The sequence below is a fragment of the Acidovorax sp. LjRoot66 genome (assembly GCF_964253305.1).
Classification (GTDB): Bacteria; Pseudomonadota; Gammaproteobacteria; order Burkholderiales; family Burkholderiaceae_C; genus Acidovorax.
The window spans coordinates 3,610,057-3,718,816 of sequence record NZ_CAXUQU020000001.1 but is presented as its reverse complement, the minus strand read 5'-3'; the positions used below and the strand labels follow the sequence as shown (position 1 = coordinate 3,718,816).

The window sequence follows — 108,760 nt, the reverse complement described above, 5'->3', positions numbered from 1 at the left end:
ACACGCCGCGCGCATACATGAGGAACAGGCCTGAGCCGACGATCAGCGCCAGCGTGAACATCAGCAGCGCCGCGGCCTTGATCTCCAGGTAGGCCACGGGGCGCAGCGTCTCCTGCGTGGAGCCTTCGGTCGGCGGCGGCGGCGCGGGAGGTGGTGTGCGGTCGGTCATGGGGTGTTGTTGTTATCGGTTAGTAGTAGTTGCCCATCAGCGAGGCCACTTCGATCAGCAGCAGCACGGCGAACATGCGCGCCAGGCCGCCGAGCTCCGAATCGGGCTGGTCCCGGCCCTCGGCGTCGTACAGACCTGCGGCCATGGGGATCAGTGCCACGGTGAGGCTGAAGAACAGCGTTTTGAGCGCGAACAAGGTGGTCACGCTGGGGGTGAACACGCGCCCGAACATGCGCGTGTAACCCCCCGCCTCGGCCAGGTTGAAGCCATACACGCCCAGGTAGCCCATGACCAGCGCCACCACGCAGCTGAGCGCGGCCAGCGTGATGCTGGCGAACACCCCGGCCACCACGCGCGGCAGCAGCTCGACGCGCACCGGGTCCGAACCGCGCGCGCGCAGTTCGTCGAAGCGGCCCGACTGGCGCAGCAAGGCCAGTTGCGTGCCGTTGGGGATGGTGGCGCGCATGGCCACGAAGAGTGCGGCCGTGAGCGGAATCAGCTCCAGCACCAGCACGCGGATCACCATCTCCATGGCATAACGCGACAGGCCATAGCTGAGCGCCGTGACCACCACGATGCGCGTGAGCACCAGGCTGAGCAAGGCCGCCAGCACGGTAAAGCCCAGCAGCACGGGCGCCGTGTCCAGGTACAGGTGGCGCGCCAGAGACCGGCGCGTGGCGCGCCCGTAGCTCGACGGCGACAACACCAGCACCAGCACCACCGCCCCCAGGTACAGGATGCGCCACCACGCCACGGCCCAGCGGCGTACCGTGCTCCAGGCACGCTCGGGCAGGGACAGGCCGGGCAGGCGATTGATCATGAATTGATCATAGCCGCCGGGGCACGCGTTCCCAAGCGGAAGGCCCGCTGAATGCATCGGGCATTTGCAGCGGCCACGGCTTATGCTGCATGGAGATGCAGCTATGCATTGCATAGCAGACGATACATGCGCTCACACCCTGCCTATTTGCGGGCGTTCTGCGGCACTACCGGCATGCGCCCCACATAACGCCCGCGCGGGCGGATCACCTGCGCCACGCCGCGCTGCTCCAGGCTGTGGGCCAACAGCCCTACGCTGCGCGCGGTGGCGAACAGGGCAAACGCCGCGTCGGCAGGCAGGCGGTGGTGCGCGACCAGGGCGGCCAGGGCCACGTCGATGTTGGGCTGCAGGCCGGTCAGCTCGGTCGCCTTGTGGATGAAGCGCGCAATCACCTCGGGCGGCTCGAACATCGCGAGCAGGGCCGCCGCGCGCGGGTCGCCATCGGGGTAGATGTGGTGGCCGAAGCCCGCCAACGGCAGGCCGGTGGAAAGGTAGTGGGCCAGCACCTTGTCTTCGCCCAGCCGCTCCACCTCGCTGAACAGCGCCTGCACCCGGCCCGAGGCATCGCCGTGCAGCGGCCCCGACAGCGTGCTCAGCCCCGCCAGCACGCAGGCCGGCAGCGAGGCGCCGGTGGACGCCGCGATGCGCGTGGCAAAGGCCGAGCTCGTGAGCTCATGGTCGGCCAGCAGCACCAGCGCCGTGCGCAGCAGCTCGGCCACCGGGGCGCGCTGCTTCCAGCCCTTGGCAAAGCGCAGGTGCAGCGGGCCCTTGCCGGGCTGGGCGCCGAAGGCATTGGCCAGTTGGCCCACCAGGGCCTGGCCTTCGGCATGCAGCACGCGCGTGAGCCGCCCGCTGGTGGAGTGCCCCGTGGCGGCCAGCCCGGCGAGCACCGTGAACGCGGCGCCCCGCCCCGGTGCCGCGGTGCCGGCCGGCGCATCGCAGGCGAAATCCACCGCCTGCTCGGCCGCCCACAGCAGCTGCGCCGCATCTTCGAGCGTGGCGGTGCGCGCCAGCACGATGGCGTCTTCACCCCGGTAGTGCGGGCGCTCGCGGAAGAAGGCCGACAGCGCGGTGGGGATGCTGGGCTCGGCCCCGAACAGCGTGTTGGTGGCCAGCGTCTCGCGCTTGCTACCGGCCTTCTTGCGCCGGGCCAGGCCGCTCAGGTCCTCGGCGCGGTACAGGCTCTTGCGCGTGTCGGCCGGGTCGGGCATGACCTCGAGCTTGCCCCGGCTCACATAGGCATAGATGGTCTGCGGTTGCACACCGAGGAGCTGGCAGGCCTCGGTCATCGAAATCCAGGAAGCCATGGTGGTGGTCGTCGTTGAGGTCTATACATTGATTTTACACGTCAAGATTGACCACAGCATCAACACAAAACTACGATGCCTTCCATTCCAACGTGTTTCCGCATACCGACATGACAAAGCCCCAGGTTCTGCAACTCAACCCCATCCTGATCCCGTCGGTGAACGACGCGCTCGCCTCGCTGTACACGGTGCACAGATACTTCGAGATGGCCGATGGCGCGGCCTGGCTGCGCGCGCACGGTGCCGGCATCGGCGCGGTGATCACCGGCGGGCACACGGGCATCTCGCGCGCCATGCTGGAGCAGTTGCCAGCCCTCAAGGTGGTGGCCGTCAACGGCGTGGGCACCGACGCGGTGGACCTGGCCTACTGCCGTGGCCGCGCCCTGCCCGTCACCGCCACGCTGGGGGCGCTGACCGAGGACGTGGCCGACCTGGCCATCGGCCTCCTGATCGCCGCCTGCCGCAACATCTGCAGCGGCGACCGCTTCGTGCGCGACGGCCAGTGGGAACAGTTCCCGCAGCCCGGCGCCATCCCGCTGGCGCGGCGCTTTTCCGGCATGCGCGTGGGCATCGTCGGCATGGGGCGGGTGGGCCGCGCCGTGGCCACCCGGGCCGCCGCCTTCGGCTGCCCCATCGCATACACCGATCTGCGCGCCATGAGCGATGTGGCGCACCGTTTCGTGCCCACCCTGCTGGACCTGGCGCGCGGGTCCGACGCACTGGTGCTGTGCGCTGCAGCCGACAGCGCCGAGGGCATCGTCGATGCGGCCGTGCTCGATGCGCTGGGCGCGCAGGGCTACCTGGTCAACGTAGCGCGTGGCCGCCTGGTCAACGAGGCCCACCTCGCGGCAGCCATCAGTGCGGGCCAGATCGCCGGCGCAGGGCTGGATGTGTTCGTGGACGAGCCGCGCGTGCCCCTGGCGCTGCGCCAGAGCGAGCGCACCGTGCTGCAGGCCCACCGCGCCAGCGCCACCTGGGAGACGCGTGCGGCCATGGGCCAGATGGTGCTGGACAGCGTGGCCCAGGCGCTGGCGGGCGAGCGGCCGGCGATGAGCCTGACCACATGAACTGAGCCGGGCGGCCCCCGCCGCTTCCCCTTCCCCAAAAAACACAACGGAGACAGACACCACCATGACGTCCACACGACGACGCTTCGCCTTCACCCTGGCCATCGCCCTTGGCACCACGGCCCTGGCGGCACCCGCCGCCTTTGCACAGGCCTATCCCAACCGCCCGGTGACCCTGGTCGTGCCCTTCCCGCCCGGGGGCGGCACCGACACCGGGGGCCGTGTCATCGCCGAGCAACTCGCCCGGCGCTGGGGCCAGCCCGTGGTGGTGGAGAACAAGGGCGGCGCGGCCGGGCAGATCGGGGCCGACTACGTGGCCAAGTCCAGGGCCGACGGCTACACCCTGCTCCTGGGCAACATCGGCACGCAGGCCATCAACCCCTCGCTGTACGCCAAACTGCCGTACGACGCGGACAAAGCCTTCGCCCCCATCTCGCTGGTGGCCGAGTTGCCGCTGGCGATGATGGTCAACCCCTCGGTGGCAGCGAAGACGCCGGCCGAGTTCATCGCCCTGGCCAAGGCGCAGCCGGGCAAGCTCAGCTACAGCAGCTCGGGTGCCGGCGGCGCGCCGCACCTGGCGGCCGAGATGTTCAAGGACCAGACGGGCAGCTTCATCCTGCATGTGCCCTACCGTGGCGGCGGTCCTGCGATTGCCGACCTGCTGGCAGGGCATGTGCAACTCTCCTTCATGACGGCGCTGGAGGCATCGGGCCACATCAAGGCCGGCAAGCTGCGCGCCCTGGCCGTCACCGGCGACAAGCGCCTGCCCGCGTTGCCCGAGGTGCCCACGCTGGGTGAAGGCGCGCTGCCGGGCTTCAATGCCATCTCGTGGATCGGCCTGCTGGCCCCTGCGGGCACGCCGCACGAGGTGGTGGACAGGATCTCGGCCGATGTGCGTGCCGTGCTCGCGGACGAAGCCGTGAGAGCCCGCTTTGCCGGCCTGGGCGGCGTGCCGCGCGCCACCTCGCCGCAGGAGTTCGGCAAGCTGATCGCGGCCGACAGGGCGCGCTACGCGCAGATCATCCGCAGCCGCAAGATCACCATCGAGTGAGCTGCCATGCTGGACTTCGCGTTCCCTCCACCCGCCGCCACCGCCCTGCCGGTGGCGGGCAGCAGCTCCCTGTTCCCCGTGGGCCGGGTGTTCTGCATCGGCCGCAACTACCGCTGGGCGCCCGATGAACCCCGGCCCGTGCAGATGCCCGCCTGGTTCATGAAGCCCGCCAGCGCCGTGGTACCCGCACAGGGCGTGCTGCCCTACCCTGCGCAAACCCGCGACTTCTGCCACGAGATCGAACTGGTGGTGGCCATTGGCCGGGGCGGCCGCGACATTGCCCCGGAACGCGTGGAGGCACAGCACATCTGGGGCTATGCCGCCGGTTTGGACATGACACGGCGCGACCTGCAGCAGCAGGCCAAGCAGGCGGGTGGCCCCTGGGAGCCCGCCAAGGCCTTCGACCAATCCGCCCCCTGCACGCCCATCGTGCCCGTTGCGGTGTGTGGCCACCCCCGCCAAGGCGCCATCTGGCTCACGGTGAATGGCCAGGAGCGCCAGCGGGCGGACCTGTCCGGCCTGCTGTGGACGGTGCCGGAGCTGGTGGCCATGCTGTCGCGCTCGGTCGCGCTCGCGCCGGGGGACCTGGTCTACACCGGCACCCCCGCCGGGGTGGGCCCGCTGCAGCCGGGCGATGTGGTACGCGCGGGCGTGCAGGGCATCGGAGAACTTTCCATGGCGGTAGGCGCAGGCCCATCGGCGATTTCCCCCATTTGACGGAGACAGACCTTGAGCAAGAACACCCTTTCACCCCCTCGCATCGCCCTGGTCACCGGGGCGGGCAGCGGCATCGGCCGCACCACCGCGCTTGGCCTGCTGGGCGACGGCTGGACCGTGGTGCTGGCAGGCCGACGCCCCGAGCCGCTGCAGGCCCTGGCGGACGAAGCCGCAGCGCGTGGCCAGACGGCCCTGGCCGTGCCCACCGACGTGAGCAACCCGGCCAGCGTGCAGGCCCTGTTCGACGCCATCGAGCAGCGCTTTGGCCGGCTGGACCTGCTGTTCAACAACGCCGGGGTGAACGCCCCGGCCGTGCCCATGGACGAGCTGCCGCTGGAGAAGTGGCTGAGCGTGCTCAACACCAACGTGGGCGGCGTGTTCCTGTGCGCCCGCGCGGCCTTCGGGCTCATGCGCCGCCAAGCGCCACAGGGCGGGCGCATCATCAACAACGGCTCGATCTCGGCGCACACGCCGCGCCCCTTCACGGCCCCCTACACGCTGAGCAAGCACGCCGTCACGGGCCTGACCAAGGCGCTGGCGCTCGATGGCCGCGCCTTCGGCATCGTGGCCAGCCAGATCGACATCGGCAATGCGCTGACCGAACTGTCCGAGCGCATGACCCGGGGCGTGCTGCAAGCCAACGGCACGGTGGCGCCCGAGCCCATGATGGACGCCACCCACGTGGCCGATGCGGTGCGCCACATCGCCGCGCTGCCGCTGTCGGCCAACGTGCTGAACATGACCCTCATGGCCAGCGCCATGCCTTTCGTCGGGCGCGGCTGAGGCCTGGCGACGACCCGATTCCACAAGACCACAACGGAGACAAACACCATGCACACCACATCCACAAGACTCAAGGGGCTGGCCCATACGGCGGTGCTGGCCCTGCTGGCAGCCGCACCACAGCTGGCATCGGCCCAGGCTGCTGCCTACCCCACGCGCGCCATCAAGATCATCGTGCCCGCACCGCCCGGCGGGGCCATCGACACCATTGCCCGCGTGGTCGGCGACAAGCTGGCCACGTCCCTGGGCCAGGCGGTCATCGTCGACAACCGGCCCGGCGCCTCGAACAACCTGGGCACCGACGTACTGGCCAAGGCGCCACCCGACGGCTACACCATCGGCATCGTGGGCGGCAGCCACAACATCAACAAGTATTTGTTCAAGAACCTGGGCTGGGACCCGGAAAAGAGCTTCGAGCCCATCGTCTACACGCACGAGGTGCCGCTGGTGTTTGCCATGTACCCGCAGATCCCGGCGAAGACGCTGCCCGAGTTCATCGCCTGGATGAAGGCCAATCCCGAGCAGGCCAAGATCGCCACGTCCGGCCGGGGCAGCGCGCAGGAGATGGCGGCCGAGATGTTCCGCATGGCCAGCGGCGCCCAGATGCTGCTGGTGCCCTACAAGGGCTCGTCGGCCGCGCACCCGGATCTGCTGGCCGGGCGCACTGCGCTGTACATCGACACCATCAGCGCCATCCAGGCCCAGGTCAAGGGCGGCAACGTGCGCGCCATCGCGGTTTCCACGCGCAAGCGCACCGCCGCCCTGCCCGATGTGCCCACGGCCGAGGAACAAGGCCTCAAGGGCTACGACGCCAACACCAACGGCGGCTTCCTGGCGCCTGCCGGCACACCCAAGGCCATCGTCGCCCGGCTCAACGCCGAGATCAACGCGGCCCTCAAGCTGCCCGACGTGCGCGCCAAGCTCGAGGCCGCGGGCATCGAGATCCAGGGCGGCACGCCGCAGGAGTATGCGGCGCTGATCAAGTCGGACCTGCTCAAGTGGGGCAAGGTGGTCAAGGAGGCCGGGATTCAGCCGGAGTAACCGGAGTGCCGGTGGCCCGCGCGGTCCATCGGGCATTTGCGCAGGGGACGGGACACTCCGTAGTACCGATAAACGCAGGGTAGTCCCCCGCAGGTCAGAGGTAAAACCTGACAACACCGGCCTATTGGGCGCTGCAGCCGATGCGCCCTCTGTGGCGCATGCTAGTCCACCGGCTCCCAGCGCCCCGTGCGCTCGGACAGCCACAGGGCATCCATCACCCGCGCCTGGGCCACCGCGTCATCAACACCATCGGCCTGCGGCCCCGCTGCGCCGCGTACCCGGCGGGAAAAAGCCTCTACCTGCAGCCGGTACTGGTCGCAGGCCGGCAGGGTTTCGACGGTGATGCCGCTGCCATCGAGCTGACCGCCGTCGTCCACCGCCAAGCGCATCTCGCCGCCCCGCACCGCATTGAAGGGGATGAACAGTTCGATGCGCCCGCGCGTGCCCACTACCTGCACCCTTTGAAACCGGGCGCTCTGCGTCGAGACCGTGAATGCCGCCTGCCTGCCGGAGCCAAAATCCAGCAGTGCGCTGGTGAGCCGGTCGGTCCCCAGTTGCGGGTCGCGGTCTACCAGCGAAACGGCGCGCAAAGGCTCGCACTCGAACAGATAGCGTCCCGCCAGAACCGCATAGCAACCAATGTCGAACAGCGCCCCACCGCCGATGCCGGGCTGGTTGCGGATGTTGCCCGGATCGTCGTTGAAGTACGAGAAGAACACCTGTACCGCCTGGGGCGTGCCAATGCGCCCCGCGCGCACCAGTTCGCGGGCGCGCAGCCACTGCGGGTGGTGGCGCACCATGAAGGCCTCCTCGATGTGCACGCGGCGACTGGCGGCCCTGAGCAACTCGGCCTGTGCCGCGCTGAGCGCCACCGGCTTCTCGCACAGCACATGCTTGCCAGCGGCCGCCGCCTGCAGGGTCAGCGGCACATGCAGGTGGTTGGGCAGGGGGTTGTAGATCGCCTCGATGGCCGGGTCGGCCAGCAGTTCTTCGTAGCTCCCGTAGGCCTGGGCAATGTCCAGCGACCGTGCAGCCCCCTCGGCAGCGGACAGGGAGCGCGAAGCGATTGCGCGCAGCTCGACCAGCGGGCTGGCGCGCATGGCGGGAATCACATGCTGGATGCCGATCCTGGCGGTACTCAGAACACCCCACACCACGGGTTTCATGGACACTCCCCGTTCACAACGGCGGGTCAAAGATAGCTGTTGAGCAGATTCTCGAGCAGCTCCTGCCGCCCGGAAACCGGCCGCGTGTCCTGGTTGCGCTGCAGCGCACGGGCTGCCACCTCGTCCAGCCCCAGCCGGCCGGCCAGTAGGTCCTGGCCAAACGCATCACCCCAGCCGGCGTAGCGGGCATCGACATGGCGGGCCAGGCGCCCGTCGGTGACCATTTTCTCGGCAATCAGCAGCGCCCGGGCCGAGACATCCATGCCGCCGATGTGGCCGTGGAACATGTCCTCGGCATCCAGCGACTGGCGCCGCACCTTGGCGTCGAAGTTCAGGCCCCCCGTGGTGAAACCGCCGGCCTGAAGGATCAGGTACAGGGCCAGGGCCGTCTCGGGGATGTTGTTGGGAAACTGGTCGGTGTCCCAGCCGCACTGCATGTCGCCGCGGTTCATGTCGAGCGAGCCGAAGATGCCCAGATCGATGGCGGTGGCGATCTCGTGCTCGAAGCTGTGGCCCGACAGCGTGGCGTGGTTGGCTTCGATGTTGACCTTGATCTCCTTGTCCAGCCCATAACGGGCCAGGAAGCCATAGACCGTGGCGGTGTCAAAGTCGTACTGGTGCTTGGAGGGTTCGCGCGGCTTGGGCTCGATCAGGATCGTGCCCTTGAAGCCGATCTTGTGCTTGTACTCCACCACCATGTTCAAAAAGCGGCCCATCTGGTCCAGTTCATGGCCCACGCGGGTGTTGAGCAGGGTCTCATAGCCCTCGCGGCCACCCCACAGCACATAGTTCTCCCCGCCGAGCTTGAGCGTCGCGTCCATCGCCTCTTTCACCTGCAGGGCGGCCAGGGCAAAGATTTCGGGGTCGGGATTGGTCGAGGCGCCGGACATGAAGCGGCGGTGGCTGAACAGGTTGGCCGTGCCCCACAGCAGCTTCATGCCGGTCTCGGCCTGCTTGGCCTGAAGCACATCGACCATCTCGTGCAGGTGGTTCACGCTCTCGCGGGGTGTGCTGCCTTCGGGCGCCACGTCGCGGTCGTGAAAGCAGTAGTAAGGCGCGCCCAGGCGCACAAAGAAGTCAAACGCCGCATCAGCCTTCATGCGCGCAGCGGCCATGGGGTCGGCCGTGCGCTGCCAAGGACGCTCGAAGGTGCCGTCGTAGCCGAAAGGGTCAAACCCGTTCCAGCAGAAGCTGTGCCAGTAGCAGACGGCAAAACGCAGGTGCTCCTCCATGCGCTTGCCCAGCACCAGGCGGTCTTTGTCGTACCACTTGAAGGCCAGCGGGTTGGAAGACTCAGGGCCCTCGTAGGCGATGGGGGCAATGTCGGAAAAGTAGGTGCTCATGGGTTTCTCGGCTAAGGACGTCAGGGCCTGCGGTACAGGCTGCGGAACAGGGCATAGCGAGGCGCCAGCAGCACGCTCTCGCCCGGGTCGGGCTGGTAGACGGTGTCCACGGGGGGAGGCAGGCAGGTGGAGGCCATCGGGGCCCCCGCGCTCAGGGCGCCCAGGCGGGCGGCGCCCAGGGCGCCGCCGACGGCCGAACCACCGTGGGTGACGATCTCCACATCGAGCGCGCTGGCCAGCATCTGGGCCCAGAAGGCGCTGCGGGCGCCGCCGCCCACCAGCGACAGGCGCGTGACCTCGCTGCCGGCGGCGTTCAACGCGGCAAGGCCATCGCGCAAGCCAAAGCTCACGCCTTCCATCACCGCGTAGCCAAGGCGCGCGGCATCGGTATCGAAGTCCAGGCCGTGGAAGCTGCCCCGCACACCAGCGTCGTTGTGGGGCGTGCGCTCGCCGCTCAGGTATGGCAGAAACAGTGGCGCGGCCTCTCGGCCCGCAGCATCCAGCGCCGCCGCGCGTGCCGCCACGTCTGCAACATGGGGCGTACCCAGCAGCTTCGCGACCCACTGCAGCGCGCTGGCCGCCGCGAGCATCACACTCATCTGGTGCCAGCGGCCGGGCACAGCATGGCAGAACGCATGCGTGGCGCTGGCGGCATTGGGCTGGTAAGTGGGCGTGACCACGAACAGTACACCGCTGGTGCCCAGCGACAGGAACCCCTGGCCTGGCTGCACCGCGCCCATGCCCACGGCGCTGGCCGCGTTGTCGCCCGCACCACCCGCCACCACGGTGCCAGGCCGCAGGCCCAGCGACTGCGCGACCTCGGCCCGCAGCCGCCCGCTGACCTCGCTGCCTTCAACGAGCCGGGGCATGTGCCGGCGCGAAAGGCCAGTCAACGCCAGAAGGGGGTCGGACCAGTCACGGCGCCGCACATCAAGCCAGAGCGTGCCGCTGGCGTCCGACATGTCGCTGGCGTGTTCCCCTGTCAGCATCAGGCGCACATAGTCCTTGGGCAGCAACACCTTGGCCACGCGCCGGAACACCTCGGGCTCGTGGCGCGCGACCCAGCGCAGCTTGGGCGCGGTGAAGCCCGGCATCGCGAGGCTGCCGCCCAGATCGCTCAGGGCGGCAAGCTCGTGCATCATCTCGCTGCACTCTGCGGCGCTGCGCGTGTCGTTCCAGAGGATCGCGGGCCGCAATACGCGGTCTTGCGCATCCAGCAGCACGGCGCCATGCATCTGGCCCGAGAGGCCGATGGCTTGCGTCGCCGCATACTCGCCCGGGTGCGCCGCCTGCAGGCTGGCCAGGGCTGCCTGCGTGGCGCCCCACCAGTCAGCGGGGTCCTGCTCGCTGTGGCCCGGATGGGGCCGCGACACCGTGAGGGCCACGCCCGCCGAGCCCACCACGCACTGGTCAGGCCCCAGCAGCAGGGCCTTGACTTCGGAGGTGCCAATGTCGATGCCGATGTACATGGGTTGTTGCAATCAATCAGTGAAGGAACTGGGGCGCTGCTTCGCCCTGCCGGTGTTCGGGCTCGTCCGGTGGCGCGGTGACCGCAGGCGCATGCATGGGCCGAAGCTCGTGGTGCAGCACCAGTGCGGCCGCGCCGACAGCCGAGGCCAGCAGCCCGTAGCGGGCCGAACGCACCTTGGGCGCGGCCATGCCTGCGCTGGCCGCATAGCCCTGCAGCGTTTCTCGGGCCACGCGCAGGATGTCGGGATAGCGCTCGCAGGAGGGTCCACCGACGACCAGTGCGCCCGGGTTGAAGGTAGTCCACAGGTTTTGCAGCACCACGCCCAGGTAGACGCCGCCGCGCGCTGGCTCGGCCTGCCGCTCCAGAGCGCGGGCGCCAAGAAAGGTTTCGGCACACCCCTTGCGTCCGCAGGAGCACGCCGGTCCGTCGATCTGCACAATGCTGTGGCCGATTTCGCCAGCCATGCCCTGCAGCCCGGTGAACAGGCGGTCGTTGAGCACGATGCCAGCGCCCACGCCCACGCCGCAGGTCACGAAGATCAGCGAATCCGTCGCCTCACCGCCGGCAAACTCGTATTCGCTGAGCGCGGCGGTGTCGGCTTCGTTTTGCACGTGCATTGCCACCGACGGGCAGCCAGCCTCGGCCAGGGCGCGTGCCATCAGCGGCTGGAAGGCCACATCGCGCCAGCCCAGGTTGGGCGCGAAGCGGATGGTGCCGGTGGCCTCGTCGAACGCGCCGGGCACGCCGATGCCCATGCCAGAGACCAGCACCGGCCTGGCCGCCAGTTCGCCATGCGCGCGCACCGCCAGGGCCGCAACTTGGCCGCACACCGCTCCAGGCTCGCGGTCGGCCAGGGGCTCCTCGGCCGACCACAGTACCTCACCCGTGAGCGACACACCCACCACGCGCAGCGACTCGACCCCGATCTCCACGCCCAGCATGGCGCGGCGGCTGCCGTCCAGCTGCAAGGGTGTGGAGGGGCGGCCAAGGCCCTGTGCGGCCGCCAGGCTGGTTTCGGTGATCCAGCCCTCTTCGATCAACTCGCGCACCAGCAGGCTCACGGTCGACTTGGTCAGGCCGCTCTCGCTGGCCAGTTGCGCGCGCGAGAGGCCGCCCCGCTGGCGCAGCAACCGCAGGAGCACGCTGCGGTTGATCCGTTTGACAAGTTGCTGGTCGCCGGTGGTTTTCATGGTGTGGTCTTCGGAGCGCCGGTTTTCAAAGGCTGTGGGCCTGCGCTTTTCCCTCGGGTTGCTTGCCGGCGATGATCATGCCCAGAACCTGGTCCTCGGTAACCTCGGCCGTGCGGTAGGTGCCCACCAGGCGCCCGTTCTTCATCACCGCCAGGCGGTCGCTGAGCCCGAACACGTCGGGCATGTCGTGGGTGATCAGGAAGATACCCACGCCCTCGGCCTTGAGCTGGCGCACGAGGTTGCCCACCATCGCGGTTTCCTCAGGACCGAGCGCTGCGGTGGGCTCGTCCATGATCAGGATGCGCGCGTTGAAGTAGATGGCGCGCGATATCGCCACCACCTGGCGCTGGCCGCCCGAAAGGCGCCGCACTGGTGTGCGCACGTTGCGAAAGTTCTTGTTCAGGCGCTCGAATACCTTGCGCGCTTCGGCGTCCATGCGGTGGTCGTCCAGCGTGCGCCAGGGTGTGAGCAGCTCACGCCCCAGGAACAGGTTGGCCACTGCGTCCAGGTTGTCGGCCAGCGCCAGCGTCTGGTAGATCGACTCGATGCCGAGGCGCTGGGCATCGACGGGCGTACGGATGTGGGATTTCTGCCCCTGCACCAGCACCTCTCCGCTGTCGATCGGGTAGGCGCCCGCCAGCATCTTCATCAGCGTGGACTTGCCTGCACCGTTGTGCCCCAGCAAGGCGACCACCTCGCCCGGGTGCAGGTTCAGACTGACATCGTTTACCGCCTTCACGCCGCCAAACGACTTGCCGATGTGGCGCATTTCCACCAGGGGCGCGTTCATGCAGCGTCTCCCGTCATGCGGCGATAGACCACATCGAACACCACGGCGGCAATCAGGACCTGGCCGATGATCACGTAGCGCAGGCCAATCGAGATGTCCAGCAACAACAGGCCGCTGTCGATGCTTTGCATGATGAGCGCGCCCAGCACCGATCCCAGAATGGAACCACTGCCGCCGGAGAGCGCCGTGCCGCCGATCACGGCCGCTGCGATCACAAACAGCTCCATGCCCGTGCCCAGTGAATTGGTGCCCGCGTTCAGCCGTGCAATGGAGACCATGGCCGCGATGGTGATGAGAACCCCCATCAGCGCAAACAGCATCAGGGTGACGCGACGCACCGGAATACCGACCAGCGCGGCGGCCTCCGGGTTGCCCCCCATGGCAAACACATAGCGGCCAAAACGTGTGCGGCGCACGATGAACGACAGCACCACGGCCACGCCGCCCCAGATCAGCACGGGGATCGGCACGCCCTGGGGCGCGTCTTTGGTGGGGATCTGGTAGGCGTTCATCGTGGCGACAAAGGCCACGGCAATCAACGCTGGCACGGCGGCCACCAGGGAATCCAGCCACAGCGGCGGACTGGGCACACCATACGCAGCCTTGGCCCGGCGCCGCAGCCAGGTCTTGACCCCCATGGCCACGACCAGAGCCAGCGCCAGCCACCAGCTGGCCTGCACGCCGATGGCGCCATCAAAACCACCGCCCAGCCTTTGAAAGAATGCGTCGCTGACCGGTTGGGTCTTGCCGTCGGCCACCAGAAAGGCCGCGCCGCGAAACGACATCAGCCCACCCAGCGTGACCACGAAAGACGGCACCCCCAGCATTGCCGTGAGCGCACCCTGGTAAAGCGATACGCCGATGGCGACGGCCAGCCCGGCGAGGGAGGCCTCGACCCAGTGCCAGCCGGCGGTGTACATCAGCGTGGCGATCAGCACGCCCACAAAACCCATGACGGAGCCGACCGACAGATCGATGTGGCGTGCGACGATAACCAGCACCACCACCGTGGCCACAATGCCGACCACCGCAGTCTGCTGGGCAATGTTGTAGAGATTCTCGGGCGACAGGAACAGGCCGCCGGAGAGGATGTTGAACACGATGGCCGTGGCCACCAGGACCACTCCCATCAGCACCAGCCGCCAATCGATGGCCAACTGCCTGAGGGCATTGGGAACAGGACTCACAAGCGCACTCCACCAGAAACAAAAAAGGACCGCAAGCTAGTGTTCTGTCCCGCAAATAGATGCCAAAAATAAAACCGATGGATTTCGCGCCAGGGCAAGGCGCAAACCGCAGCGATAGCCGTAGCTATCGCGAGGATTTGCAACGCGGCTCTGGCGTGAAAGACGCGGTTTTATTGGCATTTATTTGCGGGACAGGACACGAGGGGCGGCTCACGGTCCGGGAGCCTTCAATCGTCAGGAAGAGAACGCCGTCATTTGCACGCCTCAGGCCCCTTGGCGGCGTCCACACCCTTGCACAGGTCGCTCTTCTTGATCCAGCCCGCCTTGACCACGAGGTCCAGGTTTTTTGCCGTGATCGGCACGGGCTTGAGGAACTGCGCCTGCAAGGACACCTTCTTCTCACCCCCGTTCCAGGCCTGCGCGCCGGCAATCTTCTGGCCCTTGGCCAAGGAGACAGCGGCCGATGCGGCATCGCGGCCCAGGTCGCGTGCATCCTTCCAGACCGACACCGTCTGCGAGCCCTGGGCCACGCGGTTGAGCGCGGCGTGGTCGCCGTCCTGGCCCGACACCGGAATGCCCTTGATGCCCTTGGCCGTCAGCGCCGCCACCACGCCACCGGCGGTGCCGTCGTTGGAGGCCACCACGGCGTCGATCTTGCCGCCGGTCTTGGTGATGATCTGCTCCATGTTCTTTTGCGCCACCTCGGGCTTCCAGCCCTCGGTGTATTCCTCGCCAACGATCTTGATGTCGCCCTTGGTGATGGCCGCCTCGATCACTTCCTGCTGCCCGGCGCGCAGAAAGTTGGCGTTCGGGTCGGTGGGCGAGCCCTTGACCATCACGTAATTGCCCTTGGGCTTGGCTTCGAACACCGCGCGCGCCTGCATGCGGCCCACCTCGACGTTGTCGAAGGTGATGTAGAACACACCGGCCGCCTCGATCAGGCGGTCATACGCCACCACCGGGATCTTCTGCTGCGCTGCCTTGTTGACGGCCGGCAGGATCGCGTCCTTGTCCATCGCCAGCACGATCAGCACCTTGGCACCTTTGGCGATCAGCGAATCCACGTCGGAGAGCTGCTTTTCCGGCGATCCGCCCGCATCCGCGCTGATGTAGGTTGCGCCCAACTTGGCCAGTTGGTCCTTGATGGCCTTCTCGTCGGTCTTCCAGCGCTCTTCCTGGAAGTTGGACCAGCTCACGCCCACGACCTGGGCAAAAGCGCCAGCGCTGGCCAAGCCAAGCGCCAGGGCCGTCAATGTTGTCTTCAGTTTCATCTTTGTCTCCGTGATTGGCCTCGTGCGGGCCTTGGTTGCTGAATCTGGCGTTCATGCTTGTCGTGCCGCCTGCCCTCCCGCAGGACCTGTGCGCTCAGCCTGCCCAGGCAGCCTCTTCAGGACATGAAGTCATTTAGTGCGGACGACGAACAAATTATGGAAGCCGCAGTTTGTGCGATGCATTGGGACAAACCCGACATAGTTTGATCGACGAACTTAAACGGAGTGGACGGGTGGCCCAGGGCAAGGCCTGTTCAGGGTTGCCCTGCCCAGGCGCAGCAAGTTCGTCCAGGGGAATCAAAGACCGGTGGTCGCACCCGTCGAGAACGTGGGGCTGGCACTTCGACCCGTTCAGGGGACCACGGGTGCTGGGTAACCGGTGTGGCCCAGGGCCGCCTTGCGGCCCGGTTCTTCATCGAAGGCAACCGGGACGGCCGATTGGCCGGGATGGCACCCGGCGACGCCGGTCCGGCATCCCGAACCGGTCGGACATGCGCCTCGCGCCGCAGGAGACCCGCGCCACGCACAGAGCCGCAACTGGATTGGGGGCAGCTCAGGCCGCCTGCGGCAGGTAGCTCGGCCGGGGCGCCGTCAGCCCGATCTTGACGTGCTGGGTGAGCTCATCGGCCAGCACTTCGTCCAGACCCGATTCCAGGCCGTTCAACGCGCGCTTGACGATCTGCTCGGGGCTGGTCTTGGGTACCTCGAAGCCGCGCGTGAGGTCGGTATCGACATAGGCCATGTGCAGGCCCAGTACCTGCGTCTTATGCCCCGCCAGCTCGTTGCGCAGGGCATTGGTCAGCGACCAGGCCGCCGATTTGCTGGCCGAGTAGGCCGCCAGCTCGCCGCCATTGACCCAGGACGCGACCGACAGCACATTGAGCAAGGCACCGCCGCCGTTGGCCGCAAGAATGGGAGCGAAGGCCTGGCTCACGCGCAGCACGCCGAAGAAGTTGGTTTCGAAGATGCGCCGCGAGACCTCTTCGCTGTCGGGCGCCAGAAAGCCCCCGGGCTGGGCGATGCCGGCGTTGTTGATGACCAGGGTGACGTCCTGCGCCAGCGCTGCGGCTGCAGCCACCTCGCCCGGGTGGTTGACGTCCAGCCGCAGGGCCTGCACGCCCGCCTGGGGGGTGATGCTGGCAGGATCGCGCGCACCGGCATACACCTTGCGCGCACCGCGGGCAAGCAGCTCACGGGCAAAGGCCAGGCCGATGCCGCGATTGGCACCGGTGATGAGGACGACGGCATTTTCGATTTTCATGGGAACTCCGGGGATGGATGTGGAACGACTCACTTGAGCTGGATGACGACCTTGCCTTTGGCTCGGCCGGATTCGACATACGCCAGTGCCTCGTTGGTGGCGTCGAACGGGAACACCTTGTCGATCACCGGGCGGATGGTTCCGGTCTCGATGAGGCGGGTGATCTCCCGCAGTTGCCCGCCATCGGCCCGCATGAAGAGGAAGGAATAGTCGACGCCCAGGCCTTTCGCCCGCCGCCGCACGCCTGCGCTGATCAAGCGCAGCAGCAGCCGCACGATGCCAGGCGCCTTGCTGCCCTTGGCAAATGCCGGGTCCGGCGGGCCGGAGATGGAAATCAGCTTGCCACCCGGCTTGAGCACGCGCAGGGATTTTTCGAGCGCCTTGCCGTCCTGGCTGTGCAGGACCAGGTCGTAGCCGCGCAGCAAGGTCTCGAAGTCCTGCGTGCGGTAGTCGATGGCGAGGTCGGCGCCCAGCTTGTGCATGGCCTGTGCACTGGCTGCGCCTGCGGTGGTCGCGACGCTGGCGCCCAGGTGTTTGGCCAACTGGATGGCGAAGGTGCCGACACCCCCGGAGCCCGCCTGGATGAAGGCCTTCTGCCCGCGCTGGAGCCCGCCCCGCTCCACCAGGGCCTGCCATGCCGTGAGCCCCACCAGGGGGATGGAAGCGGCCTCCACCATGGACAGGCCTGCGGGCTTGGGTGCCAGTGAAGATTCCTTGACCGGCACGAATTCGGCGAAGCTGCCGATGCGGAAATCATCGGCCCGGGCATAGACCTCGTCGCCGATCTTGAACTGGCTCACCTGCGGGCCGACCTCCACCACCACCCCGGCCACGTCGTGGCCCAGGACCAGCGGCAGGCGGTAGGGCAGGATGGGCTTGAACTCCCCATTGCGGATCTTGGCGTCGAGCAGGTTCACCCCCGCCGCATGCACCTCCACCAGCACCTCGTCGGCGCGCAGTTCCGGCCGGGGCAGGTCGGCCAGGCGCAAGGCGCGCTGTTTGCCGTAGCGCTCAAGAACGAAGGCTTTCATGGTGTCTCCTTGCGGGTTGGCATATTTAGAATGACGATCATCATATTAAATGGCAAAAAAAGGCGCACGGCCTGCATGTGCGGTTCAGGGCGCGGAAGGCGCCAGGTGCTTGAGCGCTGCTTCGCGCAGGCCGTCCGACAGCGCGGGCTCGTCCACCGCGCGCGCCAGCAGCAAGGCCCCGACCATGGTGGCCACGGTGACCAGCGCACGCTCGTGGGCGGCAGGCTGCCCCCAGTCCGGTGACTGGCGGGCGATCAGATCGACCACTTCCTTGATGTGCCGGGTGGCGACCCGCCGCACCTCGGGCGCCTGGCGCACCGTTTCGGAGCCCAGCGCGGCCAGGGGGCACCCAAGCTCCACCTGTTCCACATGCCCCCGGGAGAGGTAGCTGCCGAGCATGGACGCCAAGGCCATGCCAGGCGGCACGCTAGCCACCACGTTGGCGGCAGCGGCTGCGGACTCCGCACATGCCTTCGCCGCAGCTTCGGCCAGCATGGCCTCGCGGGAATCGAAGTGGGCGTAGAAGGCGCCATGCGTGAGGCCCGCCTCCTTCATGATGTCCGCGACCCCCATGCCGTCGTAGCCACTGCGGCGAATGGCGCGGGCCGCCACGGACACGATGCGCTCGTGCGTGGCCTCCTTGGCAGCGCTTCTGGCAGTGGTCTTGGTTTTTCGCATGATGTTTATCATACAACTTTAGCGCGCAGCGTGCACGGCTGGCCCATCCGGTCCCTGGGCGAACTGGCGCGGTGATAAGCCCCCTGTAGCAAACAGTTGCTACGCGAGGAACGACCCGCACACACCAAAGCCAGGCGGATGCGATAGCCTTTGCGCATCACAAAAATCACCCCGGGAGGTTGAAGATGCCTGTGCAGATTACCGGCGCACACGCCAACGTCAGCATGCTGAGCCGTTTGCTCTTGGATCGGCCGCTGTGGTACGGGCCGAATTCGTATGGCTACCAAGTGGCTGCGGTCGAAGCGAAGGGGGCCAATGCGGTGGCTCTGGTGTTCGGCAGCGTCTACGCCCCCAGGTCCGAAGCGTATCTGTCGTCCATGCTGCTGGAGCGGTTGGGCCTGCTGCCCAGCCCCACCTTGCAGGCAGAGCTGGCGAACTACCTGGCCTCGGTGGGCAAGGCCAATCTGGGCGTCGTCGCCTTGCAACTGGGCCAGATTCTGTCGGGTCTGGAGGGCGCCACGGGCGACCTGGCCATCTACGCGGCCGCCGCCGTGCGCTGGAACGACAAAGTCGCGGCGGCGCACGCGTACTCCAGCAATCCGGCCAACGTCGGCTTTGTGACATTTGACAGCTTCCCCACGGGCACGGGTGCCACATTCGAGCTGACCAGCGATGCCGACACACTGAAGGGCACGCCGTATGAGGACGTTTTCCTGGCCATGACCCCCGGCCAGCTGGGTTCGGCAGACGCCATCAATGGCAACGGCAGTAGCCCCAACGGCGACACGCTCAAGGCCACGCTGGCGGCCGGCGAGAAAGTGGCGCCCACCTTGCGCAGCATCGCGTCCGTGTTCATCACCGCCGGCGCGGGGGCGCAGTTCGGTGCGGAGAAGTCGCCCGAGATCAGGGGGTTGTGGCTCGACGCTGCCCCGGGCGGCAGCGCCACCTTCACCGAGGTGACCAGCGAGGCGCGGGCAGGCATCCAGAACTCGCTGGCCGGCACGGCGCTCACGGTGCTTTTCAAGCCCCCTGCGGACAGGACTGCGCCGGTGAATCTTGCGCTGGCCGATGCGACGGGGGCCAACGAAATCATCGTGCCCGATGTGATCGCCCTGCGCATCGCCAGCATGCCCGGCAGCGTGGCCGCCACCACGGTCAACAACGCCAGAATCACCGCGGCCGCAGCCGAGGAGATCATGCTCTACGGCGACCAGGCCCTCACCACCACCATCACCGGCGCCCAGGTGGAGGTGATCCACGCCGCCTACCTGCAGGCGCCGCTGGACCTGACCTTCACCACCACGGGCGCCACGCCGGTCGGCATCCTCGGCGGCACGGCAGCAGACCGGATCACCGTGAACGACGCCTCCGGCGGGCGCGCCGCCATTGATGCGGGCGGGGGTGGGGACACGGTCACCATCGGCGCCCACAACGCGCACAGCATCACCCTGGGCAGCGGAGCCGACGTGCTCATCATCACCGGCCTGGCCGGTCCCGGCGCGTGGGCCCTGGGCCTGGCTGACACGGCCGCACTGCGCCGCTCGGCCATCGAGGTGACCGACTTTGTGAGCGGCACCGACCAGTTGCGCCTGGCCGCCGCCACGCCCACCGCCAAGGCCGCGCCCAGCGGCGCGCAACTGGCCAGCATCGCCGCGTCTGCCTCGCTGCTGGACGCCGCCGCCCTGGCCTCCAACACAGCCGGCGCGAACAAGGCCATCGCCTTTGGCTACGGCGGCGACACCTAGTGTCCTGAGTTGGAAGTTCGTTGAAAAAAAATCTGCCGAAATCGCTGCCAAGCTAGGCGCAAAGCGCAGACATGCCGGGCGCATGGCGAGCATTTGCAACGACGCATGGCGGGGATTGTCGGTAGATTGATTCAACGAATTTCTAACTCGGGACACTAGATCCTGGTGAACGACGCCACGGCGGCGCTGGGCAGCCAGGATGGCCTGGTCCGGTTGAATGGGGTGCCGGTGGTGGGGGATGGGGATTGGTCGGTGGTGTAGAGAGCACTGCAACATGCGGACTGCATCCGTGCAGTACATCACGCTCATCCGGGCTAGCGATCGCCCAGATGGCGCTTTTGGGCATAGCATGGCCGCAGTTGAAACATTTGCAACAGGTGCCGGCATGAACACCCCTTGGCCTCCCAACATCGAACTTCATGGTTCTGTCTACATGGTGAGGCCCGTCACTTTGCGGCAGCGCGCGCCGGTGCCCCACAGCATCTTCATCTTCGACGAAGAAGGCTCCCCGGTCCTCACCGTGCGGGGGCCCTGGGCCAGCTACCCGGAAGCACTCGAGGTCGCCGACGGCCAGCTGCGGCGGCATGTGTCCCCGCCCCCTGTGGACGTGTTCGGCGGACATTGATCGGGCACTGAAAAAAGAGTGCAAACTCGCCGCATGTCCAACAGCGGTGCCAGGGAGTGGCGATGGGTTACAGGGTTTCTTGGATCAGCGTGGCAGCGAAGGCCGGTGCAGACGTTCTTGCCGAGCTGGGTTTGACCGACAGCGCACAGCCCGTGCCGCCAGGTACCGTGCCCATGGCGGGCGCACTTTTGGCCAACGGCACGTACGTCATCGTTTTCAGCGAGTTCTTTCATCCGATGATCGATCCGCTGTTGATGAAAGTCCTGTCGCTGAACTGCATCGTCGTCGGGTGCGCCGAGGACGAGAGCACCAACGCCTCGATGGCGTTTCTCTGCCGCGATGGGGCGCGGGTGTGGACGGTCTCCCATGTCTTGTCGGAGGGCGGCGACCACCTCGGTATCGAAGGCGTTGCGCCCAGGGCGCTGGCGCCCTTGCTGCAGGCAGCGCTCCAATCGCGTGCAGAGCACGGCCACGATGCCGTCTTCGGCGTCCCTGCCGCCCTCGCTGAAGAGGTGTGCGGTTTTCGGCACGGTGGGCGGCAAAACGGGCCCGCACCCGTGTTCACACGCCTCGACCGGAGATTCGCGGACATCGATGCCACGCTGGGCGAACTGGTGCACGCTGCGGCGGGTGTGCTGCAGGCCGCAGGCTACGTGCAAGAGGACGCCAGCCGCCCCGGTCTTTTCACCAAGACCACCGAGCATGAACGGATCCAGGTGTACCTGCGCCACTCGACGACGCCGGAAATAGGAGTCATGTACTTCGACGTGCGCGCCGAAGTGTGCAACCGGTATGTGGACGGACTGATGCACCAGGCGGTGCCGCAGCTGCACGCCACGCAGACGGCGGTGCTGCGCTGGTCAGGCGCATTGGATGGGGACAGTGCACTGACAACCCCCGCCGAAGTGGCCGCATGCCGATCACAACTCCAGAGCGCGTTCTCGCCATGGCTGGCCCGGCTGCACGACCTGGTGGCACTGGAGGCGCTGGTCAACGGCCACCCACCCTCTGGCAGCGCGATGGGAGAGGCCACGCAATGCCATTTCGATGGCGACACCGGCTACTCCCGGCTGATCCTGGCGTACCTTGCATCCAACCCGCGCTTCGAGGACATGGTGGTGCAAACCGACCTGGTCCTGTCGCGTGGCAAGCGCGACCCGGAAAGTGACCTGAACAAGGTCTGCAACCACTTGCGAGCGCACGCCAAGCCAGTTTCACGGGCGACCGTGCGCTGAGTCAGTCCCTGGCCCTCTCATCACACATGCCGCTTGGCCGACGCCGGCCCCGGCGGCGCCACGGGCTCGGTATCGGCCCGCTCGTGCAGCGCGTCGATCACATGGCAGTGCCCGTCGGTGCCGTCGCAGCGGCGGCGCAGGGCGATCAGGTCGCGCTCCAGCGTCTTCAGCTCCTGCAGGCGAATGCGCACGTGCGTGAGGTGCTCGTCCAGCGTGTCGCAGGCCGTGTGGTCGGCACCGGCGGCCGAGCGGTCGAGCGCCAGCAGGGTGCGCACCTCGCCCAGCGACATGTCCATGGCCCGGCACAGGCGGATGAAGCGCAGCTGGTGGATGTCGGCATCGCTGTACAGGCGGTAGCTGCTCTCGCTGCGCGGGCCGGGCGCGAGCAAGGCCTCTTTCTCGTAGTAGCGGATGTTGGCGGTGGAGACGCCCGAGCGCTGGGCGGCCTCGCCAATGCGTAACCTGGCTGCGTCTGTTGGCATGCGCTTGACCTTCAAGTGACTTCAAGGATTCCAATCATGGCATGGCGGATCGCAATCCGCCCCCGCAAAGGAAAAAAGCCATGACAGAAACCAGCCGATCCACCATATCCCAGGGCCCGCCGGAGCCAGGTAGCCCAGCGCCCGTGGCCCTGCCCATGCCCAAGGCGGGCACTGCGCGCCGCGCGCCCCAGATCAATGTCTCTTGCTGCACCCCTGGCAGCAGCTGCGCTGACGATGCGGCACCGGCCAAGGCCCCTGCCGCGCCGCACGGCCACGAAGGCCATGACCACAAGGCGCATGCCGACCACGAAGGGCATGGCGGCGAGCATGAAGGCCACGACCACGGCGCCCTGCCCGGCTGGGGCCGCATTGGCGCGGCGCTGGTGGCGGCCACCGGGGCCGAGCTGGCCCACCTGCTCGGCCCCGATACGCCCATCTGGCACGGCGCGGGCATGGCGCTGGCGGCTGCGGCCATCCTGCTGGCGGGCCTGGGGGTGTACAAGAGCGGCATGCGCTCGCTGCTGCGCGGGCAACTGGGCATCAGTGCGCTGATGGCCGTGGCGGTCACGGGCGCCTTCGCCATCGGCCAGTGGCCCGAAGCGGCGATGGTGATGGCCCTGTATGCCTTGGCCGAGCGCATCGAGGAAGGGGCCGCAGGCCGCGCGCGCAACGCCATCGGCTCGCTGCTGGCGCTGAGCCCGGAGCAGGCCGACGTGCAGCAGCCCGATGGCCAGTGGCGCAGTGTGCCTGCGGCCGAGGTGGCGCTGGGCGCCACGGTGCGCGTGCGCCCTGGCGGCCGCGTGCCGCTGGACGGCACGGTGACCACCGGGCGCGGCGCGGTGGACGAGTCCAGCGTCACCGGCGAAAGCCTGGCCGTGGACAAGGCCCCCGGCGACCGCCTGTACGCCGGCACGCTGAACGCCCAGGCCGAGCTGCTGATGCAGGTGACCTCGGCCGCCGGCAACACCACGCTGGACCGCATCATCCGCTCGGTGGAAGAAGCCCAGGCCAGCCGAGCGCCCACCCAGCGCTTCGTGGACCGCTTTGCCGCCATCTACACCCCCGCCGTGTTCGTGCTGGCCGTGGTGGTGGCCGTGGGCGCGCCACTGCTGCTGGGCTGGGGCTGGCTTGACGCCATCTACCGCGCGCTGGTGCTGCTGGTCATTGCCTGCCCCTGCGCGCTGGTGATCTCCACGCCGGTCACCGTGGTCAGCGGGCTGGCGGCTGCCGCGCGGCGCGGCATCCTGGTCAAGGGCGGGGCCTGGCTGGAGCAGGCGCGCGGCATCCGCGCCGTGGCCTTCGACAAGACCGGCACCATCACCGCCGGCCGCCCGGTGCTGGTGGGGCAGGCGCAGTTTGGCGACGATGCCGCCACCGACGTGGCGCGCGCGCTGGCGGGCCGCTCGGACCACCCGGTATCGAAGGCCATCGTGGCCGGCCTGGGTCAAACCGAGGCATCGCTGCCCGAGGTGGAAGACTTCACGGCCCTGGCCGGGCGCGGTGTGCAGGGGCGCATTGGCGGCAGCACCTGGCAGCTGGGCAACCGCCGCGCCATGCAGGAGCGCAACCTGTGGACCGACGCGGTCGAGGCCGCCGCCGCCGCGCACGAGGCCCAGGGCCGCAGCGTGACCCTGCTGGCCGACCCCGGTGCCGTGCGCGCCCTGTTCGCCGTGGCCGACACGCTGCGCCCCCAGGCCGTGCAGGCCGTGAACGACCTCAAGGCCCTGGGCATCGTGCCGGTGATGCTCACCGGCGACCACGCCGCGGCGGCCCAGGCCGCTGCGCAGGAGGCCGGCATTGCCGAGGTACAGGCCAGCCTGCTGCCCGAGCACAAGCTGGCCGCCATTGCCGCGCTGCAGCAAAAGCACGGCATGACGGCCATGGCGGGCGATGGCATCAACGACGCCCCGGCCCTGGCCAAGGCCGACATCGGCTTTGCCATGGGCGCTGCGGGCACCGACGTGGCCATGGAGACGGCCGATGTGGTGATCATGAACGACGACCTGCGCCGCGTGGCCGAGACGGTGCGCCTGTCGCGGCGCACGCACACCGTGCTGGTGCAGAACATCACGCTCGCGCTGGGCATCAAGGCGGTGTTCTTCGGCCTGGCGCTCACGGGCCAGGCCACCATGTGGATGGCGGTGTTTGCCGACATGGGCGCCAGCCTGCTGGTGGTGGCCAACGGCCTGCGCATGCTGCGGCCCGAGCAGGGCTCTACGCCCCCCGCTGCACAGGACAACCAGGCATGAGCAGCGACGCAATCACCACCACCTCCACCTCCGATGCCGCCGTGGCCGCAGCCATGGGCATCGCCGAGATGGGGCCACCCGCCAGCACGCTGACGTGCCCACCCGGCAGCGTGCGCATCCGCCTGACCACCACCCTGCCCGCCCCTGCCGATTGGGTGGCCACACAGCTGCAGACCACGGCCCTGTTCCGCTACATCACCGCCCCGCTGCTGCAATTTGCCACCGTGCAGGGCCCCTGGCCCACGCACTGGCCCCTGGGCGACACCGAGCTGCGCTTTGCCCTCTTCGGCCTCGTGCCCATGGGCCGGCAGACTGCACGCATCAGCCAGCACCTCTGCGACGGCATCCCCGGCGCCTGGCCCCTGCTGCGTGACAACGGCACCGGCCAGCTCATGCGCGTGTGGGACCACCGCATCACGGTGCACAGCTTGCCGGGGCCCCCTGGGCGCACCTGCTACACGGACGAGGTCTTCGTGCGGGCGCGTTACCTGCCGTGGGTGATGACGCCGCTGTCCGCCGTGTTTGCCTGGGTTTTCTATCGCCACCGGCAGCGCAGGTGGCTGAAACTCGCGCAGCGCCAGCCCAGCGCGCAAGGCCCCGGGGCATGCGCTTGAGCGACCACCCACCCCAAGCGCCCGCGCTGCAGCGCCAGGCGTTCGACCATCTCCTGGCCCGCTTCGGCGCCAGCGCAGGCGAGCCGCCGGCCACGCGCTGGCCCTGGCTGGAGGCGGCCCACGTGCTGGGCCAGACCCGGCTGGGCCTGCACTGGCGCTCGCACACCGCGATGCTGCGCTACGCCCTGCAGTTGCGCGACGGGAGTGAGGTGCTCGGCCAGCTGTTGCGCCTGGCGCTGGTGCCGCTGGGCCACCTGCTGCAGCGCCTGCCCCTGGGCAACATCGGGCGCGCGCATGTGCCTGCGCTCAGGCCGATGGTGCCAGGGCAAGGCATCACGGCGCGCATCCATGCGGCGCTGCTGCAAGCCGGAGGGAGCCGCGCCAGGTAGCTGCGGGCAATGCGGCAAGTTGTCCACTCCCACATCCTTCAACTTGGCAGAGGCCTCGCCGACATCTGGATGGGCTCCCTTCTTACAGGGGCGCATCGCTGGCAGGCGCATTCTCTCTATCGCCGCACGTTTCGCGGTGCCAACGACAGAAAGCGAACCATGAACAAAGACCAAGTTGCAGGCCACGCCACCGATCTGAAGGGCCAAGTCAAAGAAGCCGCAGGCAAGCTCGTGGGCAGCGAAAAGCTGCAGGGCGAAGGCCTGGCCGACCAGGCCGTGGGCAAGACCCAGGCCAAGGTGGGTGACGCCAAGGAAGCAGTGAAGAAGGCCATCGACAAGGCTTGAATGTGCGCTGCACAGAACAAGCGGCTTCGGCCGCTTTTTTTGCGCCTGGGCTACTGTATCCGCGGATACTTAGCCTGCAGGGCCTTGGGCAGCTTCCGATGCTGCGTCTGCGGGCAATGGCGCCTGGTGCTTCTCGCGCAGCACTGCATTGACTTCGGCTCCAAAGATCAGCGTGGTGGCGCTGATGTAGAGGAACACCAGGGTCGCCACCACGCCCGCGAAGCTGCCATAGACCAGGGCGAGCTTGCCGGCGCTGCGCAGCGAGTACGACAGCGTGGCGGCGGCCAGCGCCCACAGCACGGCGCCCACCACGGCGCCCGGCAGCACCGTGCCGATGCGCTGGGGAATGTCGGGCAGCCAGCCGTACAGCAGCGCGTAGAGCATCGTGAGGGTGATGCAGGCCGCACCATAGCGCACGCTGTCGTACAGCCAGACCACCTCGTTCGCCCCCTCCACACTGGATACCACGAACTGCCAGATGCGCGGCATGATGATGACGGAGCTGAAGGTCACCAGCACGCCAAAGCCCACTATCACCGTGAACAGCGTGACCTTGATGCGCGCCTTCCAGAACGGCAGGCCGCGCGTGATGCCGTATGAGCGGTTCAGGGCCGAGCGAACGGCCTGCATGCCGGACGAGCCCGTCCACAGCGTCACGATCAGGCCGACGGTCAGCAGCGCCTGGTTGCGCTGGGCCAGCACCTGGCGGATCACCGGCTGCATGGCCTCGCGCACCACCTGGGGTGCGTAGCCCATCACCCGCTCGGCCAGCGCCGCCGCGTCTCCCGGCTGGCCGAAATAGCCGGCAGCGGCGGACAGCAGGATCAACAGCGGGAACATGGCCAGCACCGACGAGAACGCGAGGCTGCCGGCCTGGTTGGCGCTCTGGTGCAGCACGTAGTTGCGCACCGCCAGGATCAGAACCCCCAGCATCGGCATGCGGATGAGCGCCCGGCCCAGACGCCGAAAGCCTTGCATGGAAATCGTCACCAAAAAGCTGGCAGGCGCATCATGGGCGAAGCTGCCCCTCGATGGAATCGTCCAGCGTCTTGCCGATGGCTGCGCCGATCACCATCTTGGTGGCCGCCACCAGGCCCCCGTGCTTGTTGTCCCAGTAGTAGCCGGATGCGGGTACGACCTGGATCACCGTGATGCGCGGATCGTCCTTGCCCTCGGTGAACCAGGTCTTCATGACCGGGTTCCACAGTTCGCCTATCAAGGCCTTGTCGCGGTGGATGGTGGCGGTGCCTTCCAGCACCAGAAAACCCGAATGCCTGGCGCCTTGCAGAAAAATCCGCACCTGGGGGTCGGCTTCGATCTCGCGGTTCTTGTGGCTGTCGGACGCGCTGAGGAACCACAGGTGGCCGGCCTCGTCCGCCTTCTCGATGCTCATGGGCCGCGTGCCCTGCGTTTCTCCATCGGGTGCATTGGTGCAGAAGAAGCAGGAGCTAGCGTCCTGCGCCATGTCCTGGATGCGTCGGGCAGCATCGCCGCCAGCGAGGTGCTTGTGCGTCTCTTCTGCCTGGTTGTTGTTGATCGAGTCCACGGGTCTCTCCGGTTGATGGATGGCACCATAGATTGGACCTGCGGCCCGCGCGAGCCCTTGTAGGAGGCGACCAACGCGCTGCGCCATCCATTGCGACGCGCGTGGCGTCAACAGGTGCTTGTGTAGGAGGACAGCGCGTCCGCCCGGCCCCTCGCTCCGGTGTGTGTCCAATCTGGTTAGAGTGAAACGAACCGCACGCCGCGTGCCCAAGGTGAGCGGCGCACCGTTTGAACGAAAGGCAAAGAAAATGAAGATGCTTCACATCGCAACCGTCTGCGTCGTCCTTGCCGGATGCCAAGCAGGCCCCCCGGTACAGCGCAGCGCCGCAGACGACCCCAGCGCCATTTGCTTTGCCGGGATGGACAAGCACAGCGCGCTGGCAGTGCTCAGGCCCCGGATTGGAAGCGCTGCCAATGCACACACGGCGACGCCAGACCTGCTGACCAGCACCGCCATCCCCACCGCCGAGGAGAAGAAGGCCATCCAGTCCTGGGTGGGCCTGCGCCGGGAGTGCGTGAACGCCGGGGCAGAGTTCCGGCTGAAGAATGCCCCGCCTGCCTACGCCGACCTGGTGGAGGAAGAGAACGCGCGCTTCACCGTGCTGCTCTCGCAGCTGTATGCGGGCCAGGCGGGCTATGGCCAGTTTCTCACCGAACGCATTGCGCTCGACAACGAGATGAAGAGCCGGCGCAACAACGCGCGCGGAGAACACGAGCGCGCCAACGCGCCCATCCGCCAGGAAGAGGCAGCCCGCAGGCGGGCAGAGCTGACCAGCGCACTGGCCGTGCTGCAACTGGCCCCTGCACCGCCAGGCAAGAACTGACCGACTGGGGTACGGGCAGGCCCCGACCGCGGTGGGCTCTCAGGATTCCGCAGTGAAGCCGATGGCCTTGACGATAGGCCCCCAGCGCTCCCCGTCGGCCTTGAGGAGCGCCGCCAGTTCGGCCGGCGTGGACGAGCGGGCTTCGAGACCCATGGCCGCCAGTCCGGCGACCACGTCCTTGTCGGCCAGTGCGGTGCGGATGGCGGCATTGGCCTTGGTCACCACGTCGGCCGGCGCCTTGCCGGGCAGGAAGAAGCCGAACCATTCGTTGTAGGCCATGTCCTTGAAGCCCTGCTCGATCAGCGTGCTGACAACCGGCATGAACTTGTTGCGCGTGGCGCCCGAGGTGGCCAACACGCGGATCTTGCCCCCTTGCAGGTGCGGCAAGAACTCACCCACAGGTGCCGATACGGCGGCGATCTGCCCGCCCAGCAGGTCCAGGATGGCCGGCTGCGAGCCGCGAAAGCCGACGTGGCGCATGTCGACCTTGCCGGCGCGGCTGATCAGCTCGCCCACGAAGTGCGGCACCGAGCCCGGTGCGGGCGAGCCGAAGTTGGCGCCCGTGGGGTTGGCCTTGCACCATTCGAGGAACTCGGGCACCGTCTTCACCGAGGCGGGTACCTGCGGCCCCACGGCAAAACCCATGTCGAACACCACGCCCAGGGAGACGGGCGTCACATCGGCGACCGGGTCGTAGGGCAGTTTCTTGTAGGTGTGCGGGTAGATGCCCAGCATGGACATGGGCGTGGCCAGCAGCGTGGCGCCGTCCGCCGGGGCGGCCTTGAGCGTGGTGATGGCGATCTGCCCGCCCGCGCCGGTCTTGTTCTCGACCACGGCCGACTTGGCGTAACCGCCCGTGATCTGGGTCGCCACGCGCCGCGCCAGGGTGTCCACCGTGCCGCCGGCAGCAAAGCCGGCGAGGATCTTCACGGTGTCGAGCGCCTGGGCCTGGGCCAGGAAGGGCATGCTGCCGGCGGCGCCGGCCAGGGCCCATTGCAGGGCGTCGCGGCGCGACAGGGATGTGGAAAAGGCCATGGTCTGTCTCCTCGTTGTTGTGAAATGCCTGCGGCACGGCGGTGGTGCCGGGCCTCGGGGTTCGTAGTTTACGGCTGCGCCTGCACCAGGTCACCGAGTTTCAGCCCCGCCCGGCGCACTGCGGCCCAGAACAGCTTGGCATACAGATCGTTGTCCGGGTCGGTCAGCCCCACGTCGCGCGACGATACCTCCAGCGCCTGGGCCGGGATGGGGGTGTTGGCACCGGCCATGGAATCGGCCAGCACCTGCACCTCGCAGGCGCGCTGCAGCACGTAGTTGAAGTAGAAGGCCTCGGGCACGCTCCGGCCCGTCACCAGCAGACCATGGTTGCGCAGGATGAGGCAGTTGCTGGCGCCCAGGCTCTGCACCAGGCGGTCCTGCTCGCCCGGGTGCACAGTGATGCCCTCGAAGGCGTGGTAGGCCACGTTGCCGCTCAGGAACGCCGAATAGAAGTTGTTGAACTTGAGGCCCTCCTCCTTGCACGACACCGCGACGCCCGCCGTGTGGTGGGTGTGCATGATGCAATGCGCGTCCTCGCGCGCCGCGTGGATCGCGCTGTGGATCACGAAGCCTGCGCGGTTCACGGGATAGTCCGCAGCCCCCACCGGATTGCCTTGCAGATCGATCTTGAGCAGGTTGTTCGCCGTCACCTCACCGTAGTGCAGCCCGAACGGGTTGATGAGGTAGTGGCCTGCATGCGAAGGCACACTCAGCGTGATGTGGTTGAAGATCTCCTCGCTCCACCCCCGGGCGTGGAAAACGCGGTAACACGCCGCCAGCTGCACGCGCAGGCGCCACTCTTCGGGCTCCATGCCTGCGGGGCGGGCAGCCGCCAGGTCTCGTTCATCGAACATCGTCATCTCCTTTTTTTGGGCCTGGAACGTTCTCAGACGCTCTCCAGCGTGATTGTCTTTCGTTCACCGGTGGCAATGCGCTTTTGCCACTCCGCCGGCCCGGTGATGTGCGCACTCGTGCCCCCCGCATCCACCGCCACCGTCACCGGCATGTCCACCACATCGAATTCGTAGATGGCTTCCATGCCCAGGTCGGCAAAGCCCACCAGCAGCATCTCGGTGAAGCCGTCCATGCCGAGTGGCGGTGGTCGGGCCGGCCGGGCCCACGTAGTAGATCACGCGCTTGGCACCCTGTCCCCTCGCGAGCGGTCCACTGCAGAGTTGCTGATGGACGGATGCACCGCCAAGGAAATGGCCGCACGATGGACCTGTCGCCAGCAACCATCGTCACCTACAAGGAGCGCATTTTCGCCAAGCTGGGCGTGGGCAGCCTGCGGGAGTTTCTGGCGGCGGGCAGGCCGCCCGAGCAAAGGCGCGCTCAGCGGCAGCTTTCATAGCAGGTGCGTGATCAGCAGCCCTGCCGCGCCGCAGGCCAGCAATGAGGCCACCACCATCAGCGCGCCATCACGCACCAACAGTGCCAGGCCAATGAGTGCGATAGCCCCCATGGGCGCCGAGGCGGCGAACGGAATCATCTCCAGCGGCGGCACCATGCAAGCCAGCGCGATGCAGGCCAATGCCGCCAGGCGAATCCCCAGGCCCGAGGTCAGCCAGCGCAGCCGGCCATGGAACCAGCGGTCCATGCGTGTGGCCATGGGGCGCGCGCCCGCCACCAGCCGCTTCATCCTGGCCGCGGCCACCCCGCGCCGCGCCACCCACCCGGGCATCCACAGGCGCTTGCGGCCGCTGAGCATCTGCGCGGCGAACAGCACCACGACGGCAGCCAGGGCCGTGGCCATACCCGGCACACCGCCCAGGGGCGATATCTCGATCAGCGCCGGCACGAGCAGAAACGGTCCGTAGCTGCGCGGGCCCATGGCGTCGACCATGTCGGCCACCGTCACACGCCCGTGGGTCTGCGCCAGGCCGTCGAATTCGTCGAGGATCTCGCCGAGGGTGTCGGGGCTGGCGGACGCAGTGGACACGGTGGCCGCAGTATCGGCAGTGACAGTTCGGGATGCAGTCATGCAACCAGCATGGACACCTGCCCCCAGGGAGACTGCCAGACAGCACCCCGTGCGCGCGTGGGATTCCGGCGGGGCGGCCATCCGACTGTGGCACCGGTCACATCAGCGATGGAAGCACCTGCACTACCAGGGCCCCCACGATGCCCTGCACCGTGACGTAGTGCCAGAACAGCACCGTGTTGTCGAGCGTGGCGCGGGCGCCTTGCTGCAGGTGCCCGGCCAGCGAGCGGGCCAGCAGGTAGGCCCCCATGATGAACAGAATGCCCACGTGCATCGCCTGCCAGCCCAGCAGCGCGGCGACGGTGGCGCTCCAGGCATCGGCGCGTGGGCTCAGGCCCGCCTGCACATGGCCCATGAATTCGAGCGCCATGGCCCCGCAGGCGCAGGCCGTCGCCAGCACCGTGGCCACGCGCAGCCAGAACTGCGCGGACGAAGCCAGGGCGAAGGCCCGCTGGGCCGCCCACAGCAGCCCCGAGCCCAGCAGCCACAGCGCCACCGACGACGCCGGCCATGCCACCTGCGGCAAGGCCGCGCCCGGTGGCGGGCAGACATCGGCCGCCATGGAGACATGCAGGTGTGCAAAGGTGGCCGATGCGAACACGCTGGCATCGACGCACAGCAGCACCACCACCGCCCACCACGAGTGCGAGTGCCGGCCCACCAGGCGCGTGGGCAGGAAGACGCCGGCCGCTACCTCGGCCGTGGCCGCAGGCACCGCCCGGTCGGACTGCCAGAGCCAGACCACCATGGCCACCAGCGCGATCACCCCGCACAGCACGGCCGGCACCACCATCGAGACCGTGAGCAGCAGGAAGAACCCGGCCGTGCCCGCCGCCGCGATGAAGGGCGACCAGCCGTCGCCCGGCAGCAGCAGCAGTTGGCGCGGCGTGGCGTGCACAGCGCTGGTGACCAGCGACTCGCGCCCGCCGAAGACGGTGCGCGGCAGCCAGTAGGCGCCCTGCTCCGCCGCTTTGCGCAGGCCCGGGTGCTGCCACAGCGGCTCGCGCGAGCTGACGGGCGGGATGCTGCGCAGCCCGTACTCGCCGCCCGAGGCCCATTCCAGCGTGGGGGCGTTCCAGGGGTTGGCGGGTGGCCCTTTACCGCGCAGGAAGGCGCGTACCAGGTCGCCAAAGCACAGCACCACGCCAAGCGCGAAGACAAAGGCCCCGGCGCTGGACAGCAGGTTGGGCCACTCCCAGCCCAGGCCCGCGTCGTAGGTGTAGACCCGGCGCGGCATGCCCATGAGCCCGGCGATGTGCATGGGAAAGAAGGCCAGGTTGAAGCCCCCGAACATGAGACCGAACACCCAGCGCCCCAGGCGCTCGGACATGCGGTGTCCATTGATCAGCGGCAGCCAGTAGTACAGCCCCGCGAACACCGGGAACACCATGCCCCCGATCAGCACATAGTGCAGGTGGGCCACGATGAAGTAGGTGTCGTGTACCTGCCAGTCGAACGGCAGCACCGCCACCATGATGCCCGTGAGCCCGCCCAGCACGAAGATGGCATGGAAGCCCACGAGGAACAGCGTGGGCGCATTGGCCTCAACGCGCCCGCGCCAGAAGGTGGCGATCCACGCGAACACCTGCACCGCGCTGGGAACGGCCACGGCGAAGCTGGCGGCCGACACCAGGTGCATGGTGAACGAGCCCAGCCCGGCGGTGAACATGTGGTGCACCCACAGCGCGAAGCTGAGGATGCCCACGCCCAACAGCGCCGCCACCACCCAGCGGTAGCCCACGATGGGCGTGCGTGCCAGCGCGGGCACCATCATCGACACCATGCCCGCGGCGGGCAGGAAGATGATGTACACCTCGGGGTGGCCGAAGAACCAAAACAGGTGCTGCCACAGCACCGGGTCGCCCCCGCGCGCGGGGATGAAGAAAGGCCAGTCGAACGCGCGCTCCATCTCCAGCAGCAGCGTGCCGGCGATGATGGCCGGAAACGCGAACACGATCATCAGCGCCGTGACCAGCATGGCCCAGGCATAGATGGGCATGCGCGCGAGCGTCATGCCCGGCGCGCGCGTGAAGAGGATGCCGATGATGATCTCGATGGCCCCGGCAATCGCCGAGATCTCGATGAAGCCGATGCCCAGCAGCCACCAGTCGGCCCCCACCCCGGGCGAATGCTCCTTGCCCGTGAGCGGCGGGTACATGAACCAGCCGCCGTCGGGCGATGCCCCGAAGAAGATGGTGCCGTAGAACACGATGCCCCCGATGGCGTAGGCCCAGAAGCCATAGGCCGACAGGCGCGGGAACGGCATGTCGCGCGTGCCCAGCATGCCGGGCAGCAGGTACACGGCCATGGCTTCGACCACGGGCACGGCGAAGAGGAACATCATCACCGTGCCGTGCATGGTGAAGATCTGGTTGTAGGTGGCGGCCGATACCAGGTCGGCCTGGGGCACGGCCAGTTGGGCGCGCATGATCAGTCCCAGCAAGCCGGCCAGGACGAAGAAGAGCAGTGCTGTGCCGATGTAGAAGAGGCCGACCTGGGTGTTGTTGACGGCGGAGAGGAGGCGCCAGCCGGACGGGGGTTGCCAGGCGCGTTCGAGGGCTTCTCGCTCGCCGGCTGGGCGGGGCAAGGGGTTGAGGGCGGGTGGGGCCTTGTCTGTGGGGTCTTGTGTCATGGCGGGCCCCGGCGGCTTGTTGTTTGTGGTGGCTGTGTGCTCTTGCTGAGGGCGGGAGCCGGGATGTGCGCCCGGCGGCGCAGTAACTTTCTCTTGCGTCGCCAAGAGAAAGTCACCAAAGAGAAGGCGACCCCCAGTCTGCGTCCCCCATCGCCCTGTCGGGCGAGGGGGGCAACCTGCGATGCTCGGTCCTGGGGTGGCGTCGCGGAACTCGCTGCGTTCTTCGAACTCCGCTCAAACATCCGCGACGAGCTAGAGCACGAAGTGCGTGTGTCCTGCGGCACACGCACCCACCCCAGGCCCTGCGCTTCTCGGCGCAGCCAGCAGGGGTGGGGAGCTGGTACCTGACGGCTGCTGCTGCGCAGCTGCGCCTGGGGTCGGGGACGCGCGCGGTGCGCGCTGCCGACGGGCGGCGCAGCCGCCCTGGCGAGCCGAGCGCAGCGAAGGACCACGGGCCGAGCGAAGCAATGGCCCGAGTGGAGCCCGCTCCCACCCCCTTCTGACCGTGCCGAGAAGCGCAGGGCCTGGGGTGAGCACGTGCCGAAGGACACGCGCATCGTTGTCTGGCTCGCCGAAGCTGTCTGACCGGAGCTGCCTCGCAGAGGCAGCGCAGGGAGTTCTTCGGCGTCACCCCAGGACCGAGCATCGCAGGCTGCCCCACTCGCCCACCGGGCGAGTGGGGACACGGGCAGCGGGGTCGCCTTTCTTTGGGGTACCTTTCTTTGGCGACGCAAAGAAAGGTACCTCGGCCGCCGGGCCGAGACCCGGCTTCCGCCCTCAAAACAAGGACAGGCGCCACCACGAACAGACGAACGCCAGCACCTCATTTCAACGCCCCCAACCACTGCACCAACGCATCCATCTCCCCTTGCGACAACCGCGCAAAAGAAGGCATCCGCGCCCCCGGCTTGACCTCATGCACCCGCGCCAGCCACTGCTTCATCTCCAAAGGCCCATTCTTCAAGGTCCCCGAAGCAATGAACAACCGGCTCCCCACATGCGTCAGATCCGGCCCCAACTTCGAGCCTTCGGCCACCCCCCGCACCATATGGCACACAGCACATTTCTGTCCCTCAAAAACCGCCCTGCCCGCCTGCAGCGACACAGCAGACGACGAAGAAACCACCGCAGGCCTGGCCTGCCCAGCCAACCAGGCATCGAACTCCCCAGCCTCCATCGCCACCGCATGCAGCGCCATCCGCGCATGCGCCTCGCCACAAAATTCAGCACACTGCCCCCGGTACACCCCCGCCCGCGACGCCTGCAGCAACAAATGGTTCACCCGCCCCGGCACCATGTCCATCTTGCCCCCCAGCTCCGGGATCCACAGGCTGTGGATCACTTCCGCGCTCGACAGGCCCAGGTACACCGGCCGCCCCACGGGCATGCGCAGCTCGTTGGCAGTGGCGATGGTGGCGCCGCTCACCGGGTCGCGGTAGCGGATCTCCCACCACCACATGCGGCCCGTGACGGAGACCACCAGCGCATCGGCCGGCGGCACGGCCTTCCAGGGCGGGGCGCGGTGCAGGCTGTAGAAGAACAAGGCGGTCAGCACCACCAGCGGCAACACCAGCCCGCCACCGGCCAGCCACCACAACGACCGTACTTCGCCCCCGCGCCGTTTGCGAAACAGCGCCCAGGCCAGCAGCGCCATGGTGCCCACGAAGAGCAGCGTGGCACCGGTGATAAGCACCCAGCTGACCTCGGCAATGGCCTGCGCGGCCGGGCCGGCGGGCGACAGCACAGGGACCAGGGTGGACGCCAAGCTCATGCCATGCCTCAACGCTGCTCGCTCAACCAGGCCGCCATGTCGCGCGCATCCCGCTCGGGCACGCCCATGTCGGGCATGGTGGTCGATGGCACCAGGGCCGATGGCTGCGCGATCCAGCGCGCCAGCAAATCGGGGCGGTTGGGCACGCGGCCGGCGATGTAGCTGCGCAGGCCATAGGCCGCAAGCGGCGGGCCCTCGGTGCCGCGTGCGCTGGCGATGCCCGGGATGGCATGGCAGGCGCCGCACTGGTACTGGGCGATCAGCAGGGCACCGCGCTGCGCATCGCCCAGGGTACGGCCGGTGGGAGGTGAATCACCGCCCCAGGACGCCACGGGCCATGCCAATGCACCAGCCAACTCAAGCGCCAGAATCTGTAGCAACCGCCTCATGCGCATCCCCGCGTCCTACAGCCCTGCGCATGGCACAACCACATAATGATCCGATGCCCCACCGACGACGGACCGTCTACGCCACCCTCTTCGCCACGCTGCTCGGCGTGGCGGTGCTGGCAGCCGCAGCCGGCCTCGCCACGGTCTACCTGGGCCTGTACAACGTGGCCGCGAGCGAGCAGCACTTCAAGCCCGTTTACCAGTTGCTGGAGACTGCCATGCACCAGTCGGTGAAGCTGCGCGCGCGCAGCAGCGTGGACGAACCGCCGCCCTTCAATGAAACCATGGTGCTGCGCGGCGCGGGCTGCTACCGCGACCAGTGCCTGCAATGCCACGGCGGCCCCGGCGTGGCGCAGGGCGACATCGGCAAGAGCATGCAGCCCGTGCCCGGCCCGCTGGTGGATGCGGCCCGGCGCTGGAGCGCCAGGGAGATGTACTGGCTGACCCGCCACGGCATCCGCATGAGCGGCATGCCCGCCTGGGAGCACCGGCTGGACGACGAGGAGCTGTGGTCCACCGTGGCCTTTCTGCAGCGCCTGCCCGACCTGGACGTGGCGGCGTTCCAAGCCATCACGCTGGAGCAGGTGGACGCCGCACGCAGCGCAGGCAGCATCGCCACGTGCGGCGCGGCGCGCATGGCCGCTGCGCCGCCCGCCACGGGCAATGCCGTGCTGGGCCGCCAGGCCCTGTCCCAGCATGCCTGCAACGCCTGCCACATGATTCCCGGCGTGACAGGGCCCGAGACGCATGTGGGCCCCTCGCTTGCAGGCTTTGCTTTGCGCAGCAACATCGCCGGCGTACTGCCGCACACCGCCGACAACCTGGAGCGCTGGCTGCGCGAGCCTCAGGCCGTGAAGCCCGGCACGGCCATGCCGGCCATGGGCCTGAGCCCTGCCGACGCGCGGCACATCGCCGCCTACCTGGCCGGGCTCAAATAGGTGCCGCAAACCCTCCCGCCGCGCCAGCGGGCAAGGCAGTCGGGTGCTGGCAGAGGACGGAAGGCGCATGCACCCCACTGTCCGTGCCCGCCCCACGCCACCCTGTCAGCCGCGCACTGACGGCCTTGTAGGAGAAGACCCGGTGCGCCGGGTCATTCAGGCCACCGCAGTGCTGTAGACCACGCCATCACGCCCCGGATCGGCGCCGCCATGCAACGCACCGTCGGCCCCGATCTGCACGCCGTGCACCCAGCCGATGGTGTAGTTGTACGGGTTGCGCAGCACCTCGTAGCCCTGGGCCTGCAGCTCGCGCGCCACGTAGCGCGGGATGCGGTTGCACACGTCGATGGAATTGCTGGTGGACGAGAAGCGCGGGGCCGACACGGCCTCCTGCATGCCCATATCATGGTCGATGAGGTTGAGCAGCACCTGCAGCACGCCCATGGCGATCTGCGTGCCGCCGGGGGCGCCGAGCACGATCTCGGGCTTGCCGTCCTTGAAGACGATGCTCGGGCACGATGAGGTGAAGCGGCTCTTGCCCGGCTGGATGCTGCCGGCCCGGCCAGGCCGCGGGTCGAACACGCCCATGCAGCCGTTGTAGAAGAAGCCCATGCCCGGCGTGATCACGCCCGAGGGCATGGCCAGCGAATGCGTCATCGAGACGCAGCCGCCCTCGCCGTCAACCACGCTGACCTGGGTGGTGTCCTTGGGCACGGGCGCGCCCAGGTTCACGCGCTCCACGCTGTGGCGCTTGCCGGCGCGGATGTCGGCGGCCACGCGGGCTGCATTCTCCTTCGACAGCAATTGCTCCAGCGGCACCTCGACGAAGGCCGGGTCACCGATGTGGCGGTCCTTGTCGGTGGTGGCCCTCTTCATCACCTCGCTCAGGATGCGCAGGTACTCGGGGCTGTTGTGTTCGGTATCCCCCAGGGCAAACTCTTCGAGGATGGTCAGCATCTGCAGCAGCATGGCGCCGCCGCCCGGTGGCTGGTTGGTAGTCACCACGCGGTCGCGGTAGCGGCCCACCAGCGGTGCAGTGCGGCGCACTTCGTAGCGCTTCAGGTCGTCCATGCTCAGCAGGCCGCCCAGCGTCTGCACATGCTCCACCATGCGCCGGGCCAACTCGCCTTCGTAGAACGGGGCGACACCCTCCTCGGCCACCTGGGCCAGCACCTGGGCGAAGTTCTCATTCACGATGGGCGTGCCGATGGGCTTGGCGCTGCCGTCGGGGCGGCAGTACAGGGCCCGGCCTTCGTCGCTGTAGTGCAGGCGGTCCATGTTGCTGGCGCGGCCGGCCAGGGTCTGGTCGATCCAGAAGGAGTGCATGCCGGGGCGCACGAAGTAGCCATCGCGCGCCCAGGCGATGGCGGGTGCCACCACCTCCTTCCACGGCAGGCGGCCGTGCGCGCTGTGCATGGCCGCAAGGCCCTTGAGCGTTGCCGGCGTGCCGATGGACTGCGCGCCGATGTCGTTGACACGGCCCTTGAGGATGAAGCCGAAGCCGTCCTTGGTTTCGCCTTCGAGCAGATCCGCCCACATGTCCTCGCGCGCGGCCAGCGGCGCGGGCGCATGGAAGTCGAAGTACTCATGCGCCTCCGTACCCGTTTTGCCCGGCAAGTACACCGCCGCCGTGCCGAAACCGGCGATGCCGCACATCAGCGGGTCCACCACGGTCTGCGAGAGCGCGATGGCCACGGCAGCGTCCACCGCGTTACCACCCGCGCGCAGGATCTCGATGCCGGACTCCGCCGCCTCGGGCTGCGGGCAGGACACCATTGCTTGTTTTTTCATGGAGAGACTCGGGAAAGAATGAGGGAGACGAAAGCGGCTGCGCGGCGGCCACCACGCAGGGCGACCGCCGCGAAGGCCAGCCGGATTTACTTGGGATTCAGATTGAGCGCTTCGAGCGTCGGGCCCCAGGCCTTGGTGTCGCGGCGCGTCACCTCCATCAGTTGGCTGGCAGGGCCGGCCATGGAGATGGCGTTCATGCCCTTGAGCTTGGCCTGCACCTCGGCGCTGGCGTGAAAGGCGCGCGTGCCCTCGTGCAGCTTGGCGATGATGGCGGCGGGCGTGCCGGCCTTGGCGACGATGCCGCTCCAGCCCATGGTGTCGAAGTCCTTCACGCCCAGCTCGTTGGCGGCCGGCACGTCGGGCAGCTCGGGCAGGCGCGAGGGGGCCAGCACCACGAGGGGCACGATCTTGCCGTTCTTGATGTGCGGCAGCGCTGAGCCGCCCACCGGCGCCATCACCTGCGTCTGCCCGCCGATGGTGGCCATCAGTCCATCGGGCTCGCCCTTGAAGGGCACATGGGTCATGCTGATGCCCAGCTTCTTTTGCAGCAGCTCCACCGCCAGCTGGGTCGAATTGCCCAGGCCCGAGGACGAGAAATTGAGCTTGTCAGGGTTGGCCTTGGCGTACTTCACCAGATCGTCGAGCGACTTGAAGCCCGTGGCCGGGTTGGCCACCAGGATGAAGGGTACGGTGCTGAGCATGCCCACGCCGACGAAGTCCTTTTCTGGATCGTAGGGCAGCGGCTTGTAGACGAACTTGTTGAGCACCATCTGCGAGACGCCGCCGAACATCAGCGTGTAGCCATCGGCCGGCTGGCCCAGCACCTGCTGCGCAGCAATGATGCCGCCCGCGCCGGGCTTGTTCTCCACCGTGATGGTGGCATTGATGGCCTTGCCCGCATGCTCGGCCCACAGGCGCGCCACGGTGTCAGAGCTGCCACCCGCCTGCTGCGAGACGACCAGGCGGATCGGGCGGCTGGGGTAGTTGGCTGCGTCCTGCGCCTGGGCGGCAGGCAGAGCGGCCAGCGACAGGGCGAGCGCCACGGCCTTGGCGGCAGCAGCAAAGCAGAAAGGTTTCTTCATATCGGCAGATCTCCGGGAGGTGGGCGGCTTGAAGCTGGCAGCAGCATGAAAGAAAGCGCTGCAGGCATGCCGGCAATTATTCGGCGCGGGCGCCCCGTGGACCAGTGAATTCGCGCGATGGATCCATTAGTATTCACTCATGACGACGTACGACCAAGTGGCATGGGCCCGCCGGCTCAAGGTGAAGCATCTGGAATCCTTCATGGTGCTGGACGAGGCCGGCACCCTGACCGAGGCCGCCGCCCGCATGCACATGACGCAGTCGGCCATGTCGCACTGGCTGGCCGACCTGGAGGAACTGGTGGGCACGCAACTGGTCACGCGCGGGCGGCGCATCCAGCTCACGCCTGCCGGCATCATCATGAAGCGCCTGGCCATCAGCGTGCTGGGCGACATCTCGCGCACCCAGGCCGAGCTGGGCGCCCTGGCCGAGGGGCGCACCGCGCGCCTGCACATCGGCAGCGTATGGGCCGGCGTGGCGCGCGGCATACCGCAGGCGCTGGTGGAGTTCCAGGCCCTGTACCCCTACATCTCGGTCACCGTGTCCGAAAGCCCGCTGACCCAGTTGCTTGAAGGCATCGACAACAAGCAGCTCGACGTAGCGGTGTGCTCGCTCGATTCACGCGCCTACAAGGATGGGCTGGAACACCGCGAGCTGTTCGACGACAACGTCTGCCTGGTCGTGGGCCGCGCCAGCCGCCATTGGGACGCCAAGGCCCCCATCCGCCTGATCGACCTGGTCCACGATAACTGGATCATGCCGCCCAAGGGCACGCTCACCCGCTCGCAGCTCGATGCCGCCCTGCTCGACGCCGGCGCCACCTGGCTGCTGCCCAAGGTGGAAACCGCCGCCATCACCACCCTGCAGGCCCTGGTGCACCAGGGCGACTACATCGGCGTGTGCTCCGAGGCCATGGCCCAGTACCAGGTGGCCCTGGGCAACATGCGCATCCTGCCGCTGGACCGCACGATCCGCTTCGGGCCGGTGGGGGTGGTCTGGGCGAAGGAGAACACGGCGGAGGCGGTGAGGTTGTTTGTGGCGCATATTGCGCGGGTGGTGGGGAAAGCGGGCTGAGTAGCCACGGCTTATAGACGAGCGGGAAGGCCGACGTCAGCCGTCTACAGCGTTCGACCCATTGGTCCTCGGGCAGCCGAGAGCGGCCAACAAGGCCTTGAGCAGATCGACAGGGTGCTGCTCGGCGGTTACGGCCCCGAAGCGCTCAATGACGGCCGCAGGACTGGCGGCGTCGATGCTCCACGTCGGCGAGTCCATCTCGCTGCGCCTGGCAAACAGCTGTGACCGGCCACGTTGCGGTAGCGCACGGCTGCCTGGCGGGCGGCATGTCCTCTTTCTCTTAAAATCGCCCCTGCATCAGGCAAGACGGCCGCGCCAGGCCCACCGACCCTTGCTGAGATGGAAGCCAGCTCGTGGCGCCGGGCTGGCTTCGCTGTTCTTGGCCGCCTCTCACTCCAGCAGACGCTGACCATGATGGACCGCCCGGCAACACCCGTCGCAAGCCTGCATTGCCCCGCCTCCAAACGACTCCATCGGTTTGACCCACGACAAGCCGGGCACGCCGCTTGCGTGGTCCAATCCATGCCCCGCCCAGAGACTCCCTCGCCATGACCAACCCCGTCCCCTCGGCGCCTCCTGCGGCGCCCTCCCCGGCCCCGACCACCGCCGCCCCACCCGCCCCCCACACCCCCACCGAAGACGCCGTCGCCATCTTCACCGGCGTGCTGCTGATCTCGGTGGGCGTGGCCTTCTTCACCAGTGCCGGGCTGCTCACGGGCGGCACGGCGGGGCTGGCGTTTCTGGCGCACTACGCTACGGGCATCGGCTTTGGCAAGCTGTTCTTTGTGATCAACCTGCCGTTCTACTGGCTGGCGTTGCGCAAGCTGGGGCGGGCGTTCACGGTGAAGACCTTCATCGCGGTGCTGCTGCTGTCGGCACTGACCGAGCTGCAGTCGCAGCTGCTGCAGTTCGCGCAGCTGCAGCCGCTGTATGCCGCGATTGCGGGCGGCACCATCACGGGCACGGGGTTTTTGGTGCTCTTCAGGCACCGCTGCAGCCTGGGCGGCGTGGGGATTGCCGCGCTGTACCTGCAGGACCGCTATGGCTGGCGCGCGGGCAAGGTCCAGATGGCGGTGGATTGCTGCATTGTGATGCTGGCGCTGTTCACGGTGGAACCGCTGCGCGTGCTGTGGTCGATTGCGGGGGCGGTGGCGCTGAACCTGGTGCTGGCCATGAACCACCGGCCGGGGCGGTACATGGGGACGTGAGCACCTTCACGCCGACACGAGCTCGAAACCTGCGCATGCAGGCATGCGCTCAGGGCGCTGGTCCGGTCCGATTGGTGGGCTTTTCAATGCTGATCGCCTGCAGGCGCTGGTCGCCGCTGCGCAGCAGGCGCTCCACGTCGGCATCGGACAGCACCGCTTGGATATAGCTGAAATCCGAGCCCCACTGCGGTGTTCCGATGACGGTGTAGGGATCGAGCGCGCTGTCCAAAAGGCGTTGGTTGGACCTGCGGTACGGCGCCACACTGGCAGGGGTGCTGGTCATGTAGGCGCGTTTGAGCGAAAGAGACACGCGTGTCTGCCCCGCACCCTGTGGGTTGCCGTAGGGCTGCGCGCTGATGTTGGCAGGGCGCATGGGCAGGTAGCCCACGGGCCTCATGGCGATGATGCCCCGCTGCTCCCCGGCCAGTTCTGCCAGCCCTTGTTCGTTGGCCCGCAGCAGCATGGTGCCATTGCGCTCCACCCCCGAAATGTCCAGCACGGTGATGGCGCCGCTCGCCGTGGTGGCGGGCGGGGGGTACATGGGCACGCCCAGCACGGTCAGCAAGGCCAGTGCGGACTGCACGGCTGTGCGCTGTTGCTCCGGGGTCTGGATCAGTTGGCTGGCTTCGCCGGTGTGGCGGTCGATGTCAAACTCGGTACCGGGCACATCGACGGTGATTTCCACATCCACCTTGCCGTTGGCGCTCTGGCGCAGGCGGCGCTCGATCTCGTCCAGGCCGTTTTCCCTGGACAGGAAGGTGTCGTACCACCACTCACGGCCAATGGCCACCCTGCGCGCGGTACTGCTAGCCTGCAGTATCTCCAGGCCCGGCTCGGTCACCCACAAGATGACGCCGCCCAGCGGGTTGACCCTGCGCCCGCCCGGCAGCACCTCGCTGCCCAATTCGGTCACCACCTGCTGGATGCGCGCCTGCAGCTCCACCGCCCGGCGGTCTGCCGGCATGGTGAGCGCATCGAACCCCGTAAGGACCCACACATATATCGGTGCATTGCCCGTGCCGAAGCGCTTGATCCTGTCGCGCATCTCGTCGTATTCGTAAGGGCTGGTCTTTTGCGCATGAACGGACTGCAGTGCGGTGAGAAGGATCAGGGCCAGCATGGCCAGGGCGTTGCGAAGTCGCATAGGTCTCCAGTGCAAACGGATGGACTGGAGCTTGTACCTTGAAGACGGGCCGAAGGCCAGCGCCAAAATGGGTGGTGACAGCGGCGGTAGCCCCGCTGGGGGTCAGGACACCGTATCCGAAAAATCCGGCCGCACATCCACCGGCGTCCACTCCATGTCGCCGCAGATGATCAGGCGCTGGCCGTCACGCTCGAAGCCCACGGACAGGGTGATGCACATGCTCAGGCTCTGCATGGTGCGGTAGGGGCGCGTGACCTGTACCACGCCGACGTCGCCCAGGGCGCGGCGAAAGTAGGGCCGGCGCGACCAGCGGGCGCCCGTGGTGTCGCGCAGCGGGGCGAAGGCGTCGCGCTCGGCCAGCACCGGCCCATGCCCCCCGGAGAACAGGTTGGTACCCACCTGGTGGCCGCTGGCGTCCAGCAGGTAGCAGACATCGGCATTGGGCAGCCCGAGAAAGGCGGCGCAGGCCTCGGCCAGGGAGGCGCCGGCCTGCATGCCGGCGCAGGCGTGCACCATGGTCTGTACATAGGGCTGCAGGCGGTCGCGGTACTCGCGGCGCTGATCGTGCCAGCGGTCGCCGCACAGGGCCCAGGTTTCTTCGATCTCTGCGCAGGTATGGTCAGGCGGCAGCAATTGCGCGGCGGGCCGGCCGAAGAAGTAGCCCTGCACGAAGTCCGTGTCGGAGTCGAGCGCGATGACGGCTTCCTCACGCCGCTCTATGCCTTCCATGAGGACCAGCGCGCCGCACTCGTGCAGCAGCGAGACCATCTGGGTGGTCACGCGCCGCACGGTCTGGCTCTGCGCAGCCTTGACGACCACGCTGCGGTCGAGCTTGACGAGCGTGGGCGCCAGGGTGAACACCCGGTCGAAGTTGGAGTGGCCGGCGCCGAAGTCGTCCAGCGCCAGCAGAAAGCCCTGGGCCTTGAGTTCCCGCACCTGCGCTTCGAGATCGACGTGGTCATCGATCGCGGTCTCCAGGATCTCGACGACGATCTGGTGGGGCGCCAGGCCCGACTGGCGGCAGACCTGCAGCAGGCGCTGCGAGGCAGTCATGGCGTTGCCACTGGAGAAGATGGAGGCATCCACGTTCAAAAACAGCCAGTGCGCCTGCCTGGGAAAGCGCGCAAAGCTGCTGGCGTGCAGCTCGCAGGCGGCCACATCGAGCGCGGTCTGCTCTTCGACCGACTGGCAGCGGGCGAAGAGTTCGGGCGGCGGCACGGGCGTGCCGTCGGGCGTGGTACCCCGGAGCAGGGCCTCGTAACCCACCACGCGGCGATGGGCCAGGCTGAATATCGGCTGGAAGTGGGATTTGAGCGAAATCGTCACGGCAAGGGCGCGCGGCCGATGCACGCACCGCCCTTGTTGGCGGACCTGGGCGGGTGGGAGACTGCAGGCTGGGGTTGGTGCATGGGTGTCGGGGTGCGTAAGGCCTTCAGAGTATCAGCATTTTCCGTGCCATGCCCCACCGGGCACACCCCGGTCGGAACAAGCGTTGCATTCAAAGCCCTGCAAAGCCCGAGGGCACAAATGAAACAGGATGTTTTCCCACCTGCCTACAATGCACGGTCCCCGCATTGGAGTGCCCATGGCGCCAGCCCACACCGTCCGTGATTTCGAGCAGTTCCAGGCCGTTCTGGCCACCAGCGGGGTGCGCGACGCCCTGGCCTACCTGGCAGGCCTCACGGACTACCGTTTCATCGGCATCTGGCGCTTTCAGGATGGCAAGGCCGATGCGGCCGTGCATTTCGACAAGGAAAACCCGGACACCCTGCGCGCGCAGGCCGTGGCGGAAACCGCCACCTACTGCTGCTATGTGCGCGACAGCAAGGGCGTGTTCAAGACCGCCCACGCCCTGCTGGACCCGCGCACCGAAGGCCACCCTGCCCGCGAGGCGGTCCCCGCCTACTGCGGCGTACCGGTCATGGACTCCGGCGGCACGCTGCTGGGCACCCTGTGCCACTACGATGTGGTGCCGCGTGACCCCGAGCAGATCAACCTGGAGCTGATGTTTGCCGTGGTCAGCGCGCTGGCGCAAGGCGGGCATGTGCCGCCGTACCCGCCAGCACCGTGAATACCCCCTGATCGCCTCGTGCCGCCGCCAAAGGGCGACGCGGCCAGGCGGCTGCGGGCGTGGGTGGGGCGTACTGACTGCTTCAAGGGCCGGGACTGTTACGCACTCCCGGCATACCGCTGCGCCATCAGTTGCTCGAAGTTCTCCAGCGGCACCGGCCGGCTGAACAGGTAGCCCTGCCACAGCTGGCAGCCGTGCTGCGCCAGGAACTCGCGCTGTGCCGTGGTTTCCACACCCTCGGCGATGACGTCGATGCCCAAGCTCTGCGCCATGCCGATAATGGTCTGCACGATGAGCGCGTCGGTCTGCTGGATGCCGATGTTGCGCACAAAACTCTGGTCGATCTTGAGCTGATCGAGCGGCAGCCGCGTGAGGTAAGACAGCGAGGACTGCCCGGTGCCGAAGTCGTCCATCGAGAAGCCCACGCCCAGCGCCCGCAGCGCGTTCATGCGGGCAATGGTGTGCTGCACGTTGTCCAGCGCCATGCTCTCGGTCAGCTCCAGCTTGAGGCGGTCGGCGCGGGCGCCGGTTTCGCTGAGCACGGCAAACACCTGGTCGACGAAATCGCCCTGGCGGAACTGGCGCGCGCTCACGTTCACGGCCAGCTGCAGGTGGCTGCGGGCGGGGTCGTCCTGCCACCGGCGCAGCTGCAGGCAGGCGGTGCGCAGCACCCACAGGCCGATGGCCAGGATCTGCCCGGTCTCTTCGGCCACGGGAATGAACTCGCCGGGCATGACCAGGCCGCGCACGGGGTGCTGCCAGCGGATCAGCACCTCGGCACCGATGGCCCGCTCGCCCTGCCCCACCTGCACCTGGTAGTACAGGCGGAATTGCTCTTCGGCCAGGGCAGCGCGCAGGTCATTCTCCATCGCGGCGCGGGCGGTCACGGCGGCCTGCATGCGCGGGTCGAAAAAGCGCACGGCGTTGCGCCCGGCGGTCTTGGCGGCGTACATGGCCAGGTCGGCGCGCTTCATGAGTTCGTCCACCGACTGGCTCTGCCCGGTGAACAGCACGGCACCGATGCTGGGCGTGCTGTGCACATGGTGCAGGGCCAGCTGGTAGGGCTGGTTCAGCGCGGCGAGCACCTTGGTGCCCACCGTCTGGGTGTGCTCTGCCGCCTCGGTGGGCTCGCTGCTCATGCCCTTGAGCAGCAGAAGGAACTCGTCGCCGCCCAGGCGCGCCACGGTGTCGCCCTCGCGCACGCAGGCTTTGAGGCGCTGGGCCACCTGCTGCAGCAGCACGTCGCCCATGTCGTGGCCCAGGGTGTCGTTGAGGTTCTTGAAGTGGTCCAGGTCCAGGCACAGCAACGCACCGTACTGGCCCGAGCGGGCGCTGCTGGCAAAGGCCTGCTGCAGCCGGTCCATCATCAGGCGCCGGTTGGGCAGCAGGGTGAGCGGGTCGTAGAAGGCCAGGTGCTCGATTTCCCTGGCGGCGGCCGCTTTCTGCGTGATGTCGCTCAGCGAGGCCACGTAGTGGGTGATCCGCCCCTGAGCGTCCTTGACGGCCGTGATGCCCATCTGGTGAAGGTTCACCTGCCCGTCCTTGCAGCGGTTCCAGATTTCGCCGCTCCATTCACCCACGCTGTCCAGGGTCCGGCGCAGGCCGGCAAAAAAAGCCTCGTCGTGCTGCCCCGAGGCGAGAAAACTGGCACGCCGGCCCACGGCATCGGCACTGTCGTAGCCGGTGATCTTGGTGAAGGCGCGGTTGGTGCGCAGGATCACGGTGTCGGCATCGGTGACCAGCATGCCCTCTTGCGACTCGAAGGCGATGGCGGCAATGCGCAACTCTCGCTCGGCATTCTTGCGCTCGGTGATGTTGTTGCCGATGCCCCGGTAGCCCAGGAAATTGCCGTCCGCATCGAACATCGGCGTGCCGCTCACCGAGACCCACTCCACCGCACCGCCCGTGGAGCGGCGGGGGTACTCGAAATCGCGAAATTCGCGGTGCTCGCGCAGGGTCTGTTCGTGCTGCTCCCAGTCCACCGCAATGCCATCCGACGCAGCGACCCCGCCGCCGTCGTCGGTAGACACCTCTTGCCGGGTCTTGCCCACATGCCACTGGGGGTCCGGCAGCGTGCGCTTGGCGGCCTCTCCCTCCAGCGTCACGAAGCGCAGTTGGGCGTCCTGCTCCCAGTACCAGTCGGAGGACAGCATGGTGAGCGTGCGAAACCGCGCCTCGTTGTCTTCGAGCTGGCGGCGCACGCTGTACGATTCGGTGACGTCGCTGAACACCAGCACCACCCCGGTGATCTCGCCTGCGGCATTGCGGATCGGGGCCGCGCTGTCGGCGATCTGGTACTCGGTGCCGCCCCGGGCGATCAGCGTGGTGTGGTTGGACAGCTCCACCACCTGGCCGCTGCCCATGACCAGTTGCACCGGGTCCTTCGATGGCTCGCGGGTGCGCGCATTGACGATGCGAAACACGTCCGCCAGCGGCCGCCCCCGCGCCTCGCGCAGGGGCCAGCCGGTCATCTGCTCGGCCACGCCGTTCATGCGCACCACCTGCCCCGCGGCGTCGGTGGCCACCACTGCGTCGCCGATGGAGTCCAGGGTGATGGCCAGGTTCTCCTCGCTCTGGCGCAGTTCGCCCTCGGCCTGCTGGCGGGCCTGGGCCATGTGGTTGAAGCGCTGCGCCAACTGGGCCAGTTCGCGAAAGCCCGTCTCGGGCACCGCAGCCACCTGCTGGCCCTGGGCGAGCTGGTCGGTGGCCCGCAGCAGCCGTGCCAGCGGCTTGCCCACGCCGCGGCGCACCCCTTCATGCGCCAGCATGAACGAGGCCAGCAAGCCCAGCAGCAAAAAGCCGATGTCGCGCCACATCTGACGTGCGACCTGGGCATACAGCGCATCGAGCGGCACCGACAGGCGCATGCTGGCCACCGGCCGGCCCTGGGATTCGAGCAGGGGCCGCGCCACCTCGATGTAGCGGGCACCGTTTTCGGCCTCCAGCAGGCTGGCACCGCCCCGCAGGGCCTGTGCGCCAGCGCCCGGCTGGGGCAGGTCGGGCTGGGTGCCAAGTTCCTGCGCATCGGGCGGAAAGCGCGCGATCACCCGGCCATCGGGGCCGAGCACGCGGGCCACGGCCCCCTGGGGCAGGCCCAGTTCGTGCAGGCGGCGGCTCCACCAGTCGAGCGACACCACGGCCACCGCCGCGCCCAGCACGGCGCGGGTCTCTGGGTCGATCAGCGGCTGTGCAAAGCTCACGCTGGCCAGGCCGACCGCCGGGTCCACCTGGAAGCTGCCTACCGAAAACTCGCGCGCCACGATGGCCCGCAGGAAGTAGGGCTGGTCGGTCAGGTTCACCGGCGCCCTGGGCGGCACGGCGCTGCAGCGCAGATCGCCATCGGCGCGGGGCAGGCCGATGTTGATATAGGTGGCGTTGAGCGCCAGCACCTCCGCCAGGTAGTGCGAGCAATCGGGGGCATCGAGCTGCTGCGCCCGGCGGGTCGTGGCCAGTTGCTGCAAAAAGGTGCGCGTGGTGTCGATCAGGCTCTGCTGGCTGTAGGCCAGGGTGCGGGTGATCAGCAACGCATTTTCGCGCGCCGCGGCCACCGACTCCTCGCGGTTGGCCTTTGCCTGGTAGGCCACCAGCACCAGGGCGGGCAGCGTGGCCACCAGGATCAGCAGCCGTATCCTGGCGGACAGGGAGCCCGTAGCCAACGGCGGCAAAGCACGCATGGGGCCTTTCGCGAAAGAGGAAGGATGGGCAGGCGGCCAGCCAGCGGCGGCCACAAAAACATCTGGATACATCGTAACCGCTGGCGGGGTGTGCGCGGCGAGCTTGCGGGTAAACCATCCGACAAGCGGGCGCCTGCGGAACTCCTCAGCCAAAGGTCTTATCATTGTCCTATGCGTCGCGGCCCCCTGTTCTATCTGCTGATGGTGGTGCTGGTCTTTCGGGGCCTGGTGGGCACCGCCATGGCCGCAGGGATGCTGCCCATGCAGCATGGGCCGGCGGCGATAGCGCCGGCTGCGGTTGCAGACCACCATGTCCAGCACGGCCACGCATCCGCAACCGATGCAGCCCACACCGCAGACCATGGCAGCACGCATGGTGGCGGGCATGGCGGCACCGATGCGGGTGCGCTGGCCTGCGACGGCAGCGCGCCCACCAGCACTGGCTGCGCCACGCACAGCCAGCACGCCAACTGCACGGCCTGCGAGATCTGCCACACGGCCCTGATGGAGCCACCGGCCATGCCGGCTGCGCCCCTGCCGCTGCTTGCCGGCGCCGCCCCTGCGGCCGCCACCCCGTTTGACAGCGCCACCGCCGCGCTGGCCATCAAGCCGCCCATAGCCTGAGGCTGCCCCCCCGGGGGGCCTGTTCAGGCCCATTCGGGAGCGCCTGGCAAACCACTGCCCACCACAGCGGCGCCCCTTGCGCGCCGTTGCCCTGGCGCATGGGCTTGCACTTCGCCCCCCTGCCTGAACTGCCCCCGCCCCGAGCCCGCCCGCCCCTGCACGCTCAGACAGCCCCGGTATCTCGATACCGCGCGCACACCGCAGGCCACGGCGCCGTTCCCTTCCCGTTTTCTTCTGGAGACCGCACCATGCGCGACCTCTTACCCGTTCTTCGCTGGCCCTTGCTGCGCCCTTTGGGATGGCTGGCCTTGTTGCTGCCCGCCATGGCAGGGGCACAGCCGCCTGCTGCTGCCGACCCGGCCCCGGCGGCAGTGCCCCAGGCCCCCCACGCCCCGCTGGCTTACACCCCCATGCAGCCACAGCCGGGCGTTGATGCACCCTTGGCCGACTGGCGCACCGCCCACCAAGCCGTCGCCGCCTTCCCGCGCGGCCACGCCGACATCGTGCGCTGGGAGGCCGGCCAGGGCACGGCCCCGGCGGCCCACCACCAGGGCCACAAGCCATGAGCGCGACCGCACGCACGCTCCCCCGCTGGCCTGCCGTGGCCCTGGCCGCATGGCTCACAGGCTGCGCCAGCGTGTCGCCCGATGGCCTGCGCGGCGACGTGCAGACCCTTACCCAGGGCCGCACCGGCATCGCCGATGCCGCCCTGCCCGCCGTCGACCCGGCCGCGCGCGACAAGGCACGCCAGGCCATCGACGGCTGGCTGGCCCAGCCGCTCACGCAGGACGCGGCCGTGCGCATCGCCCTGCTGCACAACCCCGGCCTGCAGGCCCGGCTGGCCGCGCTGGGCGTGGCCGACGCCGAGCGCGTGCAGGCCATCACCCTGCCCAACCCGCAGTTCTCGATCGCGCGGCTGGCCAACAGCCATGAGCGCGAGATCGAGCGCACGCTGGCCTTCAGCCTGCTGGACCTGGTCACCTTGCCCTGGCGCATGGAGCGCCAGGCCGAGCGCATGCAGGTGGCCACGCTGCAGGCCGCGCAGGAGGTGGTGGCCCTGGCCGCCGACACGCGCCGCGCCTGGCTGCGCGCCGTGGCTGCCGAGCAGGTGGCTGCCACGCACGAACGCATGGTGGAGGCCGCCGAGGCCGGTGCAGAACTGGCGCGCCGCATGGCCCGCGTGGGCAACTTCAGCCGCCTGCAGCATGCGCGCGAGCAGGCCGTGCTGCAGGAAGCGAATGCCCAGCGAGCCCGCGCCCGCCTGGCTGCCGCCACCGCGCGCGAGCAGCTCAGCCGCAGCATGGGCCTGTGGGGGGCGCAGACGGGCTACACCCTCGCCGAACAGTTGCCGGCCCTGCCCGCCACGGCGCTGCCTGCCGATGGGATCGAGGCCACCGCGCTGCGCGAGCGCCTGGACGTGCAGGCCGCGCGCCGCCAGCTCGACACCGAGGCACGCCAGCAGGGCTGGGCCCGCGCCGGCGCCGTGTTCGGCGACCTGGGCCTGGCCTACAGCCGCAACACCACGACCGAGCGCGAGAGCAGCCACCGCGAGACCACGCGCGGCTGGGAGCTGGATGTGCCGCTGCCCCTGTTCGACTGGGGCGGCGCCGCGCGCACCCGTGCCCAGGCGCGCGTGGAGCAGAGCGCCGCCACGCTGCAGGACACCGCCGTGCGCGCCCGCAGCGAGGTGCGCAGCGCCTGGCTCACCTACCGCACGGCGCTTGACCTGGCACGCCAGCAGCGCGATGAGGTGGTGCCGCTGCGCCAGCTCATCGCGGGCGAAACCACGCTGCGCTACAACGGCATGCTCGCCAGCGTGTGGGAGCTGCTGGCCGAGGCGCGCGCCAGCACGCAATCGGTGGCCGGCGCCATCGAGGCGCAGCGCGACTTCTGGCTGGCCGAGACCGATCTGCAACTGGCCCTCACGGGCACCTCACCGGGCGCCCTGCAGGGCCTCGCCTCCGGCGCCACCGCCGCATCCACCCCACAAGGCCACTGACATGCAAAGACGCCATTTCTTCACGGCAGGCGCCGCCACGGCCGTGGCCACCGCCGCCGTCAGCCGCGTGGCCCTGGCTGCGCTGCCCGAGCCCGCCCTGCAGGCCAGCGCCGACACCGCGCCGCCGCTGCACCCGCCCACCGGCAGGCCCTACAACCCCGTGGTCACCCTGAACGGCTGGACCGCGCCCTGGCGCATGAACGCCGGGGTCAAGGAGTTCCACCTGGTGGCCGAGCCCGTGGTGCGCGAGGTCGCGCCGGGCTTTGTGGTCAACATGTGGGGCTACAACGGGCAAAGCCCCGGCCCCACCATCGAGGTGGTCGAGGGCGACCGCGTGCGCATCTTCGTCACCAACCGCCTGCCCGAGCACACCTCCGTGCACTGGCACGGGCAGCGCCTGCCCAATGGCATGGACGGCATCGCCGGGTTGAACCAGCCGGCCATCCAGCCGGGCAAGACCTTCGTCTACGAGTTCGTGGCACGGCGCCCCGGCACCTTCATGTACCACCCGCACGCCGACGAGATGGTGCAGATGGCCATGGGCATGATGGGTCTGTGGATCACCCACCCCAAGGCCGCGCACCCGCACATCGCCACGGTGCAGCGCGACTACGCCTTTTTGCTCAACGCCTTCGACGTGGAGCCCGGCGCGCGCACGCCCAAGGTCAACACCATGCTGGACCACAACATCTGGTGCTGGAACAGCCGGGTCTTCCCGGCCATCAGCCCGCTGGTGGCGCGCCAGGGCGAGCGCGTGCGCATCCGCGTGGGCAATCTCACCATGACCAACCACCCCATCCACATCCACGGCCACGAGTTCGAGGTGACCGGCACCGACGGCGGCCCCGTGCCCAAGGGCGCGCGCTGGCCCGAGGTGACCACCGACGTGGCCGTGGGCCAGATGCGCCAGGTGGAGTTCATCGCCGACGAGCCCGGGGACTGGGCCTTTCACTGCCACAAGAGCCACCACACCATGGGCGCCATGGGGCACGACGTGCCCACCATGATCGGCGTGGACCACAAGGGCCTGGTCGGCAAGATCCAGAAGATCGTGCCCGACTACATGGTGATGGGCGAGCGCGGCATGGCCGACATGGGCGCCATGGAGATGCCGCTGCCCGACAACACCTTCCCCATGATGACCGGTACCGGCCCCTACGGCCCTCTGGAGATGGGCGGCATGTTCACCACCCTCAAGGTGCGTGCCAACCAGGCCGCGGGCGACTACCGCGACCCCGGCCACTACGCCCAGCCGCCCGGCACCCAGGCCTATGAATGGCAGGGCACGCCCGCTGCCACGCCCGCCCCGCCGCGCACCACTGCGCCGGGCAGCGCGCCCGGTGCTGCCAATGCACGCAAGCCCGCAGCGACCGGCGGCCACCACCAGCATTGATCCCCATCCAAGGAAACACCATGAACAACCTCCAATCGCTGAGCCGCCTGACCCTGCACCTTGCAACCGCCGCTACCCTGCTGGCCAGCACCGGCGCCGCATGGGCCCATGGCAACGCACCCCATGGCACCGCCCCCAAGGCCGCCCTGCCCGCCCAGCAGCAGGACTGGGGCATTGCCGGCCACCCCAAGGCCGTGCAGCGCACCATCACCCTCCGCATGGGCGACGACATGCGCTTTGCCCCCGCCCACATCGAGGTGCACGAAGGCGAGACCGTACGCCTGGTGGTGCACAACCAGGGCCATCTGCTGCACGAGATCGTGCTCGGCAGCCAGACAACCCTGGCCCAGCATGCCGAGATGATGGCCAAACACCCCGGCATGGAACACGACGAGCCCTACATGGCCCACGTCGCCGCCGGCAAGCGCGGCCAGATCGTCTGGCAGTTCAACCGTGCGGGCCGCTTCGACTTTGCCTGCCTGATCCCCGGCCACTACCAGGCCGGCATGGTCGGCACCATCAATGTGCTGCCCCGCAAGGGCTGACTACCGACAAGAAAGCCCATCCCATGACAAACGTACCAACCACCCCCAGCACCCGCCGCGCCTGGCTGGCCACCACCCTGCCCCTGCTGGCCGCAGGCGCCCTGCCCTTTGCTGTGAATGCTGCGCCACCCACGCCAGTGGAAGTCTGGAAAGATCCGAACTGCGGCTGCTGCCAGGACTGGGTGGACCACATGCAGGCCAACGGCTTCAGCGTGAAGGTTCACGACACCGGCAACAACGCCGTACGCGCCCGCCTGGGCCTGCCGCAAAAGCTCGGCTCGTGCCACACCGCGCTGATCGGCGGCTACCTGGTCGAGGGCCATGTGCCCGCCAGCGACGTTCGCACGCTGCTGCGGCAAAAGCCCGACGCGCTGGGCCTGGCCGTGCCGGGCATGCCCATCGGCTCGCCCGGCATGGACGGCCCCGCCTACGGCGGCCGCAAGGACAGCTATGCCGTGCTGCTGGTTGCACGCAACGGCAGCACCCGCGTTTTCAAGAACTACCCCGGCAATCAGAAGGCATCGACATGACCCACCACACCACCCACCCACTGCGCATCGCCCTGCTCGCCACCACACTCCTTGTCAGCGCGGCAACCGCCTTCGCCGGCGACGACCATGACCATGGCGAAGACCACGGCAGCCACGCGGCGCCCGCCGCGGCCCAGGCGACCAAGGCCCCTGCTGCCGCCACACCGGAGCTCAGCGAAGGCGAGGTCGTGCGCTGGGACGCCGCCAGCGCCAAGGTCACGCTGCGCCACGGCCCCATCCGCAACCTGGACATGCCGCCCATGACCATGGTGTTCCGCATCACCGACCCGGCCCAGGCCGCGCAGGTCAAGGCGGGGGCCAAGGTGCGCTTTCGCGCCGAACAGCAGGCCGGCGCCTATGTGGTGACGCGCATCGAGCCGGTGGCGAACTGAGAGCACACCGCCTTACGACAGAGAACTCACTCCTCCGGCGCCAGCTCCAGCACCTCGCGAAAGCGCTGCGCCTGCAGCATCTCCTGCGCATCGCGCCCCTGCCCCACGAATACCCGCACACCCGCCAGGCCCGTGCCCACGAACTGCGGCAGGATGGGCAGCGGCACCGACTGGCTTTGCCCGGCAAGCGGCGCGTTGCTGGCCGCAGCGGGCACCGGCGAGCGCAGCAGGCTCCACTGGCCCTGCTCGTCCAGCTGCATCCAGGTGCGCAGGTCTGCAGTGGCAAAGACGTAGAGGTTGGTGGCGCCGCTGCCCGCACCACCATCACCGGCACCGAACACGTCCGCGTTGAACGACAGCGTGCGCAGGTTGCCCGCCAGGCGCGTCTTGACACGGAATGGCGGACGGCTTGCCGCAGGCACATTGGGTGTTGCCGGGTCGAGATCCAGGTCGCCTGTGCCGGCCTCGTTGCTGACGGGAATGGGCTCTGCGGTATTGGCATGGATACCTGCGCCCAGTTGCCCGTAGCGGCCCTGGCCCCAGGCCCAGACGGTGCCGTCGGCAAGGCGGAAATGAACAGTTCCGTTGCGTTTTCCGCGCGCCAACCCCAGTGTCTGCTCATCCGCGCCGATGGACAGCTCCCTGATCGGCGCATGCAGCCGCAACTGCTGGCCGAGATGCTCGTTGAAGAATTTGCCGTAGCACTGCGCAGAGCCATCTTCCAGGACCGCGCAGAAGCTCAGGTCATGGGTGCGGATGGCAGTGGCCTTCTGCCCCAGGGGCAGCAGCATGGGGGTGTTGACAGTGCGCTCGACGAATGGAAGGGCCGCGCCATCCTGGCCGGCGATTCCATAAAAAGTGCGGTCACCCCAGAACCACACTCCGCCCGAGGCGTCCAGGGCATACGACGCCTTGGCGCTCACATCTCCGATAGAGGCCACCTGCACGATGGAGGGCGGCAGGCCAAGCACCTTGCGCGGAAGTGCCTGCCAGGCAAAGAACTCCGCCATGCCAATCCCGGGTGGGGGTCGGGCAATGCCTGCACCGCTGCCGATGGTCCACACGGACCCGTCGACTCCGAGGATTGCACCGTAGTCATAGCTGCCTACTGCGGCATCCCTCGCCAGCGGCATGCCGGTGGATCGGCTCACCATGGCCGCCTGGTAGGCATTGCCGGGCCGGCTTTCACTGCCCCAGCCGTTGGAGCTCCAGACGCTTCCCGAGGCATCCACCGCAAGCCATTGGTCCAACCCGACAGCCAGCTTCACGACCGGTGCAGGCAATGGAAAGTGGGTGGGCGTCTGCGAATAGCGCCCCATGTCGAAGTACCTGGCCAGGTCGAACACGGCAGCGCCCAGGCCCCAGGCAAAAATTCTTCCATCGTTGAGCAGCGCATAGCTGCCTGTGGGCTGCGCATGCACGCTCGCGGCGCCCGCAGGCAAGGCCACGCGCCCCGGACTGGACAGGCCACTGATCTCGCTTGCCGGTGTGGCCAGATGCCCGCTGGTATTGGAGCCCATGCCGTAGAGCTTGCCATCGCGTGTGATGTACAAAAGGCCCGGGCGCAGATAGATCCCCTCGCTGGCATAGCCACTCGCATCGATCACATCGGTGGCGACGCGTCGCAAAGTCAGGCGCACGCCGGGAGCTTCCCCTTCAATCACGTCTTTCCATTGCCAGAGATCGCCACCAGAGGTCAGCCCCAGCATGCTCCAGCTGCCCGCAATGGTGCGCTGGATATCCACGCCAGCGCGCACCAGATCCGGATGGATCCGCAGCATGTACGAAAAGCCGCTACTGTCCTTCGATGTCTGGACAGGCGGGCAAAAGGTTTTTGGCGGCGGCGGCACATCCAACTGGCTGGGAAAGTTGGGCTCGGTCCCCCATTTCCAAAATTTTCCATCCCGGTCCAAGCCATACACCAGGGAACTCGGGAACCTCGGCTGCTGGTACAGAGGTGTTGCGCGGTTGGACGGATTGGCGACGATGACGATGTCCCTGAGCGGGGGCAGATCTGCCATGGCCACAGGCCCTGTGAATGCAGGCGAGCCAGCACAGGCAACCCCCTCGCCCCAAGACCACACCTTGCCCTGGTCGTCCAGCGCAATGGTGGTTTTACCACCCTGCTGAATCTGCGTGAGCCGCGCAGGCACCTGCGCTGCGCGCTCGGGCGCCGTGGCGTCCACACCGGAGGGCAGCGGCCCCCACCACCAGGGCTGCCCATCCTTGTCGATCAGAAACGAGGGCAGGTATTCATCGCCATTGGTGATGGCGGTAGCCCCCCTGAAAATCACCTTGGGTGTGCTTCGGTCCGCGAGCGTGCCATCGCCCAACTGCCCTTTGCGGTTGGTGCCCCAGCTCCATACGTTGCCTTCGGCATCGAGGACCAGCGCTCCGGCCGCACTGGCACGCACGGCAACGGCCCTGGACGGCAGCCCGATCTCGCGCGCAACATCGGCATACACGGTTTTGCCAAAACCCAGCTGGGCTTGGCGGTTGTCGCCCCAGGCCAGCACGCTGCCATCGGGCTGCAGTGCCAGCCCGTGGCGCGAACCCGTTGCAATGCTCTGCGCCTGCACGGCGCCCGATGAACCCAGGCCCGCAAGCAGCGCGGGCAGCAGACAGGCCAAAGCCTGACACCAGGGTGGTGTCGTTGTCATGGTGATCCTTCCTCTCTTGTTTTATCGCCCCATTGTGGTGCTCCGCTGTCGCAAGAGAGGTGATACCCGTCACGTTCAAACGCCCTCAAAGCACACTGTTACATCGGGGCCGAAAACAGGTCGACTGCTGGACCTGCTGACCGCGCTTTTCCACCGCCCATAATCACAGGCCATGACGACCTCAACGACAACCACTTTTCCCTCTTCCGGCACCCACGCCAACCACGACGCCGGCAGCATCACCCGCGTGCCCGGCATCGAGGTCGGCCACTTCACCGACACGCGTCGGCCCACGGGCTGCACCGTGATCCTGGCGCGCGAAGGCGCAGTCGGTGGGGTGGACGTGCGCGGCGCCGCGCCCGGCACGCGCGAGACGGACCTGCTCGACCCGTCGAACCTGGTGGAAAAGGTGCATGGCATCATGCTGGCGGGCGGCAGCTCGTGGGGGCTGGATGCCGCCAGCGGCGCGGTGCGCTGGCTGGAGGAGCGCGGCATCGGCTTCGACGTGGTGGTGGGGCGCCTGCCCCTGGTGCCCAGCGCCGTGCTGTTCGACCTGCTGGTGGGCGACATGCGCGTTCGCCCAGATGCCGCCGCCGGCTACGCCGCGTGCGAGGCCGCCTCGCGCGCCGACCCGGCCGAGGGCAATGTGGGCGCGGGCACGGGCGCCGCCGTGGGCAAGATCTTCGGCATCCACAACGCGATGAAGGGTGGCATCGGCACGGCATCGGTCACCGTGGATGGCGTCACTGTTGGCGCGCTGATCGCCTGCAACGCCCTGGGCGATGTGATCGACCCCGACACGGCGCAGGTGATCGCCGGCGCCCGCACCGACGATGGCCGCCACCTGCGCGACACGCGCCGTGCCCTGCTGCGCGGCGAGGCACCCAAGCCCCTGCTGGCAGGCACCAACACCACCATCGGCGTGATCGCGACCGATGCCACCATCACCAAGGCGCAGGCCCACCGCCTGGCCGTGGCCGCGCACGACGGCCTGGCGCGCAGCATCAACCCGGTGCACACCATGTCCGATGGGGACACGCTCTTCACCCTGGGCACGGGCGTCTCGGGCAAGAACCCGGGGATGATGGTGCTGTCGACCATGGCGGCCGAGGCCACGGCGATTGCCACGGCGCGGGCCGTGCGCGCGGCGCGGTCGATCACGACGGTGGAGGGGCTGTACCTGCCTTGCGCCGGCGATCTGGCCTGAACTGGCCGCCGACTCCCGGCGCTGTGAAATCCCTCAGGGGGCCGATGCCCGGAATGCCTTGCGGTAACGCCGCAGGTTCCTGGCCTTGGGCCCCGTGGGATATTGCGTCAGTTCCATGGTGCAGCCCACCTTGGCAAGTGCTGCAATCAGCTCGGCGGGGAATCTATCGGACTGGACAATGACGCTGCGCATGGCGATACCAAAGTCCACGCATGCGACCTCCACACCTTTGACGGTGCGCATGGCCTGCAACGCCTGGTCGTGGTCATTGAGGAAGCGGATCGCATCCGCCTGTTGCAACTCCAGCTCTTCGAACTCCGCATCGCTGATCTGCAAAACCACCCCCGAGGTGCGGGCCAATCTGCTGTTCGGCCTGGAACTCAAAGGCTCACCCCGCCGCCATACATTGATGGGCTCCACAGGACTCAGCGCAAGCAATTGCGCCACGTCCGCGTCAGGTCCATTGAAAGAAAGAATGCAGCCCATGTGCCTCCCGCTCGCTCACACCACTTCAATCCGGTTGCACCCATTCTTCTTGGCCGCATACAGCCGCTGGTCCACCGCATCGATGAAGTCCACAGGCTTGGCGTAGCCACCCGGCATGGCGGTGCCCACGCCGATGCTCAGGTCGGACAAGTCCATGGTCATTGCTCCCTGTCGATTCTTCACACCAATGGCTCAGCTTACCGCCACCGGGCGGCTGTGCACGGTCGCAATCCCATTCCAGTACCAATAGAAAAACCCGCCCTCGGTCTGCAGCAGCGTGTGCGTGGTGATGCTGTTCTGACGGATATTGCCCCAGCAGGCCCGGGCCGAGTTGCGGTTGTTGTGCAGGTCGATCACCGCCGCCGGGTCGCTGCTGGCCGGCTTGGGCGGCACGTAGAGCGCGCTGCCGCGCGGCACCCACAGGTCGGCCAGGCGTATCTTGCCCAGCGCCGGCCAGTAGCGGCCCACCGAGATCACCAGCGGCTGGGTGGGGTCGGTGGAGGCGAACACATGCGGAAAATCATGGTGCTCCAGGTCGGTACAGACCACGCTGAGCAGGGCATTGCCGGTACCCTGGTACGGTGACCAGTGGCCGGCGAAGGCGCCGTATTCGTACTCCACCTGCTGCAGCGCGGTGACCGGGCTCTCGATCCGCACCGCCTGCCCCGGCTCCACCAACGTCATGCCAAACGCCGCCGCCATGCTGCGCGTGGCCCACAGCGGCGCAAACTCCACCTGCTCGGCCGCAAAACCCAGCTGAGTTTCCACACCCCAGGGCGGCGTTGGCTTGACGCCCAGCACGTCGGCCACCAGGTACTCGTTGCCCACTGCCAGGGCCGGGTCGGTGGCGGCGGGTGTGAGCGGCGTGACGTCGGCGGGCGGATCGGCCAGGTAGACGGGGGCGCCGCCGTCGTTGTAGAAGAACGGGGTCTTGGCGGTATCGACCTGGGTCTCGTAGATGTCCTTGATGAACAGCGGGGCGTCGAGGTGGGGTCCGGGCATCGGGGTGTTCCTTCTTTTCTTTTGCGGTGCTTTTGTCCAGCCGTTTCTGGCTGCAAGAGCCGTGCCCCTCTCCAGGCGCGGCCCTGCGTTGGCACTATAGCGGCGCCGGATGACTGCCTGGGTCGTCGAGCCCATGGCCATCCGCCAACACCGTGTTCCGCAGTAAGGCTCTGTGGTAGCGCAGTTCCTGCTGCTGGGCGCGACGATGGCGGTGCCCCCTGGGCCTGCGGTTGGGGGCGCAGGAGTGATAGCCGCTACGGCGGCTTCACAGCCCGGTGCTCATCAAGGCTCCGTGCCTTCAGTGACCCGGCGGTAGGTAATCTCGCGGCCCTCGCGGTTGTCTCTGCCCGTGAAATCCGTGCGGGTCAGCGACGTGAGCTGGTAGGTGGCGTAGCGGATGCCACCGCCTGAGAACTGGCGGCCGGCTTGTTGAAGATAGCGGCGCTTGAAATTGGTGCCGTCATAAGTCCATTCGCCGCTGTAATGCTCGCTTTGCGTGGTGCCATCCGGCGCCACGACCTTCGCGTGTTCGCTGAATTTTCCGTCTTGGCCCAGGGCAACGACCATACGCATCTTGGACCCCTCGAACTCGGCCTCGCGCAGCCAGGTGCCGACCAGGCGGCCCCGGGTTTCCTCGATGCGGGCACTGTGCGCGTCGTCACAGCCACACAGCACAAGGGGCAGGAACAGCGCAGCGGCGAGCAGAGGCTTCTTCATACGCGCAGCATCATAGACAGATCGATGCGCCTGCCCCCGCGCCCAGCCCGGTTCAACGACCGAGCTTCGCCCGGAGCCTATCGAGCCCTTTGCGGGCCAGTTCACCCGTGCGCTGCGCCCCATGCTGGACTTGCTCGGCGGTGGGCAACGCGTCCTGCGCTGCGCGGGTGGCGCTGCGCAGGGTTTCGGCCGCCTGGCCTGTCAGCTCACCGCCGCGCTTCTTCAATTCCTCCACCTGCTGGGCGGTGGGCATCTGGTCCCGGGTCCAGCTGGCGGCCTTGCCCACGGCGCCCGCAATCTGACCGGGCAGTTCGGTACCACGCATTCTGAGTTCCTCCATCTGCTGCACGGTTGGCAGCTGTTCCTTGGTCCATATTGCCGCCTTGCCGGCCACCTCGGCCACCTGGCCACTGTATTGGCCCGCGTGCTCCCTGGCGCGGGTCCAGGCCTTGGCCACTTCGCCGGGCGGTGGCGTCAGCAGGGTCTGCTGCACCTGGGCCAACAACTGCCGTTCGGGGTCGGCCAGCGGCGCCCCGCCCGCCTCCAGCATCTGCGCCAAAAAGCGGCCCATCTCCGCCGCGATCACCTTGTGGTTGCAGTCCGGGTTGGCATGCAGGAAGGTCGAGAGTTCGCGCGCCAGCTCGCCCGCCGCCGCATCGGCCAGGCCGGGCTCGATGGCGGCCATGGCCTGTGTGACGAAGCGATCATCCAGCCCCCACTCGTCCACCAGATGCGCGGCCAGAAACGCGCGCCGCTGCGGCGCCACTGTGCCATCGGCCGAGGCGGCCAGCCGCAGCGACAGCGGCGCGATCAGGTCGAACAACGCCAGCCCCAGAGTGTCCAGCGGGGTGTTGAGGTAGCGGGGGATCTCGATGACCCGGCTGCCCTTGGAATGGCCGAGCCAGCGGTACATGCCATAACAGGCACCGCCCGAGGCAAGCGCGGCAAAGGCCACCCAGCCCACGGGCGTTGCCGCCGCGCCCACACCCAGCGCCCCCATCAGGCCCGAGGGCGCAAAGAACGCCGATGCCACCAGGCCGGACTTGGCGATGGCCGCCCCGGCGCCGGCTGCACCCAGTACGTCCCAGAGTTCGCGGCCCCGGTTGACCATGCGCAGCGAGGCATAGGCGTTCTCGCCGATGGCCAGCTTGGCCTTGAAGCGCAGCGGCTCGGCCACGACGCGTTCGACACCGTCCAGGCCGGGCATGGCCTGTTGCTGTTGCTGTTGCTGTTGCAGCAGCAACGCGTTGGGTTCTTCAACCTTGGCTATCTCGCTCACACTGCAACTCCCGTGGTTGGTGGATGGGTCATTGAATTGGATGATCGCATGGGGCAGGCAAAAACCCAATCCCGTTTCTACGGCGAGGCGCAGGGGCATGGCACCTGCCCCATTACCCGCCAAAGTCGAGCTGCAGGTACCCCGGAGCCAACGCCTGCAAAAAGCTGCGCGCATCGCCCAACTGCCCCGCCGACAAGGCCCCGGTGAGCCCCCCGCCCGCGCCCAGTATGCGACCGACGGCCTGCGCGGCCAGGGGGCCGGTGATGGCGTAGATGTCCTGCCCGCTGGCGCTGGCGCGGCGCTCCTCGTTGCCCCGGCGTACCACCACCTCCACAAGAAAGCGCTGGGCCGAGCGGCCCGATGCGTCCACGGCCACGGGCGCCGGGGTATCGGCGGCGCGCAGCTCGGTGAGCGGGGTTTCGTTCATCCACGCGGGCACGTCGGGCACGCGGATGTGGTGGGCGATGGTGACGGCATCGGCGCTGGAAAAGCCCACCACGCCCTGCTGGCCGAACGGCGCGGCAAAAGCCCAGGTCTTGCGCGGGGCCACAGCGGGTGGTGCCTGGAACTGGCCGTTGGCATACACCACGTGGCGGCCGGCGTTGCGCTGGCCGGTCTTGCGCGTGCCCTCGGTGGGGTGCCAGCTGTCCAGGGCGATATGCAGCTCGATGGCATCGGCGCCGGGCCAGTCACCGAGGACGCTGGTGGCAAGCAGGTCGCCCAGCGCGCCATAGAAGGCCACGGCGGGCGCGGCACACAGGCAGGCGGCGGTGAAGCGCTCGCCCCACTGCGCGAAGACCTCGCGCGACGTGGGCTGCTCGGCCGACACGTCCACATAGTGCACGCTGGCGTGCAGCGCGGCCTGCAGCAGTTGGGGCGCACTGTCGGCAAAGGGGCCGGCGCAGTTCACGACCAGCGCACTTTCGGCCAGCAGGCGCGTGAGCGCAGCGGCATCGTCGAGCTCTGCCACGCGCAGTTGGTCCGAAGGGGCATCTGGGAATGCCGCCTGCAGCTTGCCTATGTCGCGCCCGGCCAGCAGCACAGCGTGGCCCTGTTCGCGCATGGCCTGCACCACGAAGCGCCCGGTGTGCCCAGCAGCTCCGTAGACCAGCACGGGGCGCAGTGCAGTGGAAGAAGAAGACGAAGCGGTGGAGGTGTTTTCGATCACGATACAGACCTGTACGTTTTATTGAAGGTGGCGCGATGCTACATACAGGTCTGTATCGTGTCAACCCGGGATATGGGACAATGCCGGCATGAGCCCTACCGCCGCCCGCAAGACCACCAGCGCAGCCCATTCAGACCCGGGGGCGCTCACCACCGCGAACATGCCGCCCATGGGCGACGTACAGCAGCGCATTCTCGACACGGCCTGCCAGCTGTTCTATGCCGAGGGCGTGCGCGCCGTGGGGATCGACCTGGTCATCGAACGCGCGCAGATCGCCAAGACCAGCCTGTACCGCTACTACCGCACCAAGGACGACCTGGTCGCCGCCTTTCTGGAGCGCGAAGACCGGGAGTTCTGGCAGCAGTGGGACGGAGCCGTTGCACCGCACGCACCCGATGCCGCCGCCGAGCTCGACGCCCTGCTCGCCTGGGTGGGCGAGCGCGTGGCGCGCCCCGGCTACCGCGGCTGCCCGCAGCTCAACGTGGCAGCGGAGTTTGCCGACCCGACACACCCGGCCCGCGCCATATCGGCCGCGCACCGGCTGGAGCAGAAGAGGCGCCTGGCCGCGCTGTGCAAGCGCATGGGGCTGAAAAAGCCCGAGGTGACGGCATCACAGCTCTCGCTGCTGATCGACGGGGCCTTCAGCAGTGGCTCGTTGCTGCTGGGCGACAGCGCGGGCAAGGTGCTGCGCGCTGCGGGGCGCGCGCTGGTCGAAGCGGCGGGCTGAGGGCCCTGCCCTGCGAACCTGCTGCCCGAAACCACCGCAAGGGAGTTTTTGCCACAGTGGCAATCACCCGCTTGTTACCAGCCCGACGATGGACAAGAATGGACCAGGCACTTGGCCGCCACAGGACACTCCCCCATGCTCAAGCGCATCAGCATCCAGCACCTTACCTTGGGTATGTATGTGCACGATTTCTGCGGCTCCTGGATGGACCACCCGTTCTGGCGGGCCAAGTTCGTCTTGAAGGAGCCCAAGGACCTGGCGCGCATCAAGGCCGCGTCCATCGAAGAGGTCTGGATCGACACGTCCAAGGGGTTGGACGTGGCGGCCGGTGTGCGCTCCGTCTCGCGCGAGGAGGCGGATTTTCAGGTGGAGACCGATTTCGGCATGCTCGACAAGCTGCCGCCCCTGCAGGTCGACCCGCCTTCTCCACCTTCACCGCCCCCGGCACCCCGGCGCGCAAGTGGCCGGGCTGCCGCCAGCATGCACAGCGAGTTGCAGGCGGCCGCATCGATCTGCGGAGAAGCCAGGCAGGCCATGGTCTCGATGTTCAGCGAGGCGCGCATGGGCAAGGCGGTCAATTCGGAGAACGCCCGCAGCCTGGTCGAAGAGATCTCGGACTCGGTCACCCGCAACCCGGGCGCGCTGATCAGCCTGGCCCGCCTGAAGACGGCAGACGACTACACCTACATGCACTCGGTGGCGGTGTGCGCGCTGATGGTGGCGCTGGCCAAGCAAATCAACCTGAATGAAGAGCACACGCGAGTGGCCGGCATGGCGGGGCTGCTGCATGACCTGGGCAAGGCGGCCATTCCGCTGGCGGTGCTCAACAAGCCGGGCAAGCTGACGGATGAAGAGTTTGCCGTGGTGCAGAGCCACCCCGTGCAGGGCTACCTGATGCTGCAGGAGGGCGGCAGTGTGGAGGCTGCGGTGCTCGATGCCTGCCGCCACCACCATGAAAAGATGGATGGCTCAGGCTACCCCGACAAGCTCAAGGGCGAGCAGATCACCCTGATCGCGCGCATGACGGCCGTCTGCGATGTGTACGACGCCATCACCTCCGACCGCCCCTACAAGCGCGGCTGGGATCCGGCCGAATCGCTGCGCCGCATGGCCGAGTGGACCAAAGGGCACTTCGATCCCCGGCTGTTCCAGGCGTTTGTGAAGAGCATCGGCATCTACCCCGTGGGCTCGCTGGTGCGGCTGACCTCCGGGCGCATCGGCGTGGTGACCGAGCAGGGCCAGCAGTCGCTGACCTCGCCCAAGGTGAAGGTGTTCTTCTCGACCAAATCGGACCTGCGCATTCCGCCCGAGGTGGTGGACCTGGCAGCCCCCAGCTGCACGGAGAAGATCGTGGCGCGCGAAGACCCGGACCAATGGAAATTTCCGGACCTCAACGAGCTGTGGTCGGGCTTTTCCGGGAAGGCCTGGTAGTGCGGCCCATGGCCTTTGCCAGATGGCCCCGCACGAAGCGCCGCGAGGTGAACCCGGTGCAGGCCCCAAAGAGGATGTGCCCCGCCAGGCTGGGCCAGATGGTGGGCCACCCCATCTGCCAGGGCGTGGCGTCTGCGAAATACAGGGGCAGCGCCAGGGAATTGACCGCCACGTAGTACAGCGCGCCGTAGGCCGCACCGGCGGCCAGCGACCAGCGCGACGCGCGGGGGGCCCAGAGCAGCAGCACCAGCAGGGGCAGCGCGGACAGCCAGCCGATGACCAGGTGCTGCAGAAAGATCTGCCAGGGCTGGGGATCGTCGAGATAGAGCCCGGCAAACTTCGGCCCATAGTGGCCTATGCGCAGGCCCAGCGCCTTGAACAGCGGCGACAGCGGCATGATGGCTAGTCCACTGAAACCGAGAAATCGGCTGTGCGTGAGGGTCTGGCAGGGCCGCAATCTAGGCGGCGGGCGCAGCCGGGTTGCACACCCGGCGAGCACGGCAACGACGAGTGCGGCCCTGCCAGACCCTCACCCTTCGGGCCGGGGTGGCAGCGGGCGCATCGCCGCGTTGCGGGCTTTGCCAAGGCGGCCAGCCTTGGCCGCAGCCCGCGCCTTGCGCTGCATCCCCCTGCCACCCCGGCGCACAGCCGATTTCTCGGTTTCAGTGGACTGGCAAGGCGATGGTGCCTGAGAGTACGGCCTCTTTGAGCAGTGCGGGCACAAGGACAGGCATCCGCACGGGCATGCACCTCAGTCGAACGAGGGCTGCTCGGGCAGCACGATGGGCAGGCCTGCCTGCATCCAGGCCTCGATGCCACCGGCGATGGATTGCACGTTCAGGTAGCCCATGGACTGCAGCGAGCGCGCCGCCAGGGCAGCGCGGCCGCTGGTCTTGCAGTAGAGCACCATGCGCAGGTCGCGCCGCTCGAAAGCCGGGTTGCCGGCAAGCCGGAACTCCAGCACGCCCCGGGGCATGCCCACGGCGCCCTGCAGGTGGCCGGCGGCAAACTCGTCGGCCTCGCGCACGTCGATCAGCAGGTCGGCGGCGCGGATGGCGTCTTGCGCCCAGGGCCTGCTAACACTAATTTCGGGGATCGCGTTGCACGGCCTGGGGGCTGGATGCAAGGCGCGCGTGCGCAGCAAGGTTTGCACCTTGCAAGCGCGGGCAACGCCGCAGACGGCCCCCAGGCAGGGCAACCCGAAGGGAAGGCCCTTGCCGGCGCGCCACTCGTCGTTGCGCTCCTTGCGTGTGCAAGAGCACACGCGGCGTCGCGCGCCTAGACTGGCACGCCGGCAAGGGCCTTCGCGACCCCGAAATTAGTGTTAACAGGCCCTAGGATGGGCACTTCGGTGACATGGGCCTTGGCCTCGGCCACGAGCTCGTGTGCGGTTTTCATGGTGTCAAGTCTCCTGGTTGGGTTGTGGTAAGCAGGGCTGCGGAGCCTCGGTCGTCACAGCGCATTGAGCGGTATGCGCAGGTAGGCCACGCCGTTGTCGTCCTTGGGCGGCAGGTCGCCGGCGCGGATGTTGACCTGCACCGAAGGCAGGATCAGCACCGGCATCTCCAGCGTGGCGTCGCGCCGGGTGCGCATGGCGGCAAATTCATCCTCGCCCACGCCGTCGTGCACGTGGATGTTGTGCGCGCGCTGCGCGGCCACCGTGGTCTGCCAGGCGGGCTCGCGGCCGGCGGGCGGGTAGTCGTGGCACATGAACAGGCGCGTGTCGGGCGGCAGGGCCAGCAGCCTGCGGATGGACTGGTACAGCGTGTGCGCGTTGCCGCCCGGAAAGTCGCAACGCGCCGTGCCCACGTCGGGCATGAACAGGGTGTCGCCCACGAACACGGCGTCGCCCACTTGGTAGGCCATGCAGGCCGGGGTGTGGCCCGGCACTGCCAGGGCCTGCGCCTGCAGGCTGCCGATGCGGAAAGCCTCGCCATCGGCGAACAGGTGGTCGAACTGCGCACCGTCGGCATGAAAGCCCGGCTCCAGGTGGAAGATGCCCTTGAACACCTTCTGCACCTGGGTGATGGCGGCGCCAATGGCGATCTGCCCGCCCAACACGTCGCGCAGGTGGTGCGCGGCCGTGAGGTGGTCGGCATGGGCATGGGTTTCCAGAATCCACTGAACCGTGAGACGCTGCGCGCGCACGAAGTCGACCACCTTGCCGGCCGACGCGGTGCGCGTGCGGCCGGCCTTGGGATCGTAGTCGAGCACCGGGTCGACGATGGCGCAATGCCCACCCGGGTGGTCGAAGACCACATAGGTCACCGTCCAGGTGGCGGGGTCGAAGAAGGCTTGAACCTGGGGTTGGGGCTGGTCGTGCGGTTGCATGGTGTGTGTCCTTGCGCCATCAATTAAGATGTTTATAGTTTATTGACAGATATTTTGTTTGTCAATAAACTACCGACCACGACATTGATTCACCTCACCGCAACCCGCAACCTATGGAGCACCCATGCAGGCCGAAGCCACTACTACCCCCATGGACCTGGAAAGCCTGCGCCGCTCGGCCGACAGCGCTTGCCGGCTGATGAAGGCGCTGTCCAACCCCGACCGGCTGCTGCTGCTGTGCCAGCTCACCGAGGGAGAAAAGCGCGTGGGCGAGCTGGAGGCGTTGGTGGGCATCACCCAGCCCACCCTGTCGCAGCAACTGGGTGTGCTGCGCGACGAAGGGCTGGTCACCACCCGCCGCGACGGCAAGCACATCTACTACCAGATCGCCAGCCCCCAGGCGCTGGCCGTCATGCAGACCCTGTTCGAACAATTCTGTGCACCCACGGAGGCACCCCATGCAGATTGACTGGAACCACTTCACCCCCTGGGCCGCGCTCGCAGGCGGCCTCATCCTGGGCCTGGCGGCTGCCGCCTTCGTTCTGCTGCATGGCCGCATCCTGGGCATCAGCGGCATCCTGGGCGGCCTGCTACACCCACGCAGCCAGGATGTTGCGTGGCGCGTCGCCTTCGTGCTGGGCATGCTGGCCGCCCCCCTGCTCTACCGCCTGGCGGTGGGCGCGAGCGAAGTGCGCATCGACGCCGGCTGGGGCATGGTGGTGCTGGCCGGGCTGCTGGTGGGCGTGGGCACGCGCTATGGCTCGGGCTGCACCAGCGGCCACGGGGTGTGCGGCCTGTCGCGCCTGTCGCCGCGCTCGCTGGTGGCCACGCTGGCCTTCATGGGGGCGGGCTTTGCCACCGTCTACCTCATCCGCCACGTGCTGGCCTGATCACAGAAGGATCGATCCATGAAGCTCCAACGCATTTCCGAATTCGGCATCGGCCTGGTCTTTGGCCTGGGCCTCATCATCTCGGGCATGACCGACCCCAGCAAGGTGCTCGGCTTTCTTGACCTGGCCGGCCTGTGGGACCCCTCGCTCGCCTTTGTGATGGGTGGCGCCATCCTGGTGGGCGTGTTCGCATTCGCCGTGGCCCGCAAACGCACCACCAGCGTGCTGGGCGGCGCCATGCAGTTGCCCACCGCGCGCCACATCGACCGGCGCCTGGTGCTGGGCAGCCTGCTGTTCGGTGCGGGCTGGGGCATCGCGGGCTTTTGCCCCGGGCCGGCCATCGTGTCGCTGGGGGCAGGCGAGCCCAAGGCCGTGGTATTCGTGCTGGCCATGCTGGCAGGCATGGGCGCCTTTGAATGGCTGGAGGGGCGCAGGCGGGCGCGCAGCGCACCCCAGGCGGCCTGAGCGGGCTTGACCGCCATGACCACCAGCCCCTGGCTTGCCGCCATCGCCACCCTGGGCATCATTGCCGCATACGAAGGCTGGGCGGCCGTAGCCCAGCGGCGCAGCCCGGGACGGCTGGCACGCACAGCCCATGCCTCGCTGCGCGAGGACTGGTTCGCCGCCATTTCGGCGCAGCCGGGCTCCGAAATCCTGGCCGTGCAGACGCTGCGCAACTCGCTGATGTCGGCCACCATGACGGCGTCCACCGCCGTGCTGGGCCTCATGGGCGCGCTGTCGCTCACCGCGCCTACGCTGCATGCCACGCTGGGCGAGGCCGCCGCCGCCACTGCGGACTGGCCCCATGTCACGCCCCGGCTGGCCATGGAATTGGTACTGCTGTGCTTGTTGTTCGCGTCGCTCGTCGCATCGGTGATGGCCGTGCGCTATTACAACCATGCGGGCTTCATCGGCGGCATGCCCGTGGGCGCTCCCCAGCGCCAGCGCTGGGCCGCCGCCGGCAGCGCCTATGTGCGCAAGGCCGGCCTGCTCTACAGCTGGGGCCTGCGGCAGCTCATGCTGCTGGTGCCGGTGGTGGCCTTTTTGCTGCACCCGCTGGCGGGCGTGGCGGGGGCGCTGCTGGTGGTGGCGGCGTTGCTGCACTTCGACCGGTTTTCTGCGGGGGAGTGAGAGGCGGGTACTACGAGGGCAGGACGCGCGCTGGCCCTCGGGCGGGCTCCACCGGCCAGCCATGCCATGGGCGCCACATCAAACCGACGCGGGCGCTCTTTCGCGCCGCTGCGCCCCCCAGGCTGCACCGCTCTCAGTTCTTGCCCCACCCCGGCAGCGCCGCCGCCTGCCGTATCCACGTCACCATCTGCGCCTCGTCCAGCCCACCCTCATGGAGGTTGACCCAGCGCGCATCCTCGCCCGTGCCGCCGGCCGGGGCGGGGTTCAGCGATGCGCCCTTGAAAAAGCTCACCTTGATGAACTTGGCGAACACGTGGTAGCCCAGGAACCATCCCTGCCCCGCGATGCCGTAGAACGGTGAGTTCCAGCGCACGGCCTTGGTCACCTGGGGCACGTTGGCCTCGACCAGCGCATCGAGCCGGGCGCACAGGGTGCGCCGCCAGTCGTCAGGGATGGCGGCGATATAGGCCTGCACGGGCGCATCGCCGTCGGCCTTGGCGATCTGCGGGTTGTCGCCCGACAGAAGCCCGGGTTTGGCGGCGGGCTTGGCCGGTGTGGCGGAGGGCGGCTTCTTGGCGGGCGCAGCCTTTTGGACGGGCGCTGCGGCTTTCTGGGCGACGGCAGTGGGCTTTCTGGCCGGGGCTGCCACATTCCTAGTTGCCGCAGGTGCGGGTTTGGCCAGGGCTGCGGTCTTCTTTGTGGGGATTGGGGCTGTCACGGGCGCCTTGGTAGGCGCTTTCGCTTTGGAAGGTAAACACTTCGCCGCTGCCACTTTGCGCGCAGGCGGCTTCGTCTCTGGCTTGCTGTTGGCCATGGTGTTCACTCCCTGTGAATGGCAGGTCAGCCACCCCAATGGGTGATTGCCTGCCTATAAAAAGAGTGCGAAGGGTAACAGCCCTCGGTGAAGTTGCGCCAGCCCCCGTCTGCCTGGCGCAGCAAACGGTGATGGGTGATGGCAGGTAGCGGCAGTGGGCGCGCGGTGACGGTGCGGGTGGGCTCGCCCGGATTCAGCCCATCGGCGCAGCGGGGCCGGCATGGTCCATGTCAGGCCGGCGCCAGGGGTCCACGTGCGTCATCAGGTTGAGCACGCGGTGGCGCTGCAGTACACGCAGGCGGGCCTGTACGGCGATGTCGTGGCCCGCTTCGACGCTGATGGCGGCATCGACCTCCAGGTGGGCGTCGACCACGATCAGGTCGCCCATCTTGCGTGTCCGCAGGTCGTGCACGCCCTGCACGCCAGGCGTCTGCGCCAGTGTCTGGCGAATGGCGGCAACCTCGGTCTCGTCTGCAGATCGGTCCATCAGGTCGTGCAAGGCGTCCCAGCCAAAACTCCACCCCATACGCGACACCATGAAGCCGACGATAAGGGCTGCAATGGGGTCCAGGATAGGGTAGCCGGCCAGGTTGCCGATGATGCCCAGGCCCACCACCAGCGAAGAGGCGGCGTCCGAGCGTGCATGCCATGCATTGGCCACCAGCATGCTCGACTTGACCCGCTTGGCCACCGCCAGCATGTAGCGAAACAGCAGCTCCTTGGCCACCAGCGCACCGCCCGCCGCCCACAGTGCGACGATGTGGACCTGCGCCACGGTCTCGGGCGACTCCAGCTTGCGAAATGCGGACCACAGCATGCCAACGCCCACCGCCAGCAGCAGCCCACCCAGTACCAACGACGCTGCTGTCTCGAAGCGCTGGTGGCCGTAGGGGTGGTCTTCGTCGGCGTCTTTCCTGGCGTGGTGGCCGGCCAGCAGCACGACGAAGTCGGACACCAGATCCGACAGCGAATGGATGCCATCTGCCACCAGGCCCTGCGATTGGGACAGGATGCCGATGGACACCTGCGCCACCGTCAGGCAGATGTTGACACCCACGCTGACCCAGGTGCTGCGCGAGCCCGCTGCCGCCCGCTCGGCCGCAGTGTGCTGCGTGTCCTCGGACTCGTCAGGGAAATTGCCGCCCTGAATCATGTCACCACCGTTGACTGAGGCCGGCGGCGGCCGGCGAGCGTACTCGCAAGAAACGGTGAGCCTGCGCACCTGACGGCATTCCGGGCGAGTAGGGGTGCGTTGGTAGCGAGGGGGATGTTCATGGGTCCTTCCTGAGGGGAACTGGCTGGCCTGCACCATGGCGATCGCGCTGCGGCAGGGGCGTTCACAGCAGCCGCGTCCCGTCCGTTCGGCCCCAGGGGAGCATGCGCCGCAAGGTGTTGTCGCGGATCAGGTAGTGATGGAAGAGCGCCGCTGCGGCATGCACCCCTATCAGCGCGTAGCCGACGGAGCCGAATGCCTCATGGATGTCCTCCGCCCAGTCGGCAAGCGACCTGTTTTCAGCCACCAGCTGCGGCAGCTGCATGCCGAAGAACGGGATGCTCTTGCCCTGGGCACTCAATGCCAGCCAGCCCAGCAAGGGCATGCCGAGCATCAACCCATACAGCGCGAAATGCGCCAGCCTGGCCAGCCGATGCTGCCAGCGGGCCGGTTCGGGCTGGATACGGGGCACGGTGCTGGTGAGGGCCACCGCCAGCCTGAGCATCACCAGCACCAGCACCGACAGGCCCAGCGTGAAGTGCCAGGTCTTCATGTCCTGGCGCAAGCCGCTGCCTTTGGGGAAGAATCCGCGCAGCTCGATGCTGGCATACACCGCCGCGATGAGCAGCAGCATCGCCCAGTGCAGCGCCATCGACAGCGCACCGTAGTGGTGTTTGGTGTTGCGCCAGTTCATGGCATACCAGGGACAGAGGTTGGATCGGTGTTCATGCGGGGGCCTTGTCGTTGAATGAAGCATCTGCCAACGCGAGGGCCTGCGTCCGTACGGCGGCGCACGTCCCGCGGCCTGTGGGCCAGTACAACAGAGACCAACCCGCACGGGCTTGATCCAAGACAACATCGCCTATCGGGTCGGGGGTATGCATGCGCTGGCCAGCCAGGGGCCGCGCACCCGCCCAGGCCAGCGCGCAATGGGCTGGCCTGGACAGAGATGGTGTGAACGTGTGATGCAAGCGGGCAGTGGCTACGGGAGACAGATCACTGCATGCTGCGGCCTGCGCCTTAAGGGCGTCTTATAAAGACAGGTTGGCACACGGCCCTGAGGCGCTCAGGCCCGCGTGCAACGGGGCGCCAGCACTGGCCCCGGCCCGTATCACACCACCTCGTTCAGATAGATCAGGTGCAGCGGCCGATCAAGCAGCTCATCGAAGCGCTTTGCAAACGACTGGAAGTACGGCGTGGCGATATGTTCATCCAGTGCCGCCTGGTCGGTGAACGACTCGCGCATGTAGAAGGTGCCGGGTGCATCGGCCTGCTCGAACAGGGTGTAGTCGATGCAGCCCGGTTCCGCGCGGGTCAGGGGCACCAGCGCCGTCAGGGCGGCGCGCAGCTGGTCATACTGCCCAGGCCGGGCCTGCAGAACGGCCAACATGACCAGGGGCGTGGTTGGCTTTGGTTGCGCCGCCATCACGCCCACCCTTCCAGCACCACCTTGCCGCGCGCCTTGCCCGATTCGAGCAGCGCATGCGCCTTCTTCAGGTTCTCGGCGTTGATGCTGCCAAAGCGCTCGGCCAGCGTGGTGCGCACCAGGCCCGCATCGACCAGGGCGGCCACTTCGTTGAGCAGGTGGTGTTGGCCGACCATGTCGGCGGTGCCGAACAGCGAGCGGGTGAACATCAGCTCCCAGTGGATGGAGACGGACTTGCGCTTGAAGGGCATCACGTCGAGTGCCTGGGGGTCGTCGATCAGGCCGAACTTGCCTTGCGGCGCAATGGCTTCGATGATCTGCGCCAGGTGCTCGTCGGTCTGGGTCAGGCTGACGATGTAGTCCACCGTCGGGAAGCCGATGGCCTTGAGTTCCCCGGCCAGCGGCTTGCTGTGGTCGATGACGTGGTGGGCGCCCAGCTCCTTCACCCAGGCCTGGGTTTCGGGGCGCGAAGCGGTGCCGATCACCGTGAGACTGGTGAGCCGCGAGGCCAGCTGCGTCATGATGGAACCGACCCCGCCCGATGCGCCGATGATCAGCAGCGTCTTGCCCTCGGGCTTCTTGCCAGGGGCGATGCCCAGACGGTCGAACAGCATTTCCCACGCGGTGATGGCCGTGAGGGGCAATGCGGCGGCCTGGGCAAAATCGAGGCTCTTGGGCGCATGGCCCACGATGCGCTCGTCCACCAGGTGCAGCTCGGCATTCGTGCCGGGGCGGGCGATGGAGCCGGCGTACCACACGCGGTCTCCGGGCTGGAACAGCGTGACGTCGGGGCCCACGGCCTTGATGATGCCGCTGGCGTCCCAGCCCAGCACCTTGTAGTCCTGCCCTTCGACCGGGGCGCTGCGCGAGCTGCTGCCACGCACCTTGGTGTCCACGGGGTTCACGGAGACGGCCTTGACCTCCACCAGCAGGTCGTGGCCGGTGGCCACGGGTTCGGGCAGGGTGATGTCGAGCAGCGCATCGGGGTGGCTGATGGGCTGGGATTGCTGGTAACCAACGGCTTTCATGGGACGGGTCCTTTCAGGGGATAGCGTAAGCAAAAAAGAAGACAGTTGAACGGGTCAGGCGATTTCCAGGTCGACGGCAGTTGCCTCGTACGCCGCGTAGTCGCTGTAGCCCGATGCATCGCCGCCGAACAGCGCCTTGGCATCGAACGCGGCCAGCGGCAGGCCATCGCGCAAGCGCCGAGGCAGGTCGGGGTTGGCGATGAAGGGCCGGCCAAACGCCACCAGGTCGGCAAAGCCATCGCTCAGCACCTGGCTGGCGCGTGCGGCGTCGTAGCCGCCGGCCACGATCACGCGGCCCTGGTAGGCCTGGCGCAGCGCGGTGCGAAAGGCGTCGGGGATCTGCGGCGCATCGGCCCAGTCGGCCTCCACCAGGTGCAGGTAGGCCAGGCCCGTGGCGTCGAGCTGGCGCGCCAGGTGCAATATGGTGGGAATGATCTCGGGGCAGTCCATGCCGCGCTGGGTGATGAAGGGCGCCAGCCGCATGCCGGTGCGCTCGGCCCCGGCCTCGCTGGCCACGGCGGTGGCGACTTCCAGCGCAAAGCGCGTGCGCCCTTCCAAGGTGGCGCCGGTGTAGGCATCGGTGCGCTGGTTCGAGGTGGTGCGCAGGAACTGGTCGATCAGGTAGCCATTGGCGCCATGGATCTCCACGCCATCGAAGTCGGCGCGCATGGCATTGGCCGCCGCGCGGCGGAAGTCGCCCACCACGGCCTGGATGTCCGCCGTCGTCAGCGCACGCGGCACGGGGCTGTCGACCATGCGACCCACGCCATCATCGCCCGCCACCCACACCTGGGCCTGCGGCGCAATGGCCGAGGGCGCCACGGGCAAGCCGTCGGCATGAAAGCTGGCGTGCGACATGCGCCCCACATGCCACAGCTGCAGCACCATGCGCCCGCCCTCGGCATGCACCGCATCGGTCACGCGGCGCCAACCGTCCACCTGCGCGTCGCTGTAGATGCCGGGCGTGAAGCTGTAGCCCTGGCCCTGGGTCGAGATCTGCGTGGCCTCGCTCACGATCAGGCCGGCGCTGGCGCGCTGGGCGTAGTACTGCGCCATCAGCGCGTTGGGCACGTCGCCCGGCTGGCTGCTGCGGGCGCGCGTCATGGGCGCCATCACGATGCGGCTGGGCAGCGCCAGCGGGCCCAGTTGCAGGGGGCGGAACAGGGGGGATGCAGTGGCGGTCATGGGCTTGGGCTCCGGTAGCTGGTGGGTGTGGGACGGCGGCAGTGCCGTTTGCATGACGCAATGGTCTTCCTTTGCGGCCAATTGAAAAACCACCCACGCATTGAAGCCACCTTCAATAAAATATTGAAAATAGCCCCACAACTCCACCCAATGCCCCGCGCCACACCATGAAAGCCCTGCAAGACCTCGACATCTTCGTGCGCACCGTGGACAACGGCAGCCTGTCGGCCACGGCGCGCGCGCTGGACCTCACGCCGGCGGCCACCAGCGCGGCCTTGAAGCGCCTGGAGGCCGAGCTGGGCGTGCAGCTCTTCGTGCGCTCCACGCGCAGCCTGCGGCTCACGCAACAGGGCGAATTGTTTCTGGAGCAGTGCCGCCCCGCCCTCGCAGCGCTGCAGCAGGCCGGCCAGCAACTGGCCGCCGGCGAGCAGGCGTTGCGCGGCGTGCTGCAGCTGTCGGCCCCGTCGGACCTGGGACGCAACGTGCTGCTGCCCTGGCTGCACGAGTTCCAGGAGCAGCACCCAGAGGTGGACATCCGCCTGCAGCTGTCAGACCGCGTGGCCAATGTCTACAGCGACCCGGTGGACGCGGCCTTTCGCTACGGCAAGCCACCGGACTCGGGCCTGGTCGCCCTGCCCCTGGCGCCCGGCGTGCGCCGCGTGCTGTGCGCGTCACCCGCTTACCTCGCAAAGCATGGCGCGCCCGCCACTCCGCACGAACTCACGGGGCACGACTGCCTGTGCTTCATGCTCGGCGACGAGGTGCACGACCGCTGGCGCTTCACCCCCGGTGACGGGGCCCCGGAGGTGACCGTTCGCGTGCGAAGCGTCAACGTGTCGAACGACGGCGACGCCGTGCGCCGCTGGGCTCTGCTGGGCAAGGGCATCGCCTACAAGGCCGGGCTGGATGTGGCGGCGGACCTGGCCGCAGGGCGGCTGCAGGCGCTGTGCCCGGAGTGGACCACGGAGCCGACGCCGCTGTTTCTGGTGGTGCCCAGCCGCCGGCAGCTCACGCCGCTGGTGCGGGTGCTCAGGGACTTCGTGGCGGAAAGGACGGCGGCGCTATCGATCACGCTGCCGCAGTAACGACCCGCCCGACAGCGCTGCAACCACAGCACGGTGGCGTTGGAGCCCCGGCAGATCAGGCGGCTGGACCCGGGAGCGGGCTCCACAGGCTGGGCGTGTGCTCGCGGTCGCGCATCCAGCCCGGCACGTCCGCCGCCGGCATGGGTGAGGCTATGTGAAACCCCTGCACCAGGTCGCAGCCCTGCCTGCTCAGCACCTGCATCTGCGCCTCGGTCTCCACGCCTTCGGCCACCACCTCCATGCCCAGCCCGTGTGCAAGCTGTATCACGGCCTGCACCACATGGCGGGCCTGTTCGCTGCTGGCCAGGTCGGTGACGAAGCTGCGGTCGATCTTGAGCTGCTGTGCGGGAATGTGGCGCAGGTGCGCCAGTGACGAGTAGCCGGTGCCGAAGTCGTCGATGGACAGCCGCACCCCCAGGGCCGCGATGCGTTCGAGCGTGGCGCGCTCCTGCACCGAGTGCTCCATCATGGTCGATTCGGTAATCTCGCACACCAGTTGCGAGGGGCGCAGCCGGTGCGCCCCCAGCGCCTGGCCGATGCGATCCACCAGATCGGGCTGGCGCAACTGGTGGGGCGACAGGTTGATGGCAATGTGGCACCGCAGCCCCTGCGCCTGCCATTGCGCCAGCTGCGCGCAGGCCGTGTCGATCACCCAGTTGCCGATGGCGCCGATGAGGCCATAGCGTTCGGCCAGCGGGATGAAGATCTCGGGGCTGACCTGCCCGAACTTCTCGTGCTCCCAGCGCAGCAGGGCCTCCAGGCCATGCACCTGGCCCTGGGTGCAGTCCACCTTGGGCTGGTAGTGCAGCACCAGGTCTCCGCGCTCCAGCGACTCGCGCAGCGCCTGGCGCATCAGCACCTCTTCGGTGCCGTCGTCGGACATGGACTTTTCGTACAGCACGCAACTGCCGCCGCCGGCACGCTTAGCCTCGTACATCGCCGCATCGGCGCAGGCCAGCAAACGGTCGCCCGAGGGCTCCTGACCGGGGTGCAGCACCACCCCGATGGAGCATGACAGCGATACCCGGTGCCGGCCCACCGGGTACGGGCGCCGCAGCACTTCGATGATGCGGCCGCCCACGCGCATGGCGTCCTCGTCGGCCGTGGGCGATTCGATCAGCGCCACGAACTCGTCCCCACCCAGCCGGGCCAGCAGGTCGGCGCCCCGCACCACGGACTGCAGGCGCCGCGCCACCTCCTTGAGCACGCCGTCACCCGCCGCGTGGCCGAAGGTATCGTTGATGGGCTTGAAGCCGTCGAGGTCGATGAACATCACGCCCAGCGCGCAAGGCAGCCCTGCGCCCGTGGCCGCGCCCTCCCCGGCAATGCGTTGCACGGCCTGGTCCAGCCGCTCGTGGAACAGGGCGCGGTTGGGCAGGCCGGTGAGCGGGTCTTCGAAGGCCTGGCGCTGCAGCTGGTCGTTGGCGCGCCGCAGGTCGGCATTGGCCTGGCGCAGCGAGTCGGCCAGGTCGGAGATGCGGCGCTCGGCGTGCTTGCGCGCGGTGACGTCGCGCGACAGGGCGATGAAGGTGGGCCCCTCCTGCCCGCCTTGTCCTTCTTGCCCCTCTTGCAGGCCATCGGCCGGCTTGCGCGCCACCGACAGCTCGAACCATCGCTCCCCGGTGGGCAGGTGCAGGCGGTAGGTGCGCGGGCTGGCATGCCCCAGGGTGCGCGCCTCGGCGGCGGCGGCCATGGCCAGCTCGCGCAGCTTGGGCGAGAGGGCCTCGCTGACCGTGCGGCCCACCAGTGCGCGGTGCTGCGTGGCCAGTTCTTCGGTGGCGGGCGCGTTGCACTGGATGAAGCGGCCCTGGGCATCGAGCTCGAACAGCAGATCGGGCAGCGCATCGAGGATGGCCGCGTTGCGCGCCTGCGCGCGCTGCAGGTCGCGCTGGATGCCAAAGTTCTTGATCAGGTGCCGCAGCCGGTGGCCCAGGATGGACCAGTTCACGGGCTTGGAGATGAAGTCCGTCGCGCCGGCCGCATACGCATTCTCGACGGACGCCACATCGTCATTGCCCGTGACCAGCACGATGGGCACGAACGGGCCGGCCTCGCCACGCAAGATGCTGCACAGCTCGTAGCCGTTGAGGCTTGGCATCTCCACGTCCAGTAGCACCAGCGAGCAGGCCGATTGGCGGAACGCGAGCAGCGCAGAAGCCCCGTCCTCGGCCAGCACGGGCTCGAAGCCGAGCTTGCGCACGGCGGCCCGCAGCATGGCGCGCATGCCGGGGTCGTCGTCGGCGATCAGCACGCGGGTGGCGGCCACCAGCGCCGCTTCAGGCGGCTGCCCATCCAGCAAGGCCAGCGCCTCCTTGCTCATGGGTGCGCCTCCAGCACGGCCTGCAGGCCGGCCACAGTGCGGCTGTGGGCAGCGTGCATGCGCGCCAGCCCCTGGCCCACCGCCGGGGCGTCGCCCGCGAGCGCATGGCGCTCCACGCTGCCCAGGCCCTCGGCCAGCTCCAGCGCGCCGGCATGGGCGGCCGAGGACTTGAGGCCGTGGGCGATGCGCGCTGCATCGGCCAGCCGGCCATCGGCCAGCGCCTGCTCCATGCCCGCCAGGCCTTGCGCGGCGGCATCGAGGAAGCCCGTCACCACCTCGCGCAGCAGCCCCGTGCCGCCGTGCTCGTCCAGGTACAGCAGGGTCTCGACCGCGCGCGCGTCGATGATGGCCGCGTGGGCATCGGCCGGCGCCACGGGATCCTCCGGCACCTCCACAGGCGGGGCACTCCGGGCCTGCAGCCAAGGCGCAAGGGCCGCAGCCAGGGTGCCGATGCCGTAGGGTTTGGCGATGAAGCCGTCCATCCCGCTGGCCCGGCACCGGGCAGCGTCGTCGGCACCGGCGTTGGCCGTGAGCGCGATGATGGGCAGGCTGGCCCCGCGTCCATCCGGCAGGCCGCGTATCGCCCGGGTGGCGGCATAGCCATCCACCACGGGCATCTGGCAGTCCATGAGCACGGCGTCGAAATCGTGCTGGCGCACCTGTTCGATGGCCTGTGCGCCGTCGTGCGCCTCACGCCAGGCCAGGCCCAGCTTGCGCAGCATGCCCGCCGCCACAGCGCGGTTGACCGGGTGGTCCTCCACCAGCAGCACCGTGCCTTGCAGCCGGGGCACGGCCTCCACAGCTGCCCCTGCAGCACCTTCCTCGCGGTCGATACGGGCTGGCACCGGGCCGGCCAAGGGCAGCTCCAGTTGCACCGCAAAGCGCGACCCGGCCCCCGGCTGGCTCTGCACCGCAATATCACCCCCCATGGCCCGCGCCAGGTCGCGGCAGATCGCCAGGCCCAGGCCTGTGCCGCCAAAGCGGCGCGTGGTCGAACCGTCGGCCTGGGCAAAGCGCTCGAAGATGCGCTGCTGCGCCTCGGCCGGTATGCCAATGCCCGAGTCCTGCACCACGATGTCTACCTGGGCTCGCCCGGCCACCTGCGCTGGCGCCACCCACACCTGCACATTGACGCGGCCCTGTTCCGTGAACTTGATCGCGTTGCCGATGAGGTTGGCGACGATCTGGCGCAGGCGCAACGGGTCGCCCACCAATTGGCACTCGGGCATCTGCCACTTCACCTGCGCCTGCAGCTCCAGGCCCTTGGCCAGCGCGGGCTGCACGAACATGGCCTGCGCCGCACCAATCTCGCGCCGCAGGTCGAAGTCGACCCGCTCCAGCCGCAGTTGCCCGGCCTCGATCTTGGAGACATCGAGCACGTCGTCGATCAGCGCCAGCAGGTGCCGGCCCGAGGCCTGCACCGCGCCGGCCCACCCGCGCTGCTCGCTGCTCAGGCCGCTGCCGAGCAGCAGCTCGTTCATGCCCAGCACGCCATTGAGCGGCGTGCGGATCTCGTGGCTGATGGTGGCCAGAAACTCGCTCTTGACCAGGGCCAGTTGCTCGGCGGCCAGGCGCGCACGCTCCAGCGCCCACTGGGCCGCATAGTCCTTGCGCACGATGAACTCGCGCCACCAGCCCACCCCCACCGCCAGCAAAAACAGCGTGAGCACGTGGTAGGACCAGTAGGCCGCCTCGGCCGCCGACTGGCCGGGGTGCCACCACAGCGTGGCACAGAAGATCGCGAGGATGGACAGGCCCGCCATCAGCGCCCAGCGGAACTGCAGGCCCAGCACGATGAAGCAATAGAACTCCAGAAAGGTGAAGTTCAGGATGCCAACCCACGAGGTCAGCCCCTCGCCCCCGGCCGCATCGATGCGCAGCAATATCCAGAACAGGCACAGCGACAGCGCAACGATGAAGCCGGCCAGCACCGGCTGCCAATGCCGGCGCGTCTGCGGCAAAAAGGTGTACGCCAGGCCCAGCAGCAAAATGGGCACGGCCACCTGCAGCCTGAGCGCGTTGCCCGCCACCGTGGGGTAGGCGAGCCAGTCGACCAGGAAGTCGCCCAGCACCAGCAGCAGGCCCAACACCAGCGCGCCCTGGGCATAGCGGTGGTAGAACGACAGGTAGTGCTCGCCAAACGCATGCTCGACCTGCGCCGATTCAAAGCGCAGCAGCACCCGCAGCCGCAGGGTGGGCGCGGCGTCCTCAAAGGTGCGGGGGGGCCCGCTGGCGGTGCCCATGGCGGGAATTGAATCGGTGGAGACGGGTGGTTTGGGGATATCCTATAACGAATTGTTACCTTTGCGCAGTAGAAATTGCCATGGCCCCGCACGGCAGTCGGCTGCTGGGTTCCCGGGCTGTGCGTGGCGCGGAGGCTGTCGGTAGGGCGGCGCGCCCTGCCGCCCCCGTTTTGCAGCGGCACGGTGCCTGCCTGCCTTGCAACCATGGTGGCGTTAACTTATATTCCCGATGCCCTCCAATCCATGACACCCGGCGCCATGAGCACCATGTACCCCCGCATCACCCCCCGCAGCCAGTGGCCCAAGGGCCACTCCACGGTCAATGCCTGGCACCTGAGCAAACACCTGGGGCCGCTGTTTCAATCAACGGACATGATCGCGGCCCGGTTCCCCGAAGCGAATGCGCAGGCGATGTTGCCTGCCGCGGCCATCAGCGGGCTGGTCGAGTTCGCGACCACGGCGGATTCCGTCTACGACGCCACCGCCGCACTGGATCGCCTGTTCGACGCCTACGAATCCTTCCCGCAGACCCTGGAGGCGTTCGAGCAGCGGTTTGCGGCCTCGGACAAGAAGGCCAGGAAGCGCATCGTCGGCAGCCTGGGCTATCTGCTGCGCGATGGTGAGAACCGAAGGCCCCCGCTGGGAAAGCACTTCACCGAAATCTTCGCCGATGCGCAGTTCTTCAAAGACCTGGCCACGCGCGCCGATCTGCTCAAGAATGGCGCCGCCTGAGCAGGGGCCCCAGCCATCCATCCAGCCCCACCTGAGGTGCGATGAACCCGATCCGATCCCTCGCCCTCGCAGCGCTGCTGTGCATGCCCTGCCTTTCCCACGCCGAACCCAGCGTCCAGGTCGGCTTCTCGCCCGAAGGCTCGGCGCGCCAGCTGGTGCTGGAGACCATTGGCGGCGCGCAGCACAGCATCCAGATGCTGGCCTATGTCTTCCAGGCGCCCGACATCACGCAGGCGCTGGTCGATGCGAAAAAGCGCGGTGTGGAGGTGCGCATCGTGGTCGACAAGAAGCGCAACCGCAACAAGCCCAGCAAGGCGGCCATGGACTTCGTGACCGGCAATGGCCTTGAGCTGCGCACCAACGACGACTACCACATCCACCACGACAAGACGATCATCGTGGACGGCCACACGGTGGAGACGGGCTCCTTCAACTTCGCGCCGTCCGCCGAGACGATGAACTCCGAGAACGTGGTCGTCATCCGCGGCATGCCCGATGTCGCGCGCCAGTACCTGGCGCACTGGCAGTCGCGCTGGGACCTGGGCAAGCCCTACCCGGCGCGCTGACGGACAGCAGTAGGCACGCCCCCTGGATCAGTTGGGGCGCTTCATGATGACCTGGCGCAGCTCCTCGTACTCGCTGCGCGTCACGGCCTGGGCGTCGTAGGCCTTTACCAGGTCGTCGAGCTCGCGGCCCTTGGAGAACTTGACGCCCTCCTGCACGGTCACGCGCGAGGTGCTGCTGCTGACGCAGCCGGCCAGCGATACCAGGCATGCGCAGACGAGGGTGATGGTGGTAATCCGATGGTTGGTGTGGTTGTTCATGGCGCTGTTCTCACTCACTTCACGCTGTCGATCAGCCGGCGGCGCTGGCTGTCGTACTCGCGGCTGCTCAATGCGCCGTTGTTGAACGCGCTCTTGAGGTCGATCAACTGCTGGCCGATGGTCGCCTCCACCGGCGCGCGGACAACGTCGGTTGAACTGCATGCCGGCAGGGCCAGCACGGCCGCCGCAGCCAGGAACGCCATGGTTGGGAATTTCATGCATCCTCCTCCTTTGATGTCAGACGCTGAATCCTAGCCCACTTCCGGGAGGCAGAAGGCATGGAAGTGGCTTTGGTGCCCCCTCTCCTTTTCGTCTGCGCCCTTGCTTTCATCTATGCTCACATCGCCATGCACCTCATCACACCAACCCCTCTGCAGGACCTGCTGCTCGACCCCGCGACTCACCCGCGCGGCCAGGCCCACCTGAGCGCGGCCAGCGGGCTGGTGCGGGCTGGCGCATGGCTCTACCTGGTGGCGGACGATGAGCACCACCTGGGCCTGCTGCCTGCCGGCGCAGCCGTGCTGCAGCACTTGCCACAGGCACCGCTGGTGCAGTTGCACCGCATCCTGCCAGGCGACCTGCCAGCCGAGCCGAAGGCCCGCAAAAAGCGCAAGCCCGATCTGGAAGCGCTGGCCCTGCTGCCCGCGTCGCCCACGCACCCGCACGGGGCGCTGCTGGCCCTCGGGTCGGGGTCCAAACCCAATCGGCAGCGGGGCGTTGTCATCGCGCTCGATGCCACCGGGCGCCCCGATGGCGCTGCGCAGGTGCTGGATTTTTCTGCGCTCTACACGCCCCTGCGTGCGGAGTTTGCCGACCTGAACATCGAAGGCGCCTTTGTCGCGAATGACTGCCTGCACCTGCTGCAGCGCGGCAACAAGGGCGATGCGCGCAATGCCTGCATCAGCTACCCACTGGCCCCATTGCTGGCCTGGCTGGCCGGCACGCGTGCAGCGCCACCGGCACCGCTGCGCACCACCTTGTTCGACCTGGGCATGGTGGATGGTGTGCCCCTTGGCTTCACCGATGGCGCGGCGCTGGCCGGCGGCGCTGGCGGATGGATCTTCAGCGCCGTGGCCGAGAACACGGACGACAGCTATGCGGACGGTGAATGCGTGGCATCGGCCATTGGCTGGGTCGGTGCGGATGGAAGGCTGCTGCGCATAGCCTCCCTGGAGGGGGCGCCCAAGGTCGAAGGGATTGCGCTGGATGGAAAGGAGCGGCTGCTGATGGTTACGGATGCGGATGATCCTGAGCGTGCGTCGCGGTTGTGGGTGGTCGCACTGGATTGACGGATGATCAAGCCATGCCCCCTGCCAATTCAGACCGCGCCCCGCTGACCACGTCACAGCAAAACATCTTCCGCAGCGAAGGCGTGCTCCACCTGCCTGACTTCATCCCCAGGCCACGGCTCAAGGCCGTCAAGGACAGCATCCTTGCCGAACTCATGCGCCTCAGGATCTGGAGCGGCAGCAAAAGCCTGGGCAGCGCCCCCGACCGCCTGCCCGCCTTCCAGCAGATCGCCCGCCTGTCATCGCAAGTGAAAGTGCCTAACCTGCACGATGCCATATGCACGCCCGAGGTGCAGGCCGCCGTCGCCGCACTGGCGGGCGCGCAACCCGTCACCGCACAGGGCGAACAGTTGCTGCTCTCACTGCCACGCCAGGGCGCATGGTCGCTGGCCCAGTTGAACTGGCATGTGGACGTGGCGCCCCGGCCCGACCCCGATGAGGTTCCGGGCATCCAGGCGTTCTACCTGATCGACGACGTGGTGCCACAGGGCGGCGCTACCCTGGCGCTGGCGCACTCGCACCGATTGGCGTCACAGGCCGCCGGCGCACTGCGTAGCGCACTGAAAAGCAGCGGTGCAGACCTGGCAACGGCCCTGGCCGCGTCGGGCACGGCACTGGCCGAGATGTGTGGCAAAGCCGGCGATGTGTTCCTGATGGACATGCGCACGGTGCATTCGCCTTCGGTCAATGCGTCCAAGCACATCCGCATGATGGCGACCACGCGCTTTGCACTGGGGCCTTTGCGCTGACTAACCCAGTGCAAAGGCCCCGAGCGCCACCACCCACGCCCCCAGCAACAACAGGCTGGCCCACAGGCTCCACCGGCCCCAGGGCTGCTTCCCACGCCACCTCGGGCCGCCCCCGCGCAAACCCGCGGATGAAGGCCGCCCACCCCTCGGCACCGAGGATGCACACGCCCATGGCCACCACTGCGGCTGCGCCGGGCAGGGGCACCTGCTTCCACATCGGCTGGTGGTTGAAGGCATCGTGGAAGTCGGCGGGGTCTATCAGATCCCCGCCCTCGCGTGGGGCCGATGCCGAACGACACGCTGCGCCCCCGAATGCCCATGCCCACAGCGCAGACAGCCACGGTGGTGATATGGATCGCCACGCCAAGGCGACAGCAGCAAGGGCCATGCCTCAATGAGTAGTGCCGGTCACCAGGCGCCCTATGGGTTGAGATACCGCGAGGCTACGGATTCGGTTCCAGTACCAATCATGCACATCGGCATCCACGGTCGCCGCAATTTGCGTTTGGTACAGCGCACCACGCTCATCTTGTGAGTACCGGAGATCCGATACGGGTCGCCTTTTGCCTCACCGAAATAGTTGGACTTGAAGCCATTAACCCTCGGAGCTGATGTTTTTGAACATCCCACATGCTCCATGTTTGTCACACGGTTACTGCAGGATATATTACGTTATATGTAACAATCAATCAGATTCACATGGCAACACGAAAAATTCTCACTGTTGGTCTTGAGCTCGCATCGACCGATACCACACACGCGACCTTCAGATCGAAGGCATCACTGTTGGACTGGGACATCTTTCTCTTCAGGCCTGAAATCTCAGAATTTCTCCACAACTACTATGAAACGTACCAAGGAAAGCCATCGTTCAATGATGCCGGCTCGTTCGCAGCCAAAGAATGTTGTGAGCACTGGCGACGCGAGATCAAGCAGGCAATTGAGACGGGAAAGACAGTCGTTGTGTTCCTCCCATCTCTGTACGAAGCTTACGTAGATACCGGCGGGCGTTCATACTCAGGTACTGGTCGAAATCAGAAGGTGACCCGCCACGTCGCGCCCCTCACAAATTACGACACGCTTCCGGTGAGCTTAAGTCCAGTGAAGACAACCGGAAGTTCGATGAAACTAGCCCCGAAGGGCGTCGAAGTGCTGGCCGCGTATTGGGCTGAATTTGGAGATCGGTCTAACTACAATGTAGTCTTAAGCGCATCTGAAGTCCCCGCGTGCGTATTGACTAGGGCGGGCGACAAGCCGGTGGGTGCGATCTACAGAAGCAAGTCTTCGGCTGGAACGCTGTTGTTGCTCCCTGACTTGGATTTCAGTCCTCCGAGTTTTACGAAAAGGAAGGGAAACAGCACGGTATGGTCGTCTGACGCAACCAAGTTTGCCGGCGCTTTCCTTTCCGCTTTAGTCGGCTTGGATAAAGCACTCCGGTCCTCGTCAGAAGTGACGCCCGAACCAACGTGGGCAGCAGCTACCTTGTACACGCTCGCACCTGAGGCGGCGCTGCACGTTCAACTCCTTGAGGCGGAGCGCCAGGTCGAACACGCCCAGCGCAAGAAGGAGGAGATCTCCGAGGCGATTGCTATCGCCGCTATGCCCCGTGCTCTACTTTATGAAAAAGGCAAGCCCCTGGAGGCTGCGATCATTCACGCCCTCAGTACTCTCGGCTTCAAGGCTGAACCATTTAAGCAGTCTGACTCGGAGTTTGACGTGGTTTTCGATTCTGCCGAAGGCAGGTTGATTGGCGAGGCGGAAGGCAAGGACACAAAGGCTGTAAACATCGACAAGTTGCGTCAGCTCTCAATGAATATTCATGAGGATCTTCAGCGCGAGGAAGTTTCAGAACCTGCAAAGCCCGTCTTGTTCGGAAATGCCTATCGCCTTCAAGAACCACCAGAACGGTCTGACCCTTTCACCGAGAAGTGTCATACCGCCGCTGCATCCTCGTCGACAGCGCTCGTAGCAACCACTGACCTCTTCCCGCCTGTCCAGTATTTGCTTGCGCATGCAGACCCTGAATATGCGGCTGCATGTCGTTCTGCTCTCTTGTCGGCCATCGGTAGAGTCGCATTTCCGATTCCGCCGATTGCGGCTGCAGAACGGAACGATGAGATGGATAGGGAGGAAAGGTGACGTCCAACAGGCAGTTCGACGCAAATCGTGTTGATGAGCGTAAGCCTCGCGGCGCAATGCCACTGCTTGCTGGTCAAATCCAACGTTGAGCGTCCGCTTTCAAAAGCCGCCAATGGCTGCATCTTCCCGGTTGCAGTCATGGTATCAGCGGGCATATTCAGCCCCGGCGACGCTATCTTACAAACGCCGCCCCCAACCCCCAATCCACCGAACTTAAGCCAATCTACCCCTTGTAAGCCATGTTCGGATGCGGCTTCACATGGCGCCTGGGTCTGGGCTGAGATCGGCCCGCCACCCTGCGCACCAGATTCTTGCCCAGCAACGCAATCGCATCTGCAATCAAGCCCTGCATGTCCTGAATGGCCAGCAGCGCACGCGCCAGCCAACGCTGCATCACCTGCGCTGCGTATGCGCGGTTGCACACCCGCTCATCGGGCTGCAACTGCTGGGCGGTCTGCGCTGCCATGCACACCAGTGCTGCCAGGTTGTCCGCCAGTACCTTGGCCGCCACATCCACCAGCAGTGCCTGCTGCGTCAGCCCAGAGATGCATTCGAGCTTGAGGCGCTGCTTGAGCCTCTTGAACGCCTCTTCAATGCGCCAGCGCTGGTGGTACAAGTGCCCAAACACCGATGCCGGGAAGTCCTGCGCGGGCAGGTTGGTTGCCATCACCCGCACCTGCCCGGTGCTGGATACACAGCGCACCAGCCGCACCCAGGGTGGTGCACCTGAGCACTCGTAGTCCTTGGCATCCTGTGCACTGGGCGCTCTCAGTTGCACCATGGCCTCCGCCTGGTGGCTTTGCAAGAACGCCTGCATGGCGCTCCAGCCATTGGCCTTGTCGCAGCGCATGCAAAAGCCTATACCCCGCTCCTGCAGATGGGCCACCAGCCAACTGGTGGGATAGCCCCGGTCCAGCACCAGCACATCCAAAGGCTCCAACTGCTCCAAAGCCTCGAACAACATCTGCCGCTCAGGCACCTGTGCGCCATGCACCCGGGCGTGCAGGCACAGCTCAGCGCCAGGCAGGTACAAGGCAAACAGGCGCTGGTCCGCACTGGCCACCCGCAGCCGATGGCAGGCGCGCAAGGCAGGCATCAACACACTGGCGTCACCAGCCACCACGCGCCGCCCCCGCCAGCGGGGCACCCAGGCCTGCGCGCCCGCAAGCAAGCGCGCATTGAGCCCATGCAGGGCATTCCAATCGAGGTGGCTGCGGGCCTTGGCAAAGGCGCGATCAGAGACGCCGCGCACATACCCGAGCCCAATCCCAGTCCCAAGCGCATCACCGTCAGAGCCCAGGCTGCCAAAGAAGCCGTCCAGCATGACTTGCTGGGAAGAGCCGCGCTGACACAGCAAGGCCCCGATGAGATGCGGCAAGGGCAGTTTGCGGCTGCGCGTGAAGGCATTGGGGTGCTGCGCCAGCCGTGCGGCTTGGGCAAAGGCATCGCTGTGGATGTGCTGGCTCAGCTCGCTGAGCAGGTGCGCAAGTGCAGTGCCATCAATGCCAAGGGTTAACCCTGAGTTTTCTTGCCATGGGGGTGTTCGTTGTCAAGTGAAGATTTGCAAGAAAACCCAATCAAATCATTGGGTTACAGTGAGTATTTTAGCTTAAGTTCGGTGGATTGCCCCAACCCCCCCACAGCCTCCCTCCCCCGTCCACCCCGCACCCGCGAATGCAACACCACCGGCAGCTGCGGCAACGCCGGCAGCCCAGCCGCGCGCCTACCTGCACCGCCCCCAGCGGCACCATGCGCGGCGCGAGGGCGGCTATGCCCAGCCCCGCAATCACAGCCGCAGACACAGCCGCCACCCCGCCCCCCACAAACGCCTCGCGCCAGGGCACACCAGCCTCGTCGAGCAACTGGCTGGCCATCACCCGCACGCCGCAAGGCTCAGCCAGCGTGACGATGGGCAGTGGCTCGCCCGCGCAATGCTGCCAGGTGGGCGCAGCAAACCAGCCAAAGGGCTCTTCGGCCAGCACCTGCCCATCGCTGCGGTCGGCGTGAAAGCGCACGATGGCCACATCGAGTTCGCGCCGGTCATAGGCCTGCAGCAGGCCGCCAGAGGAGCCGATGCGGATCTCGATCACCAGGCCCGGGTCGTGTGCGTTCATGCGGGCGATGAGGGCGGGCAGGTCGGGCCCGGCCACGTGGTCGCTGATGCCGATGGCAATGCGCTCGCGGTCGCGTTGCTCGGCAAAGGTGGCCAGGGTGCGCTGGTGTACGGCGAGCAGTTCGCGTGCGGGTGCCAGAAAGGCCGCGCCGCGTGCCGACAGCTCCACATGGCGCGGGGTGCGTTCGATAAGGCGGCAGCCGAGGCGGTCTTCCAGGCGCTTGAGTTTCAGGCTCACTGCGGCCTGGGTGGTCTGCATGACCTCGGCCGCGCGGGTAAAACTGCCCAGCATCGCCAATTTCAGCAGTCGATCGCCACGATGCACACCTGGCACTATCTGACAGTGCCCACGTCCGCGGCCCCCCGAACGTTGGCCAGCAGTGGGTCAGTAGGTTGCCACCAGCTTGGCCGCCAATGCCTTGGCACCCGCTCGCCAAGAGGCTTCTCTGGCAGCAGCGTTGGTTCTGATCACATCTGCGGCCAATGGCTCCACCGGGCCGCCCAGAACCGACAGATAGTCTATTGCAGTCCAGAGCACGCGCCCCCCGCTGTCCTTCAGCTCCAAACGCATGCGCAATGTGGGCACCAGGTTGGAGCTGAATCCGTTGGGGATGCTGAAGCCATAACCTTCCACCAATATGTGCAACGTCGCGCTCCCTGCGTCCCGGGTGTCCCTCAGCGGGAACTTGCCCGACTGGCGCAACTGGGCGAGCGTCTCTTCGTAAGCGATCTGATCGATGGTGGCCCCAGAGGAGACCTCTTTCTGGAACGCGTCGCGCGTGGCATCCCTGCTGAACTGCGTTGCCAAGGCGCCCACGACGCCAAACACCATGTGCGTTGCGCCGCCGGGCCCCATGTACGTCATCTTTTCAGGTACCGCCACCTCTCGGCTTACTACCACGGACTTGATGGCCGCCCGGTCGGCGCCTGATATCTGCGCGGTGGTTGCGCACCCAGATAGAAATACCGCCATTGCAGCCATTGCCATAATCCTTGCGAACATCGATCATTCCTTGAAAAGTAAGCCGTTCGAAACCTGCCGAGGCGTGCGAGCATAGCGGTGAAACGTGACTGCAGCGACGCTTCAATGGCATGTGCACCGGCACACCTCACGCAGGCATCTTCCCCGGCACAGGTGTGGGTGGGCGCGGCTACCGCGTTGCGTGGAAAGACTACCCAGCATCCAGCAAGGCTGACACGCACTATCGGCAAGCCCTGACAGGCGCCGACCGCCAGGTTGCTGACACAATGTTGGTATGTATACGCAGCATCTGCCCCACGCCAACCCGGCCTTCCCCATGGGCTTCATGCCCCTGGCGGGCACACGGCAGGATTGCGAAGACTGCGCGCGGGGCGAGCGCCTGGGCTTTCAGTTCGAGTATGCGTACCAGCCCATCGTGGACTTACACACCCGCACGGTGTTTGCGCACGAGGCCCTGGTGCGCGGGCCCGCGGGCGAAGGCGCGTTCAGCGTGCTGTCGCAGGTGACCGAGGCCAACCGCTACCGGTTCGATCAGGCCTGCCGGGTCAAGGCCATCAAGGGGGCGAGCGAGCTGGGCATGCAGGTTCCGGTGTCCATCAACTTCTTGCCCAACGCCATCTACAAGCCCGAGCTGTGCATACGCACCACCTTGGAGGCGGCTCGGGTGCATGGCTTCCCGGTGGAAAACATCATCTTCGAGGTGACCGAGGGCGAGCGCATCAAGGACGGCCCCTGGTTTGCCGAGATTCTGCGCGAGTACCGGCGCCTGGGGTTCAGGACAGCCATCGACGACTTTGGCGCCGGGTACGCGGGCATGAAGCTGCTGGCGGATTTTCAGCCGGACCTCATCAAGATCGACATGGACATCATCCGCAACGTGGACACCAACCGGGCACGCCAGGTCATCGTACGCAACCTGGTGCGGCTGTGCGAAGAGATGGGTATCGACGTGGTAGCCGAGGGCATCGAGACCCCGGCGGAGCGTGACTTTCTGCGCGACACCGGCATTCGGCTGATGCAGGGCTACCTGTTTGCGCGGCCGGCGTTCCGGGCGATGGCACAGGTCGATGCGGCGGGGGTCGGCGCCGCGCCGGGCTGACGACGGGCGCCTGCCCACAGGCTGGCCGTGTTGACCCCCTGCCCTGCCTGCCGCGGGGTCAGGTGCGCTGGCCGTTCTTGACGCGGTAGCTCGGCTGGTACATGGTCACCAGCTCTTCCGACGCGGTGGGGTGCACGGCCATGGTGCGGTCGAAATCGTCCTTGGTGACGCCGGCCTTAAGCGAGATGCCCAAGAGTTGCACCATCTCGCCCGCGTCGTGGCCGAGGATGTGGGCGCCGAGCACCTTGCGGCTGGCGGCATCAACGACGAGCTTCATGATCATCTTTTCCGCGCGGCCCGACAGCGCGGCCTTCATGGGGCGGAACTCGGCGCGGTAGACCTCGATCTCGGCATACCGCTGTGCGGCGTCTTCCTCCGACAGGCCCACGGTGCCGATCTCGGGCTGCGAGAACACCGCGGTGGCAATCAGGTCGTGGTCGGGCGTGGTGGGCTGGCCCCGGTACTCGGTGTCGATGAAGCACATGGCTTCGTGGATCGCCACGGGCGTGAGCTGCACGCGGTTGGTCACGTCGCCCAGCGCCCAGATGCTGGGCACATTGGTGCGCGAGTACGCATCGACGATGATGGCGCCGCGCTCGTCCAGGGCAACGCCGGCCGCCTCCAGCCCCAGGCCCCGGGTGTTGGGGTCGCGGCCCAGCGCCAGCATGACGGCGTCGATGGCGATGCTCTCGCCGTTCTTCGTGGTGGCGATGAGGCCGCCGCCGTCACCTTCCACCTTGGCCACGTTCTCGATGACATCGGTGAGCAGAATGCGGATGCCTTTGTCCACCATGGCCTTGTGCAGGCCCTGGCGCATGTCGTGGTCAAAGCGCGAGAGGATTTCCTTGCCGCGGTAGATCAGCGTCACATCCACGCCCAGGCCGTGGAAGATGTTGGCGAACTCGACGGCGATGTAGCCGCCGCCAGCAATCAGGATGGAGCGCGGCAGCTGCGGCAGGTCGAAGGCCTCGTTGGAGGATATGCACAGCTCATGGCCGGGCAGCGCGGCATGCGGGTTGGGCGCACCGCCCGTGGCGACGACGATGCGTTCGGCGGTAGCGGTCTTGCCGGTCGCCACGATGCGCACGGTGTGGGCGTCGACCAGCTCTGCGCGGCTGTCGATGATCTCGGCGCCGTTGGTGTCCAGGCCACGGCGGTACAGCCCTTCGAGCCGGGCGATCTCTTTGTCCTTGGCGGCGATGAGCGCCTTCCAGTCGAACGTGGGCGTGCCCACCTGCCAGCCGTAGCCTGCAGCGTCCTCGAAGTGCTCGTGGAACTGCGAGGCATAGACGAACAGCTTCTTGGGCACACAGCCGCGGATGACGCAGGTGCCGCCAAACCGGTACTCCTCGGCCACTGCCACGCGCTTGCCGAGCGAGGCGGCCACACGGCCGGCCCGCACGCCGCCGGAGCCTCCGCCGATCACAAACAGGTCATAGTCATAGCCGCTCATCGCATTGTTTTCCTTGTCATTGTGTTTTGCAGCCCGGTGCACGCGCATGCATTGCGCTGCAGGCAATCAGCAGGTCGCATGGGATGGTAAGGCAACGCTGAACAAGAGAGCGCTGCAGGGCCAAAATCGGCCGCACGTCGCGTACCGAGATGGCGGCTCAGGCGCCGACCGCACTACCCAGCACCATGCCCCCTGCAAAAAGCAGCCAGTCATTGGCGATGTGGGCCATGGCCGACACCGTGAGGTTCTTGGTGCGCAGGTACGCCAGCGACAGCACGAGTCGCGCCGATCCAATCACCAGCAGGCACTGCGCCACGTTCCAGCCATAGGTGGGCAGGTGCAGGGCGCCGAAGATCAGCGCCGACACCAGCCAGGCCCCCACGATGGCCTGGCCTCGGCCCAGGCCCAGCGGGCCCGACAACCAGGCGAGCACGGCGAGGAAGGGCAGCACGGTGATGATTTCTTCGCCGATGAGCTGGGGGATGGTGCGCGCAAAAAAGGCCATGCGCTCGCCCATGTCCATGCGCCCGAGCGCACCGAACGCGGGGTTGGAAGCCTCCTCGCCGAACAGACGGTTGACCAGCAGGGCCACCGACAAGGTCACGGCGATATTGAGCAGCGCCACGCCCAGGGCCAGGCCCAGGTCGCGCCAGCCCACGCGCCGGAACAGCACCTGCCAGTGCGGCCCGGCCACGGCCCGCAGCGCCAGCAAGGGCACCAGCGGGAACAGGATGGCCGGCACCACCGCGCCCCAAGCCCCCCAGGCTGCAGGCATGGGCAGGTACAGCGCGGCAAAGCCCAGCGCCGCGCCCAGCAGTAGCACGCACCAGCGGCCCGCACCCAGGGCGAGCGGCCGGCCGTTGTAGAAGGGGAAGTCGGCGCCGCCAGGCGTGGCTGCGGGGGTCTGCGCAAGGGTCATGAGGATATGTGCAGGGGGGCGGTAAAGCACATTAGAAGGCATTTCGGTGGGCTGACACTTCACACTGGCCTCACAGCCGTGGGCAACACTTGGCAGGCACATGCCCGTGCGCCCGTTGTACCCGCCTCCAATGAACTTCGTACCCCACCCGCTGCGCCGGTTAGCCCAACCCTTCGTCTTCGCCGGAGCCATCGGCCTGGGCATCTGGCTGTGGCTGAAGCTCGGCGACTTCTCACTGGCCCGTTGCCCGCCCGACCTGGTCTGGTACGGCGGCGCCAGCGGCGACAAGAAATGCAGTTGGCCCCTGGTGGTCTACCTGGCCAAGGACATCGTTGGCGCGGCCCTCACGGGCGCCCTGCCCGTGCTGCTGTGCGCCGCTGTGGCGCCCGCGAACAAGGCGGCTACCGCACGCATCGCCGCCATCGGTACCAGCGCCCTGGCGGTGCTGTACATGCTGGTCAGCACGCACAGCCTGCGGCCTGCCGGTCTGGTCATCGCCGTGGGCCTGACCAGCGCCGCCTCGCCCTGGCTAGCGGCCTTGCTCGTGGCGCGTGCGGTGCGGCCATCGCGCAGGGCGCGGTGCTGACCCTGCTCAGCCGATCACGGCCCCGAGCAGCACCACAAAGCCCAGCAGCAACCAGTCATTGAGGATGTGCGCCAGGGCAGCGACCGACAGGTTCCTGGTGCGCAGGTACGCGAGCCACAGCACCGCGCGCGAGGTGCTGATGATGATCAGGCTCTGCGCCACGTTCCAGCCGTAAGTGGGCAGGTGCAGGGCACCGAACAGCACCGACGCCAACACCCAAGCGCCTACGATGGCCCGGCGCCGTGGCCAGCCCAGCGGGCCGGCCAGCCAGGTGAGCAGCGCCAGGAACGGCAGCACGGTGAGGATCTCTTCGCCGATGAGGTGCGGCACAGTGCTGGCCATGAAGACCAGCCTTTCTTTAGTGCCCATGCCGGCCAGCGCCTTGATCACGGGATTGGGCACGGCGCCGAAGAAGTGCGCGACGATGAGGGCGACGGCCACCGTCACGCCGATGCTGAGGAACACCAGGCCCACGGCCAGCCCCAGGTCGCGCCAGCCCATGCGCCTGAACAGCACCTGCCACTGCGGCCCCGCCACCGCCCTGAGTGCCAGCAGCGGCAACAGCGGGAACACGAGGGCCGGGACCGCAGCAGCCCACCCGCCGGACACGCGCCACACCACCATGGCGGGGATGTACAGCGCACCATAGGCCGCCGCCAAGGCCAGCAGGATGAAGCACCACTGGCGCGCACCCAGCGCCACGGGCTGGCCGTTGTAGAAGGGGAAGTCGGCGCCGGGGGGCGCAGTGGTTTGGTCAGGTGTCATGCAAGCCAGGTGGGGTGGTCGGCGAGCCAGGGCGGCCTTGCAGTGGCCGCCAGTGGCATGTGCCTTGGAGAGCATAGCGCGGACCAGCACTTCATACAGGCCTCACAGAACGGGGCAACACTGGCGCACCGTTTGCTCTCTGCAAGAAGCTATGCACTATCTGAAAACCGGGCTTCGCTGGTGCGCCCTGCCCTTCGTGTTCGTCGGCGCAGTGCTGCTTGGCTGCTGGATGTGGTGGGTCTTCGCACACACCACCGTGGCGGCTTGCCCGCCGCCGCTGGCAGGCTACGGCAGTGACCCTGTCAGCGTGAAGTGCGGCCTGCTGGTTGCCGCACGCCTGGTGCTGGACATTGGCGGGGCATCCATGCCCGGCCTGATGGCGGTGTTTCTCTGCGCGCTGGTAGCCCCCGCACAACGACCCGCCGCAGCATGCGCGGCGGCCATGGGGGTCTGCGCCCTGGGGCTCCTGTATTTTCTGGGGACGGTCTCCGTGCGCAGCCCGATGAGGCTGTTGGCCCGGGCCGACTTGGTGGCGTTGGCCGCATCGCCCTGGCTGACGGTCTGGCTCGTTGTCCACCTGAGCCGGATGCCGCAGGGACCTAATCTGCCGTGGCGTCCAGCCGGTAGCCGAAGCCGCGCACGGTCTTGATCAGCGCCAGCGCATGGCCTTCGTCGATCTTGCTGCGCAGGCGGCGCACGTACACGTCCACCACATTGGTCAGGGGGTCCTCGTTGGTGCCCCATACGTTGGAGAGGATGCGTTCGCGGCTGTACACGCGGCCCGGCGCGCTCATCAGCAGCTCCAGAAAGGCCAGCTCGCGGGCGGTGAGCGCGATGGGCTGGCCGGCGCGGCTGGCCTGCATGCGCTCCAGGTCCAGCACCAGGTCGGCCACCTGCAGGGTGCTGGCGCGCGGGCGCTGCTCGCGACCCCGGCGCAGCAGGGCCTCGATGCGGGCCAGCAGTTCCTCAAAGGCAAAGGGCTTGGTCAGGTAGTCGTCTGCGCCCAGGCGCAGGCCGTTGACCTTGTCTTCGGTGTTGCTCAGCGCGCTGAGCATCAGCATGGGCATGTGGCGGCCTTCGGCGCGCAGGGTCTGGCACAGCTCCAGTCCGCTCAGGCCGGGTAGCATCAGGTCCAGCAGCAGCAACACGCCGGGCTCGGCGCCGCGCGCCAGGGCCAGGCCTTCGGGCCCGGTGCGGGCCAGCTCCACGCGGTAGCCCTCGGCCTTGAGGCCGCGCACCAGGAAGTCGGCCACGCGCGCATCGTCTTCCACCACCAGGATCTGGTTGTTCATGCCAGCGCCCCCGGCTGCACGCCTGCGGCCTGCGCGGCGTCGGGTGGCGATGCCGCCACCAGCGGCAGCACGATGCGCACCACCGTGCCCTGCTGTGGCACGCTGGCAATATCGACGCGGCCCTGGTGCGCCTGCACGATGGCCTGGGCGATGGACAGGCCGATGCCCGTGCCGTCGGCACGGTGGGCGCGCGCCCGGCGCCCGCGCACAAAGCGCTCGAAAACGCGGGGCAAATCGTCCGCGTCGATACCGATGCCCTCGTCGTGCACCACGACCGCGACCTCACCCACTCCACTTGCCCCACTCGCCCCGGCCATGCCCTGCAGGCCGATGCGCACGGTGGTGCCGCGCGCCGAATAGCGCACCGCGTTGTCCAGCACGATCACCAGCGCCTGGCGCAGGCGGTCGGCGTCGGCCAGCACGGTGACCAGGCCGGTGGGCAGTGCGCCGCTGCCATCGCCCCCCTCTTCGGGGTTGTCCAGCAGTTGCACGTGCACGCCCTGTGCAGCGCCCAGGGCGGCGCCCTGCTCTGCGGCATCGCCCAGCAGGGCGCGCAGGTCCACCGGGGCCGGGTGCATCACCAGCTGGTCGGCCTCGGCCTTGGCGATGAGCAGCAGGTCGTGGATGACGCGGGTGAGCTGGTCCACCCCGCCCACGATGCGTGCCAGGGTCTGGCGGTATTCGTCGGCCGGCTTGTCGCCGCCGCGCAGCGCGATCTCGGCTTCGCCGCGGATGGAGGTGGCCGGGGTGCGCAGCTCGTGGCCCAGGTCGGCAAACAGCTGGCGGCGGCGCTGGTCCAGGCGCTGCAGGGTGTCGTGCGCGGCGCTCAGCTCCTGGGTGCGGGCATGCACGGCGTCTTCAAGCCCGCGGCGCGCGGCATCGGCGCGGGCGCGGTGCTGCTGCAGCTCGGCCGCCATGGCGTTGAAGTGCTGGGCCACGCGGTCGAACTCGTCGTTGGAGCCGGTGGCCACGCGGTGGTCCAGTGCCCCGGCCTGCAGGGCCTGCGTGCCTTCGAGCAGCCGGTCCAGCGGGCGCTGCAGGCGCCCCTTGAGGTGCAGCGCCAGCACCACGGCCACCACCAGCGTGATGAGGGCCATGCCGATGGCCTGCGCACGCAGCACATCGAGCCCGCGCTCGGTAGCGGCGCGCGCCACGGGCACGGCCGCGCGCTGGTGTGCAATGGCGCCGTTGATCAGCTCGCGCAGGTCGCGCCCGCGCGCCATATCGAACACCTGGGTGAGCTCGCCCCACAGGGCCGGAAAGTCGGCGCCCTGCTCCAGCGGCACCAGCTGCGCCAGCCGTGCCTCCACCGCCTGGATGTTGTCGCGCAGCAGCTCGGTCACGCCTACGAGCTGGGGCACCTCGGCGGGCATGCTGACGCCCTCGCGGCGCACCAGCTCGGTCCACAGCGCCAGGTCGCGCCGCACCAGGTCGTCGAGGTTGGCGGCGCTGGCAACCATGCTGGCCACCAGGCGCTCGCGCTGCTCGGGCTGGGCATCGGTGTTCATCAGGCGCTGCATGGCCCACACGCGCAGGCGCTGCTTGTTGGCCGACAGGTCCAGCAGCTCGGCCTGGATGTCGCTGGCCAGCCGGCTGTGCTGGGCGTAGTCGTTGACGCGGTTGGCACCCCAGTACACAAAGGCGGCCTGGATGCAGACCAGGGCCACCAAGGCGGCCAAGGCCAGGGAGAGTCGTGCGCGGTACATGGGGGCGAAAGGCCTGGTCGGGAGGCTCGGATTATGAAGCCTGGCAGGCGCACCGGCGGTGCGCCTGCCAGGCCGGGCGCGGGGCGGGGGTACCCGGCCCCGCCACTCATCAGTTGCCGGTGAACGGCAGCGACGAGTGGTGCACTACGATGCGCAGCTTGCCCGCATCGTCCTTGACGAAGGCCCAGGTCTTGTCCACCGTGGTCACCTTGCCGGCCTTGTCGGTGAACATCACGTTGCCCATGGTGTTGGCCGAGTCACCGGCGATGAACACGGCGGCATTGGCAATCTCGCATTGGGTCCAGCCCTTGAGGGCGAAACCCGTGTCCTTGGGGTAGGCCGGGTTGCCACCCACGAAGTAGGCCAGCGCGCCCTCGCGGGTGGTGCGGAAGGTCTGGGGCGTGGTGGTCAGGGTCGGCTTGAACAGCACGGCGCCCATCTGGTAGCCGTAGGCGGCGTCGATCACCTTCTCGGCCAGCGCCTTGGCCGCCACCGGGCCGCTGGCGGTGTTGGTGGTGCTGATGTCGACCAGCGCCTTGCACCAGGCCTGCTGGGCCGCCAGCACCTCGCTTTCGGAGATGGCGTGGTTGACGACCGGGCCCTTGGCGGCGGCAGGCATAACGGCTGCGCCCACCAGGAGGCTGGCGACGGCGATGCAGATGGATGTTTTCATGGTTTTCTCTGGTTGAAATGGATGGTTTCCCCCAGCTGCCGGATGGCTGCCTGGGAGACCTACAGTTCACCAAAGCGGTATGGACGCGGCCTGAATACCAGATGACAAGGCCGTGAGCAGAAGATGAACGCGGGATGAACGGCGCGGGCGGCATGGGGCCGCCGTCCGCCTCCCCGGTGACGACTGGCCTTACGCCTGCTGCACCCTATTGCGCCCCGCCTGCTTGGCCGCGTACAGCGCGGCATCGGCGCGCCCGTAAATGCGTTCGGCATCCTCGCCATCCACCAGCGTGGCAACGCCCACGCTGATGGTCACGGGCATCTCGGGCCAGGGGCCGTCTTCCACGGCCTTGCGCATGCGCTCGCCGACTTCGTGGGCGCCGGCCTCGCCGGTGCTGGGCAGGATGACGGCGAACTCTTCGCCGCCCACGCGGGCCACCACGTCCACCGTGCGGGCGCAAGCCTTCAGGTGGCCGGCAATGGCCTGCAGCACGCGGTCGCCGCCGTCGTGGCCCAGGGTGTCGTTGACGCGCTTGAAGTGGTCCACGTCCAGCATGAGCAGGCTCAGCGGCGTGCCGCGCCGCTGCACGATGGCCAGCTCCTGCGCCATGTGGCTGTCGAAGGCGCGGCGGTTGCGCAGGCCGGTCAGGGGGTCGGTGGTGGCCAGCTCTTCGAGCTTCATGTTCAGCTCGTCCACGCGCTGGATCTGCTCCACCAGTTGCTGGTTGACGGCATCGGCATGCTGCAGGGCCATGCGCAGGCGGATCTCGCGCAGGGCGGAGTGGGCGAACTCGGTGAGCACGTCCAGGTCCTGCTCGGTCCAGTGCCGGGGCGCAAAGTCGATGGCGCAGAAGGTGCCCAGGGTGTCGCCCTCTTCCGTGAGCAGCGGCACGCCGGCATAGGCGCGCACGCCCATGGCCTTGACGCTGGGCACGTCGCGGAACACCGGCAGCAGCGTGGCGTCTTCGATCACCAGGGGCACCTTGGTCACGGCCACGTAGTGGCAGAAGGTGCGGCCCATGCGCACGCGGCTGCTGCCGGGTGCCTCTGCAACGGGGCTGACCAGGCTCTTGTGGTAATCGCGCCCCTGGTCCAGCAGCGAGACGAAGACCACCGGCGCCCCCGTGAGCCGCGAGGCCAGGCGGGTGAGGCGGTCGAAGTTCTCTTCGGGCGGGCTGTCGAGCAGGCCCGTGCGCTGCACGGCGGCCAGGCGCCGGGGGTCGGCCAGCGCGCTGAGGATGCTGGCGTCGTCCGGCGGAGGGGAAAGCGCAAGGTCCATGGCGTGCTCTACAAATGAGTGAGTGGCTGGCAGTTGACCTGCATTATTGGCCCACGGGGGGCGCGGCCGCAACGGGAAGACCCTCTGCATAGACGGCGGCCGGTATGCCCAGGAAGCTCGGACCACCGAGCGTGGCCCCCTCCAGCGAGCCGCCCTGGTTGAGCGCATCGTTCACCGTGTTGAGCAAGGCGCTGCGGTCGGTGACCGTCTGGAACGCAAGGCGCGGCCCGGTGTGGAACATGGCCTGGGCCGCCAGCACGGCGGCGATGAAGATGGGTTCGCGTGCGAAGGGAAAGCCCATCCATTCGCCTGCAGCATCTTGCACCGCGAATTCGGTAGGCAATTGCATCGTCTTGGCGCTTTTGATGTGAGAGACCAGCACCAGCCCGAACCCTTCAGGCACCACGTCTATCAGCCGGCGGGCAAGCATGGCATCGCCGCCAGCCAGGGCCAGTACCTGGGTCTCGATCTCGTCCGTGGACAGTTCAGGCTGGCCCAGGATGGCAGTGGTCGATTGAACCAGGGTGGTGATGCGGTCGGTCATGGGCAAGGGGGATCAGCGGCTTGGTGGCAAGCAGCACGCGATAGCCGCTCGCAAAAGCATACCGCAAGCCTGCGAGGCCAGCGCCCACCCCCAGGTTCTATGCAGGCCGCGCAGAGGCTGCCTGGCGCACGCCACCCCACGCCAGCGCAATCCCCAGCGCCACCCCCACCAGCACCGCCGCCACGCCGAATGTGGCCTGCATGCCCGCCCCCAACGCACCTGGCTGCGCCGTGGCGATGCCCTGGCTGCCGGCACCCCACGCGAACACCGCACCCATGGCCGATGCACCGGTGACCAGGCCCAGGTTGCGCGACAGGTTGAGCAGGCCCGAGGTGACGCCGCGCTGCTGCGGCTGCAGCGCTGTGGCCGCCATCACCGCCGTGTTGTTGGCGGCCTGGAACAGCGCGTAGCCGGCGGTGATGACGGCCAGCGCTGCCACATAGCCGAGCACGCCCGAAGCCGGCCACACCGCCGGCAGCAGCGCCAGCGCAGCCGAGCCTGCCGCCATGGCGATGAGTCCGGCCACGGTAGTGCGCTGGGTTCCCAGGCGGTCCACCAGGCCGCCGGCCGGCACGCCGGCCAGGGCCGACACCAGCGGCCCGCACGACATGGCCAGGCCCACCTGCGCAGCACCCAGCCCCAGCGCGCCCGACAGGTAGAACGGGCCCACCACCAGCGTGGCCATGACCACGGTGGTGACCAGCGCGCCCATGGCAAAGCCGGCGCCCAGTGCAGGGCCCTTGAACAGCGCCAGGGGCACCAGCGGCGCGGCACCACCTGCGCGGCCCGCTGCCCGGTGCTCCACCCCCACGAACAGGGCCAGGCCTGCGCCAGCGCACACCAGCAGCGCTGCATTCAACGTGCCGAAGCTGCCACGCCCCAGCGTCATGGCCAGCGCATAGGCGGCCAGTGTGGCCGCAAGCAGCACCGTGCCGGCGATGTCGAAGCGCGGGCGCTGTGTGGCGGCCCGCTCGCGGTCCGCCGGCAGGTAGCGGCGTGCCAGCCACATCGCGGCCCCGCCCAGCGGCAGGTTGATGAAGAACAGCGCCGGCCAGCCCCAGGCCGCGATCAGCGCCCCGCCCAGCGTGGGCCCCAGCGCCGTGCCCACGGCCGACATGGTGCCCAGCAGGCCCATGGCGCTGCCCGTGCGCGCCTTGGGCACCGCGTCGGCCACCAGGGCCATGGCCAGCGCCATCATCACGGCGGCACCCAGGCCCTGCACGGCGCGCGCGGCGATCAGCAGCCAGAGCGACGGCGCCAGGCCGCACAGCAGCGATGCCCCGGTGAACAAGGCAATGCCCGCCAGCAGCAAGCGCCTGCGGCCCAGCAGGTCGCCCAGGCGCCCCACGCTGACCACCACCGTGGTGATGGCCAGCAGGTAGGCCAGCACCACCCACTGCACCTGCTGAAAGCTGGCGCCAAAGGCCTGCGCCAGCGTGGGCAGACCCACGTTGGCGATGCTGGTGCCCAGCGAGGACAGCAGCATGGACAACGACAGGCTGGCCAGCACGCCGCGTGGCGCGACGGGGGACGAGGTGTTTGGGGGGGTGGTAAGGGCGGGTTGGATCATGGTGCGGCGGCAGGTTTCAGAGGGATGCACCGAGCGTAGGCGCCCATCGGAGATAGCGGAAGGCGCAGCATTTGCATTCAATCAGTGCACCAGACGCCATGCCATCTGGTATGTTCGGTGCGTGCCCCGCCCCGACCTGAACCTGCTCGTCACCCTGGATGTGCTGCTGACCGAAGGCAATGTGGCGCGCGCTGCCAGGCGCCTGCACCTGAGCCCCTCGGCCATGAGCCGGGCGCTGGCGCGCCTGCGCGAGACCACGGGTGACCCACTGCTGGTACGAGCGGGGCGCGGCCTGGTGCCCACGCCCCGCGCGCTGGAGCTGCGCGAGCGCGTGGGCCAGCTGGTGCACGACACCGAGGCCGTGTTGCGCCCTGCCCAGGCGCCCGACCTGGCGCAGCTCACACGCACCTTCACCCTGCGCACCAGCGATGGCTTTGCCGAGACCTTCGGCCCCGCGCTGATCACCCGCGTGGCGGCCGAGGCGCCGGGGGTGCGCCTGCGCTTTGTGCAAAAGCCCGACAAGGACAGCACCCCGCTGCGCGACGGCGAGGTGGACCTGGAGACCGGCGTGCTCGGCCCCGCCATGGGCCCCGAGGTGCGGGTGCAGGCGCTGCTGCGCGACCGCTTTGTGGGCGTGGTGCGCGCGGGGCACCCGCTGAACAAGGGCAACGTGACGACGAAGCGCTACATGGCCGGCCGGCACATCGCCGTGTCACGCCGCGGGCTGGAGCAAGGGCCCATCGAGCAGGTGATGGGCCCACTGGGCCTGGTGCGCAACATCGCCACCATCGTGAGCGGCTTTGCCACCGCGCTGGCGCTGGCCCGCGCCACCGATTTGATCGCTACCGTGCCCGAGCGGCACACCGTCGGCCTGCGCGCCGGCCTGCATACCTTTGCCCTGCCCCTGCCGGTGCCCGAGATCACCGTATCACTGCTATGGCACCCGCGCCTGCATGCGGACCCGGCGCACCGCTGGCTGCGGGCGCTGGTGCTGGAGGTGTGCGCAGCGTAGCAAGCCGGCGCGCTGCGGCTCAGGCACGCCAGGGCGCGACCGCATCACCGCCCGACACCAGTTGTTGGCGCGCGGCGGGGGTGAACAGGTTGTAGAGCATGCGCGGCGGCGATGCGCTCACCTCGTCGAGCGCCGCGCGGTGCTCTGGGGACAGCACCACATCCAGCGCGGCAATGTTGTCGGCCACCTGCTCCACCCTGCTCACACCCATGAGGGTAGAGGTGATGCCGGGCCGCCCGGTGACCCAGGCCAGAGCCACGCGCGCGGGGGTCTGCCCGGCTTCGGCGGCCACGCGGCGCAGCACATCGACGATGGCCCAGTTGCGCTCGGTGAAGAGGGAATCGGCGAACGGGTTGGCGCCGTCCAGCCGCTTGTCGCCGGCCGGGCGCTCTTGGCCGGCTGCGGCCACTTCGCGCGGCAGGCCGCCTGCGCGGGGTGCGCCGGCCTCCACCGTGGCCCGGTCGTACTTGCCTGCCAGAAAGCCGAAGGCCAGCGGGCTCCAGGGCACGATGCCCATGCCGAATTCGCCGGCCAGTGGAACATGCTCGTCTTCGATGTCGCGGTTGGCCAGCGAGTAAAAATACTGCAGGCCGATGGGCCGGGGCAGGCCCCGCACGGCGGCCAGCGTGGCCAGTTGTGCGGCGTACCAGGCAGGCGCGTTGGAGACGCCCCAGTAGCGCACCTTGCCGCTGCGCACCAGGGCGGCCATGGTCTCCAGCAGCTCCTCGGCCGGGGTGGCCGAGTCCCACACATGCACCCAGTACAGGTCCACATGGTCGGTCTGCAGGCGGCGCAGCGAGCCGTGCAGTGCGGCATGCACATGCTTGGCGCCGTTGCCCCCGGCATGCGGCCCCTGCCCTGCCGAGAAGCCCGCCTTGGTGGCGATGACGATGCGCTCGCGCAGGCCGCGCTCGGCGATGAAGCCGCCCAGCATCTCCTCGCTGGCGCCGCTGGAGTACACGTCGGCCGTGTCCACGACGTTGCCGCCGGCCTCCACATAGGCATTGAACACAGCGCGCGAAGCGTCTTCGCCCGAGCCCCAGCGGGGCGCGCCAAAGGTCATGGTGCCCAGCGCCAGGGGGCTGACGGCCAAGCCCGAGCGGCCCAGCGTGCGGTAGTCGGTGAGGGACATGGATTAATTTCCTAGTGATTGATAGGAAAATATAGCAGCCCTTGCCAAACCGGGCAATCGATTTCATAGTGCTCGCTATGAAAACCAAGGAACCCGCCGACCATCGCCGCAAAGGCCGCCCCCTGTCGTTCGACCGGGACGTGGCGCTGAACCAGGCCATGCTGCTGTTCTGGCAGCACGGCTACGAGGCCACCTCGCTCAACGACCTGACCACCGCGCTGGGGGTCACGCCGTCCAGCATCTACACGGTGTTTGGCGACAAGAAGGGGCTTTTTCTGGCGGCCGTGGGGCACTATGTGTCCGGCGGCCCGGTCACCTCGCAGACCATCATCGACGGCGCGGCCTCGGCGCGCGATGCCGCCTGGGGCCTGCTGCAGGCGGCGGCCATCGGCTCCAGCGGTGCGGACACGCCCGCCGGCTGCCTGCTGGCCAGCTCGGCCATCAGCTGCTCGGACGCAGCCAGCGAGGTCAAGGAAACCCTGGCCGGCCTGCGCCGCGGCATCGAGGCCATGCTGGAGCAGCGCATTGCCCAGGCCATCGCCAGCGGCGAGCTGCCGCCCAGCGCCGACGCCGATGCCCTGGCCGGGCATGTGATGGCGGTGATACAGGGCATATCGACCCTGGCACGCGACGGCGCGCCGCGCGAGAAGCTGCTGCGCGTAGCCACCACGGCAATGCAGGCGTGGCCGGGTCGCGAGGGGGCTGAGGCGCGGTAAATTCAGCCCGCTTTGCTCCGGGTGGGTGAGACAAAATGTCCAGCGCTATGTACCTTCAGGCTTGCTACGATCACGGCAATTAGTATCCAGTGATAGCGAGGAAAAGATGGATTGGGTCCCTGTAGTCTTCATTGTGTTCAAGGTTCTCGTGTTCGGCACGGGCATGTTTTTCGCCATCAAGTGGCACTACGACCAAGACAAGAAGAAGAAAAACGAAACCGGCGAACAGTAAGCGTCCGGCCCGTGTTCTGTCCCGCCAAGAGATGCCGATCCCATCGATGGAAGGGCCAGGCGCCATGTGATGCGATGCCCTCAGGCCTTGATCACGGTGGCGTCGATCTCAACGAGTTGTCCCACGTACCCCAGTGCGGCAACACCGAGCAGTGTCGCTGGCGGAACCTGGCCACCAAACCAGCCTGCGACCGCTGACCATGCCGCAGAGAGACTTGCTTGGTCTCCGATCACGTACACGACCAATTGTCGAATGTCCTTGATTTGAAATTCGTGTACTGCGAGGAGCCGCTCCAGGTTGCGCAAGCACTGCAAGGCTTGTGCGCCCGGGTCCTGTGGGCCTACCAAGTGGCCATGGGAATCGAGAGGCACCTGGCCAGCCACAAACAGACGATCGCCGAGGCGATCCGCGTAGCGGTATTGCGGCGTGGCGCAGAGCCCTGCATTGAGTTCGGCTTCATTCATCGGGTTTGGTCAAGTGGCCTGCGGCGAACAAAAATTCTTCTGGCGTTGTTGGTTAGCCGCTCTCAATAGACCCGCAGCACCTCGAACTGCTGTCGGGTTGGAGCCAACTGTATCGACACCTCATCACCCTCGCATTTGCCCAGCATGGCCCTGCCCAAAGGGGCTTCGCTGCTGATTACCTGAACGGGCTGCGCGCCGCTGAGCAGCTTCATGCTGCCCCCATCCGGGCCGAGAAAGAGCTGTTGCTGCCTGTCGTCGGAATCGACCAGGCAGACCAGCGCGCCGAGCTGTATGCCTTGGCTGGCGTCGTAGGGGCGCGGGCGCCATTGGCGCCAATTGGCCATCGCCTGGCGGATGGCTTCGGCACGCCGGGCCTGGCCGGTGGCCAGGTAGGCGGCTTCGAGTCCCAAGGTGTCGTATTTGTTTTCGGCGATGTTTTCTTCGTGGGTCGCCGTTTCATGGGCCGCCCGCATTGCCTGTTCGGCTTGCAGCAGGTCTTGGGCGAGCCGTTGCAGCACCTGCTGCTGCAGCAAGAATTTATCCATGGTGAAAAGTAGGCATCTTTAACAAGCGGATGGCAGGTCTTGATTGTGAAGGGCTTCACCCGCGTTCGACGCTTCGCTCTGCATCTGCACGCGCCTGCTGTTACTGGAGCTCAGCTCCTTGGCGGCAGCGGCCGCGCGTTGGGCGGCTTCTAGAGCAGTCGTCTTGTGCGACCCATTCTTGTAGATGGCGGCACCCATCGCCAGCACAAGCGCTGCCAGGACAACCACCAGCACGGCGCTCCTGGACGCCAAGCTCCGCTTACGCCCTGGCCTCAACTCCTTGATTCGAGCGGAGAACGCGGCCGTACACCGATGGAGCAAGCCAAAAGGATACGGGGCCCAGGATGACGAGCGATACCGCCACTGCACCCAGGTACGAGCCCACGAGGGTGCCTAGCAGCAGCACAATGGCCAATTCAACCGCGATACAGATGCATGCAGTCTGAAGTGCGGCAAGGATTTTTTCTCGTCTGGGGGCGGTAGTCATCATGCGGTCCTCAATAGTCCGTATCGCAAAGTTGCGGAAGGGGCACCGATCTTCGGCAGCGCTTGGCCACAATTGCCCGGGCCCCAGTCTAGGCCCACGGCCAATGCAATTCAAGAGTCCGACATACGCACGGCGCGCTGCGCGTTTACAGCGCGTCCAGATTCGCTCGCAGGTGGCTGGCCTGCCCACGCAATGCCTCCAGCTGCGGCCCCTGCATCTTCTGCAGCTGGCGGTACACCATGCCCAGGCGGAAGTTGCTGCCCAGCGTGGCTTCGTTGCGGGCAAAGAAGTCCCAGTACAGGGCGTTGTAGGGGCAGGCGCGCTCGCCCGCCTTCAGCTTCTTGTCGTAGTGGCAGCCCTTGCAGTAGTCGCCCATGCGGTCGATGTAGGCGGCGCTGCTGACATAGGGCTTGGTGGCCAGCAAGCCGCCGTCGGCAAACTGGCTCATGCCCACCGTATTGGGCAACTCCACCCATTCGAAGGCGTCGATGTAGACCCCCAGGTACCAGCGGTGTACGGCGGCCGGGTCCAGTCCGGCCAGCAGGGCAAAGTTGCCGATGACCATGAGGCGCTGGATGTGGTGGGCGTAGGCGCCGCCGAGCGATTGCCCCACGGCATGCTGCAGGCAGCGCATGCGGGTATCACCGGTCCAGAACCATTGCGGCAGCGGAGTGGTGTGGCCCAGGGCGTTGCGCTCGTCGTAGCCGGGCATGTGGGCCCAGTAGATGCCGCGCACATACTCGCGCCAGCCCAGGATCTGGCGGATGAAGCCCTCCACCGCCGCCAGCGGCGCGGTGCCGGCCTGCCATGCGGCCTGGGCGCGCTGCACCACCTCGCGCGGGTGCAGCATCTTGGTGTTGAGGGCGAACGACAGCAATGAGTGGAACAGGTGCGGGCTGCGCGTGCTCATGGCGTCTTCGTACTCGCCAAAGTGCGCCAGCGTGGTGGCGATGAAGTGGTCGAGCCCGGCCAGGGCCTCGGCCCGGTTCAGCGGCCAGCGCAGCTGCCCGGCCTGCGGGTTGCCAAAGCTTTGCACCCCGGCGGCCACGATGGTGGCCCACAGGGCGCTGTGGTCGTGCACGGGCCGCGCATCGGGCGGGGTGGCCGGGGTGCCAGGCCAGGGCTTGCGGTTGTCATGGTCGTAGTTCCACTGGCCGCCGTCGGGCTCGCCGGCCTCGTCCATCAGCACGCCGTGCTGGTGGCGCATGCGGCGGTAGAAGTGCTCCATGAGCCACTGCCTGCGGCCCGCAAACACCTCGGCCACCTCGCTGCGGGTGGTGTAGAAATGTTCGCTGCCCACGGCCTGCGTGGCAAAGGGCTGCTCTGCGCACCAGTGTCGCAACTGTTCGTCGAGCCGCCATTCGTCGGGGTGCTGGTACTCAAGCCGCTGCGCGCCGTAGTGCGCCATGAGGGCGGTCAGGTTGCCGGGCACGGACTGGCGGTTGCTGGCGTCGTCGATGGCCACGTAGCGCACGCGGTGCCCGGCGCTGCGAAGGTGCCGCGCCAGATCGCGCATGGCGGCAAAGATGGCGAGGATCTTTTGCGCGTGGTGCAGCACGTAGTCGGTCTCTTGCCGCACCTCCATCAGCACGTAGACCACGCCGGCATCGGGTGTGGCAAACCAGCTGTGCCCGGGGTTGAGCTGGTCGCCCAGCACCAGGCGCAGGGTGTGGGCCGGTGCGGGCTCGCGGTCGCTGGCACTCATGCCGTGCCCCACAGGCGGCGGTAGCTGCCATCGGCGTCGTGCTCTTGCGTTTGCTTGGCAGGGTTGAAGCGGCGGCCACCGCGCGGGTCGGTGCCGCGCCCGGCGATGTAGAGCCAGTTGCCCTGGTTGCTGTAGGGGTCGTAGTCCACCAGTTGCGATTCGAACCAGGCAGCGCCCGCGCGCCAGTCGCCCTGCAGGTCGTGGATGAGGTAGCTGGCTGCCACCTGGCGCAGGCGATTGCTGAGGTAGCCGGTGGCGGCCAGCTCGCGCAGGGCGGCGTCCACCAGCGGCTCGCCCGTATCGCCAGCGCACCAGCGCGCAAAGCCAGCTGCGTTGTGGGGCGCCAGCGGCTGGGCCGAGAGGCCGCGCGCACGGTACAGGGTGCGCCCGTGCTGCAGGTGCAGCAGCCGAAAATAGTCGCGCCACAGCAGCTCGAACCAGAGCCAATAGGTGCCCTCGTTGGCGCCATGCGTGGACTCGAACCGGCGCAGCGCGGCCATGGCATGCCGGGCCGAGAGCGCGCCCGTGGCCAGCCAGGGCGAGAACTTGCTGGAGTAGTCCAACCCCGTAAGCCCGTTGCGGGTGGCCTTGTAGGTGTGGGGGTGCCCGCTGACCAGGTACTGCTGCACATGGGCCAGTGCGGCGGTTTCACCGCCATCGCAGGCGGGGGTGCCGTAGGGGAAGGAGGAGCGCACATCGCAGCCGGCGCCCTCACCCACCTTCACTCCGCCACCGGGCCCG

The 108,760-nt window shown here is 67.8% G+C and carries 106 protein-coding genes and 2 pseudogenes (2 of these 108 running past the window's edge); 43 read left to right on the top strand and 65 right to left on the bottom strand.

The features are described 5' to 3' along the window. The 3 genes from ACSQ3Y_RS17505 to ACSQ3Y_RS17495 all read right to left on the bottom strand — a co-directional run. Positions 1–169: the start of an MlaD family protein gene (locus tag ACSQ3Y_RS17505; protein WP_436178258.1), read on the bottom strand. It extends 845 nt beyond the left edge of the window; the window shows 169 of its 1,014 coding nt (coding positions 1–169); its start codon is at positions 167–169; its stop codon lies off the left edge, out of view. A 19-nt stretch (positions 170–188) separates the two neighbouring features. Beyond that, positions 189–989 (bottom strand): MlaE family ABC transporter permease, encoded by an 801-nt coding sequence (locus ACSQ3Y_RS17500; RefSeq protein WP_436178257.1) that lies wholly within the window; start codon positions 987–989, stop codon positions 189–191. A gap of 143 nt (positions 990–1,132) precedes the next feature. After that, positions 1,133–2,296, bottom strand: coding sequence for a citrate/2-methylcitrate synthase (locus ACSQ3Y_RS17495; RefSeq protein ID WP_436178256.1), 1,164 nt, complete (start codon positions 2,294–2,296; stop codon positions 1,133–1,135). A gap of 110 nt (positions 2,297–2,406) precedes the next feature. Between ACSQ3Y_RS17495 and ACSQ3Y_RS17490 the strand changes: the two genes are divergently transcribed. From ACSQ3Y_RS17490 to ACSQ3Y_RS17470, 5 genes are all read left to right on the top strand, one after another. Then, positions 2,407–3,363 carry a 2-hydroxyacid dehydrogenase gene (locus ACSQ3Y_RS17490; RefSeq protein WP_436178255.1) on the top strand — a complete coding sequence of 319 codons (957 nt, stop codon included), beginning with the start codon at positions 2,407–2,409 and terminating at the stop codon, positions 3,361–3,363. A 64-nt stretch (positions 3,364–3,427) separates the two neighbouring features. Next, positions 3,428–4,414: a Bug family tripartite tricarboxylate transporter substrate binding protein gene (locus ACSQ3Y_RS17485; RefSeq protein WP_436178254.1), complete on the top strand. Its 987-nt coding sequence runs from the start codon at positions 3,428–3,430 to the stop codon at positions 4,412–4,414. 6 nt (positions 4,415–4,420) lie between these two features. Continuing rightward, positions 4,421–5,131 carry a fumarylacetoacetate hydrolase family protein gene (locus ACSQ3Y_RS17480; protein ID WP_436178253.1) on the top strand — a complete coding sequence of 237 codons (711 nt, stop codon included), beginning with the start codon at positions 4,421–4,423 and terminating at the stop codon, positions 5,129–5,131. A gap of 12 nt (positions 5,132–5,143) precedes the next feature. Then, entirely contained in the window at positions 5,144–5,914 is a 771-nt protein-coding gene (locus ACSQ3Y_RS17475; RefSeq protein ID WP_436178252.1) for an SDR family oxidoreductase, read from the top strand. 48 nt (positions 5,915–5,962) lie between these two features. After that, on the top strand, positions 5,963–6,955 hold the full coding sequence (locus ACSQ3Y_RS17470) for a Bug family tripartite tricarboxylate transporter substrate binding protein (protein ID WP_436178251.1): 993 nt from the start codon (positions 5,963–5,965) through the stop codon (positions 6,953–6,955). 161 nt (positions 6,956–7,116) lie between these two features. Here ACSQ3Y_RS17470 and ACSQ3Y_RS17465 read toward each other — a convergent pair whose 3' ends face one another. The 10 genes from ACSQ3Y_RS17465 to ACSQ3Y_RS17420 form a co-directional block, all read right to left on the bottom strand. Beyond that, complete coding sequence (locus ACSQ3Y_RS17465) at positions 7,117–8,121, bottom strand: Gfo/Idh/MocA family protein (protein ID WP_436178250.1); 1,005 nt, start codon at positions 8,119–8,121, stop codon at positions 7,117–7,119. Positions 8,122–8,147: 26 nt separating this feature from the next. Continuing rightward, complete coding sequence (gene xylA / locus ACSQ3Y_RS17460; RefSeq protein ID WP_436178249.1) at positions 8,148–9,464, bottom strand: xylose isomerase; 1,317 nt, start codon at positions 9,462–9,464, stop codon at positions 8,148–8,150. 20 nt (positions 9,465–9,484) lie between these two features. Continuing rightward, positions 9,485–10,933, bottom strand: coding sequence for a xylulokinase (gene xylB / locus ACSQ3Y_RS17455; protein WP_436178248.1), 1,449 nt, complete (start codon positions 10,931–10,933; stop codon positions 9,485–9,487). 16 nt (positions 10,934–10,949) lie between these two features. Further along, positions 10,950–12,125, bottom strand: a complete 1,176-nt coding sequence (locus ACSQ3Y_RS17450; RefSeq protein WP_436178247.1) for an ROK family protein — start codon at positions 12,123–12,125, stop codon at positions 10,950–10,952. A gap of 25 nt (positions 12,126–12,150) precedes the next feature. Beyond that, entirely contained in the window at positions 12,151–12,915 is a 765-nt protein-coding gene (locus ACSQ3Y_RS17445; RefSeq protein WP_436178246.1) for an ATP-binding cassette domain-containing protein, read from the bottom strand. After that, a complete protein-coding gene (locus tag ACSQ3Y_RS17440) occupies positions 12,912–14,045 on the bottom strand; it encodes a sugar ABC transporter permease (protein ID WP_436180131.1) in 1,134 nt (377 codons plus the stop codon). The genes ACSQ3Y_RS17445 and ACSQ3Y_RS17440 overlap by 4 nt, the downstream gene beginning before the upstream one ends. Before the next feature lie 308 nt (positions 14,046–14,353). Continuing rightward, positions 14,354–15,373, bottom strand: a complete 1,020-nt coding sequence (gene xylF / locus ACSQ3Y_RS17435; RefSeq protein WP_436178245.1) for a D-xylose ABC transporter substrate-binding protein — start codon at positions 15,371–15,373, stop codon at positions 14,354–14,356. A gap of 553 nt (positions 15,374–15,926) precedes the next feature. Next, entirely contained in the window at positions 15,927–16,634 is a 708-nt protein-coding gene (locus tag ACSQ3Y_RS17430) for an SDR family oxidoreductase (protein WP_436178244.1), read from the bottom strand. 29 nt (positions 16,635–16,663) lie between these two features. Next, positions 16,664–17,665 carry an NADP-dependent oxidoreductase gene (locus tag ACSQ3Y_RS17425; RefSeq protein WP_436178243.1) on the bottom strand — a complete coding sequence of 334 codons (1,002 nt, stop codon included), beginning with the start codon at positions 17,663–17,665 and terminating at the stop codon, positions 16,664–16,666. A gap of 84 nt (positions 17,666–17,749) precedes the next feature. Further along, positions 17,750–18,355, bottom strand: a complete 606-nt coding sequence (locus ACSQ3Y_RS17420; protein WP_436178242.1) for a TetR/AcrR family transcriptional regulator — start codon at positions 18,353–18,355, stop codon at positions 17,750–17,752. Positions 18,356–18,528: 173 nt separating this feature from the next. On the opposite strand from ACSQ3Y_RS17420, the gene ACSQ3Y_RS17415 reads away from it, so the two are divergent. The 3 genes from ACSQ3Y_RS17415 (at position 18,529) to ACSQ3Y_RS17405 (ending at position 21,948) form a co-directional block, all read left to right on the top strand. Then, on the top strand, positions 18,529–20,088 hold the full coding sequence (locus ACSQ3Y_RS17415; RefSeq protein WP_436178241.1) for a hypothetical protein: 1,560 nt from the start codon (positions 18,529–18,531) through the stop codon (positions 20,086–20,088). 289 nt (positions 20,089–20,377) lie between these two features. Next, a complete protein-coding gene (locus tag ACSQ3Y_RS17410) occupies positions 20,378–20,713 on the top strand; it encodes a hypothetical protein (RefSeq protein WP_436178240.1) in 336 nt (111 codons plus the stop codon). Positions 20,714–20,802: 89 nt separating this feature from the next. Next, complete coding sequence (locus ACSQ3Y_RS17405) at positions 20,803–21,948, top strand: hypothetical protein (RefSeq protein ID WP_436178239.1); 1,146 nt, start codon at positions 20,803–20,805, stop codon at positions 21,946–21,948. A gap of 20 nt (positions 21,949–21,968) precedes the next feature. On the opposite strand, the gene ACSQ3Y_RS17400 is transcribed toward ACSQ3Y_RS17405, so the two are convergent. Further along, positions 21,969–22,430, bottom strand: a complete 462-nt coding sequence (locus ACSQ3Y_RS17400; protein ID WP_436178238.1) for a MerR family transcriptional regulator — start codon at positions 22,428–22,430, stop codon at positions 21,969–21,971. A gap of 80 nt (positions 22,431–22,510) precedes the next feature. Between ACSQ3Y_RS17400 and ACSQ3Y_RS17395 the strand changes: the two genes are divergently transcribed. From ACSQ3Y_RS17395 to ACSQ3Y_RS17380, 4 genes are all read left to right on the top strand, one after another. After that, the gene (locus tag ACSQ3Y_RS17395) at positions 22,511–24,679 is read left to right on the top strand and encodes a heavy metal translocating P-type ATPase (RefSeq protein WP_436178237.1); all 2,169 of its coding nucleotides are present in this window, start codon (positions 22,511–22,513) and stop codon (positions 24,677–24,679) included. Next, positions 24,676–25,293, top strand: a complete 618-nt coding sequence (locus ACSQ3Y_RS17390) for a hypothetical protein (RefSeq protein WP_436178236.1) — start codon at positions 24,676–24,678, stop codon at positions 25,291–25,293. The genes ACSQ3Y_RS17395 and ACSQ3Y_RS17390 overlap by 4 nt, the downstream gene beginning before the upstream one ends. Next, positions 25,284–25,682 carry a DUF3703 domain-containing protein gene (locus tag ACSQ3Y_RS17385; RefSeq protein ID WP_436178235.1) on the top strand — a complete coding sequence of 133 codons (399 nt, stop codon included), beginning with the start codon at positions 25,284–25,286 and terminating at the stop codon, positions 25,680–25,682. Before ACSQ3Y_RS17390 ends, ACSQ3Y_RS17385 begins: the two co-directional genes overlap by 10 nt. Before the next feature lie 159 nt (positions 25,683–25,841). Continuing rightward, positions 25,842–26,027: a CsbD family protein gene (locus tag ACSQ3Y_RS17380; protein ID WP_057202964.1), complete on the top strand. Its 186-nt coding sequence runs from the start codon at positions 25,842–25,844 to the stop codon at positions 26,025–26,027. Positions 26,028–26,096: 69 nt separating this feature from the next. On the opposite strand, the gene ACSQ3Y_RS17375 is transcribed toward ACSQ3Y_RS17380, so the two are convergent. Beyond that, the gene (locus ACSQ3Y_RS17375; protein WP_436178234.1) at positions 26,097–27,005 is read right to left on the bottom strand and encodes a YihY/virulence factor BrkB family protein; all 909 of its coding nucleotides are present in this window, start codon (positions 27,003–27,005) and stop codon (positions 26,097–26,099) included. 31 nt (positions 27,006–27,036) lie between these two features. After that, on the bottom strand, positions 27,037–27,573 hold the full coding sequence (locus ACSQ3Y_RS17370; protein WP_436178233.1) for a pyridoxamine 5'-phosphate oxidase family protein: 537 nt from the start codon (positions 27,571–27,573) through the stop codon (positions 27,037–27,039). Positions 27,574–27,931: 358 nt separating this feature from the next. Here ACSQ3Y_RS17370 and ACSQ3Y_RS17365 point away from each other — a divergent pair, with 358 nt between their 5' ends. After that, positions 27,932–28,396, top strand: coding sequence for a hypothetical protein (locus tag ACSQ3Y_RS17365; protein ID WP_436178232.1), 465 nt, complete (start codon positions 27,932–27,934; stop codon positions 28,394–28,396). Positions 28,397–28,435: 39 nt separating this feature from the next. Here the strand turns inward: ACSQ3Y_RS17365 and ACSQ3Y_RS17360 are convergent, their stop codons facing one another. From ACSQ3Y_RS17360 to ACSQ3Y_RS17350, 3 genes and pseudogenes are all read right to left on the bottom strand, one after another. Beyond that, positions 28,436–29,431 carry a Bug family tripartite tricarboxylate transporter substrate binding protein gene (locus ACSQ3Y_RS17360; protein ID WP_436178231.1) on the bottom strand — a complete coding sequence of 332 codons (996 nt, stop codon included), beginning with the start codon at positions 29,429–29,431 and terminating at the stop codon, positions 28,436–28,438. Between the two features lie 68 nt (positions 29,432–29,499). Further along, positions 29,500–30,291: a class II aldolase/adducin family protein gene (locus tag ACSQ3Y_RS17355; protein ID WP_436178230.1), complete on the bottom strand. Its 792-nt coding sequence runs from the start codon at positions 30,289–30,291 to the stop codon at positions 29,500–29,502. Positions 30,292–30,317: 26 nt separating this feature from the next. Further along, positions 30,318–30,642 (bottom strand): annotated as a pseudogene (locus ACSQ3Y_RS17350) (fumarate hydratase C-terminal domain-containing protein); the annotation flags it as partial. Positions 30,643–30,647: 5 nt separating this feature from the next. On the opposite strand from ACSQ3Y_RS17350, the gene ACSQ3Y_RS17345 reads away from it, so the two are divergent. Beyond that, on the top strand, positions 30,648–30,782 hold the full coding sequence (locus ACSQ3Y_RS17345) for a hypothetical protein (RefSeq protein WP_436180203.1): 135 nt from the start codon (positions 30,648–30,650) through the stop codon (positions 30,780–30,782). Here the strand turns inward: ACSQ3Y_RS17345 and ACSQ3Y_RS17340 are convergent. From ACSQ3Y_RS17340 to ACSQ3Y_RS17325, 4 genes are all read right to left on the bottom strand, one after another. Next, the gene (locus tag ACSQ3Y_RS17340; protein WP_057269380.1) at positions 30,777–31,412 is read right to left on the bottom strand and encodes an exopolysaccharide biosynthesis protein; all 636 of its coding nucleotides are present in this window, start codon (positions 31,410–31,412) and stop codon (positions 30,777–30,779) included. The two genes, ACSQ3Y_RS17345 and ACSQ3Y_RS17340, sit on opposite strands and share 6 nt — an antisense overlap. A 97-nt stretch (positions 31,413–31,509) precedes the next feature. Next, on the bottom strand, positions 31,510–34,044 hold the full coding sequence (locus tag ACSQ3Y_RS17335) for a cbb3-type cytochrome c oxidase subunit I (protein WP_436178229.1): 2,535 nt from the start codon (positions 34,042–34,044) through the stop codon (positions 31,510–31,512). A gap of 823 nt (positions 34,045–34,867) precedes the next feature. After that, complete coding sequence (gene coxB / locus ACSQ3Y_RS17330; protein WP_436178228.1) at positions 34,868–35,815, bottom strand: cytochrome c oxidase subunit II; 948 nt, start codon at positions 35,813–35,815, stop codon at positions 34,868–34,870. A gap of 8 nt (positions 35,816–35,823) precedes the next feature. Beyond that, complete coding sequence (locus ACSQ3Y_RS17325; RefSeq protein ID WP_436178227.1) at positions 35,824–36,204, bottom strand: c-type cytochrome; 381 nt, start codon at positions 36,202–36,204, stop codon at positions 35,824–35,826. A 53-nt stretch (positions 36,205–36,257) separates the two neighbouring features. Here ACSQ3Y_RS17325 and ACSQ3Y_RS17320 point away from each other — a divergent pair, with 53 nt between their 5' ends. After that, positions 36,258–37,142 (top strand): c-type cytochrome, encoded by an 885-nt coding sequence (locus ACSQ3Y_RS17320; RefSeq protein ID WP_436178226.1) that lies wholly within the window; start codon positions 36,258–36,260, stop codon positions 37,140–37,142. 156 nt (positions 37,143–37,298) lie between these two features. Here ACSQ3Y_RS17320 and ggt read toward each other — a convergent pair whose 3' ends face one another. Both ggt and ACSQ3Y_RS17310 read right to left on the bottom strand, forming a co-directional pair. Continuing rightward, on the bottom strand, positions 37,299–38,933 hold the full coding sequence (ggt, locus tag ACSQ3Y_RS17315) for a gamma-glutamyltransferase (RefSeq protein ID WP_436178225.1): 1,635 nt from the start codon (positions 38,931–38,933) through the stop codon (positions 37,299–37,301). 86 nt (positions 38,934–39,019) lie between these two features. Further along, positions 39,020–40,015 (bottom strand): Bug family tripartite tricarboxylate transporter substrate binding protein, encoded by a 996-nt coding sequence (locus tag ACSQ3Y_RS17310; protein ID WP_436178224.1) that lies wholly within the window; start codon positions 40,013–40,015, stop codon positions 39,020–39,022. A 139-nt stretch (positions 40,016–40,154) separates the two neighbouring features. On the opposite strand from ACSQ3Y_RS17310, the gene ACSQ3Y_RS17305 reads away from it, so the two are divergent. Next, complete coding sequence (locus ACSQ3Y_RS17305; RefSeq protein ID WP_436178223.1) at positions 40,155–41,090, top strand: LysR family transcriptional regulator; 936 nt, start codon at positions 40,155–40,157, stop codon at positions 41,088–41,090. A gap of 548 nt (positions 41,091–41,638) precedes the next feature. Then, positions 41,639–42,298 carry a YitT family protein gene (locus ACSQ3Y_RS17300; protein WP_436178222.1) on the top strand — a complete coding sequence of 220 codons (660 nt, stop codon included), beginning with the start codon at positions 41,639–41,641 and terminating at the stop codon, positions 42,296–42,298. Between the two features lie 49 nt (positions 42,299–42,347). Here ACSQ3Y_RS17300 and ACSQ3Y_RS17295 read toward each other — a convergent pair whose 3' ends face one another. Continuing rightward, complete coding sequence (locus ACSQ3Y_RS17295) at positions 42,348–43,442, bottom strand: hypothetical protein (protein ID WP_436178221.1); 1,095 nt, start codon at positions 43,440–43,442, stop codon at positions 42,348–42,350. Between the two features lie 102 nt (positions 43,443–43,544). Further along, positions 43,545–44,768: a sensor domain-containing phosphodiesterase gene (locus ACSQ3Y_RS17290; protein WP_436178220.1), complete on the bottom strand. Its 1,224-nt coding sequence runs from the start codon at positions 44,766–44,768 to the stop codon at positions 43,545–43,547. A 259-nt stretch (positions 44,769–45,027) separates the two neighbouring features. Between ACSQ3Y_RS17290 and ACSQ3Y_RS17285 the strand changes: the two genes are divergently transcribed. Further along, positions 45,028–45,513, top strand: a complete 486-nt coding sequence (locus ACSQ3Y_RS17285) for a GAF domain-containing protein (RefSeq protein WP_436178219.1) — start codon at positions 45,028–45,030, stop codon at positions 45,511–45,513. A 98-nt stretch (positions 45,514–45,611) separates the two neighbouring features. Here the strand turns inward: ACSQ3Y_RS17285 and ACSQ3Y_RS17280 are convergent, their stop codons facing one another. Continuing rightward, a complete protein-coding gene (locus tag ACSQ3Y_RS17280) occupies positions 45,612–49,187 on the bottom strand; it encodes a bifunctional diguanylate cyclase/phosphodiesterase (RefSeq protein WP_436178218.1) in 3,576 nt (1,191 codons plus the stop codon). Positions 49,188–49,358: 171 nt separating this feature from the next. On the opposite strand from ACSQ3Y_RS17280, the gene ACSQ3Y_RS17275 reads away from it, so the two are divergent. The 7 genes from ACSQ3Y_RS17275 (at position 49,359) to ACSQ3Y_RS17245 (ending at position 54,670) form a co-directional block, all read left to right on the top strand. Further along, complete coding sequence (locus tag ACSQ3Y_RS17275; protein WP_436178217.1) at positions 49,359–49,811, top strand: hypothetical protein; 453 nt, start codon at positions 49,359–49,361, stop codon at positions 49,809–49,811. A 248-nt stretch (positions 49,812–50,059) separates the two neighbouring features. Then, positions 50,060–50,377: a hypothetical protein gene (locus ACSQ3Y_RS17270; protein WP_157422165.1), complete on the top strand. Its 318-nt coding sequence runs from the start codon at positions 50,060–50,062 to the stop codon at positions 50,375–50,377. Then, positions 50,374–51,810 (top strand): TolC family protein, encoded by a 1,437-nt coding sequence (locus tag ACSQ3Y_RS17265; protein WP_436178216.1) that lies wholly within the window; start codon positions 50,374–50,376, stop codon positions 51,808–51,810. The genes ACSQ3Y_RS17270 and ACSQ3Y_RS17265 overlap by 4 nt, the downstream gene beginning before the upstream one ends. Before the next feature lies 1 nt (position 51,811). Then, positions 51,812–53,203 (top strand): multicopper oxidase family protein, encoded by a 1,392-nt coding sequence (locus tag ACSQ3Y_RS17260; RefSeq protein WP_436178215.1) that lies wholly within the window; start codon positions 51,812–51,814, stop codon positions 53,201–53,203. Between the two features lie 20 nt (positions 53,204–53,223). Next, positions 53,224–53,748 (top strand): cupredoxin domain-containing protein, encoded by a 525-nt coding sequence (locus ACSQ3Y_RS17255; RefSeq protein ID WP_436178214.1) that lies wholly within the window; start codon positions 53,224–53,226, stop codon positions 53,746–53,748. A gap of 23 nt (positions 53,749–53,771) precedes the next feature. Beyond that, positions 53,772–54,278 carry a DUF411 domain-containing protein gene (locus ACSQ3Y_RS17250; protein ID WP_428000966.1) on the top strand — a complete coding sequence of 169 codons (507 nt, stop codon included), beginning with the start codon at positions 53,772–53,774 and terminating at the stop codon, positions 54,276–54,278. Beyond that, positions 54,275–54,670 carry a copper-binding protein gene (locus ACSQ3Y_RS17245; protein WP_057204585.1) on the top strand — a complete coding sequence of 132 codons (396 nt, stop codon included), beginning with the start codon at positions 54,275–54,277 and terminating at the stop codon, positions 54,668–54,670. The genes ACSQ3Y_RS17250 and ACSQ3Y_RS17245 overlap by 4 nt, the downstream gene beginning before the upstream one ends. A gap of 26 nt (positions 54,671–54,696) precedes the next feature. Here the strand turns inward: ACSQ3Y_RS17245 and ACSQ3Y_RS17240 are convergent, their stop codons facing one another. Beyond that, on the bottom strand, positions 54,697–57,330 hold the full coding sequence (locus ACSQ3Y_RS17240) for an RCC1 domain-containing protein (RefSeq protein WP_428000967.1): 2,634 nt from the start codon (positions 57,328–57,330) through the stop codon (positions 54,697–54,699). A gap of 172 nt (positions 57,331–57,502) precedes the next feature. Between ACSQ3Y_RS17240 and ACSQ3Y_RS17235 the strand changes: the two genes are divergently transcribed. Beyond that, the gene (locus ACSQ3Y_RS17235) at positions 57,503–58,537 is read left to right on the top strand and encodes a P1 family peptidase (protein ID WP_428000968.1); all 1,035 of its coding nucleotides are present in this window, start codon (positions 57,503–57,505) and stop codon (positions 58,535–58,537) included. Between the two features lie 33 nt (positions 58,538–58,570). On the opposite strand, the gene ACSQ3Y_RS17230 is transcribed toward ACSQ3Y_RS17235, so the two are convergent. From ACSQ3Y_RS17230 to ACSQ3Y_RS17205, 6 genes are all read right to left on the bottom strand, one after another. Beyond that, entirely contained in the window at positions 58,571–58,897 is a 327-nt protein-coding gene (locus ACSQ3Y_RS17230) for a hypothetical protein (RefSeq protein WP_428000969.1), read from the bottom strand. A gap of 141 nt (positions 58,898–59,038) precedes the next feature. Further along, positions 59,039–59,179 carry a hypothetical protein gene (locus ACSQ3Y_RS17225; protein WP_428000970.1) on the bottom strand — a complete coding sequence of 47 codons (141 nt, stop codon included), beginning with the start codon at positions 59,177–59,179 and terminating at the stop codon, positions 59,039–59,041. Between the two features lie 36 nt (positions 59,180–59,215). After that, entirely contained in the window at positions 59,216–60,025 is an 810-nt protein-coding gene (locus ACSQ3Y_RS17220; protein WP_436178213.1) for a hypothetical protein, read from the bottom strand. Positions 60,026–60,307: 282 nt separating this feature from the next. Further along, positions 60,308–60,742 carry a hypothetical protein gene (locus ACSQ3Y_RS17215; RefSeq protein ID WP_436178212.1) on the bottom strand — a complete coding sequence of 145 codons (435 nt, stop codon included), beginning with the start codon at positions 60,740–60,742 and terminating at the stop codon, positions 60,308–60,310. 52 nt (positions 60,743–60,794) lie between these two features. Next, on the bottom strand, positions 60,795–62,021 hold the full coding sequence (locus ACSQ3Y_RS17210) for a hypothetical protein (RefSeq protein WP_436178211.1): 1,227 nt from the start codon (positions 62,019–62,021) through the stop codon (positions 60,795–60,797). 112 nt (positions 62,022–62,133) lie between these two features. Continuing rightward, the gene (locus ACSQ3Y_RS17205) at positions 62,134–63,189 is read right to left on the bottom strand and encodes a saccharopine dehydrogenase NADP-binding domain-containing protein (RefSeq protein ID WP_436178210.1); all 1,056 of its coding nucleotides are present in this window, start codon (positions 63,187–63,189) and stop codon (positions 62,134–62,136) included. Between the two features lie 88 nt (positions 63,190–63,277). On the opposite strand from ACSQ3Y_RS17205, the gene ACSQ3Y_RS17200 reads away from it, so the two are divergent. Together ACSQ3Y_RS17200 and ACSQ3Y_RS17195 are read left to right on the top strand one after the other, a co-directional pair. Next, positions 63,278–63,916 (top strand): TetR/AcrR family transcriptional regulator, encoded by a 639-nt coding sequence (locus ACSQ3Y_RS17200; protein WP_436178209.1) that lies wholly within the window; start codon positions 63,278–63,280, stop codon positions 63,914–63,916. Between the two features lie 135 nt (positions 63,917–64,051). Further along, positions 64,052–65,347 carry an HD-GYP domain-containing protein gene (locus ACSQ3Y_RS17195; protein ID WP_436178208.1) on the top strand — a complete coding sequence of 432 codons (1,296 nt, stop codon included), beginning with the start codon at positions 64,052–64,054 and terminating at the stop codon, positions 65,345–65,347. Here ACSQ3Y_RS17195 and ACSQ3Y_RS17190 read toward each other — a convergent pair. The 3 genes from ACSQ3Y_RS17190 to ACSQ3Y_RS17180 form a co-directional block, all read right to left on the bottom strand. Continuing rightward, positions 65,307–65,744 carry a hypothetical protein gene (locus ACSQ3Y_RS17190; RefSeq protein WP_436178207.1) on the bottom strand — a complete coding sequence of 146 codons (438 nt, stop codon included), beginning with the start codon at positions 65,742–65,744 and terminating at the stop codon, positions 65,307–65,309. The genes ACSQ3Y_RS17195 and ACSQ3Y_RS17190 overlap by 41 nt on opposite strands. A 354-nt stretch (positions 65,745–66,098) precedes the next feature. Then, positions 66,099–66,488: a rhodanese-like domain-containing protein gene (locus tag ACSQ3Y_RS17185; RefSeq protein ID WP_436180130.1), complete on the bottom strand. Its 390-nt coding sequence runs from the start codon at positions 66,486–66,488 to the stop codon at positions 66,099–66,101. A 311-nt stretch (positions 66,489–66,799) separates the two neighbouring features. Beyond that, on the bottom strand, positions 66,800–67,678 hold the full coding sequence (locus ACSQ3Y_RS17180) for an MBL fold metallo-hydrolase (protein WP_436178206.1): 879 nt from the start codon (positions 67,676–67,678) through the stop codon (positions 66,800–66,802). 124 nt (positions 67,679–67,802) lie between these two features. On the opposite strand from ACSQ3Y_RS17180, the gene ACSQ3Y_RS17175 reads away from it, so the two are divergent. From ACSQ3Y_RS17175 to ACSQ3Y_RS17160, 4 genes are read left to right on the top strand one after another with little or no spacing between them, the layout of a single operon-like run. Continuing rightward, positions 67,803–68,147, top strand: coding sequence for an ArsR/SmtB family transcription factor (locus tag ACSQ3Y_RS17175; protein WP_057269360.1), 345 nt, complete (start codon positions 67,803–67,805; stop codon positions 68,145–68,147). Continuing rightward, the gene (locus ACSQ3Y_RS17170) at positions 68,137–68,568 is read left to right on the top strand and encodes a YeeE/YedE family protein (protein WP_057204548.1); all 432 of its coding nucleotides are present in this window, start codon (positions 68,137–68,139) and stop codon (positions 68,566–68,568) included. Before ACSQ3Y_RS17175 ends, ACSQ3Y_RS17170 begins: the two co-directional genes overlap by 11 nt. Before the next feature lie 18 nt (positions 68,569–68,586). After that, on the top strand, positions 68,587–69,033 hold the full coding sequence (locus ACSQ3Y_RS17165) for a DUF6691 family protein (RefSeq protein WP_436178205.1): 447 nt from the start codon (positions 68,587–68,589) through the stop codon (positions 69,031–69,033). A 15-nt stretch (positions 69,034–69,048) separates the two neighbouring features. Then, positions 69,049–69,699: a DUF599 domain-containing protein gene (locus ACSQ3Y_RS17160; RefSeq protein ID WP_436178204.1), complete on the top strand. Its 651-nt coding sequence runs from the start codon at positions 69,049–69,051 to the stop codon at positions 69,697–69,699. A gap of 133 nt (positions 69,700–69,832) precedes the next feature. On the opposite strand, the gene ACSQ3Y_RS17155 is transcribed toward ACSQ3Y_RS17160, so the two are convergent. From ACSQ3Y_RS17155 to ACSQ3Y_RS17130, 6 genes are all read right to left on the bottom strand, one after another. Beyond that, complete coding sequence (locus tag ACSQ3Y_RS17155; protein WP_436178203.1) at positions 69,833–70,417, bottom strand: DUF1801 domain-containing protein; 585 nt, start codon at positions 70,415–70,417, stop codon at positions 69,833–69,835. Positions 70,418–70,706: 289 nt separating this feature from the next. Continuing rightward, positions 70,707–71,666 carry a cation diffusion facilitator family transporter gene (locus ACSQ3Y_RS17150; RefSeq protein ID WP_436178202.1) on the bottom strand — a complete coding sequence of 320 codons (960 nt, stop codon included), beginning with the start codon at positions 71,664–71,666 and terminating at the stop codon, positions 70,707–70,709. Between the two features lie 184 nt (positions 71,667–71,850). Beyond that, positions 71,851–72,420, bottom strand: coding sequence for a cytochrome b (locus ACSQ3Y_RS17145; protein ID WP_436178201.1), 570 nt, complete (start codon positions 72,418–72,420; stop codon positions 71,851–71,853). 417 nt (positions 72,421–72,837) lie between these two features. Further along, a complete protein-coding gene (locus ACSQ3Y_RS17140) occupies positions 72,838–73,116 on the bottom strand; it encodes a putative quinol monooxygenase (protein ID WP_428000983.1) in 279 nt (92 codons plus the stop codon). A 35-nt stretch (positions 73,117–73,151) separates the two neighbouring features. Next, positions 73,152–74,180: a zinc-binding alcohol dehydrogenase family protein gene (locus ACSQ3Y_RS17135; RefSeq protein ID WP_436178200.1), complete on the bottom strand. Its 1,029-nt coding sequence runs from the start codon at positions 74,178–74,180 to the stop codon at positions 73,152–73,154. Positions 74,181–74,234: 54 nt separating this feature from the next. Continuing rightward, positions 74,235–75,365: an alkene reductase gene (locus tag ACSQ3Y_RS17130; protein ID WP_436178199.1), complete on the bottom strand. Its 1,131-nt coding sequence runs from the start codon at positions 75,363–75,365 to the stop codon at positions 74,235–74,237. A gap of 167 nt (positions 75,366–75,532) precedes the next feature. Here ACSQ3Y_RS17130 and ACSQ3Y_RS17125 point away from each other — a divergent pair, with 167 nt between their 5' ends. Next, complete coding sequence (locus ACSQ3Y_RS17125; RefSeq protein WP_436178198.1) at positions 75,533–76,450, top strand: LysR substrate-binding domain-containing protein; 918 nt, start codon at positions 75,533–75,535, stop codon at positions 76,448–76,450. A gap of 55 nt (positions 76,451–76,505) precedes the next feature. Here the strand turns inward: ACSQ3Y_RS17125 and ACSQ3Y_RS17120 are convergent, their stop codons facing one another. Next, on the bottom strand, positions 76,506–78,770 hold the full coding sequence (locus ACSQ3Y_RS17120) for a two-component system response regulator (protein ID WP_436178197.1): 2,265 nt from the start codon (positions 78,768–78,770) through the stop codon (positions 76,506–76,508). Further along, the gene (locus ACSQ3Y_RS17115) at positions 78,767–81,013 is read right to left on the bottom strand and encodes an ATP-binding protein (protein ID WP_436178196.1); all 2,247 of its coding nucleotides are present in this window, start codon (positions 81,011–81,013) and stop codon (positions 78,767–78,769) included. Before ACSQ3Y_RS17115 ends, ACSQ3Y_RS17120 begins: the two co-directional genes overlap by 4 nt. A gap of 258 nt (positions 81,014–81,271) precedes the next feature. Here ACSQ3Y_RS17115 and ACSQ3Y_RS17110 point away from each other — a divergent pair, with 258 nt between their 5' ends. Then, complete coding sequence (locus tag ACSQ3Y_RS17110) at positions 81,272–81,745, top strand: hypothetical protein (protein ID WP_436178195.1); 474 nt, start codon at positions 81,272–81,274, stop codon at positions 81,743–81,745. A gap of 41 nt (positions 81,746–81,786) precedes the next feature. Beyond that, positions 81,787–82,311 carry a phospholipase D family protein gene (locus ACSQ3Y_RS17105; protein WP_436178194.1) on the top strand — a complete coding sequence of 175 codons (525 nt, stop codon included), beginning with the start codon at positions 81,787–81,789 and terminating at the stop codon, positions 82,309–82,311. Positions 82,312–82,338: 27 nt separating this feature from the next. On the opposite strand, the gene ACSQ3Y_RS17100 is transcribed toward ACSQ3Y_RS17105, so the two are convergent. Together ACSQ3Y_RS17100 and ACSQ3Y_RS17095 are read right to left on the bottom strand one after the other, a co-directional pair. After that, on the bottom strand, positions 82,339–82,569 hold the full coding sequence (locus tag ACSQ3Y_RS17100; RefSeq protein ID WP_436178193.1) for a hypothetical protein: 231 nt from the start codon (positions 82,567–82,569) through the stop codon (positions 82,339–82,341). A 14-nt stretch (positions 82,570–82,583) separates the two neighbouring features. Continuing rightward, a complete protein-coding gene (locus tag ACSQ3Y_RS17095; RefSeq protein ID WP_436178192.1) occupies positions 82,584–82,787 on the bottom strand; it encodes a hypothetical protein in 204 nt (67 codons plus the stop codon). Positions 82,788–82,916: 129 nt separating this feature from the next. On the opposite strand from ACSQ3Y_RS17095, the gene ACSQ3Y_RS17090 reads away from it, so the two are divergent. The 3 genes from ACSQ3Y_RS17090 to ACSQ3Y_RS17080 all read left to right on the top strand — a co-directional run bounded on the left by ACSQ3Y_RS17090 (position 82,917) and on the right by ACSQ3Y_RS17080 (position 86,746). Continuing rightward, entirely contained in the window at positions 82,917–83,858 is a 942-nt protein-coding gene (locus tag ACSQ3Y_RS17090) for a DUF6910 family protein (protein WP_436178191.1), read from the top strand. Between the two features lie 14 nt (positions 83,859–83,872). Then, positions 83,873–84,607, top strand: a complete 735-nt coding sequence (locus ACSQ3Y_RS17085) for a phytanoyl-CoA dioxygenase family protein (protein ID WP_436178190.1) — start codon at positions 83,873–83,875, stop codon at positions 84,605–84,607. A 699-nt stretch (positions 84,608–85,306) separates the two neighbouring features. Beyond that, positions 85,307–86,746: a hypothetical protein gene (locus tag ACSQ3Y_RS17080; RefSeq protein ID WP_436178189.1), complete on the top strand. Its 1,440-nt coding sequence runs from the start codon at positions 85,307–85,309 to the stop codon at positions 86,744–86,746. A 223-nt stretch (positions 86,747–86,969) separates the two neighbouring features. Here ACSQ3Y_RS17080 and ACSQ3Y_RS17075 read toward each other — a convergent pair whose 3' ends face one another. The 3 genes and pseudogenes from ACSQ3Y_RS17075 to ACSQ3Y_RS17065 all read right to left on the bottom strand — a co-directional run bounded on the left by ACSQ3Y_RS17075 (position 86,970) and on the right by ACSQ3Y_RS17065 (position 89,862). After that, on the bottom strand, positions 86,970–88,169 hold the full coding sequence (locus ACSQ3Y_RS17075; RefSeq protein ID WP_436180129.1) for an IS4 family transposase: 1,200 nt from the start codon (positions 88,167–88,169) through the stop codon (positions 86,970–86,972). 167 nt (positions 88,170–88,336) lie between these two features. Beyond that, a pseudogene (locus ACSQ3Y_RS17070) lies at positions 88,337–89,151 on the bottom strand (LysR family transcriptional regulator). Positions 89,152–89,244: 93 nt separating this feature from the next. Beyond that, positions 89,245–89,862, bottom strand: a complete 618-nt coding sequence (locus ACSQ3Y_RS17065; protein ID WP_436178188.1) for a hypothetical protein — start codon at positions 89,860–89,862, stop codon at positions 89,245–89,247. Between the two features lie 253 nt (positions 89,863–90,115). On the opposite strand from ACSQ3Y_RS17065, the gene ACSQ3Y_RS17060 reads away from it, so the two are divergent. Beyond that, entirely contained in the window at positions 90,116–90,940 is an 825-nt protein-coding gene (locus tag ACSQ3Y_RS17060) for an EAL domain-containing protein (protein WP_436178187.1), read from the top strand. Between the two features lie 58 nt (positions 90,941–90,998). Here the strand turns inward: ACSQ3Y_RS17060 and gor are convergent, their stop codons facing one another. Both gor and ACSQ3Y_RS17050 read right to left on the bottom strand, forming a co-directional pair. Next, positions 90,999–92,393 carry a glutathione-disulfide reductase gene (gor, locus tag ACSQ3Y_RS17055; RefSeq protein ID WP_436178186.1) on the bottom strand — a complete coding sequence of 465 codons (1,395 nt, stop codon included), beginning with the start codon at positions 92,391–92,393 and terminating at the stop codon, positions 90,999–91,001. A 157-nt stretch (positions 92,394–92,550) separates the two neighbouring features. Next, positions 92,551–93,312: a CPBP family glutamic-type intramembrane protease gene (locus ACSQ3Y_RS17050; RefSeq protein WP_436178185.1), complete on the bottom strand. Its 762-nt coding sequence runs from the start codon at positions 93,310–93,312 to the stop codon at positions 92,551–92,553. A 130-nt stretch (positions 93,313–93,442) separates the two neighbouring features. On the opposite strand from ACSQ3Y_RS17050, the gene ACSQ3Y_RS17045 reads away from it, so the two are divergent. Further along, complete coding sequence (locus ACSQ3Y_RS17045; protein WP_057265342.1) at positions 93,443–93,898, top strand: hypothetical protein; 456 nt, start codon at positions 93,443–93,445, stop codon at positions 93,896–93,898. A 6-nt stretch (positions 93,899–93,904) separates the two neighbouring features. Here the strand turns inward: ACSQ3Y_RS17045 and ACSQ3Y_RS17040 are convergent, their stop codons facing one another. Next, entirely contained in the window at positions 93,905–94,663 is a 759-nt protein-coding gene (locus ACSQ3Y_RS17040; RefSeq protein ID WP_436178184.1) for a CPBP family glutamic-type intramembrane protease, read from the bottom strand. 151 nt (positions 94,664–94,814) lie between these two features. On the opposite strand from ACSQ3Y_RS17040, the gene ACSQ3Y_RS17035 reads away from it, so the two are divergent. After that, on the top strand, positions 94,815–95,312 hold the full coding sequence (locus tag ACSQ3Y_RS17035; RefSeq protein WP_436178183.1) for a hypothetical protein: 498 nt from the start codon (positions 94,815–94,817) through the stop codon (positions 95,310–95,312). Here the strand turns inward: ACSQ3Y_RS17035 and ACSQ3Y_RS17030 are convergent. The 6 genes from ACSQ3Y_RS17030 to ACSQ3Y_RS17005 form a co-directional block, all read right to left on the bottom strand. Continuing rightward, entirely contained in the window at positions 95,263–95,955 is a 693-nt protein-coding gene (locus ACSQ3Y_RS17030; RefSeq protein ID WP_436178182.1) for a response regulator transcription factor, read from the bottom strand. The two genes, ACSQ3Y_RS17035 and ACSQ3Y_RS17030, sit on opposite strands and share 50 nt — an antisense overlap. Beyond that, the gene (locus ACSQ3Y_RS17025) at positions 95,952–97,661 is read right to left on the bottom strand and encodes a sensor histidine kinase (protein WP_436178181.1); all 1,710 of its coding nucleotides are present in this window, start codon (positions 97,659–97,661) and stop codon (positions 95,952–95,954) included. Before ACSQ3Y_RS17025 ends, ACSQ3Y_RS17030 begins: the two co-directional genes overlap by 4 nt. Positions 97,662–97,770: 109 nt before the next feature. Next, a complete protein-coding gene (locus ACSQ3Y_RS17020) occupies positions 97,771–98,334 on the bottom strand; it encodes a hypothetical protein (RefSeq protein ID WP_436178180.1) in 564 nt (187 codons plus the stop codon). A gap of 189 nt (positions 98,335–98,523) precedes the next feature. Continuing rightward, positions 98,524–99,612, bottom strand: coding sequence for a diguanylate cyclase domain-containing protein (locus ACSQ3Y_RS17015; RefSeq protein WP_436178179.1), 1,089 nt, complete (start codon positions 99,610–99,612; stop codon positions 98,524–98,526). Between the two features lie 43 nt (positions 99,613–99,655). After that, complete coding sequence (locus ACSQ3Y_RS17010) at positions 99,656–100,156, bottom strand: hypothetical protein (RefSeq protein WP_436178178.1); 501 nt, start codon at positions 100,154–100,156, stop codon at positions 99,656–99,658. 97 nt (positions 100,157–100,253) lie between these two features. Next, a complete protein-coding gene (locus tag ACSQ3Y_RS17005) occupies positions 100,254–101,726 on the bottom strand; it encodes an MFS transporter (protein WP_436178177.1) in 1,473 nt (490 codons plus the stop codon). Between the two features lie 121 nt (positions 101,727–101,847). Here ACSQ3Y_RS17005 and ACSQ3Y_RS17000 point away from each other — a divergent pair, with 121 nt between their 5' ends. Further along, complete coding sequence (locus ACSQ3Y_RS17000) at positions 101,848–102,738, top strand: LysR family transcriptional regulator (protein ID WP_436178176.1); 891 nt, start codon at positions 101,848–101,850, stop codon at positions 102,736–102,738. A gap of 19 nt (positions 102,739–102,757) precedes the next feature. Here ACSQ3Y_RS17000 and ACSQ3Y_RS16995 read toward each other — a convergent pair whose 3' ends face one another. Beyond that, positions 102,758–103,870: an aldo/keto reductase gene (locus ACSQ3Y_RS16995; protein ID WP_436178175.1), complete on the bottom strand. Its 1,113-nt coding sequence runs from the start codon at positions 103,868–103,870 to the stop codon at positions 102,758–102,760. A 77-nt stretch (positions 103,871–103,947) separates the two neighbouring features. Between ACSQ3Y_RS16995 and ACSQ3Y_RS16990 the strand changes: the two genes are divergently transcribed. Then, a complete protein-coding gene (locus ACSQ3Y_RS16990; RefSeq protein ID WP_436178174.1) occupies positions 103,948–104,586 on the top strand; it encodes a TetR/AcrR family transcriptional regulator in 639 nt (212 codons plus the stop codon). A gap of 312 nt (positions 104,587–104,898) precedes the next feature. Here the strand turns inward: ACSQ3Y_RS16990 and ACSQ3Y_RS16985 are convergent, their stop codons facing one another. The 4 genes from ACSQ3Y_RS16985 to ACSQ3Y_RS16970 form a co-directional block, all read right to left on the bottom strand. Continuing rightward, positions 104,899–105,282, bottom strand: a complete 384-nt coding sequence (locus tag ACSQ3Y_RS16985; protein WP_436178173.1) for a RidA family protein — start codon at positions 105,280–105,282, stop codon at positions 104,899–104,901. Between the two features lie 62 nt (positions 105,283–105,344). Beyond that, a complete protein-coding gene (locus ACSQ3Y_RS16980; RefSeq protein WP_436178172.1) occupies positions 105,345–105,827 on the bottom strand; it encodes a GreA/GreB family elongation factor in 483 nt (160 codons plus the stop codon). 632 nt (positions 105,828–106,459) lie between these two features. After that, positions 106,460–108,019, bottom strand: a complete 1,560-nt coding sequence (locus tag ACSQ3Y_RS16975; RefSeq protein ID WP_436178171.1) for a cryptochrome/photolyase family protein — start codon at positions 108,017–108,019, stop codon at positions 106,460–106,462. Next, positions 108,016–108,760, bottom strand: partial view of a DASH family cryptochrome gene (locus tag ACSQ3Y_RS16970; RefSeq protein ID WP_436178170.1) — the 3' portion only. The gene runs 614 nt beyond the window's last position; 745 of the gene's 1,359 nt are visible here — the last part of the coding sequence; its start codon lies beyond the right edge, outside the window; it ends in the stop codon at positions 108,016–108,018. The genes ACSQ3Y_RS16975 and ACSQ3Y_RS16970 overlap by 4 nt, the downstream gene beginning before the upstream one ends.

What these genes read in the sequence shown, in the direction of transcription:
- ACSQ3Y_RS17500 (WP_436178257.1), bottom strand. Translation starts at nt 989, where the DNA reads ATGATCAATCGCCTGCCCGGCCTGTCCCTGCCCGAGCGTGCCTGGAGC.
- ACSQ3Y_RS17495 (WP_436178256.1), bottom strand. Translation starts at nt 2,296, where the DNA reads ATGGCTTCCTGGATTTCGATGACCGAGGCCTGCCAGCTCCTCGGTGTG.
- ACSQ3Y_RS17490 (WP_436178255.1), top strand. Translation starts at nt 2,407, where the DNA reads ATGACAAAGCCCCAGGTTCTGCAACTCAACCCCATCCTGATCCCGTCG.
- ACSQ3Y_RS17485 (WP_436178254.1), top strand. Translation starts at nt 3,428, where the DNA reads ATGACGTCCACACGACGACGCTTCGCCTTCACCCTGGCCATCGCCCTT.
- ACSQ3Y_RS17480 (WP_436178253.1), top strand. Translation starts at nt 4,421, where the DNA reads ATGCTGGACTTCGCGTTCCCTCCACCCGCCGCCACCGCCCTGCCGGTG.
- ACSQ3Y_RS17470 (WP_436178251.1), top strand. Translation starts at nt 5,963, where the DNA reads ATGCACACCACATCCACAAGACTCAAGGGGCTGGCCCATACGGCGGTG.
- ACSQ3Y_RS17465 (WP_436178250.1), bottom strand. Translation starts at nt 8,121, where the DNA reads ATGAAACCCGTGGTGTGGGGTGTTCTGAGTACCGCCAGGATCGGCATC.
- xylA (WP_436178249.1), bottom strand. Translation starts at nt 9,464, where the DNA reads ATGAGCACCTACTTTTCCGACATTGCCCCCATCGCCTACGAGGGCCCT.
- xylB (WP_436178248.1), bottom strand. Translation starts at nt 10,933, where the DNA reads ATGTACATCGGCATCGACATTGGCACCTCCGAAGTCAAGGCCCTGCTG.
- ACSQ3Y_RS17450 (WP_436178247.1), bottom strand. Translation starts at nt 12,125, where the DNA reads ATGAAAACCACCGGCGACCAGCAACTTGTCAAACGGATCAACCGCAGC.
- ACSQ3Y_RS17445 (WP_436178246.1), bottom strand. Translation starts at nt 12,915, where the DNA reads ATGAACGCGCCCCTGGTGGAAATGCGCCACATCGGCAAGTCGTTTGGC.
- ACSQ3Y_RS17440 (WP_436180131.1), bottom strand. Translation starts at nt 14,045, where the DNA reads ATGGGAGTGGTCCTGGTGGCCACGGCCATCGTGTTCAACATCCTCTCC.
- xylF (WP_436178245.1), bottom strand. Translation starts at nt 15,373, where the DNA reads ATGAAACTGAAGACAACATTGACGGCCCTGGCGCTTGGCTTGGCCAGC.
- ACSQ3Y_RS17430 (WP_436178244.1), bottom strand. Translation starts at nt 16,634, where the DNA reads ATGAAAATCGAAAATGCCGTCGTCCTCATCACCGGTGCCAATCGCGGC.
- ACSQ3Y_RS17425 (WP_436178243.1), bottom strand. Translation starts at nt 17,665, where the DNA reads ATGAAAGCCTTCGTTCTTGAGCGCTACGGCAAACAGCGCGCCTTGCGC.
- ACSQ3Y_RS17420 (WP_436178242.1), bottom strand. Translation starts at nt 18,355, where the DNA reads ATGATAAACATCATGCGAAAAACCAAGACCACTGCCAGAAGCGCTGCC.
- ACSQ3Y_RS17415 (WP_436178241.1), top strand. Translation starts at nt 18,529, where the DNA reads ATGCCTGTGCAGATTACCGGCGCACACGCCAACGTCAGCATGCTGAGC.
- ACSQ3Y_RS17400 (WP_436178238.1), bottom strand. Translation starts at nt 22,430, where the DNA reads ATGCCAACAGACGCAGCCAGGTTACGCATTGGCGAGGCCGCCCAGCGC.
- ACSQ3Y_RS17395 (WP_436178237.1), top strand. Translation starts at nt 22,511, where the DNA reads ATGACAGAAACCAGCCGATCCACCATATCCCAGGGCCCGCCGGAGCCA.
- ACSQ3Y_RS17390 (WP_436178236.1), top strand. Translation starts at nt 24,676, where the DNA reads ATGAGCAGCGACGCAATCACCACCACCTCCACCTCCGATGCCGCCGTG.
- ACSQ3Y_RS17385 (WP_436178235.1), top strand. Translation starts at nt 25,284, where the DNA reads ATGCGCTTGAGCGACCACCCACCCCAAGCGCCCGCGCTGCAGCGCCAG.
- ACSQ3Y_RS17380 (WP_057202964.1), top strand. Translation starts at nt 25,842, where the DNA reads ATGAACAAAGACCAAGTTGCAGGCCACGCCACCGATCTGAAGGGCCAA.
- ACSQ3Y_RS17375 (WP_436178234.1), bottom strand. Translation starts at nt 27,005, where the DNA reads ATGCAAGGCTTTCGGCGTCTGGGCCGGGCGCTCATCCGCATGCCGATG.
- ACSQ3Y_RS17365 (WP_436178232.1), top strand. Translation starts at nt 27,932, where the DNA reads ATGGACAAGCACAGCGCGCTGGCAGTGCTCAGGCCCCGGATTGGAAGC.
- ACSQ3Y_RS17360 (WP_436178231.1), bottom strand. Translation starts at nt 29,431, where the DNA reads ATGGCCTTTTCCACATCCCTGTCGCGCCGCGACGCCCTGCAATGGGCC.
- ACSQ3Y_RS17355 (WP_436178230.1), bottom strand. Translation starts at nt 30,291, where the DNA reads ATGACGATGTTCGATGAACGAGACCTGGCGGCTGCCCGCCCCGCAGGC.
- ACSQ3Y_RS17345 (WP_436180203.1), top strand. Translation starts at nt 30,648, where the DNA reads ATGGACCTGTCGCCAGCAACCATCGTCACCTACAAGGAGCGCATTTTC.
- ACSQ3Y_RS17340 (WP_057269380.1), bottom strand. Translation starts at nt 31,412, where the DNA reads ATGACTGCATCCCGAACTGTCACTGCCGATACTGCGGCCACCGTGTCC.
- ACSQ3Y_RS17335 (WP_436178229.1), bottom strand. Translation starts at nt 34,044, where the DNA reads ATGACACAAGACCCCACAGACAAGGCCCCACCCGCCCTCAACCCCTTG.
- coxB (WP_436178228.1), bottom strand. Translation starts at nt 35,815, where the DNA reads ATGAGCTTGGCGTCCACCCTGGTCCCTGTGCTGTCGCCCGCCGGCCCG.
- ACSQ3Y_RS17325 (WP_436178227.1), bottom strand. Translation starts at nt 36,204, where the DNA reads ATGAGGCGGTTGCTACAGATTCTGGCGCTTGAGTTGGCTGGTGCATTG.
- ACSQ3Y_RS17320 (WP_436178226.1), top strand. Translation starts at nt 36,258, where the DNA reads ATGCCCCACCGACGACGGACCGTCTACGCCACCCTCTTCGCCACGCTG.
- ggt (WP_436178225.1), bottom strand. Translation starts at nt 38,933, where the DNA reads ATGAAAAAACAAGCAATGGTGTCCTGCCCGCAGCCCGAGGCGGCGGAG.
- ACSQ3Y_RS17310 (WP_436178224.1), bottom strand. Translation starts at nt 40,015, where the DNA reads ATGAAGAAACCTTTCTGCTTTGCTGCTGCCGCCAAGGCCGTGGCGCTC.
- ACSQ3Y_RS17305 (WP_436178223.1), top strand. Translation starts at nt 40,155, where the DNA reads ATGACGACGTACGACCAAGTGGCATGGGCCCGCCGGCTCAAGGTGAAG.
- ACSQ3Y_RS17300 (WP_436178222.1), top strand. Translation starts at nt 41,639, where the DNA reads ATGACCAACCCCGTCCCCTCGGCGCCTCCTGCGGCGCCCTCCCCGGCC.
- ACSQ3Y_RS17295 (WP_436178221.1), bottom strand. Translation starts at nt 43,442, where the DNA reads ATGCGACTTCGCAACGCCCTGGCCATGCTGGCCCTGATCCTTCTCACC.
- ACSQ3Y_RS17285 (WP_436178219.1), top strand. Translation starts at nt 45,028, where the DNA reads ATGGCGCCAGCCCACACCGTCCGTGATTTCGAGCAGTTCCAGGCCGTT.
- ACSQ3Y_RS17280 (WP_436178218.1), bottom strand. Translation starts at nt 49,187, where the DNA reads ATGCGTGCTTTGCCGCCGTTGGCTACGGGCTCCCTGTCCGCCAGGATA.
- ACSQ3Y_RS17275 (WP_436178217.1), top strand. Translation starts at nt 49,359, where the DNA reads ATGCGTCGCGGCCCCCTGTTCTATCTGCTGATGGTGGTGCTGGTCTTT.
- ACSQ3Y_RS17270 (WP_157422165.1), top strand. Translation starts at nt 50,060, where the DNA reads ATGCGCGACCTCTTACCCGTTCTTCGCTGGCCCTTGCTGCGCCCTTTG.
- ACSQ3Y_RS17265 (WP_436178216.1), top strand. Translation starts at nt 50,374, where the DNA reads ATGAGCGCGACCGCACGCACGCTCCCCCGCTGGCCTGCCGTGGCCCTG.
- ACSQ3Y_RS17260 (WP_436178215.1), top strand. Translation starts at nt 51,812, where the DNA reads ATGCAAAGACGCCATTTCTTCACGGCAGGCGCCGCCACGGCCGTGGCC.
- ACSQ3Y_RS17255 (WP_436178214.1), top strand. Translation starts at nt 53,224, where the DNA reads ATGAACAACCTCCAATCGCTGAGCCGCCTGACCCTGCACCTTGCAACC.
- ACSQ3Y_RS17250 (WP_428000966.1), top strand. Translation starts at nt 53,772, where the DNA reads ATGACAAACGTACCAACCACCCCCAGCACCCGCCGCGCCTGGCTGGCC.
- ACSQ3Y_RS17245 (WP_057204585.1), top strand. Translation starts at nt 54,275, where the DNA reads ATGACCCACCACACCACCCACCCACTGCGCATCGCCCTGCTCGCCACC.
- ACSQ3Y_RS17240 (WP_428000967.1), bottom strand. Translation starts at nt 57,330, where the DNA reads ATGACAACGACACCACCCTGGTGTCAGGCTTTGGCCTGTCTGCTGCCC.
- ACSQ3Y_RS17235 (WP_428000968.1), top strand. Translation starts at nt 57,503, where the DNA reads ATGACGACCTCAACGACAACCACTTTTCCCTCTTCCGGCACCCACGCC.
- ACSQ3Y_RS17225 (WP_428000970.1), bottom strand. Translation starts at nt 59,179, where the DNA reads ATGGACTTGTCCGACCTGAGCATCGGCGTGGGCACCGCCATGCCGGGT.
- ACSQ3Y_RS17220 (WP_436178213.1), bottom strand. Translation starts at nt 60,025, where the DNA reads ATGCCCGGACCCCACCTCGACGCCCCGCTGTTCATCAAGGACATCTAC.
- ACSQ3Y_RS17215 (WP_436178212.1), bottom strand. Translation starts at nt 60,742, where the DNA reads ATGAAGAAGCCTCTGCTCGCCGCTGCGCTGTTCCTGCCCCTTGTGCTG.
- ACSQ3Y_RS17200 (WP_436178209.1), top strand. Translation starts at nt 63,278, where the DNA reads ATGAGCCCTACCGCCGCCCGCAAGACCACCAGCGCAGCCCATTCAGAC.
- ACSQ3Y_RS17195 (WP_436178208.1), top strand. Translation starts at nt 64,052, where the DNA reads ATGCTCAAGCGCATCAGCATCCAGCACCTTACCTTGGGTATGTATGTG.
- ACSQ3Y_RS17190 (WP_436178207.1), bottom strand. Translation starts at nt 65,744, where the DNA reads ATGCCGCTGTCGCCGCTGTTCAAGGCGCTGGGCCTGCGCATAGGCCAC.
- ACSQ3Y_RS17180 (WP_436178206.1), bottom strand. Translation starts at nt 67,678, where the DNA reads ATGCAACCGCACGACCAGCCCCAACCCCAGGTTCAAGCCTTCTTCGAC.
- ACSQ3Y_RS17175 (WP_057269360.1), top strand. Translation starts at nt 67,803, where the DNA reads ATGCAGGCCGAAGCCACTACTACCCCCATGGACCTGGAAAGCCTGCGC.
- ACSQ3Y_RS17170 (WP_057204548.1), top strand. Translation starts at nt 68,137, where the DNA reads ATGCAGATTGACTGGAACCACTTCACCCCCTGGGCCGCGCTCGCAGGC.
- ACSQ3Y_RS17165 (WP_436178205.1), top strand. Translation starts at nt 68,587, where the DNA reads ATGAAGCTCCAACGCATTTCCGAATTCGGCATCGGCCTGGTCTTTGGC.
- ACSQ3Y_RS17160 (WP_436178204.1), top strand. Translation starts at nt 69,049, where the DNA reads ATGACCACCAGCCCCTGGCTTGCCGCCATCGCCACCCTGGGCATCATT.
- ACSQ3Y_RS17150 (WP_436178202.1), bottom strand. Translation starts at nt 71,666, where the DNA reads ATGATTCAGGGCGGCAATTTCCCTGACGAGTCCGAGGACACGCAGCAC.
- ACSQ3Y_RS17145 (WP_436178201.1), bottom strand. Translation starts at nt 72,420, where the DNA reads ATGAACTGGCGCAACACCAAACACCACTACGGTGCGCTGTCGATGGCG.
- ACSQ3Y_RS17140 (WP_428000983.1), bottom strand. Translation starts at nt 73,116, where the DNA reads ATGTTGGCCGTTCTGCAGGCCCGGCCTGGGCAGTATGACCAGCTGCGC.
- ACSQ3Y_RS17135 (WP_436178200.1), bottom strand. Translation starts at nt 74,180, where the DNA reads ATGAAAGCCGTTGGTTACCAGCAATCCCAGCCCATCAGCCACCCCGAT.
- ACSQ3Y_RS17130 (WP_436178199.1), bottom strand. Translation starts at nt 75,365, where the DNA reads ATGACCGCCACTGCATCCCCCCTGTTCCGCCCCCTGCAACTGGGCCCG.
- ACSQ3Y_RS17125 (WP_436178198.1), top strand. Translation starts at nt 75,533, where the DNA reads ATGAAAGCCCTGCAAGACCTCGACATCTTCGTGCGCACCGTGGACAAC.
- ACSQ3Y_RS17120 (WP_436178197.1), bottom strand. Translation starts at nt 78,770, where the DNA reads ATGAGCAAGGAGGCGCTGGCCTTGCTGGATGGGCAGCCGCCTGAAGCG.
- ACSQ3Y_RS17115 (WP_436178196.1), bottom strand. Translation starts at nt 81,013, where the DNA reads ATGGGCACCGCCAGCGGGCCCCCCCGCACCTTTGAGGACGCCGCGCCC.
- ACSQ3Y_RS17110 (WP_436178195.1), top strand. Translation starts at nt 81,272, where the DNA reads ATGAGCACCATGTACCCCCGCATCACCCCCCGCAGCCAGTGGCCCAAG.
- ACSQ3Y_RS17105 (WP_436178194.1), top strand. Translation starts at nt 81,787, where the DNA reads ATGAACCCGATCCGATCCCTCGCCCTCGCAGCGCTGCTGTGCATGCCC.
- ACSQ3Y_RS17100 (WP_436178193.1), bottom strand. Translation starts at nt 82,569, where the DNA reads ATGAACAACCACACCAACCATCGGATTACCACCATCACCCTCGTCTGC.
- ACSQ3Y_RS17095 (WP_436178192.1), bottom strand. Translation starts at nt 82,787, where the DNA reads ATGAAATTCCCAACCATGGCGTTCCTGGCTGCGGCGGCCGTGCTGGCC.
- ACSQ3Y_RS17090 (WP_436178191.1), top strand. Translation starts at nt 82,917, where the DNA reads ATGCACCTCATCACACCAACCCCTCTGCAGGACCTGCTGCTCGACCCC.
- ACSQ3Y_RS17085 (WP_436178190.1), top strand. Translation starts at nt 83,873, where the DNA reads ATGCCCCCTGCCAATTCAGACCGCGCCCCGCTGACCACGTCACAGCAA.
- ACSQ3Y_RS17080 (WP_436178189.1), top strand. Translation starts at nt 85,307, where the DNA reads ATGGCAACACGAAAAATTCTCACTGTTGGTCTTGAGCTCGCATCGACC.
- ACSQ3Y_RS17065 (WP_436178188.1), bottom strand. Translation starts at nt 89,862, where the DNA reads ATGTTCGCAAGGATTATGGCAATGGCTGCAATGGCGGTATTTCTATCT.
- ACSQ3Y_RS17060 (WP_436178187.1), top strand. Translation starts at nt 90,116, where the DNA reads ATGTATACGCAGCATCTGCCCCACGCCAACCCGGCCTTCCCCATGGGC.
- gor (WP_436178186.1), bottom strand. Translation starts at nt 92,393, where the DNA reads ATGAGCGGCTATGACTATGACCTGTTTGTGATCGGCGGAGGCTCCGGC.
- ACSQ3Y_RS17050 (WP_436178185.1), bottom strand. Translation starts at nt 93,312, where the DNA reads ATGACCCTTGCGCAGACCCCCGCAGCCACGCCTGGCGGCGCCGACTTC.
- ACSQ3Y_RS17045 (WP_057265342.1), top strand. Translation starts at nt 93,443, where the DNA reads ATGAACTTCGTACCCCACCCGCTGCGCCGGTTAGCCCAACCCTTCGTC.
- ACSQ3Y_RS17040 (WP_436178184.1), bottom strand. Translation starts at nt 94,663, where the DNA reads ATGACACCTGACCAAACCACTGCGCCCCCCGGCGCCGACTTCCCCTTC.
- ACSQ3Y_RS17035 (WP_436178183.1), top strand. Translation starts at nt 94,815, where the DNA reads ATGCACTATCTGAAAACCGGGCTTCGCTGGTGCGCCCTGCCCTTCGTG.
- ACSQ3Y_RS17030 (WP_436178182.1), bottom strand. Translation starts at nt 95,955, where the DNA reads ATGAACAACCAGATCCTGGTGGTGGAAGACGATGCGCGCGTGGCCGAC.
- ACSQ3Y_RS17025 (WP_436178181.1), bottom strand. Translation starts at nt 97,661, where the DNA reads ATGTACCGCGCACGACTCTCCCTGGCCTTGGCCGCCTTGGTGGCCCTG.
- ACSQ3Y_RS17020 (WP_436178180.1), bottom strand. Translation starts at nt 98,334, where the DNA reads ATGAAAACATCCATCTGCATCGCCGTCGCCAGCCTCCTGGTGGGCGCA.
- ACSQ3Y_RS17015 (WP_436178179.1), bottom strand. Translation starts at nt 99,612, where the DNA reads ATGGACCTTGCGCTTTCCCCTCCGCCGGACGACGCCAGCATCCTCAGC.
- ACSQ3Y_RS17010 (WP_436178178.1), bottom strand. Translation starts at nt 100,156, where the DNA reads ATGACCGACCGCATCACCACCCTGGTTCAATCGACCACTGCCATCCTG.
- ACSQ3Y_RS17005 (WP_436178177.1), bottom strand. Translation starts at nt 101,726, where the DNA reads ATGATCCAACCCGCCCTTACCACCCCCCCAAACACCTCGTCCCCCGTC.
- ACSQ3Y_RS16995 (WP_436178175.1), bottom strand. Translation starts at nt 103,870, where the DNA reads ATGTCCCTCACCGACTACCGCACGCTGGGCCGCTCGGGCTTGGCCGTC.
- ACSQ3Y_RS16990 (WP_436178174.1), top strand. Translation starts at nt 103,948, where the DNA reads ATGAAAACCAAGGAACCCGCCGACCATCGCCGCAAAGGCCGCCCCCTG.
- ACSQ3Y_RS16985 (WP_436178173.1), bottom strand. Translation starts at nt 105,282, where the DNA reads ATGAATGAAGCCGAACTCAATGCAGGGCTCTGCGCCACGCCGCAATAC.
- ACSQ3Y_RS16980 (WP_436178172.1), bottom strand. Translation starts at nt 105,827, where the DNA reads ATGGATAAATTCTTGCTGCAGCAGCAGGTGCTGCAACGGCTCGCCCAA.
- ACSQ3Y_RS16975 (WP_436178171.1), bottom strand. Translation starts at nt 108,019, where the DNA reads ATGAGTGCCAGCGACCGCGAGCCCGCACCGGCCCACACCCTGCGCCTG.